Annotated in this window: 109 protein-coding genes (1 of these 109 only partly in view); 47 read left to right on the top strand and 62 right to left on the bottom strand. The window is 72.2% G+C overall.

Annotated elements, in window-relative coordinates:
* Positions 1-129: 129 nt before the first annotated feature.
* The 6 genes from AB0G11_RS36900 to AB0G11_RS36925 all read left to right on the top strand — a co-directional run bounded on the left by AB0G11_RS36900 (position 130) and on the right by AB0G11_RS36925 (position 8,359).
* Positions 130-612 carry a (2Fe-2S)-binding protein gene (locus AB0G11_RS36900; protein ID WP_219500606.1) on the top strand — a complete coding sequence of 161 codons (483 nt, stop codon included), beginning with the start codon at positions 130-132 and terminating at the stop codon, positions 610-612.
* Positions 609-2,936, top strand: coding sequence for a xanthine dehydrogenase family protein molybdopterin-binding subunit (locus AB0G11_RS36905; RefSeq protein ID WP_219500604.1), 2,328 nt, complete (start codon positions 609-611; stop codon positions 2,934-2,936). Before AB0G11_RS36900 ends, AB0G11_RS36905 begins: the two co-directional genes overlap by 4 nt.
* A complete protein-coding gene (locus tag AB0G11_RS36910; protein ID WP_219500603.1) occupies positions 2,933-3,787 on the top strand; it encodes a xanthine dehydrogenase family protein subunit M in 855 nt (284 codons plus the stop codon). Before AB0G11_RS36905 ends, AB0G11_RS36910 begins: the two co-directional genes overlap by 4 nt.
* Positions 3,788-3,869: 82 nt before the next feature.
* A complete protein-coding gene (locus AB0G11_RS36915; RefSeq protein ID WP_219500601.1) occupies positions 3,870-4,580 on the top strand; it encodes an SRPBCC family protein in 711 nt (236 codons plus the stop codon).
* Positions 4,581-4,667: 87 nt separating this feature from the next.
* A complete protein-coding gene (locus AB0G11_RS36920; RefSeq protein WP_357591309.1) occupies positions 4,668-7,298 on the top strand; it encodes a CDP-glycerol glycerophosphotransferase family protein in 2,631 nt (876 codons plus the stop codon).
* Positions 7,295-8,359 carry a glycosyltransferase gene (locus AB0G11_RS36925; RefSeq protein WP_357591311.1) on the top strand — a complete coding sequence of 355 codons (1,065 nt, stop codon included), beginning with the start codon at positions 7,295-7,297 and terminating at the stop codon, positions 8,357-8,359. Before AB0G11_RS36920 ends, AB0G11_RS36925 begins: the two co-directional genes overlap by 4 nt.
* 66 nt (positions 8,360-8,425) lie before the next feature.
* Here AB0G11_RS36925 and AB0G11_RS36930 read toward each other — a convergent pair whose 3' ends face one another.
* From AB0G11_RS36930 to AB0G11_RS36940, 3 genes are read right to left on the bottom strand one after another with little or no spacing between them, the layout of a single operon-like run.
* The gene (locus tag AB0G11_RS36930; RefSeq protein WP_219500595.1) at positions 8,426-9,475 is read right to left on the bottom strand and encodes a sulfotransferase; all 1,050 of its coding nucleotides are present in this window, start codon (positions 9,473-9,475) and stop codon (positions 8,426-8,428) included.
* 20 nt (positions 9,476-9,495) lie between these two features.
* A complete protein-coding gene (locus tag AB0G11_RS36935) occupies positions 9,496-10,317 on the bottom strand; it encodes a CDP-alcohol phosphatidyltransferase family protein (protein ID WP_246644003.1) in 822 nt (273 codons plus the stop codon).
* A gap of 48 nt (positions 10,318-10,365) precedes the next feature.
* Positions 10,366-11,814 carry a glycosyltransferase family 2 protein gene (locus AB0G11_RS36940; RefSeq protein ID WP_357591313.1) on the bottom strand — a complete coding sequence of 483 codons (1,449 nt, stop codon included), beginning with the start codon at positions 11,812-11,814 and terminating at the stop codon, positions 10,366-10,368.
* Positions 11,815-11,926: 112 nt separating this feature from the next.
* On the opposite strand from AB0G11_RS36940, the gene AB0G11_RS36945 reads away from it, so the two are divergent.
* Both AB0G11_RS36945 and pseI read left to right on the top strand, forming a co-directional pair.
* On the top strand, positions 11,927-12,427 hold the full coding sequence (locus tag AB0G11_RS36945) for a GNAT family N-acetyltransferase (RefSeq protein ID WP_219500591.1): 501 nt from the start codon (positions 11,927-11,929) through the stop codon (positions 12,425-12,427).
* On the top strand, positions 12,424-13,467 hold the full coding sequence (gene pseI, locus AB0G11_RS36950; RefSeq protein ID WP_357591315.1) for a pseudaminic acid synthase: 1,044 nt from the start codon (positions 12,424-12,426) through the stop codon (positions 13,465-13,467). The genes AB0G11_RS36945 and pseI overlap by 4 nt, the downstream gene beginning before the upstream one ends.
* Here pseI and AB0G11_RS36955 read toward each other — a convergent pair.
* Both AB0G11_RS36955 and AB0G11_RS36960 read right to left on the bottom strand, forming a co-directional pair.
* Positions 13,448-14,413 carry a hypothetical protein gene (locus tag AB0G11_RS36955; RefSeq protein ID WP_357591317.1) on the bottom strand — a complete coding sequence of 322 codons (966 nt, stop codon included), beginning with the start codon at positions 14,411-14,413 and terminating at the stop codon, positions 13,448-13,450. The genes pseI and AB0G11_RS36955 overlap by 20 nt on opposite strands.
* On the bottom strand, positions 14,410-15,141 hold the full coding sequence (locus AB0G11_RS36960) for a glycosyltransferase family protein (RefSeq protein WP_246644001.1): 732 nt from the start codon (positions 15,139-15,141) through the stop codon (positions 14,410-14,412). The genes AB0G11_RS36955 and AB0G11_RS36960 overlap by 4 nt, the downstream gene beginning before the upstream one ends.
* 21 nt (positions 15,142-15,162) lie before the next feature.
* Here AB0G11_RS36960 and pseB point away from each other — a divergent pair, with 21 nt between their 5' ends.
* Complete coding sequence (pseB, locus tag AB0G11_RS36965; protein WP_308125615.1) at positions 15,163-16,188, top strand: UDP-N-acetylglucosamine 4,6-dehydratase (inverting); 1,026 nt, start codon at positions 15,163-15,165, stop codon at positions 16,186-16,188.
* Positions 16,188-17,312, top strand: a complete 1,125-nt coding sequence (locus AB0G11_RS36970) for an aminotransferase class I/II-fold pyridoxal phosphate-dependent enzyme (RefSeq protein WP_357591319.1) — start codon at positions 16,188-16,190, stop codon at positions 17,310-17,312. Before pseB ends, AB0G11_RS36970 begins: the two co-directional genes overlap by 1 nt.
* On the opposite strand, the gene AB0G11_RS36975 is transcribed toward AB0G11_RS36970, so the two are convergent.
* From AB0G11_RS36975 to AB0G11_RS36985, 3 genes are read right to left on the bottom strand one after another with little or no spacing between them, the layout of a single operon-like run.
* Positions 17,309-19,195: a glycosyltransferase family 2 protein gene (locus AB0G11_RS36975; RefSeq protein WP_357591321.1), complete on the bottom strand. Its 1,887-nt coding sequence runs from the start codon at positions 19,193-19,195 to the stop codon at positions 17,309-17,311. The two genes, AB0G11_RS36970 and AB0G11_RS36975, sit on opposite strands and share 4 nt — an antisense overlap.
* 14 nt (positions 19,196-19,209) lie before the next feature.
* On the bottom strand, positions 19,210-20,817 hold the full coding sequence (locus AB0G11_RS36980; RefSeq protein ID WP_357591323.1) for a hypothetical protein: 1,608 nt from the start codon (positions 20,815-20,817) through the stop codon (positions 19,210-19,212).
* Positions 20,814-21,443 carry a hypothetical protein gene (locus AB0G11_RS36985; protein WP_246643999.1) on the bottom strand — a complete coding sequence of 210 codons (630 nt, stop codon included), beginning with the start codon at positions 21,441-21,443 and terminating at the stop codon, positions 20,814-20,816. Before AB0G11_RS36985 ends, AB0G11_RS36980 begins: the two co-directional genes overlap by 4 nt.
* 369 nt (positions 21,444-21,812) lie before the next feature.
* On the opposite strand from AB0G11_RS36985, the gene AB0G11_RS36990 reads away from it, so the two are divergent.
* From AB0G11_RS36990 to AB0G11_RS37030, 9 genes are all read left to right on the top strand, one after another.
* The gene (locus tag AB0G11_RS36990) at positions 21,813-22,061 is read left to right on the top strand and encodes an acyl carrier protein (RefSeq protein ID WP_219500578.1); all 249 of its coding nucleotides are present in this window, start codon (positions 21,813-21,815) and stop codon (positions 22,059-22,061) included.
* Positions 22,036-22,794, top strand: coding sequence for an SDR family NAD(P)-dependent oxidoreductase (locus AB0G11_RS36995; protein ID WP_219500576.1), 759 nt, complete (start codon positions 22,036-22,038; stop codon positions 22,792-22,794). Before AB0G11_RS36990 ends, AB0G11_RS36995 begins: the two co-directional genes overlap by 26 nt.
* A 3-nt stretch (positions 22,795-22,797) precedes the next feature.
* A complete protein-coding gene (locus tag AB0G11_RS37000) occupies positions 22,798-24,108 on the top strand; it encodes an AMP-binding protein (protein WP_219500574.1) in 1,311 nt (436 codons plus the stop codon).
* Positions 24,105-25,136 (top strand): acyl-protein synthetase, encoded by a 1,032-nt coding sequence (locus tag AB0G11_RS37005; RefSeq protein ID WP_308125614.1) that lies wholly within the window; start codon positions 24,105-24,107, stop codon positions 25,134-25,136. The genes AB0G11_RS37000 and AB0G11_RS37005 overlap by 4 nt, the downstream gene beginning before the upstream one ends.
* A complete protein-coding gene (locus AB0G11_RS37010; RefSeq protein WP_357591324.1) occupies positions 25,136-26,347 on the top strand; it encodes an acyl-CoA reductase in 1,212 nt (403 codons plus the stop codon). Before AB0G11_RS37005 ends, AB0G11_RS37010 begins: the two co-directional genes overlap by 1 nt.
* Positions 26,348-26,392: 45 nt before the next feature.
* On the top strand, positions 26,393-28,615 hold the full coding sequence (locus AB0G11_RS37015) for a hypothetical protein (RefSeq protein WP_357591326.1): 2,223 nt from the start codon (positions 26,393-26,395) through the stop codon (positions 28,613-28,615).
* Between the two features lie 98 nt (positions 28,616-28,713).
* Positions 28,714-29,922, top strand: a complete 1,209-nt coding sequence (locus AB0G11_RS37020; RefSeq protein ID WP_357591328.1) for a glycosyltransferase — start codon at positions 28,714-28,716, stop codon at positions 29,920-29,922.
* A gap of 6 nt (positions 29,923-29,928) precedes the next feature.
* Entirely contained in the window at positions 29,929-30,636 is a 708-nt protein-coding gene (locus AB0G11_RS37025; RefSeq protein WP_357591330.1) for a class I SAM-dependent methyltransferase, read from the top strand.
* Between the two features lie 22 nt (positions 30,637-30,658).
* Positions 30,659-31,339, top strand: a complete 681-nt coding sequence (locus tag AB0G11_RS37030; RefSeq protein ID WP_357591332.1) for a polysaccharide deacetylase family protein — start codon at positions 30,659-30,661, stop codon at positions 31,337-31,339.
* On the opposite strand, the gene AB0G11_RS37035 is transcribed toward AB0G11_RS37030, so the two are convergent.
* Together AB0G11_RS37035 and AB0G11_RS37040 are read right to left on the bottom strand one after the other, a co-directional pair.
* Positions 31,327-31,938: a TetR/AcrR family transcriptional regulator gene (locus tag AB0G11_RS37035; RefSeq protein WP_219500563.1), complete on the bottom strand. Its 612-nt coding sequence runs from the start codon at positions 31,936-31,938 to the stop codon at positions 31,327-31,329. The genes AB0G11_RS37030 and AB0G11_RS37035 overlap by 13 nt on opposite strands.
* A 53-nt stretch (positions 31,939-31,991) precedes the next feature.
* Complete coding sequence (locus tag AB0G11_RS37040; RefSeq protein ID WP_357591333.1) at positions 31,992-32,948, bottom strand: LysR family transcriptional regulator; 957 nt, start codon at positions 32,946-32,948, stop codon at positions 31,992-31,994.
* 115 nt (positions 32,949-33,063) lie between these two features.
* Between AB0G11_RS37040 and AB0G11_RS37045 the strand changes: the two genes are divergently transcribed.
* A complete protein-coding gene (locus tag AB0G11_RS37045) occupies positions 33,064-35,496 on the top strand; it encodes a collagenase (RefSeq protein WP_357591335.1) in 2,433 nt (810 codons plus the stop codon).
* Positions 35,497-35,546: 50 nt separating this feature from the next.
* On the opposite strand, the gene AB0G11_RS37050 is transcribed toward AB0G11_RS37045, so the two are convergent.
* Positions 35,547-36,272, bottom strand: a complete 726-nt coding sequence (locus AB0G11_RS37050) for a PIG-L family deacetylase (RefSeq protein WP_357591337.1) — start codon at positions 36,270-36,272, stop codon at positions 35,547-35,549.
* On the bottom strand, positions 36,269-37,399 hold the full coding sequence (locus AB0G11_RS37055) for a hypothetical protein (protein ID WP_357591339.1): 1,131 nt from the start codon (positions 37,397-37,399) through the stop codon (positions 36,269-36,271). Before AB0G11_RS37055 ends, AB0G11_RS37050 begins: the two co-directional genes overlap by 4 nt.
* A gap of 192 nt (positions 37,400-37,591) precedes the next feature.
* Between AB0G11_RS37055 and AB0G11_RS37060 the strand changes: the two genes are divergently transcribed.
* Positions 37,592-37,963, top strand: a complete 372-nt coding sequence (locus tag AB0G11_RS37060) for a VOC family protein (protein ID WP_357591341.1) — start codon at positions 37,592-37,594, stop codon at positions 37,961-37,963.
* Positions 37,960-38,235 carry a DUF1905 domain-containing protein gene (locus tag AB0G11_RS37065; RefSeq protein WP_219500551.1) on the top strand — a complete coding sequence of 92 codons (276 nt, stop codon included), beginning with the start codon at positions 37,960-37,962 and terminating at the stop codon, positions 38,233-38,235. The genes AB0G11_RS37060 and AB0G11_RS37065 overlap by 4 nt, the downstream gene beginning before the upstream one ends.
* Before the next feature lie 73 nt (positions 38,236-38,308).
* Here AB0G11_RS37065 and guaA read toward each other — a convergent pair whose 3' ends face one another.
* Together guaA and AB0G11_RS37075 are read right to left on the bottom strand one after the other, a co-directional pair.
* Positions 38,309-39,856, bottom strand: coding sequence for a glutamine-hydrolyzing GMP synthase (gene guaA / locus AB0G11_RS37070; protein ID WP_357591343.1), 1,548 nt, complete (start codon positions 39,854-39,856; stop codon positions 38,309-38,311).
* A gap of 54 nt (positions 39,857-39,910) precedes the next feature.
* Entirely contained in the window at positions 39,911-41,404 is a 1,494-nt protein-coding gene (locus AB0G11_RS37075) for a DUF885 family protein (RefSeq protein ID WP_357591345.1), read from the bottom strand.
* 44 nt (positions 41,405-41,448) lie between these two features.
* Here AB0G11_RS37075 and AB0G11_RS37080 point away from each other — a divergent pair, with 44 nt between their 5' ends.
* Positions 41,449-42,465: a pyridoxal-phosphate dependent enzyme gene (locus AB0G11_RS37080; protein WP_357591347.1), complete on the top strand. Its 1,017-nt coding sequence runs from the start codon at positions 41,449-41,451 to the stop codon at positions 42,463-42,465.
* On the opposite strand, the gene AB0G11_RS37085 is transcribed toward AB0G11_RS37080, so the two are convergent.
* Together AB0G11_RS37085 and AB0G11_RS37090 are read right to left on the bottom strand one after the other, a co-directional pair.
* Positions 42,446-43,192: an N-acetyltransferase gene (locus tag AB0G11_RS37085; RefSeq protein ID WP_219500545.1), complete on the bottom strand. Its 747-nt coding sequence runs from the start codon at positions 43,190-43,192 to the stop codon at positions 42,446-42,448. The genes AB0G11_RS37080 and AB0G11_RS37085 overlap by 20 nt on opposite strands.
* Before the next feature lie 11 nt (positions 43,193-43,203).
* A complete protein-coding gene (locus AB0G11_RS37090) occupies positions 43,204-43,677 on the bottom strand; it encodes an Lrp/AsnC family transcriptional regulator (RefSeq protein WP_219500543.1) in 474 nt (157 codons plus the stop codon).
* A 64-nt stretch (positions 43,678-43,741) separates the two neighbouring features.
* On the opposite strand from AB0G11_RS37090, the gene AB0G11_RS37095 reads away from it, so the two are divergent.
* Positions 43,742-45,091 carry a pyridoxal-dependent decarboxylase gene (locus AB0G11_RS37095; protein WP_357591349.1) on the top strand — a complete coding sequence of 450 codons (1,350 nt, stop codon included), beginning with the start codon at positions 43,742-43,744 and terminating at the stop codon, positions 45,089-45,091.
* Position 45,092: 1 nt separating this feature from the next.
* On the opposite strand, the gene AB0G11_RS37100 is transcribed toward AB0G11_RS37095, so the two are convergent.
* Both AB0G11_RS37100 and AB0G11_RS37105 read right to left on the bottom strand, forming a co-directional pair.
* Positions 45,093-45,551 (bottom strand): hypothetical protein, encoded by a 459-nt coding sequence (locus AB0G11_RS37100; RefSeq protein ID WP_357591351.1) that lies wholly within the window; start codon positions 45,549-45,551, stop codon positions 45,093-45,095.
* 82 nt (positions 45,552-45,633) lie between these two features.
* Positions 45,634-47,139 carry a succinic semialdehyde dehydrogenase gene (locus tag AB0G11_RS37105; RefSeq protein ID WP_357591353.1) on the bottom strand — a complete coding sequence of 502 codons (1,506 nt, stop codon included), beginning with the start codon at positions 47,137-47,139 and terminating at the stop codon, positions 45,634-45,636.
* Between the two features lie 72 nt (positions 47,140-47,211).
* Here AB0G11_RS37105 and AB0G11_RS37110 point away from each other — a divergent pair, with 72 nt between their 5' ends.
* The gene (locus AB0G11_RS37110) at positions 47,212-49,278 is read left to right on the top strand and encodes a serine/threonine-protein kinase (RefSeq protein WP_357591355.1); all 2,067 of its coding nucleotides are present in this window, start codon (positions 47,212-47,214) and stop codon (positions 49,276-49,278) included.
* A 39-nt stretch (positions 49,279-49,317) separates the two neighbouring features.
* Positions 49,318-51,240, top strand: coding sequence for a beta-propeller domain-containing protein (locus tag AB0G11_RS37115; protein ID WP_357591357.1), 1,923 nt, complete (start codon positions 49,318-49,320; stop codon positions 51,238-51,240).
* Here AB0G11_RS37115 and AB0G11_RS37120 read toward each other — a convergent pair.
* Entirely contained in the window at positions 51,235-52,971 is a 1,737-nt protein-coding gene (locus AB0G11_RS37120; protein WP_219500533.1) for a glycerol-3-phosphate dehydrogenase/oxidase, read from the bottom strand. The genes AB0G11_RS37115 and AB0G11_RS37120 overlap by 6 nt on opposite strands.
* 81 nt (positions 52,972-53,052) lie before the next feature.
* A complete protein-coding gene (locus AB0G11_RS37125; RefSeq protein WP_219500531.1) occupies positions 53,053-53,823 on the bottom strand; it encodes a DeoR/GlpR family DNA-binding transcription regulator in 771 nt (256 codons plus the stop codon).
* A 128-nt stretch (positions 53,824-53,951) separates the two neighbouring features.
* On the opposite strand from AB0G11_RS37125, the gene AB0G11_RS37130 reads away from it, so the two are divergent.
* From AB0G11_RS37130 to AB0G11_RS37145, 4 genes are read left to right on the top strand one after another with little or no spacing between them, the layout of a single operon-like run.
* Entirely contained in the window at positions 53,952-54,824 is an 873-nt protein-coding gene (locus tag AB0G11_RS37130; protein ID WP_219500529.1) for a sugar isomerase, read from the top strand.
* Positions 54,821-55,957 (top strand): N-acetylglucosamine-6-phosphate deacetylase, encoded by a 1,137-nt coding sequence (nagA, locus tag AB0G11_RS37135; protein ID WP_219500527.1) that lies wholly within the window; start codon positions 54,821-54,823, stop codon positions 55,955-55,957. Before AB0G11_RS37130 ends, nagA begins: the two co-directional genes overlap by 4 nt.
* Complete coding sequence (locus tag AB0G11_RS37140) at positions 55,954-56,856, top strand: 1-phosphofructokinase family hexose kinase (protein ID WP_357591359.1); 903 nt, start codon at positions 55,954-55,956, stop codon at positions 56,854-56,856. Before nagA ends, AB0G11_RS37140 begins: the two co-directional genes overlap by 4 nt.
* A gap of 12 nt (positions 56,857-56,868) precedes the next feature.
* Positions 56,869-57,693 (top strand): class II fructose-bisphosphate aldolase, encoded by an 825-nt coding sequence (locus AB0G11_RS37145; RefSeq protein WP_219500523.1) that lies wholly within the window; start codon positions 56,869-56,871, stop codon positions 57,691-57,693.
* A 6-nt stretch (positions 57,694-57,699) separates the two neighbouring features.
* Here AB0G11_RS37145 and AB0G11_RS37150 read toward each other — a convergent pair whose 3' ends face one another.
* Both AB0G11_RS37150 and AB0G11_RS37155 read right to left on the bottom strand, forming a co-directional pair.
* On the bottom strand, positions 57,700-58,470 hold the full coding sequence (locus AB0G11_RS37150; protein WP_357591361.1) for an aminoglycoside phosphotransferase family protein: 771 nt from the start codon (positions 58,468-58,470) through the stop codon (positions 57,700-57,702).
* 17 nt (positions 58,471-58,487) lie between these two features.
* A complete protein-coding gene (locus tag AB0G11_RS37155) occupies positions 58,488-59,447 on the bottom strand; it encodes a DsbA family protein (RefSeq protein ID WP_357591363.1) in 960 nt (319 codons plus the stop codon).
* Positions 59,448-59,505: 58 nt separating this feature from the next.
* Here AB0G11_RS37155 and AB0G11_RS37160 point away from each other — a divergent pair, with 58 nt between their 5' ends.
* The 3 genes from AB0G11_RS37160 (at position 59,506) to AB0G11_RS37170 (ending at position 62,155) form a co-directional block, all read left to right on the top strand.
* Positions 59,506-60,054: a TetR/AcrR family transcriptional regulator gene (locus tag AB0G11_RS37160; protein ID WP_357591365.1), complete on the top strand. Its 549-nt coding sequence runs from the start codon at positions 59,506-59,508 to the stop codon at positions 60,052-60,054.
* A gap of 216 nt (positions 60,055-60,270) precedes the next feature.
* Positions 60,271-60,918 carry a methyltransferase domain-containing protein gene (locus AB0G11_RS37165; RefSeq protein ID WP_357591367.1) on the top strand — a complete coding sequence of 216 codons (648 nt, stop codon included), beginning with the start codon at positions 60,271-60,273 and terminating at the stop codon, positions 60,916-60,918.
* Positions 60,919-61,090: 172 nt separating this feature from the next.
* Positions 61,091-62,155 carry a protein-L-isoaspartate(D-aspartate) O-methyltransferase gene (locus tag AB0G11_RS37170; RefSeq protein WP_308125612.1) on the top strand — a complete coding sequence of 355 codons (1,065 nt, stop codon included), beginning with the start codon at positions 61,091-61,093 and terminating at the stop codon, positions 62,153-62,155.
* A 146-nt stretch (positions 62,156-62,301) separates the two neighbouring features.
* Here the strand turns inward: AB0G11_RS37170 and AB0G11_RS37175 are convergent, their stop codons facing one another.
* Positions 62,302-63,423, bottom strand: a complete 1,122-nt coding sequence (locus tag AB0G11_RS37175) for a GuaB3 family IMP dehydrogenase-related protein (protein WP_219500509.1) — start codon at positions 63,421-63,423, stop codon at positions 62,302-62,304.
* Between the two features lie 6 nt (positions 63,424-63,429).
* Positions 63,430-64,911: an IMP dehydrogenase gene (guaB, locus tag AB0G11_RS37180; protein WP_219500507.1), complete on the bottom strand. Its 1,482-nt coding sequence runs from the start codon at positions 64,909-64,911 to the stop codon at positions 63,430-63,432.
* A gap of 502 nt (positions 64,912-65,413) precedes the next feature.
* Between guaB and AB0G11_RS37185 the strand changes: the two genes are divergently transcribed.
* Both AB0G11_RS37185 and AB0G11_RS37190 read left to right on the top strand, forming a co-directional pair.
* Positions 65,414-66,340: a LuxR C-terminal-related transcriptional regulator gene (locus AB0G11_RS37185; protein ID WP_357591369.1), complete on the top strand. Its 927-nt coding sequence runs from the start codon at positions 65,414-65,416 to the stop codon at positions 66,338-66,340.
* Between the two features lie 152 nt (positions 66,341-66,492).
* Positions 66,493-66,870, top strand: a complete 378-nt coding sequence (locus AB0G11_RS37190) for a DUF5319 domain-containing protein (protein ID WP_219500503.1) — start codon at positions 66,493-66,495, stop codon at positions 66,868-66,870.
* Here the strand turns inward: AB0G11_RS37190 and AB0G11_RS37195 are convergent.
* From AB0G11_RS37195 to AB0G11_RS37215, 5 genes are all read right to left on the bottom strand, one after another.
* Entirely contained in the window at positions 66,831-66,986 is a 156-nt protein-coding gene (locus AB0G11_RS37195; RefSeq protein ID WP_156325503.1) for a hypothetical protein, read from the bottom strand. The two genes, AB0G11_RS37190 and AB0G11_RS37195, sit on opposite strands and share 40 nt — an antisense overlap.
* Entirely contained in the window at positions 66,983-67,618 is a 636-nt protein-coding gene (locus AB0G11_RS37200) for a sigma-70 family RNA polymerase sigma factor (protein ID WP_156325505.1), read from the bottom strand. The genes AB0G11_RS37195 and AB0G11_RS37200 overlap by 4 nt, the downstream gene beginning before the upstream one ends.
* 291 nt (positions 67,619-67,909) lie before the next feature.
* Positions 67,910-69,529, bottom strand: coding sequence for a chaperonin GroEL (groL, locus tag AB0G11_RS37205; RefSeq protein ID WP_219500502.1), 1,620 nt, complete (start codon positions 69,527-69,529; stop codon positions 67,910-67,912).
* A gap of 73 nt (positions 69,530-69,602) precedes the next feature.
* Positions 69,603-69,917, bottom strand: a complete 315-nt coding sequence (gene groES / locus AB0G11_RS37210; protein ID WP_197093639.1) for a co-chaperone GroES — start codon at positions 69,915-69,917, stop codon at positions 69,603-69,605.
* A 171-nt stretch (positions 69,918-70,088) separates the two neighbouring features.
* Positions 70,089-70,973, bottom strand: a complete 885-nt coding sequence (locus tag AB0G11_RS37215) for an NAD-dependent epimerase/dehydratase family protein (protein ID WP_357591370.1) — start codon at positions 70,971-70,973, stop codon at positions 70,089-70,091.
* 70 nt (positions 70,974-71,043) lie between these two features.
* Here AB0G11_RS37215 and AB0G11_RS37220 point away from each other — a divergent pair, with 70 nt between their 5' ends.
* The 3 genes from AB0G11_RS37220 (at position 71,044) to AB0G11_RS37230 (ending at position 74,595) form a co-directional block, all read left to right on the top strand.
* Positions 71,044-71,541 carry a MarR family transcriptional regulator gene (locus AB0G11_RS37220; RefSeq protein WP_357591372.1) on the top strand — a complete coding sequence of 166 codons (498 nt, stop codon included), beginning with the start codon at positions 71,044-71,046 and terminating at the stop codon, positions 71,539-71,541.
* Between the two features lie 33 nt (positions 71,542-71,574).
* Positions 71,575-72,747: a class I SAM-dependent methyltransferase gene (locus AB0G11_RS37225; protein WP_357591374.1), complete on the top strand. Its 1,173-nt coding sequence runs from the start codon at positions 71,575-71,577 to the stop codon at positions 72,745-72,747.
* A 195-nt stretch (positions 72,748-72,942) separates the two neighbouring features.
* Positions 72,943-74,595 (top strand): hypothetical protein, encoded by a 1,653-nt coding sequence (locus AB0G11_RS37230; RefSeq protein ID WP_357591376.1) that lies wholly within the window; start codon positions 72,943-72,945, stop codon positions 74,593-74,595.
* Between the two features lie 9 nt (positions 74,596-74,604).
* Here the strand turns inward: AB0G11_RS37230 and AB0G11_RS37235 are convergent, their stop codons facing one another.
* The 14 genes from AB0G11_RS37235 to AB0G11_RS37300 form a co-directional block, all read right to left on the bottom strand.
* A complete protein-coding gene (locus AB0G11_RS37235) occupies positions 74,605-75,477 on the bottom strand; it encodes a TetR/AcrR family transcriptional regulator C-terminal domain-containing protein (protein WP_219500495.1) in 873 nt (290 codons plus the stop codon).
* Positions 75,478-75,489: 12 nt separating this feature from the next.
* Positions 75,490-76,752 carry a carotenoid oxygenase family protein gene (locus AB0G11_RS37240; RefSeq protein WP_219500493.1) on the bottom strand — a complete coding sequence of 421 codons (1,263 nt, stop codon included), beginning with the start codon at positions 76,750-76,752 and terminating at the stop codon, positions 75,490-75,492.
* 75 nt (positions 76,753-76,827) lie between these two features.
* A complete protein-coding gene (tsaD, locus tag AB0G11_RS37245) occupies positions 76,828-77,859 on the bottom strand; it encodes a tRNA (adenosine(37)-N6)-threonylcarbamoyltransferase complex transferase subunit TsaD (protein WP_219500491.1) in 1,032 nt (343 codons plus the stop codon).
* Complete coding sequence (gene rimI / locus AB0G11_RS37250) at positions 77,852-78,283, bottom strand: ribosomal protein S18-alanine N-acetyltransferase (protein ID WP_219500775.1); 432 nt, start codon at positions 78,281-78,283, stop codon at positions 77,852-77,854. The genes tsaD and rimI overlap by 8 nt, the downstream gene beginning before the upstream one ends.
* An 11-nt stretch (positions 78,284-78,294) precedes the next feature.
* Positions 78,295-78,933, bottom strand: a complete 639-nt coding sequence (gene tsaB / locus AB0G11_RS37255; RefSeq protein WP_219500488.1) for a tRNA (adenosine(37)-N6)-threonylcarbamoyltransferase complex dimerization subunit type 1 TsaB — start codon at positions 78,931-78,933, stop codon at positions 78,295-78,297.
* Between the two features lie 65 nt (positions 78,934-78,998).
* A complete protein-coding gene (locus tag AB0G11_RS37260; RefSeq protein ID WP_357591378.1) occupies positions 78,999-79,928 on the bottom strand; it encodes a phosphotransferase in 930 nt (309 codons plus the stop codon).
* Between the two features lie 35 nt (positions 79,929-79,963).
* The gene (locus AB0G11_RS37265) at positions 79,964-80,500 is read right to left on the bottom strand and encodes a class F sortase (protein ID WP_219500485.1); all 537 of its coding nucleotides are present in this window, start codon (positions 80,498-80,500) and stop codon (positions 79,964-79,966) included.
* Positions 80,501-80,502: 2 nt separating this feature from the next.
* Entirely contained in the window at positions 80,503-81,195 is a 693-nt protein-coding gene (locus AB0G11_RS37270) for a hypothetical protein (protein WP_357591380.1), read from the bottom strand.
* A 166-nt stretch (positions 81,196-81,361) separates the two neighbouring features.
* The gene (tsaE, locus tag AB0G11_RS37275) at positions 81,362-81,823 is read right to left on the bottom strand and encodes a tRNA (adenosine(37)-N6)-threonylcarbamoyltransferase complex ATPase subunit type 1 TsaE (RefSeq protein ID WP_308125610.1); all 462 of its coding nucleotides are present in this window, start codon (positions 81,821-81,823) and stop codon (positions 81,362-81,364) included.
* Positions 81,820-82,869: an alpha/beta hydrolase gene (locus AB0G11_RS37280; RefSeq protein WP_219500480.1), complete on the bottom strand. Its 1,050-nt coding sequence runs from the start codon at positions 82,867-82,869 to the stop codon at positions 81,820-81,822. The genes tsaE and AB0G11_RS37280 overlap by 4 nt, the downstream gene beginning before the upstream one ends.
* 5 nt (positions 82,870-82,874) lie before the next feature.
* Positions 82,875-84,008: an alanine racemase gene (gene alr, locus AB0G11_RS37285; protein WP_219500478.1), complete on the bottom strand. Its 1,134-nt coding sequence runs from the start codon at positions 84,006-84,008 to the stop codon at positions 82,875-82,877.
* A gap of 4 nt (positions 84,009-84,012) precedes the next feature.
* On the bottom strand, positions 84,013-85,479 hold the full coding sequence (locus AB0G11_RS37290) for an NAD(P)H-hydrate dehydratase (protein WP_357591382.1): 1,467 nt from the start codon (positions 85,477-85,479) through the stop codon (positions 84,013-84,015).
* Positions 85,480-85,483: 4 nt separating this feature from the next.
* The gene (locus AB0G11_RS37295) at positions 85,484-85,834 is read right to left on the bottom strand and encodes a holo-ACP synthase (protein WP_219500474.1); all 351 of its coding nucleotides are present in this window, start codon (positions 85,832-85,834) and stop codon (positions 85,484-85,486) included.
* Positions 85,835-85,848: 14 nt separating this feature from the next.
* Positions 85,849-87,267, bottom strand: coding sequence for an alkaline phosphatase PhoX (locus AB0G11_RS37300; RefSeq protein WP_357591384.1), 1,419 nt, complete (start codon positions 87,265-87,267; stop codon positions 85,849-85,851).
* 113 nt (positions 87,268-87,380) lie between these two features.
* On the opposite strand from AB0G11_RS37300, the gene coaA reads away from it, so the two are divergent.
* A complete protein-coding gene (gene coaA, locus AB0G11_RS37305) occupies positions 87,381-88,298 on the top strand; it encodes a type I pantothenate kinase (RefSeq protein ID WP_219500472.1) in 918 nt (305 codons plus the stop codon).
* Here coaA and AB0G11_RS37310 read toward each other — a convergent pair.
* Positions 88,270-88,404 carry a hypothetical protein gene (locus tag AB0G11_RS37310; RefSeq protein WP_281426775.1) on the bottom strand — a complete coding sequence of 45 codons (135 nt, stop codon included), beginning with the start codon at positions 88,402-88,404 and terminating at the stop codon, positions 88,270-88,272. The two genes, coaA and AB0G11_RS37310, sit on opposite strands and share 29 nt — an antisense overlap.
* Before the next feature lie 62 nt (positions 88,405-88,466).
* On the opposite strand from AB0G11_RS37310, the gene AB0G11_RS37315 reads away from it, so the two are divergent.
* From AB0G11_RS37315 to AB0G11_RS37335, 5 genes are read left to right on the top strand one after another with little or no spacing between them, the layout of a single operon-like run.
* Positions 88,467-89,423 (top strand): DUF389 domain-containing protein, encoded by a 957-nt coding sequence (locus AB0G11_RS37315; protein ID WP_357591386.1) that lies wholly within the window; start codon positions 88,467-88,469, stop codon positions 89,421-89,423.
* Positions 89,424-89,433: 10 nt separating this feature from the next.
* On the top strand, positions 89,434-90,342 hold the full coding sequence (locus AB0G11_RS37320) for an ABC transporter ATP-binding protein (protein ID WP_219500467.1): 909 nt from the start codon (positions 89,434-89,436) through the stop codon (positions 90,340-90,342).
* Positions 90,335-91,189 (top strand): ABC transporter permease, encoded by an 855-nt coding sequence (locus tag AB0G11_RS37325; RefSeq protein ID WP_357591388.1) that lies wholly within the window; start codon positions 90,335-90,337, stop codon positions 91,187-91,189. Before AB0G11_RS37320 ends, AB0G11_RS37325 begins: the two co-directional genes overlap by 8 nt.
* Positions 91,186-92,100, top strand: a complete 915-nt coding sequence (locus tag AB0G11_RS37330) for an ABC transporter ATP-binding protein (RefSeq protein ID WP_357591390.1) — start codon at positions 91,186-91,188, stop codon at positions 92,098-92,100. Before AB0G11_RS37325 ends, AB0G11_RS37330 begins: the two co-directional genes overlap by 4 nt.
* Entirely contained in the window at positions 92,100-92,816 is a 717-nt protein-coding gene (locus AB0G11_RS37335) for an ABC transporter permease subunit (protein WP_219500461.1), read from the top strand. Before AB0G11_RS37330 ends, AB0G11_RS37335 begins: the two co-directional genes overlap by 1 nt.
* Positions 92,817-92,855: 39 nt before the next feature.
* Here the strand turns inward: AB0G11_RS37335 and glmM are convergent, their stop codons facing one another.
* Genes glmM through rplM form a run of 3 tightly spaced genes read right to left on the bottom strand, consistent with a single transcriptional unit; the run spans position 92,856 to position 95,221 of the window.
* Positions 92,856-94,223, bottom strand: coding sequence for a phosphoglucosamine mutase (gene glmM / locus AB0G11_RS37340; RefSeq protein WP_357591393.1), 1,368 nt, complete (start codon positions 94,221-94,223; stop codon positions 92,856-92,858).
* A gap of 1 nt (position 94,224) precedes the next feature.
* Positions 94,225-94,749, bottom strand: coding sequence for a 30S ribosomal protein S9 (rpsI, locus tag AB0G11_RS37345; RefSeq protein ID WP_219500457.1), 525 nt, complete (start codon positions 94,747-94,749; stop codon positions 94,225-94,227).
* A gap of 28 nt (positions 94,750-94,777) precedes the next feature.
* Positions 94,778-95,221 carry a 50S ribosomal protein L13 gene (gene rplM / locus AB0G11_RS37350; protein WP_106236123.1) on the bottom strand — a complete coding sequence of 148 codons (444 nt, stop codon included), beginning with the start codon at positions 95,219-95,221 and terminating at the stop codon, positions 94,778-94,780.
* 311 nt (positions 95,222-95,532) lie between these two features.
* Between rplM and AB0G11_RS37355 the strand changes: the two genes are divergently transcribed.
* The 3 genes from AB0G11_RS37355 (at position 95,533) to AB0G11_RS37365 (ending at position 100,566) form a co-directional block, all read left to right on the top strand.
* Positions 95,533-96,288 carry a CAP domain-containing protein gene (locus AB0G11_RS37355; RefSeq protein ID WP_357591395.1) on the top strand — a complete coding sequence of 252 codons (756 nt, stop codon included), beginning with the start codon at positions 95,533-95,535 and terminating at the stop codon, positions 96,286-96,288.
* Positions 96,289-96,311: 23 nt separating this feature from the next.
* Positions 96,312-97,523: a hypothetical protein gene (locus tag AB0G11_RS37360; protein ID WP_357591397.1), complete on the top strand. Its 1,212-nt coding sequence runs from the start codon at positions 96,312-96,314 to the stop codon at positions 97,521-97,523.
* A 103-nt stretch (positions 97,524-97,626) separates the two neighbouring features.
* Entirely contained in the window at positions 97,627-100,566 is a 2,940-nt protein-coding gene (locus AB0G11_RS37365; protein ID WP_357591399.1) for a hypothetical protein, read from the top strand.
* Here AB0G11_RS37365 and truA read toward each other — a convergent pair.
* The 15 genes from truA to rpmD all read right to left on the bottom strand — a co-directional run.
* Positions 100,553-101,419 carry a tRNA pseudouridine(38-40) synthase TruA gene (gene truA / locus AB0G11_RS37370; protein ID WP_357591401.1) on the bottom strand — a complete coding sequence of 289 codons (867 nt, stop codon included), beginning with the start codon at positions 101,417-101,419 and terminating at the stop codon, positions 100,553-100,555. The two genes, AB0G11_RS37365 and truA, sit on opposite strands and share 14 nt — an antisense overlap.
* Before the next feature lie 69 nt (positions 101,420-101,488).
* Positions 101,489-102,025 (bottom strand): 50S ribosomal protein L17, encoded by a 537-nt coding sequence (gene rplQ / locus AB0G11_RS37375; RefSeq protein WP_219500445.1) that lies wholly within the window; start codon positions 102,023-102,025, stop codon positions 101,489-101,491.
* A gap of 92 nt (positions 102,026-102,117) precedes the next feature.
* A complete protein-coding gene (locus tag AB0G11_RS37380) occupies positions 102,118-103,134 on the bottom strand; it encodes a DNA-directed RNA polymerase subunit alpha (RefSeq protein WP_219500443.1) in 1,017 nt (338 codons plus the stop codon).
* 105 nt (positions 103,135-103,239) lie between these two features.
* Positions 103,240-103,866 carry a 30S ribosomal protein S4 gene (rpsD, locus tag AB0G11_RS37385; RefSeq protein ID WP_219500441.1) on the bottom strand — a complete coding sequence of 209 codons (627 nt, stop codon included), beginning with the start codon at positions 103,864-103,866 and terminating at the stop codon, positions 103,240-103,242.
* Between the two features lie 20 nt (positions 103,867-103,886).
* A complete protein-coding gene (gene rpsK, locus AB0G11_RS37390) occupies positions 103,887-104,291 on the bottom strand; it encodes a 30S ribosomal protein S11 (RefSeq protein ID WP_020542285.1) in 405 nt (134 codons plus the stop codon).
* A 45-nt stretch (positions 104,292-104,336) separates the two neighbouring features.
* Positions 104,337-104,717, bottom strand: a complete 381-nt coding sequence (rpsM, locus tag AB0G11_RS37395) for a 30S ribosomal protein S13 (protein ID WP_049576926.1) — start codon at positions 104,715-104,717, stop codon at positions 104,337-104,339.
* 227 nt (positions 104,718-104,944) lie between these two features.
* Positions 104,945-105,058 (bottom strand): 50S ribosomal protein L36, encoded by a 114-nt coding sequence (rpmJ, locus tag AB0G11_RS37400; protein WP_003956441.1) that lies wholly within the window; start codon positions 105,056-105,058, stop codon positions 104,945-104,947.
* A 24-nt stretch (positions 105,059-105,082) separates the two neighbouring features.
* Positions 105,083-105,304: a translation initiation factor IF-1 gene (gene infA, locus AB0G11_RS37405; RefSeq protein WP_012887858.1), complete on the bottom strand. Its 222-nt coding sequence runs from the start codon at positions 105,302-105,304 to the stop codon at positions 105,083-105,085.
* A gap of 297 nt (positions 105,305-105,601) precedes the next feature.
* Positions 105,602-106,015: a hypothetical protein gene (locus tag AB0G11_RS37410; RefSeq protein WP_219500437.1), complete on the bottom strand. Its 414-nt coding sequence runs from the start codon at positions 106,013-106,015 to the stop codon at positions 105,602-105,604.
* A 106-nt stretch (positions 106,016-106,121) separates the two neighbouring features.
* Positions 106,122-106,529, bottom strand: coding sequence for a DUF1707 domain-containing protein (locus tag AB0G11_RS37415; RefSeq protein WP_246643995.1), 408 nt, complete (start codon positions 106,527-106,529; stop codon positions 106,122-106,124).
* 38 nt (positions 106,530-106,567) lie between these two features.
* Positions 106,568-107,371, bottom strand: a complete 804-nt coding sequence (gene map / locus AB0G11_RS37420) for a type I methionyl aminopeptidase (RefSeq protein ID WP_219500433.1) — start codon at positions 107,369-107,371, stop codon at positions 106,568-106,570.
* A gap of 112 nt (positions 107,372-107,483) precedes the next feature.
* Positions 107,484-108,134, bottom strand: a complete 651-nt coding sequence (locus AB0G11_RS37425; RefSeq protein WP_219500431.1) for an adenylate kinase — start codon at positions 108,132-108,134, stop codon at positions 107,484-107,486.
* On the bottom strand, positions 108,134-109,444 hold the full coding sequence (gene secY / locus AB0G11_RS37430) for a preprotein translocase subunit SecY (RefSeq protein WP_219500430.1): 1,311 nt from the start codon (positions 109,442-109,444) through the stop codon (positions 108,134-108,136). Before secY ends, AB0G11_RS37425 begins: the two co-directional genes overlap by 1 nt.
* A gap of 170 nt (positions 109,445-109,614) precedes the next feature.
* On the bottom strand, positions 109,615-110,070 hold the full coding sequence (rplO, locus tag AB0G11_RS37435; protein ID WP_357591403.1) for a 50S ribosomal protein L15: 456 nt from the start codon (positions 110,068-110,070) through the stop codon (positions 109,615-109,617).
* Between the two features lie 2 nt (positions 110,071-110,072).
* A protein-coding gene (rpmD, locus tag AB0G11_RS37440) for a 50S ribosomal protein L30 (RefSeq protein ID WP_049572666.1) crosses the window boundary here: on the bottom strand, positions 110,073-110,235 show its 3' portion. 20 nt of this gene lie beyond the right edge of the window; only the last 163 of its 183 coding nucleotides appear in the window; its start codon lies beyond the right edge, outside the window — the gene reads right to left on this strand; it ends in the stop codon at positions 110,073-110,075.

The following is a 110,235-nucleotide window of genomic DNA, read 5'->3' on the forward strand; positions in this document are numbered from 1 at the left end:
CCGCCGGTCCCCCTCGGGCCGTGTTTGCACTGATCAGGAGCAGTTGTCCGGAAAGACACGCCTTGACGGCAAACCACCCGAAGATACGTTGGCGTTGTCCGCCTTTCCCCCTGCTCCGAGGGAGGACGTATGCCCCGTATCACCGTCACCGTCGACGGGATCACGTACGAGGAGGAGGTCGAGCCGCGGCTCCTCCTCGTCCATCTGCTCCGAGAACGGCTGGGCAGGACCGGCACGCCGGTCGGCTGCGACACCAGCAACTGCGGCGCCTGCACCGTGATGCTCGACGGCAAGAGCGCCAAGAGCTGCTCGGTGCTCGCCGTGCAGGCCGACGGCTGTGAGGTCGTCACGATCGAGGGTCTGGGCGCGAACGGGTCGATGCACCCGATGCAGCGGGCCTTCCACGAGGAACACGCGCTGCAGTGCGGCTACTGCACGCCCGGCATGGTCATGGCGGCGATCGACCTGCTCAGGGAGACGCCCGAGCCGTCGGAGGAGGCCATCCGGGAGGGCCTGGAGGGCAACCTGTGCCGGTGCACCGGCTACTGCAACATCGTCCGCGCGGTCAGGCGGGGCGCCCAGGAGATGGGGCGGGCGGTGAGGACGTCATGACCGAGGTCGGCAGGGCCAGGAGGCGCAAGGAGGACGCGCGGCTGCTGACGGGCCGCACCCAGTGGACCGACAACCTGCGCCCGCCGGGGACGCTGCACGTGGCGTTCCTGCGCAGCCCGATGGCGCACGCGCGGATCACCCGGGTCGACGTGTCGGGGGCGCGCGGGATGACCGGGGTGGTGGCGGCGTTCTGCGGCCAGGACCTGGCGGCCGAGCAGGGCAGCCTGCCGTGCGCGTGGCCGGTGACCGAGGACATCGTGATCCCGGACCATCCGCCGATGGCCGTGTCGGAGGTCCGCTACGTGGGCGAGGCGGTGGCGTGCGTGGTCGCCACCGACCGCTACCTGGCGGCCGACGCGCTGGAGGCGATCGAGGTCGACTACGAGCCGCTGCCGGCCGTGGTCGGCCTGGAGGAGGCGCTCGCGCCGGACAGCCCGAAGGTGCACGAGTCGGGCAACCAGGCGTACACGATGAAGGTCACCTCGGGCGACGTCGACGCGGCCTTCCGTGACGCCCCGATCGTCATCGAGCGCACCTACCACCAGCAGCGGCTCATCCCGGCGGCGATGGAGCCGCGGGCGGTGCTGGCCAGCACGGACGGCGACTCGTACACGGTCTGGACGGCGACGCAGATCCCGCACGTGCTGCGGGTGATGCTGGCGCTGACCACCGGCATCCCGGAGCACAAGATCCGCGTGATCGCCCCGGACGTGGGCGGCGGGTTCGGCTCGAAGCTGCAGGTCACCGCCGAGGAGGTGCTCTGCCTGCTGCTCACCCGCCGGCTCGGCAGGCCGGTCAAGTGGAACGAGTCCCGCTCCGAGGGCAACCTGACCGTGCATCACGGCCGCGGCCAGGTGCAGCGCGTCAAGCTCGCGGCCGACGCCGACGGCCGGATCCGCGGCCTGCGCGTGGAGCTGCTGGCCGACATGGGCGCGTACCTGATGCTGCTCACGCCCGGCGTCCCGCTGCTGGGCGCGTCGATGTTCAACGCGATCTACAAGATGGACGCCTACGAGTTCGGCTGCACGGGCGTGTTCACCACGAAGATGCCCACGGACGCCTACCGAGGCGCGGGCCGGCCCGAGGCGACGTTCGGCATCGAGCGGATCATGGACGAGCTGGCCGCCGAGCTCAAGGCCGACCCGCTGGAGGTGCGGCGGCGCAACTGGATCAGGCACGAGGAGTTCCCGTACACGACGATCTCCGGCCTGACCTACGACTCCGGCAACTACGAGGCGGCCACGGACAAGGCGATGGCGCTGTTCGGCTACGACAAGCTGCGCGCCGAACAGGCCGACCGGCGGGACCGGGGGGACCCGGTGCAGCTCGGCATCGGCGTCAGCACGTACACGGAGATGTGCGGGCTGGCCCCGTCGCGGCTGCTGAAGGAGGCGCGGTACGCGGCGGGCGGCTGGGAGCACGGCGCGGTGCGCATGCTGCCGACCGGCAAGGTGGAGGTGATCACGGGCACGTCGCCGCACGGCCAGGGGCACGTGACGGCGTGGAGCCAGATCGCGGCCGACGCGCTGGGCGTGCCGTTCGACGACATCACGGTCATCCACGGCGACACGGCCATCGCGCACAAGGGAATGGACACCTACGGCTCGCGGTCGCTGGTGATCGGCGGCGTGGCGGTGCTCCAGGCGTGCGAGAAGGTCAGGGAGAAGGCCCGCAAGCTGGCCGCGCACGTGCTGGAGTGCGCGCCGGACGACCTGGAGTTCGCCGGGGGCGCGTTCACAGTGCGCGGCACCGACGCGCGCGCGACGATCCAGGAGCTGGCCTTCGCCGCGTTCACCGCGCACGACCTGCCCGACGGGGTGGAGGCGCGGCTGGACTCCGAGGCGACCTACGACCCGGACAACTACTCCTTCCCGCACGGCACCCACCTGTGCGCGGTCGAGGTCGACACCGAGACGGGCCTGACGAGAATCCGCTCGTACGTGGCCGTGGACGACGTCGGCAAGGTGGTGAACCCGCTCATCGTCGAGGGCCAGGTGCACGGCGGCATCGCCCAGGGGATCGGGCAGGCGCTGTTCGAGGAGGCGGTGTACGACGCGGACGGCAACCTGCTGACCAGCACGCTGGCCGACTACCTGCTGCCGTCGGCGGCCGACCTGCCGGACTTCGTCACCGACCGGACCGAGACCCCGGCGACCGGCAACCCGCTGGGCGCCAAGGGCGTGGGCGAGGCGGGCTGCATCGCCTCGACCCCGGCCGTGGTCAACGCCGTCGTGGACGCGCTGCGCCCGTACGGCGTCCATGACGTGGCGATGCCGTGCACGCCCGAGCGCGTCTGGCGGGCGCTGGAAGGAGCGCGGTCATGATCCCGGCCCAGTTCGACTACGTCCGCCCGGACTCGCTGGACCAGGCGTTCCGGGAGCTGGCCTCGGATGAGGACACGAAGGTCCTGGCCGGCGGGCAGTCGCTGCTGCCGTTGCTGCGGCTGCGGCTGGCGTACCCGTCCAAGCTGGTCGACGTGGCGCGGCTGCCGGAGCTGGCGGGCGCGCACGACCGGGGCGACCACGTGTTCGTCGGCGCGATGACCACGCACGACGAGGTCATGCGCTCGCCGGTGGTGCGCGAGGGCTGCCCGCTGGTGGCGCTCGCGACGGCCACGGTGGCCGATCCGGCGGTGCGGCACCGCGGCACGTTCGGCGGCTCACTGGCGCACGCGGACCCGGCGGGCGACCTGCCGGCCGTGGTGCTGGCGCTGGACGGCGTGTTCGTCGCGCGCTCGGCCGGCGGCGAGCGGGAGATCCCGGCGGCCCGGTTCTTCGTCGACTACCTGGAGTCGGCGCTGCTGCCGGGCGAGATCCTGACCGGCGTGAAGATCCCCAAGCTGGGTGACGGCTGGGGCTTCCACTACGAGAAGTTCCACCGCACGGCGCAGGCGTGGCCGATCGTCGGCGTGGCCGTCGCGGTCCGGCGCACGAACGGCGCGATCCAGGAGGCCAGGATCGGGCTGGCCAACATGGCGCCGACGCCGCTGCGGGCCCGCGCCGCCGAGTCGGCGCTCCAGGGCGCCGAGCTGGGCGACCAGGTACGGCAGGCGTGCGGGGAGGCGGCGGAGGGCACGGCGCCGCCGGCCGACCTGCACGCCCAGCCGGACTACCGGCGGCACCTGGCCAGGGTGCTGACGCATCGCGCGGTGCGCACGGCCGCCGGGGCTCCCTGAGCCCGCGTCCCGTGGGGGCGCCGCCCTTCCGGGTCGCCCCCACGGGACGTACGCTCGCAACCAGTCGGGAAGGAGCGGATCGATGGCGATGCGGTTCGAGCACGAGTTCACGGTCCCGGTCCCCGTCGAGCAGGCGTGGGCGGTGCTGCTCGACGTCGAGCGGGTCGCGCCGTGCCTGCCGGGGGCGACGCTGGACATCTTCGAGGGCGAAGAGTTCACCGGCAGGATGAAGGTCAAGGTCGGGCCGATCACCGTCACCTACCGGGGCACCGCCCGGTTCGAGGACGTGGACAAGGACGCGCACACGCTGACCCTGCGGGCGTCGGGCAAGGAGGCGCGCGGCTCGGGCACGGCGTCGGCGACGGTCAAGGCGCGGCTGACGCCGGGCGACGGCTCGACGTCGGTCGCGGTGGAGACGTCGTTCAACGTCACGGGCCGGCCGGCGCAGTTCGGGCGCGGCGTGATGGCGGAGGTGGGCGGCAAGCTCATCGACCGGTTCGCCGCCAACCTGGCCGACCTGCTCACCGAACCGGCGGCCCCGGAGATCGCCGAGTCCCCGGAGCCTCAGGCTCCCGGGCCGGGTGAGCGGCATCTGGCCGCCGTCCCGGAGGAAGCGGTGGAGAGCCCGGCCAGGCCCGCGGGGACGGCGCGGACGGCGCTGAGCGCGGACGAGGAGGCGCTCGACCTGCTGGAGGTCGCCGGGGCGCCGCTGATCAAGCGGGTGGCGCCGGTCCTGGGCGCGCTGGCCGTGCTGGCGCTGATCGTCTGGGCGATTCGTCGCCTTATGCGGTGATTTTAGGCAAAAACCCCATCAAGTCCGGACACATCCAGAATCCTGCGGGCATGCCTACCCCCACGTCGTGACACTCGGGGGGATGGCATGCCGGCTTGCACCGTTGTCGTGATCACCTACAACGACGCGGCCCGCCTGCCCAGGGCGGTGCGTTCCGTGCTGCGGCAGTCGCTGCGCGACCTGGAAGTGATCATCTCCGACGACGCCAGCACCGACGGCACGCCCCGGGTGGCCGCCGAGCTGATGAGAGCCGATCCCCGCGTCCGCTACCTGCGCCGCGAGGTCAACAGCGGCGGCTGCGGCGCCCCCAGGAACGACGGCCTCGACGCCGCCGCCGCGCCGTACGTGATGTTCCTCGACAGCGACGACGAGCTGCCCCGGCACGCCTGCAAGAGCCTGCTGACCGAGATCGAGCGGACCGGGGCCGACTTCGTGTCCGGCCAGATCTCCCGGCTGTACGAGTCCAGCGGCCGGCTCAAGCCGTACTATCCGACGCTGTTCGCCCGGCGGCGAGTCGTCGAGGGCATCCGCGAGGAGCCCGAGCTGTTCCTGGACTCCTTCAGCACCAACAAGCTCTACGACGTGCGCTTCCTGCGTGACAACCTGCTGCGCTTCCCGGAGGACATCCACTACGAGGACCACGTGTTCGCCACCGAGCTGTACGCGCTGGCGCGGCGCTTCGCCGTCGTGCCGTGGGTGGTCTACCACTGGCACCGGGCGCGCGGCGGCACGTCGATCTCGCTGAGCATCAAGGACATGGACAACGTGCGCCACCGGGTCGTCGCCGCCCGGCTGAGCGACGACATCCTGCGCGAGCACGGGGCCGCCGACCTGGTGCCCGCCCGCCAGTACCGGTTCCTGCGCCAGGACCTGCGCGTCTACCTGAACCCGCTGCCCACGATGGACCGGGTGTGGGTCAAGGAGTTCGCCGCGGTCGTCCGGCTGTACCTGGAGGAGATCGCGCCCGAGGTGTTCGACCGGGTCGGGCCGATGGACCGGGTCTGCTGCCGGCTCATCCTCGACGACCGGGTGGACGACCTGCGCATCGCCGCCGGGTCGCTCACCGGGGCGGGGGCGCCGCCGCGGGCCGCCGTGCAGGTCGGCGGGCGGACGTACTGGGGCACGACGGCCACGCCGGGCATGGACATCACGGACCTGCGGCTGGCCGAGCTGCCGTACTCGGCCACCCGGCTGCGGCACGAGGTGACCGAGATCGGCCAGGACGGCGACCGGGTCCGGATGACCGTGCACACCTACGACCCGTTCGGCGTGCTGCCGGTGGAGTGGAAGGCGTTCCTGCGGGTGGGCGGCGAGAAGGTGCCGATCAGCCCGCAGCCGTCGGGCGAGTGCGCTTACGTGAGCGAGATCGTCTTCACGCCCAGGGGCCGGTGCGAGCCGCGCATCGGGTTCACCCGGGTCGCAGACGGCCACACCACCACCGACCGGCTGCTGGTCGACCCGGCGATGAAGCCGATCGAGCTGCCCGGCGGCACGGTCAAGGCCGAGGGCTACGCGGCGTACCTGTGCGTGCGGGCCGTCTCCGCCCGGTCGCTGCTGCGCCGGATCAGACGCAGGCTGCTGAAGCGGCTGAGCACGCCGAAGCTGAAGCTGCGCGTCTACAAGGCCCTGATCAAGGTGGTGCCGCCGCGCAGGGACCTGGCGCTGTTCGAGGCCGACGTCGGCAAGGGCTACACGGGCAGCCCGCGCGCCATCTACGAGGAGCTGCGCCGCAGCGGCCTGCCGATCGAGGCGGTGTGGTCGGTGGCCAGGGGGCGCGGCAACTTCCCGCCCGACGTGCGGCTGGTCAGGCGCGGAAGCTGGGCCTACGTCTGGACGATGGCCCGGGCCGGCTACTGGGTCGACAGCCACGGCTTCCCGCTCGACTACCCCAAGCCGCGCCGCACCCGCTACCTGCAGACGTGGCACGGGCAGGGCATCAAGTCGATCGGCTTCGACGCGCCCGACCTGCGCGGCGACTTCGACGGGCCGCGCGCCCAGTGGCGGCGGGCGGTCGCCCGGTGGGACGCGCTGGTGTCGCCGAGCGCCGAGTTCTCGCGCTGCTTCCTGCCGTCCAACGGCTACACCGGCCGCGTCTACCGCTGCGGCACGCCGCGCTGCGACGCGCTGGTGCGCGGGGCGTGCGCCGACGGGGTGCGCGAGCGGCTGGAGATCCCGCCCGGCAAGAAGGTGCTGCTGTACGCGCCCACCTACCGCGACCGGGCCAAGGGCAGCGGCCGGTCGGTCCGGGTGGACCTGGAGCTGATGGCCAGGGAGCTCGCGGACGAGTGGGTGCTGATCCTGCGGACGCATCCGGTGGAACGTTACAAACCGCCGGAGCGGCTGCGGCACTTCGTCCGCCCGGCCGGCTCGTACCCGGAGATCAACGACCTGATGCTGGCCTCCGACGCGCTGCTGACGGACTACTCGTCGGTGATGTGCGACTACGCGCTGACCGGCAAGCCGATGCTGTTCTTCATCGACGACTGGGACGACTACCGGCTGTCGGAGCGCGGCGTCTACCACGACCTGCCGTCGATCGCCCCCGGCCCGTGCGTGACGACGACCGCGGACCTCGTCGCGGCGCTGCGCGACCTGCCCGCCGTGCACGCCGCCCACGCCGGCCGCTACGCCGCCTTCCGCGAGCTGTGGTGCGCCGACGAGCGCGGCGACGCCTCCGCCCGGATCGTCGCGGACTTCTTCACGGCGGGTGCCCGGTGAACGTCGTCTTCGCCTGCCTGGACGCCGACACGCTGGGCGGCATCCAGCAGGTGACGCACACGCTGGCCCACGGCCTGGCCGGGCGCGGGCACGAGGTGCACGTCGTCGGGCTGCACCGGGCCGACGCGCCGTTCCGCTACGTCGAGCGCCCCCGCTACCGGCAGCACCTGATCAGCCGCACCCCGGTCGGGCCGCAGGGACGCCTGGCCCGGCTGCGCGCCGACCGCCGGCTGCGCGAGCTGCTCGGCCCGATGCGGCCCGGCTTCGCCGTGCTCACCTCGCCCGGCGTGGTGACCCGGCTGTCACGGCTGCTGCCCGGCTCGCTGCGTCCGATCGGCCAGTATCACGGCTCGTACGAGCACGCCCGCGGCTGCTGGCACCTGAGCTCGATCAGGAAGCACTACCCGCGGCTGGACCAGGCGGTGTTCCTGAGCGACGACGACGCGTGGCTGTTCGCGGAGAACGCACTGCTCCCCAACACGTGGACGCTGCCGAACCCGCTGGCCGCCTGGCCGGACGCCGTGTCGCCGCTGTCGTCGCCCCGGGTGCTGGGGGTGGGGCGGCTGGAGGGGGTCAAGCGGTTCGACCGGCTGATCACCGCGTTCGCCAGGTCGGGGGCGCCGCCGTCGTGGGAGCTGCACCTGATCGGCGACGGGGGCGAGTTGGAGCGGCTGCGGGCGCACGCGGCGCGGGAAGGGGTGGCCGACCGGGTGGTGTTCCGCGGGCGGGTGCCGGCCGCGCGGATGCCGGCCGAGTACCGGGACGCCTCGCTGGTCGCCCTCACGAGCGAGCACGAGGGGCTGCCGATCGTGCTGCTGGAGTCGGCCGCGCACGGGGTGCCGGCGGTGGCGTTCGACGTGTCGGGCGGAGTGCGCTCGGTCGCGTCGGCGCTGGTCCCGCCGGCGGACGTGGACGCCTTCGCGGCCGAGCTGGGCCGGCTCATCGGCTCGGCGCCGGAGCGGCGGCGGCTGGGCGCCGCCGCCCGGCAGCGGGCCGAGGACTTCCGCCTCGACCCGGTGCTCGACCGCTGGGAAGCGCTCTTCACCCACATCGACCGGTGAAAATCCAGCCGGCCTTCACCCCCATCGACCGGTGAAGATCCAGCCGGTGAGCAGCGGCACGGGCGGTCAGCCGGTGCGCTCGGCCAGCTCCGGCGACTCGCTGCGCTGCTGCGGGACGCCGGCCAGGGCGCGCTGGCCGGTGGTCAGCAGGGCGGCCACCGGGCTGGGCTCGCGCAGCCGGTTGAAGCGGTCGCGCATGGACTTGCGCATCCGGCTGTTGCGGCGGCGCTGCATCGTCTTGTTGCAGGCCGACACGTGCTCCTTGGCCGCCGGGGCGGCGCCGGTCAGCTCGTAGCCCTGGGCCTCCAGCCGCTCGCCGAGCACCTGCTCGCAGAGCGAGATCTCCCAGCCGTCCAGGCGCTTGGCCCAGCTCCCGACCCGGCTCCTGGTGACCTCGCCGTGCGTGTTGCTGTGCCACACCTTGTGCACCGGCACCGCCACGCTGGCCGCCTCGCGCGGCGACACCATGGCGGGCGAGAAGTCCTCCTCCAGGAACGCGCAGAGCTTCTTCAGCTCGGTCACCGGGTCGTCGGTGAGGTCCTCGTAACGCAGCTCGAAGTAGCTGTCGTCGGGCAGCGTCCGGCGCAGCTTGTCACCGTGGTCGATGGCCTCGGCCCAGGTGGAGACCGCGTGGAAGGAGTCCAGCGTGTACCAGGGCATCTCCTTCAGCGAGGCCACGCAGTCGCGGCCGTCCCTGATCAGGTGGATGAACTGGGCGTCGGGGAAGAGCCTGAGCAGCAGGTCGGTGTGCTTGACGTAACTGGGCCGCTTGTCGCCCCAGCGGGCCTTGCCGAACCGCTCGGCGTACATGCGGAAGGCGGTGCCGAGCACGGAGCCGAGCGAGCCGGGGCCGTCCACGACCTGGCGGACGAAGGCGTCGCGGTCGATCTTGAGCTCGCGGAACTTGGTGCTGCGGTCGCTCGCGATCCACTCGGCCAGCGCGCGCCGCCGCTCGGCGTCCCGGAGGTCGCCGAACGCGCGCCGCTTGTAGTAGACGGGCATGACGAAGCGCGTCTCCGGCGGCACCGCGAGGCGCGGGTGCGAGTGGAGCATGAGCTGGAGCATCGTGGTGCCGGAGCGCGGGCAGCCGATCACGAATACTGGCCGGTCTGACATTTCGTACTAACCCCCGAAATTTAGACGAGAACGTGCTCTCGGCTCTCCTGGGGCACGGGGTGCCTGCGCGCGAAGAGCCACATCCGGTAGACAAGGAAGATCTCGTTGGCGAGAAGCAGGACGCTGGCGACCACCGCCACCGGGATCAGCGCCCCGGCCCCGGCGAGAGGCGCGATCACGAACACCGCGGCGTGGAACTCGATGCCGCTGATGAGGTGCGACCGCACCCGGCGCCGGGCCAGGAACCTGTTGAGCCGCCGCAGCGAGTACGGCATCCTGCCGCCGGTCCGCCCTCCCCTGGGCGCCGGCACCAGCCCAGGCTGCACTTCAGCCTGGAGATCCGCCTGGAGATCGGCCCGACCCTCCCTGATGACCTCGCGGACCCGCTTCATCTGCGGCGCGTTGACGTACCGGAAGAGGTCGAGCACGGCCACCACCGCGCCCAGCACCACCCAGCTCACATCCCCCGTGAGCGCGAACTGCCCGTAGGCGAGTCCGGCGGCGCAGCAGACCACCCTGACGCGGTCGCCGACGTAGTCGAGCCAGAGCCCGAAGGGCGTCCCCGTGCCCTTGAGCCTGGCGATCTTCCCGTCGACGCAGTCGATCATGAAACTCAGATAGAACAGAACCGCCCCGGCGACCAGCCGGTCCGTCGCCAGGCACGCGGCAGAGATCATGCCGAGGACCAGCGACGTCACGGTGAGTTCGTTGGGCGTGATCCGCGTGCGGTTGGCGACCGCGAGCGCGACCCGGCAGGCGACCGGGTCCACGAAGTACACGGTCCACCAGGAGTCTCTCCGCTTGCGTGTCGCGTGGACGTCATCGAGCGAATAGGTCCTCATGGACTACAGCATGACGACGAGCCGTGTTTGAGCAATTACTCTCTGGAACTACTGGGGAATGTCCATGCCTCTTCTTGACCCTTCCGCCACCGAAAGGCGCCAGGTGGGGCCGCTCTCCCCCTCGCGGAACCACCCCTTCAGCACCAGCCCGCGCGTCTCGGTGCGCGCCTGGAGCCGCCAGGTGGGCCCGCCGCCCTCCAGCGCGCGCGGGTCGATCGTGGCCACCAGGCCCTGCCCGCCGACGCGCTTGGCGGTCAGCGGCACCTTGCGGCGGCCGTCGCTCAGCACCAGGCTGACGCGGCCCGGCTTGCGCTCGACGCGGTGGATGGCCACCTGGCCGCGCAGCAGATACTCCCGGCCGGTCCAGCCGCACTCGTCGACCCGCGCCACCAGCTTGAGCTCCTGCCGCGCGTCGTACACCTCGTCGGGGATCGCCAGCCTGCGGTCGCGGAAGTACGGGTAGTCGCCGTACCAGCCGGTGTTGCGCCAGCCGCGCGGCACCACCCGGGTGCCCTCGGCCGAGGCCCGCCTGAACTCGCGCACCTGTCGCAACTCCTTGACCAGCCCGCGCTCGACCAGGTGGAGTTCGAGCCGCCGCAGCGATGGCGCCGCCGCGATCACGTCGGGACCCAGCTCGGCCAGCCACTGCCTGGCCACCTCCAGCGCCGGCCCGCTGTCGCCGTCGGCGGCGTCCTCCAGCGCCTGGAAGAGGAAGACGATGTCCTTCTCCAGCACCAGGTCGTCGAAGGTGGCCTTCAGCTCCGGCGCCGTCTCGTCCAGGAAGGCCCGTACCGAGCGGATGGCGCCCAGCCGCTCGGTCAGGTTGGGCAGCTCGGTGCGCCGCTGGGTGATCGAGTCCTCGCCGCCGTCACGCCTGCGCCAGTGGTAGACGACGTCGTCGAGCACGTCGACGCTGGTGGCCAGCACGTGCGCGCGGATGGCCACGGGCACGTCCTCGTAGATCCCGGCGGGGAACTCCAGCCCGCGCTCGCGCCAGAACGCCGTCCGGTAGACCTTGTTCCAGACCGTGCGGTCGCGGGCCAGCGAGCGGCGGTCCATGACGTGCGTGCACAGCACCCGCCGCCTGAACACCTTCTCGTGCATCGTCGACGGCGCCAGCTCGCCGTCGGCCAGCCGCAGCACCGCCCCGCACGCCAGGTCGGAGCCGGTCTCCCGCAGCGAGGAGACCAGCAGCTCGTACGCGCGCGGCGGCACGACGTCGTCACCGTCGGCGAAGGCCAGGTAGGGGCCGCGGGCGTGCCGCACGCCGAGGTTGCGGGCCGGTCCCGGCCCCTGGTTGGGCTGGCGCAGCAGCACGAACCGGGGATCGCGGGCGGCGAACTCCTCGGCCACCCGGCGGCTGCCGTCGAGCGAGCCGTCGTCGACGCAGAGGACCTCGAAGTCCGTCAGCGTCTGGGCGGCCAGCGACTCCAGGCACTCCGCCAGGTACGGCTCCACGTTGTGGATCGGGACGACGACGCTGAGCAGGGGGATCATTGTCGAGCACTCCTTTCGGTGGCTGAGGGCAGCATGCCCGGGCTGTCGCTGCCCTGATCGGGTCTTTACGCTACGTTGTGCAAGTGATCCGGCACGTTGTGTAGGGGGAAGGATGCTGAGGAGCGTCCACGAGCACGAGCTGCCCGTGCTGCGCCGCTGGCGCAACCATCCGAAGGTCCGGGCGTCCAGCTTCACCACCCACGAGATCAGCCCGGCCGAGCACGCCCGCTGGTGGGCCCGGGTCAAGGACGACCCGGCGCGGCGGGTGCTCGTCTACGACCACGACGGCGAGCCCGCCGGAGTGGTGACCTATTCGGGGCTCGGCGACGGGTCGCGCACCGCGAGCTGGGCCTTCTACCTCGACCTCGACGGGCTGGAGCGGTCGGGCACGCTGCTGGCCGCCTGGATCGGGCTGGAGCGGGCCGCCATCGCGCACGCCTTCGGGCCGCTCGGCCTGACCCGGCTGCGCGGCGAGGTGCTGGCCTCAAACGAGCCGGTCAGGCGGCTGCACCGGCGGTTCGGCTTCGCCGAGGTGGGCGTCTTCGGGCTGGAGGTCGAGGGGCTGCGCCGCGACGTCATCGCCATCGAGCTGACCAGGGAGGACCACGCATGATCAAGATCGCCGAGCGGGCCGTCGGGCCGGGCCGGCCGCCGTTCGTCATCGCCGAGATGTCCGGCAACCACGACGGCAGCCTGGAGCGCGCGCTGTCGATCGTCGACGCGGTGGCGCGGGCCGGTGCCCACGCGCTCAAGCTGCAGACCTACCGGCCCGACACGATCACCGTCGACGCCGACGGCCCGGCCTTCCGCATCGGCTCCGGACACGAGCTGTGGGGCGGCGAGCGGCTCTACCGGCTCTACGAACGCGCCCACACGCCGTGGGAGTGGCACGAGCCGATCTTCACCAGGGCGCGCGAGCGAGGGCTGATCCCGTTCTCCTCGCCGTTCGACCGCACGGCGATCGAGCTGCTGGAGAAGCTCGACGCGCCCGCGTACAAGATCGCCTCGTCGGAGATCGTGGACCTGCCGCTGATCAGGCTGGCCGCCTCGACGGGCAAGCCGCTGATCATCTCGACCGGGATGGCGTCGATCGGCGAGATCCACGACGCCGTCGAGGCGGCCCGCGACGCCGGGTGCGACCAGCTCGCGGTGCTGTCGTGCACGGCCTCCTACCCGGCCTCGCCCGCCGACAGCAACCTGCGGGCGCTGCCGCTGCTGGCCGCGATCACCGGGGCGGTCGTCGGCGTCTCCGACCACACGCCGGGGCTGGGCGCCGCGCTGGCCGGGGTCGCGCTCGGCGCGTGCCTGATCGAGAAGCACGTCACGCTGAGCCGGGTGGGCGGCGGCGTCGACGCCGCGTTCTCGCTGGAGCCGCACGAGCTGGCGGCCCTGGTGGTGGAGAGCGAGCGGGCCTGGCAGTCGCTCGGCGCCGCCGTCATCGGCCCGCGCCCCTCCGAGCGCGAGGGGCTGCGCTTCCGCAGGTCGCTGTACGTGGTGCGGGACGTGCGGGCGGGCGAGCCGGTGACCGAGCAGAACGTGCGCTCGATCCGGCCCGCCGGCGGGCTGCCCCCGGAGCTCGCGCCGCAGGTGATGGGCCGCCGCTTCACCCACGACGCGCCGCTCGGCACGCCGCTCACGTGGGATCTGGTCTGAGCCGCAGCAGCGCGTCGGCGACCCTCTCGCGGCCCCGCCCGTCGACCAGGTCGCGCCCCCGGCTCCCGTACTCCTCGCGCAGCTCGGGGTCGGTGAGCAGGCGGGCCAGCGTGTCGACGGCGGCGGCGCCGGGCTCGGGCCCCAGCCCGGCGGCCAGCCCGCCCGCCACCAGCTCCTCGTAGCCGGTGAGCTGGTTGGCCGCCACCCAGGTCAGCGCCGTGGGCACGCCCAGGTGCAGCAGCTCCCAGGCGGCCGAACCGGCGGCGGTCACCACGAGGTCGGCCCGCGCCATCAGCTCGGGCAGCCGGTCGGTGGGCGGCACGACGGCCACCGACTCGCCGGCCTCGAACGGCTCCGGGCTGATCACGGTCGCCTCGAACGGCGCCCCGGTCGACAGCAGCGCCTTCGTCCACCTCGGCGCGACGCCCGCGCTGTCGGTCCCGCCGAAGAAGCACAGCACCCGGGGCGGCCCGCCCTCGCGGGGCGTCCGGCGGCAGCGGCGCACGCTGTCGCGCAGCAGCACGTACGCGCTCCCGGCCAGCCGCTCCCCGTCGAACGGGTGGCGCTCGGCCCCCAGGTTCTGGTCCAGGTAGAGGTCCGCCTCCTGCCCGCGCGGGTCGCCGTCGACGATCGCCAGCACCGCCATCCCCGCCTCGCGCAGCGCCGCCCCGGTGCCGGGCGGCAGCGTGTACGAGTCGAGGACCATCACGTCGATCCCCAGCTCCCGCGCCTGGGCCGCCAGCCGGTGCGGCTCGCGGAGCGCGGGCACCGACGGCAGCCCGCGCTCGCGCAGTTGCGCCGCGGCCCACTCCGACCCGGTCACCTCGCCCAGGAACGTCACCGGCACGCCGCGCGAGCGCAGCTCCTCGGCCAGCGCCACGCACCGCACCAGGTGGCCGACGCCGATCGCGGCGCCGGCATCACAGCGAACGCCGACGGCCGTCATGCGTCCTGCAGCTCCTTCTGCTCCACGTGCGCGTTGAGCCGGCACACCTCGGGCCGCTCGCGCAGCCAGCCGACCAGCTCGCGGAACGGCACGCACCGGTCGCCCAGCGCGGCCACGACACGCGCGATGAGCCGCCAGTCGTCCTCGGTGTCGAGCGTGACCCGCAGGTCGCCCGCCCCCGGCGGATAGGCCAGGCCGAGCAGCCGGAAGTCGCCCGGCTCCGCGTAGATGTAGGACGTCACGTGCGTGCGGTGGTAGGCGGTCGCCTCCCGGTCGGCGCGGCGCAGCGCCGCCAGCCCGGCGATCTCCACGTCGAGGCCGCGCGGCAGCGTGCCGGACAGCCCGGTGCTGAGATAGTCGAGCGCGCCGCCGAGCGCCCGGTAGACCAGCGCCGCCTCCCTGATCACCGCCGGGTCGAGCAGCGGGCAGTCGGCGGTGAACCGCATGACCGCCTCCCCCTGCCGCCCCTCCAGCGCCTGCGCGAACCGGGTGAGCACGTCGTCCACCGGCCCCCGGTGGCACGCCACGCCGAGGGCCGCGCACTCGGCGGCCACGGCGTCGTCCTCGGCCAGCGTCGTGGTCGCCACCACGAGGTCGTCGACCGCGCCCGACTCGCGCGCCGCCCGGACCACCCAGCCCAGCACCGTGCGCCCGCCGAGATCCCGCAGCACTTTCCCCGGCAACCGGGTCGACCCCATCCGCGCCTGAATGATTCCGACAATCCTCAACGATTCCCCCTGTTACCGTCGGTGACTTGCTGGTCGCGCTATGCTACCGGCCGACGTAAGGGGGACCGCTTGAGCATTCTCAGTGGATCGTCAATGTTGATCACCGGAGGCACGGGCTCGTTCGGGAAGGCCTTCATCCGCCACGCGCTCGGCCACGTCGGCGTGCGCAGGCTGGTGGTGTTCTCGCGCGACGAGCTCAAGCAGTACGAGCTCCGCCAGGCGCTCGGCGAGGACGAGCGGCTGCGCTACTTCATCGGCGACGTGCGCGACCGCGAGCGCCTGGCCCGCGCCATGCACGGGGTGGAGTACGTGGTCCACGCGGCCGCGCTCAAACAGGTCGACACCGCCGAGTACAACCCGTTCGAATACGTCCGCACCAACGTCGCCGGCTCGCAGAACGTCGTGGAGGCGGCCATCGACTGCGGCGTGCGCAAGGTCGTGGCGCTGTCCACCGACAAGGCGTCCAGCCCCATCAACCTCTACGGCGCCACGAAGCTGGTCGCCGACAAGCTGTTCGTGTCGGCCAACCACTACGCCGCCGGGCACGAGACCCGCTTCGCCGTGGTCCGCTACGGCAACGTCGTCGGCAGCCGCGGGTCCGTGGTGCCGTTCTTCCTGAAGCTGGCCCGCCAGGGTGCCAGCCTGCCGATCACCGACAAGCGGATGACCCGGTTCTGGATCACGCTCGACCAGGCCGTGGAGTTCGTCGTCGACTCCTTCGACCTGATGCAGGGCGGCGAGCTCTACGTGCCGCGCATCCCCAGCATGCGGATCGTCGACCTGGCCGACGCGCTCGCGCCCGGCAGCCCGATCTACGAGATCGGCATCAGGCCCGGCGAGAAGCTGCACGAGGAGATGATCGGCCCCGACGACGGCCGCCGCGCGCTGCGCCTGGCCGACCGCTACGTAGTGCAGCCGACGATCGCGACCTGGGGCTACGTCCCGCCGGTCGGCGGCGAGGTGCTGCCGGAGGGGTTCGCCTACCGCTCCGACGCCAACGACCGCTGGCTGTCGGTCGACGACCTGCGGGCGATGGTGTCGGCCTGATGCTCCCCTACGGACGGCAGTCGGTCGACGAGTCCGACATCCTGGCGGTGACCGAGGTGCTGCGCGGCGACTGGCTGACCACCGGCCCGGCCGTGGCGCGCTTCGAGTCGGCGCTGGCCCGGTGGACGGGCGGGGTGCCGTGCCTGGCGGTCACGTCGGGCACCGCCGCCCTGCACGTGGCCTACGCGGCCGCCGGCGTCGGGCCGGGCGACGAGGTCGTCACCTCACCGCTGACGTTCGTGGCCACGGCCGCCACCGCCGCGCTGCGCGGCGCCCGGGTGCGCTTCGCCGACGTGCAGCCCGACACCGGCAACCTCGACCCCGACGCCGCCGCGAGCCTGGTGACGGGCCGCACCCGGGCGATCACCGCGGTCGACTACGCGGGCCATCCGGCCGACTACGACGAGCTGCGCGGGGTGGCGTCGGCGGCCGGGGCGGTGCTCATCGGCGACGCGGCCCACTCCATCGGCTCCACCTACAAGGACCGGCCGGTGGGCTCGCTCGCCGACCTGACGACGTTCTCGTTCTTCCCGACGAAGACCGTGACGACGGCCGAGGGCGGGGCCGTCGCGGCGGCCGACCCCGAGCTGTTCGCCGCCGCCGCCCGCTTCCGCAACCACGGCCTCGTCCGCGACCCGGCCGAGCAGCGCGACCCGGGCGAGGGCGGCTGGCACCAGGAGGTGCACGCGTTCGGGCTCAACTACCGGCTGCCCGACGTGCTGTGCGCGCTCGGCACCAGCCAGCTCGGCCGGCTGGGCACCTTCCGCGCCCGGCGGGCCGAGCTGGTCGCCCGCTACAACCGGCTGCTGGCCGGCGTGCCGGGGCTCACCCTGCCCGCCGAGCGCCCGTACGTGTCGCCGAGCTGGCACCTCTACCCGGTGCGCGTCGCCGACGGGCGCAGGCGCGAGGTGTACGAGCGGATGCGCGCGGCCGGGATCGGCGTGCAGGTCAACTACCTGCCGGCCTACTGGCACCCGGTGTTCGCCGACCTCGGCTACCGGCGCGGGCTGTGCCCGAACGCCGAGACCTACTACGCCGAGGAGCTGTCGCTGCCGCTCTTCCCGGGCCTGGGCGACGCCGACCAGGACCGGGTCGCGGAGTGCCTGGCGGGCATCCTGTCCTAGTGCTCCAGCAGGAGCAGGCAGCCGTCGTCGCCCCGGTCCACCAGGAAGCGCCTGCCGGGCACGTCCGCCGGCGGGCGGCTCCGGGTCCGCACCAGCGTGCGGATCGCCCGGCCCTGGTCGACGACGACCTCCCACCACGTCACGTCACCGACGACCTCGTCGATGCCCGCGAGCGGCACCCGGGCGCGGAAGTCACGCCCGGCCAGCGTCACCGGGAAGTACATCTCCTCGCCGTCGCTCCTGCGCACCAGCCTGATCACCGGCTCGCCGTCGCCGACGTCGGCCAGCTCCCCGGCGAACACCAGGTCGCCGCCGTCGACGCGGCACTCCCCGATCACCGCCTCGGCCTCGCGCAGCCGCAGCCCCCACGCGCCGCGGAAGCTGAGCACCGGCACCAGCCACACGCCTGACCTGCGCCGGGGCGGCGGGGCCGACGGGGCGAGCCTGCGGTCGCCGCGCACCTTGCCCTCCAGGCGCAACCCCGCGCCCTTGAGCCGCACGTACAGGTCCCAGTGCCCGTGCCTGCTCAGTTGCGCGGCGCTGAGCGCCGCCGGATCGAAGGCGAACCGGAACGGGAAGACGTGCTCCGGCACCGACCCGCCGTCCGGCTGGGGCGCGCTCTCCCAGACGGGCGCGGCGCTCTGCTCGGCCAGCGGCACCCGGTCGCCGGTGCGGCGCTCCTCCAGCCACACCGTCACGCGCATCCGGCCCAGCTCGCCCGCGTCGAACCTGCCGATGCCGGCCCGGCCGGAGCCGTGCAGCACGCCGTCGCGCCACTCCAGCTCCACCAGCCTGGCGGTCGCCTCCAGCTCGCCGGAGACCTCCGACAGGTGCCCGGGCAGCGCCGGGTGCCGGCCGTACCAGCGCTTGCGCAGCAGCCCGGCGGAGCTGACGCGCGGCTGCAGGCGGCCGTCGCGCGCCTGCGCGGCCACGCCCGCCAGCTCGTCCAGGCGGCGCCGGTGCAGCAGGTGCACCTGGAGGCGGTGCGCGAACGGCAGCTCGCGCAGCGCGGCCCGCGACACCCCGTCGAGATACCGTACGGCCAGGTCCACGAGGGCCGGGTCGGCGGCGGGGCCCAGCCGGGCGATGGCCTCGACCGCGACGGTCATGTCGATGGCCAGCGTGTCGCGGTCGAACTCGGGCCGCAGCCGGGGCGCCTCCGCGTCGAGCAGCGCGGCGGTCTGCAGCACCGAGAGCAGGCGGTCGCGCAGGTTGTCCGGCTCCAGGCGGCGCTGGGTGATGGAGGAGCCGGGCTCGTCGCGCTGCCGCCAGTGGTAGACGACCTTGTGCAGCACGTCGACCGAGCGCGCGCCCACGTGGGCGGCCATGGCGACCGGCTGGTCCTCGTACATCCGCTCGGGGAAGCGCAGGTCCAGGCGGTCCCAGGCGGCGCGGCGGTAGACCTTGTTCCACAGCATGCGGTCGCGCACCAGCAGCGGGCGACGGGTGATGTGGGTGCGTTCGGCCGGTTCGGCGAACGGCTCCTTGTGCGCCCACGACGGCACGAGCAGGTTGCGGTGCAGCCGCATGACGTTGCCGCACGCCAGGTCGGAGCCGGTGGACTCCAGCGACGAGACCAGGCGCTGGAAGGCCGCGCGCGGCACGGTGTCGTCGCCGTCGACGAACGCCAGGTAGCGGCCGCTCGCCTGGCTCACCCCGATGTTGCGGGCCCGGCCGACGCCCAGGTTGTCCTGCCGGATCAGGCGGAAGCGGCCGTCCCGCTCGGCGCGGGCGGCCACGAGGTCCGGGCCGCCGTCGCGGCTGCCGTCGTCCACGCAGATCACCTCGATGTCCCGCAGGGTCTGCGCCTCCAGCGAGTCGAGGCACGGCGTGAGGTATTTCTCGACGTCGTAGAACGGCACGATCACGGATAGGACCGGCACGGATGCTCCCTTCCTCAGCCGGACAGCAGCCGCATGACCCGGCGGGCCATCCGGCGGGGGCGGGACAGGCGGCGCGACAGCCGGTAGCCGAGCGTCCTGCGGTAGGCCGTCGCCTTGCGCTGCGTCCTGCGCAGTTTGGAACGGGCCCTGACCAGCTCGCGCTCGCGGTAGCTGAGCTTGGTCTCCAGCCTGGCGATCCTGGCCATCGCCGCCGTGAGCTGGCCGGCCAGCCGGTCGCGCGAGCGCAGCAGGTCGCGGTAGGCGGGGGCGGAGCCGGCGCGTTCGGCGGGCTGGCCCAGCTCGGCGTCGAGCTTGCGGGCCAGGTCCAGCTCCTGCTGGTCGCATGGCCGGCCGGCCATGCCGCAGAGCGTCAGCGTGAGCTGGTCGGCCTCCAGCGGCCACGGCCACGGATGGTGGTGCCCGGCGGCCAGCAGCCGCACCGCGAACCGCCACAGCATCCGGCACAGGACGATCACGGGGGCGGGCTCGGGCTCCGGCGACGGGCCGGGGCTGATGGCGGAGAAGCGCTCCCCGTCCCACACCAGGCTGTCGGTGGCCGCCGTGGCGTCGCCGCTGGTCTCCACCCATCGGGCGAGCGCGGCCAGCAGCTCGCGCACGGCGCGCACGTCCTCGCGGGCGCACGCCTCGACGAGGATCTCCTCGACCACGCGGCCCGGCGGGACCTCGCGCGACTCGCCGTCGGGCAGCCGCCGCAGCGTGACCTCGCCGCCCTCCTCGCGCAGCTCGTCGACGGCCGGGCCGTCCTCGACCAGCCCGAGCGGCAGCCCGACGGGTTCGGGCCTGTCGCGGGAGGCGACCGCGAGCCAGATCGGCGCCAGGTGCTCGCCGAGGCCGTGGCGGAAGGCCAGCCGGGTCAGCCGCAGCGGGTCGGCGACCAGCATGCGGTCGTCGGCGCGCGCGCTCAGCGGGAACGTGAGCGCCTCCGGCAGCTCGCGCGCCAGCGCCTCGCGCGACAGGATCGCGCGCGGCGCCCGGCTGTCGGGGTAGGCGGCGTAGCAGCGCTCCACGGCCAGGCCGGTGGCCTCCAGGTCGAAGTCGAGCGCGGCCGGGCCGTTGGGGTAGGTGGGGTCGAAGCCGTGCGGCTCCCACTGCCCGTCGCCCCCGTCGCGGTCGGCCGGGCGCGCTTCGAGGAACCGGTCCACGCCGAGGTCGTTGCGCACGCCGAGGACGAGCCGGCCGCCGGGCGCGACGAGCGCGGCCAGCGCGGCCATCGACTCGCGCCAGGCCGCCGCCGGGGCCTCGGCCGAGTGGGTGCGCTGGAGCCCGTCCAGCGCCAGGACCAGGTCGTACGGCCTGTCGCAGCAGAACGCGGCCAGCCGCCCGCAGTGCACGTCGAGGCCGGGGTGGCGGTCGCCCAGCGCGCACGCGTCGGGGTAGGACCGCACGAGCACCGCCACCGAGGAGGCGCGCCCGGCCACCTCGTCGATCAGCTCTCTCGGGTGCGGCCCGACCAACAGGACGGAGCCGGCGGCCGGGAGCAGCCGGCCGATCAGCTCCCGTGCCACGCCGCGCCAGTCCGTGATGCTCGACCCGTCGGACATGTCTGACCACAGCAGCATCTCGCCGCCGATCAACCGGACGTTCTCGGGCGCCTCGGTCATGCGCATCGCACCCGCTTCCAGCCGAACATTCGCCGTAGCTCCTCAGGTGTCGCCTGATACTCGAATCCCAGCTCGCTCCGCGCGGCCTCGCCGGCCACCTCCGGGTCGACGCGGACGCCGTGCAGCTCGGGCCACAGCCGCATCCGGCGCGCGGTGCCGCCGTACTCGGGCCGCTCGTCGTCGAACTGCATCGGGTCGCCGTACACGCCGATCTCGCAGCCGACGGACGCGCCGTAGAACAGGGCGCTGCCGAGCCGGTTGGAGGCCACGCGGCGGTGCCGCCGGAGCTCGACGAGCTGCTTGCGCAGGAAGTCACGCCCGCTCGGGTCCCAGCGCGATCCGCGCTCGCCGTGGCATATCACCCGAAACCCGCGCGATTCGTACGCCTGCCGGATGCCGGGATTCGCAAATTCCAGCCAATAAAGGCATATGGTGACCGGTTCGGTTTCCGTATCCCGGATCTCATCGGCCAGCCGGGCGTGGTCGCCCGTTACGGAGGCTTTCTCCCAGCCGTGAAAGGGGTACCAGATCGTGCCCGTGCGTTTGGGCTTGACGCCGAGGTCCGGTTCGAGGTCGAGCAGGTAGATCCAGGGCGCGCCGATGAGGTAGTGGCCGCGCCGCCCCATCGACCAACCCCGGCGACGCAGCACGTCAGACCATACGAAACGGGGGTAACCGGGGCTGCACCAGTGATCATTAGGTGGAAATCCATGCAGATAATTCCATCCGTGCTGGAGGAACCCCTGGATACGCCTGGGCGCTTCGTCTGCCATTCCGCAATATCGTCCGAGTATGCGGGAATGACCGTACCAGTGGTTGGATTCGTCCATTGTTTCCCCTCGCGCGGTTGGCAGGCCCCATCCGACATTCCCAGCCCCAGGCGCGGGCCACTCGGAGTTATACGCTTCCATTACTCGCGACGGGTGCTTGGTTTCTGTTGAACGGGGATCACCGCTACACTCAGTTCTGGCTTGAAGACAGAGAGTGAGTGAAGCATGAGTCATCTCGACCGGCTGCGTGAGGTCTTCCGCAGCTCGCTTAACCTCCCGGCCGCCGCCGACGTCGACGGCCTCGAATACCGCGCCATCCCCCAGTGGGACTCCCTGGCCCACATGTCGCTGATCGCGGCGATGGAGGACGAGTTCGCCGTCACGATCGACACCGACGAGATGATCGACATGAGCTCGTTCGCCAAGGCGGCGGCGCTCCTGGAGAAGCATGGCATCGGCGCAGCGGCCCGCTGACCCCCGCGTCGTCCTGGTCACCGGCTCCACCTCGGGGATCGGCCGGGCCATCGCCACGCGGCTGGCCACCACCCACCGCGAGGTCGTCGTCCACGGCCGCGACCAGGCCCGCACCGCCAAGGCGGCGGGCGAGCTGGCCGCGCTCACCGGCGGCCGGGTCGGCGGCGTCCACGGCGACGTGTCCGACCCCACCGCGATCTCCGCGATGATGCGCGAGATCCACCAGCGTCACGGCCGCCTCGACGGCCTGGTGATCAACGCGGGCGTCCACGCCGCGGCCCTGCTCGGCATGCTGCCCAGCGCCGGAGTCAGTGACCTGTTCGCGGTCAACGCGGTGGGCGCGGTCCACACCCTTCAGGGCGCGGTCCGGCTGCTGCGCCGGGGCATCAGCCCGTCGGTCGTGCTGGTCTCCTCGGTCATGGGCCGCGACGGCGGCCCCGGCCAGGCGGTCTACTCCGCCACCAAGGCGTCCCTGCTGGGCCTGGCCAAGGCCGCGGCCAAGGAGCTCGGCCCGGCGGGCATCCGGGTCAACGCCGTCACTCCCGGCTACATCCAGACCGCGATGCTGTCCACGCTCGACGCCGAGGCGAGCGCCGCCACCGTGGCCGCCACGCCGCTCGGCCGCCTGGGCACCGCCGACGACGTGGCCGCGCTGGCCGCCTTCCTGCTCTCCAGTGACGCCTGCTTCATCACCGGGCAGGTCATCGGCGTCGACGGCGGGCTGGTGCCGTGAGTCATGGTTGATCTCCCGCACCCGGGCGCGCGGCTCGTCTCCGACGAGGAGCCGGGCGGTCTCGGCGGCGACGCCCTCGCCACCCGCGTCGAGCGCGCCGCCGCCACCCTGGACGGGTTGCCGGCCGGTCCGATCTTCTGCGGCATGCGCAACGACCTGCCCTCGGTGGTGCGCTACCTGGCCGCCTGGCGGGCCCGGCGGGCGGTGGCGCTGCTCGACCCCGACCTGCCCGCCGCCGCGCTGGCCGAGCTCGCGGGCCGGTTCAAGCCCGCCGCCCTGCTCGGCTTCGCCCACGCGCCGCACGGCGCGACGGCACGCAGCGCGGGCAGCCCGACCCATCCCGACCTGGCCGTGCTGCTGGCGACCTCCGGCTCGACCGGCAGCCCCAAGCTGGTGCGGCTCTCGCGCGCCGCCGTGCTCGCCAACGCGCGGGCCATCGCCGAGGCGCTGGCCATCGGGCCCGCCGAGATCGCGCCCACCAGCCTGCCGCTGCACTACAGCTACGGCCTGTCGGTGCTCAACAGCCACCTGGTGGCCGGCGCGAGCGTCCTGCTGACCGACGCGGGGCTGCTCGAACGCTCCTTCTGGGCCTCGCTCGACGAGCACCGCTGCACCTCGCTCGCCGCGGTGCCCTATCAGTACGAGATGCTGCGCAGGCTCCGCTTCGACCCCGCCGACCACCCGTCGCTCACCACGCTCACCCAGGCGGGCGGCCGGCTCAGGCCCGACCTGGTCACCGAGTTCGCCGCCCTGCCCACGACCCTCTACGTCATGTACGGCCAGACCGAGGCGACGGCCCGGATCGCGGTGCTGCCCCCCGACCGGCTGGCCGGCAAGCCGGGCTCGGCGGGGGTCGCGGTGCCCGGCGGCCGGCTGGAGATCGTCGACGGCGAGGTCGTCTACCACGGCCCCAACGTGATGATGGGCTATGCCGACGAGGCCGCCGACCTGGCCAAGGGCGACGAGCTGGGCGGCGTGCTGCGCACCGGTGACCTGGGCCACCTCGACGAGGAGGGGTTCCTGCACCTCACCGGCCGGGTCAAGCGCATCGCCAAGATCTTCGGCGTGCGGGTCAACCTCGACGACGTGGAGCGGCTGCTGCGCGACTGCGGCCCGATCGCGGCCACCGGCGGCGACGACCGGGTCACGGTGTGGGCCGAGGGCGTCGACGCCAAGGGCTGCTCGACGCTGGCCCGGCGGCTCGGCACCGAGCTGCGGCTGCACTGGAGCGGCTTCGACGTGCGCGGCGTCGACCGGTTGCCGCTGCTCACCACCGGCAAGATCGACTACCGCGCCCTGGAGGCCCGGACGTGACCGTCTTCACCCTGTCGGCAGCCGAGCGTGAGGCCGCGCTGCTGCCCGAGCTGACCGCGCTCACCGAGCGGCACCGCCTGGCTTGCCCTCCTTACCGGCGCATCCTCGACGCGATCGGCGCCAGGCCGCCCTACGACCGGGTGGCGGCGCTGCCGTGGCTGCCGGTGCGGCTGTTCAAGACCCACGAGCTGCGCAGCGTTCCCGAGGACCAGGTGTTCCGGGTGCTCACCTCCAGCGGCACGACCGGGCAGCGGCCCAGCCGCGTCTACCTCGACCGGGAGGCCGCCGCGGCTCAGCCGCGCATGCTCGCGGCGACGCTGCGGGCGGTGCTGGGCGAGCGGCGGCTGCCCATGCTGATCGTCGACAGCCGCGCGGTGGTGCGCGACCCGGCGCTGAGCGCCCGGGGCGCGGGCGTCCTCGGCATGATGAACTTCGGCCGGGACCACACCTTCGCCCTCGACGAGCGGGGCGAGCTCGACGCCGAGGCGGTCAAGGGCTTCCTGGCCAGGCACGGCGCCGAGCCCTACCTGATCTTCGGCTTCACCTACCTGGCCTGGCTCCACCTGCGCGAGCTGGGCATGGACCTGTCGCAGGGCGTGCTCGTCCACTCCGGCGGCTGGAAGAAGCTGGCCGAGCAGTCGGTCGACAACCAGGAGTTCCGCAGGCGCCTGGCCGAGGAGTGCGGGCTGCGCCGTGTCCACAACTTCTACGGCATGGTCGAGCAGATCGGCACGGTCTTCCTCGAAGGCCCCGACGGCGGCGGCCTCTACTGCCCCGACTTCGCCGACGTGGTGATCCGCGACCCCGACACCTGGCAGGAGGCGCCGCCGGGGGCGCCGGGGCTGATCGAGGTGGTGAGCACGCTGCCGACCTCCTATCCCGGCCACGTGCTGCTGACCGAGGACCTGGGCGTGGTCCACGGCGTCGACGACGGCGTGTGGCCCGGCAAGCGCTTCTCGGTGCTGGGCCGGCTGCCCCGGGCCGAGGCGCGCGGGTGCAGCGACACCTACGGGCAGGCGGCCGCGTAATGCTCGACGTGAGGTTCCCCGACGGCCCGCCGGTCCCGGTCGGCACCCTGCTCGACCAGATCACCGCGGGCGGCGGCCTGGCTGTGGGCGACGAGCGGGTGCGCGACTTCCTCACCGGGTTCGGCCGCCGCCTGCTGCGGCCCACGCTGTCGCGCCGCCATCCCGAGCTGGGCTCGCTCGGCTTCTTCCTGCGCCGCAGCGAGCTGCTGCGCACCGTCGAGGGCCTGCGCGGCGATCACGTACGGGTGCCGCGCGGCCTGGTGTTCCACATCCCGCCCGCCAACGTCGACACCGTGTTCGTCTACTCGTGGGCGCTGTCGGCGCTGATGGGCAACCGCAACGTGGTGCGCCTGTCGCCCCGGGCCGGCACGGTCGCCTCGACCATCGTCGAAACGCTGCTGGAGTCGCTCGACGGGGCCGACCCGGTGGTGGCCGCGACCCAGCGGATCGTCTGCTACGACCGCTCCGACTCCATCACCGCCGCGCTCTCCTCGGGCTGCGACCTGCGGGTCATCTGGGGCGGCGACCGGACCGTCGACGAGATCCGCAAGCATCCGCTGGCCCCGCACGCGCGCGACCTGACCTTCCCCGACCGCTCGTCGTTCGCGGCCGTGCGCTCGTCGGCCTGGTTGGCCGCGCCGCCCGCCACCCGGGTGGCGATGGCCGAGGGGTTCGTCAACGACTCCTACTGGTTCGACCAGGCCGCCTGCTCCTCGCCGCGGACCGTCTTCTGGGTGGGGCCGCGCGACGAGTCCGACGCCGCCCGCGCCGACTTCACCGCCCACCTGTCGCAGGCCGTCTCCCAGCGGGGCTGGGCGGTCGACGCGGCGATGGCCGTGGAGAAGCGGGTCGCCACCTACGGCATGGCCGCCGACGGGTCGGCCGGGACGATCGACTTCCACGGCAACGCGCTGGCCAACGTCACGCTGTCGACCGCCGTGGCCGCCCCCCGCCGCTGGCTCGGCACCGGCACGTTCGCCCACGCCAGGCTCGGCACGCTGACCGAGCTGGTGCCGCTGGTGGGGCGGCGCGACCAGACGATGACGCACTTCGGGTTCGCCAGGGACGAGCTGATGGAGCTGGCCCAGGTGCTCGCCGGGCGCGGGGTCGACCGGATGGTGCCGTTCGGTGACGCGCTGAGCTTCCACCGGGTGTGGGACGGCGTCGATCTGGCCGCCGAGTTCACCCGGCTGGTCATGGTGTCGGCCTGACCAGCGGGTTCAGGGGCTGAGGAGGCTGAGGGGACTGAGGGCGCCATGACGGTCGCGCTGTCCAGGGTGCCGGTGCTGCCTGCCGCGCGGGCGCGGCGTGGCTACGGGTGGGTGCCGGCGGTGCTGGTGGCCGTGGCCGCCGTGGTGGTGCTGTGGCACCACGGCGTGCCGCTGCAGGACCTCGGCGCTTTCGCCGGCTACGTCGGGCTCGGGGTGATGCTGCCCGGGACGCTGCTCTGGCGGGCGCTGGGGCCCGGGGGCGGGTCGCTGCCCGCCGACCTGGCCGCCGGGCTGGCGCTCGGCTACGCGATCGAGGTGCTGGTCTACCTGCCGGCGCGGGCGCTCGGGGCGCCGCTCGCGGTGGCCGCCTGGCCGGTGCTGACCGTCGTGGCGTTCCTGGCGGTGCCGAAGCTGCGGCGCCACTGGCGCGGCTCGGGCGTACGGGTGCCGCTGTGGTGGGCGTGGGCCATGTCGGGCGTCGTCGGCTACCTGCTCGCCTGGAGCGCCCGGCAGTTCTACGCGGTGCATGGGCTGACCTGGCCGGGCAACGCCGGCCCCTACGTCGACATGCACTACCACCTGGCGCTTCTCGGCGAGGTCCGGCATCACGTGCCGCCGCAGTTCCCGTCGGTGCTGGGTGAGCCGCTGTCCTACCACTGGTTCGTCTACGCGGAGATGGCCGCGACGAGCTGGCTGACCGGGATCGAGCCGCAGACGCTGCTCTACCGGCTGAGCGTGCTGCCGATGCTGGCGGCGACGATGGTGCTGCTCGGGGTGACCGGGTGGCGGCTGGCCGGGCGGGCCTGGGCGGGGGTGGCGTCCGTGGTGGCCGCCTGTCTGGCGTGCTCGCCGGCGCTGCCGGCCGGGAGCGTGGAGCTGTTCCCGGCGATGTCGCCGTTCAGCGCCTGGCTGAGCCCCACGCAGACGTTCGGGGCGTTGCTGTTCGCGCCGGTGGTGCTCGCGCTGATCGCCTACCTGCGCGACGGGCGCGGGCGGTGGCTGGTCGTGGGGGTGCTGCTGCTCGCGCTCACCGGGGCCAAGGCGACCTACCTGCCGCTGCTGGTGGCCGGGCTGGGGGTGGTGCTGGGGGTGCGGCTGCTGGTGGACCGGCGGGTGCACCGGCCCGCGCTGGCCGCCGCGGGGCTGGCCGTGGGCGGGCTGCTGGTGGCGCAGTTCGTGCTGTTCGCGCACGGGACCCAGGGCATGACGGTGACGCCGTTCGACACGATGCTGCGGCTGTGGCGGGCGGCGGCCGAGCTGAGCGACCCGGAGATGGCGCAGCTCCCCGTGGGGCTGGCGCTGGCGCTCGCGGGACTCCACGTGGGCGCGCTGGCGTGCGTGTGGTCGGGCATCGCGGGGCTCGCGCTGTGGCGGGGGTGGGACCCGGGGGTGTTGTTGCTCGGCGGCATCGGGGCCGCCGGGGTGGGGGCCGTGCTGGTGTTCGGGCATCCGGCCGCCTCCCAGCTCTACTTCCTGACCAGCGCGAAGCCCTACCTGGCGATCCTGGCGGTCGCGGGGGCCGGGGCGCTGCTGCGGGCCTTCCCCGGGGCGTGGCGGGTCGCGGCGGGCGCGCTGGCCGCCGGGGCGGGGCTGGCGGTGCTGGTGGCGGAGACGCTCGGCGTCGAGGTTCCGGCGCGGGAGCTGCGGCTCGCCGACGTCGCGCTGCCGTACCTGGTGCTGGGGGGTGTGCTGGTCGTCGCCGGGGCGGCGGTGGCGGTGTGGCGCAGGCCGGTCGCGGCGGTGGTCGCGGCGGCGCTGGCGTGCGGCTACACGGTGCCGGCGGCGGCGGTCAAGGCGGTGCGGCAGGTCGGGCCGGGCGGGCAGTTCCGGCAGATGATGCCCGAAGGGGGCATGGAGGCGGCGCGGTGGCTGCGCGACCACTCCGGGCCGGGCGACGTGGTGGCCACCAACCTGCACTGCCGGCCGACCGTGCGGCGGCACTGCGACGCCCGGCACTACTGGGTGTCGGGCTACAGCGAGCGGCGGGTGCTGGTCGAGGGGTGGGCGTACGCGATGAGCACGCTCCGGCGGGCGCCCGAGACGAGGGAGTCCTATCTGCGGATCGGGTTCGCCGATCCGTTGCGGCTGGCGGTGAACGACGCGGCCTTCCAGACCCCGTCGGAACGCACCATCGGGCGGCTGGCCCAGAAATACGGGGTCAGGTGGCTGTTCGTGGAGGGGGTCCGGGAGTCGCCGGATGTCGGGAGGTTCGCCCGGTTGCGTTTCCACAAGGGGGACTGCGCGGTCTATGAGGTGATCGGCGGGTAAAGACCTGGCCTGGTCCGTGCCCGGTGCGCGGAAATCAACCGGCCCGGCCCGTTCCGCCCGCCCACCATTTTCCCCAGGACCAGCGACGAGGGGAACCCATGGACACGCGCTTGCGCGCAGGCACCGTCGTCGACGCGCCCGCCCGGCTCGCGACCGTCGACATCGTCATTCCCGTCTACAACGAGGAACGCGCGCTGCCCGGCTGCGTGCGCACGCTCACCGCGTTCCTGGACGACTCCTTCCCGATGCCGTGGCGCATCACGATCGTGGACAACGGCAGCACCGACGCCACCTGGCAGATCGCCCAGGCGCTCGCCTCGGGGCACAGCCGGGTGCACGCCAGGCGGCTGGAGATCGCCGGGCGGGGCGCGGCGCTGAAGGCGGCCTGGCGTGACAGCCCGGCCGACATCGTCGCGTACATGGACGTGGACCTGTCCACCGGGCTCGGCGCGCTGTTCCCGATGGTGGCGTCGCTGGCCAGCGGCCACTCCGAGATCGCCATCGGCACCCGGCTCGCGCACACCGCCCGCACCCGCCGCTCGGTCAAGCGGGAGGTGATCTCGCGCGGTTACAACGCGCTGCTGCGGGTGGGCTTCGGGGCCCGGTTCAGCGACGCGCAGTGCGGGTTCAAGGCGGCGCGGGCCGACGTGATCAGGCCGCTGATGGACCGGGTCGAGGACGACGCCTGGTTCTTCGACACCGAGCTGCTCCTGCTCGCCGAGCACAACGGGCTGCGCGTGCACGAGGTGCCGGTCGACTGGGTGGAGGACCTGGACTCGCGGGTCCGGGTGGTCCGCACGGCCGTGGCCGACCTGAAGGGGCTGGCCCGGCTGACCTGGTCGATGTCCACCGGGCGGGCCACCGTCGACGTGGCCGGGCCCGCCGAGCTCGCGCCCGTTCACCCGGACGCCGTGGTGGCCGAGCCGAAGGTGGCCAAGCTGGTCAAGTTCGCCGCCGTCGGGGCGTTCACCTCGGTCCTGTACGCGCTGCTCTACCTGCCGCTCAGGGAGGTGCTGGAGCCCGCGCTGTGCAACCTGGCGGCGCTCGTGCTCACCGGGGTGGTCAACACCGAGGCCAATCGCCGCTGGACGTTCGGCAGGCGGGGCGGCAAGCGTACCGGGATGCATCTGCGGGCGGCGGCGGTGTTCCTGTCGAACTACGCCGTCACCACCGCGGTGGTGGTGGGGCTGGCCCCGGCGGCGGGGCGGCTGTTCGAGGTCGCCGCGGTCGTCGCCACCTACGGCGTGCTCACCCTGTTGCGTTTCATCGCCCTCGACCGCTGGGTTTTCGCCCGCACACGGAGTTGATGCATTGTGGACGTCACCGAGATCCGGCAGCTCGTCGCGCTGGAGCAGACCCACTGGTGGTACCGGGAGCGGCGGGCGATCCTGCGCGCCGAGCTGCGGCGGCTGGCCCGCCACGGCCGTCCCGGGCGGGCGCTCGACCTGGGCGCGGCGGGCGGCGGCAACACGCGCGTGCTCGTGGAGCAGGGCTGGGACGCAACCGCGGCCGACTGCTCGGAGGAGGCCGTGGAGGTCGCCAGGCAGCGCGGGCTGCGGGCGATGGTCGCCGACGCCCGGTGGCCTCCGGTGGAGTCGGCCAGCGTCGACCTGGTGACGGCGTTCGACGTGCTCGAACACGTCGAGGAGGACTACCTGGTCACCGAGCAGATGGCGCGGGTGCTGCGGCCGGGCGGGCACGCGCTGATCGCGGTGCCGTGCGACATGTCGCTGTGGTCGGAGCACGACGACGCCGTCGGGCACCTGCGCCGCTACGACCGCGCCTCGCTGACCACCGTCGTGGAGAAGGCGGGGCTGCGGGTGGAGCGGGTGTGGAGCTGGAACGTGCTGCTGCGCCCGCTGGTCGCCCGGCACCGGCGCGGCTCGACGGGCAGCGACCTGCGCAAGCTGCCGTTCCTGGTGAACGCGGGGCTGTCGGCGGTCGTGATCGCAGAACGGTACCTACCGGTCAAATCATGCAAAGGCGTAACACTGTTCCTACGGGCCCGGCTGGGCGGATGATCCCGGCGATACAGTGGAGCATGTGCTGATCCAGGGCTTGCTCTCCGTCTCCTTGCTGGTCTCCGGCGCCCCCGCCGGCGCCTCACAGGCGAAGATCGACTGTGCCAGGGTCAAGTGCCTGGCGCTCACGTTCGACGACGGGCCCGGCAAGACCACGCCGGCCCTGCTCGACCTGCTCAAGAAGGAACGGGTCAAGGCCACGTTCTTCCTGGTCGGCAACAAGGTGGAGGAGCGTCCGGCCATCGCCAGGCGCACCGCCCGAGAGGGTCACGCGATCGGCAACCACACCTACTCGCACCCGTCGCTGCCGACGCTGTTCGACGACGACGTCCTCGACGAGCTCGGCGCCACCCAGGAGGCCATCGAGAAGGCCACCGGCCGGGCGCCGTCGATGTTCCGGCCGCCCTACGGGCACACCGACGACCGGGTGCTCCACCTGGCCTCCCAGCACGACCTGGCGCAGGTGATGTGGACCGGCACCACCCTCGACTGGGACCTGCGCGACGCCAGGAAGATCAAGGCCGCGGTGCTCCGGCTGGCCAGGCGCGACGGCGTGATCCTCATGCACGACACGGTCCCGGCGACGGTCAAGGCCATGCCGGGGATCGTCAAGGAGCTGAAGAAGCGCGGCTACCACCTGGTCACGGTGCCGGCGCTGCTGCGCGGCAAGAAGCCGGAGCCGGGCGCCAGCTACCCGTCCTGACCCGGGGCGAAGGCGCGCAGCGTGGCCTCGACGAGGGCGTCGGCGTAGTCGTCCGTCAGCGGGCCGGAGCGGTGCAGCCAGCGGTGATACAGGGGGGCGTAGAGGATCTCCAGCACCAGGTCGAGGTCGGCGTCGGCATCGAGCTGGCCGGCCCGCTGGGCGCTGCGGAGCCGTTCCTTCTTGATCTCGTCCACGGGGTGGGCGAGTTTCTCCCGATACTGGGCGGCGAGGCCGGGGTCGCCGATGATCTCCTGGTTGAGCGCCCGGATCGGCGCGTCGAAGGCGGGGTCGGCCAGCTCGGCGACCGTGGCCCGCATGACGAGCTTGAGATCGGCCGCCAGGTCGCCGGTGTCGGGCAGCGCCATGTTCTCGCCGGCCGGGTCCTGGCTGAGGGCCAGGAAGGAGTCGAAGACCACGGCGCCCTTCGACGGCCACCAGCGGTAGATGGTCTGCTTGCCGACGCCCGCCCGCGCCGCGATGGCCTCGATCGAGACCTTGGCGTAGCCCAGCTCGGAGATCAGCTCGCGGGCGGCCTGGAGGATCGCCTGCCGGGAGCGCTCGCTGCGGCGGGCGGGGTTCGGCTTCTTGGACTCGGGCATGGGGTCAGGCTACCACCTTGGCGAGACGGTACGTCTCGTCTTGGTGAGATCGGTCAGAGGAGGGGATGAACTTCCGGGTGGGTGCGCCACCAGCGGGTGAAGGCCGGATTGTCCTCCACGTGATCCTCGAAGGCGCGGGCCAGGCCCCGGTAGACGGCGGCCGCGGCAGTGGCGCTGAGCCGGTCGCGGCGCCAGGCCAGGATGAGGCGGGCGACCTGGGGCTCACCGGCCAGCGGGCGGACGACCGTGCCTTCGGGCTCGGGCCAGGTGGGGTCGACCAGACGGATGCCGTGCCCGGCCGCGACCAGGGGGCGGCCCGCGCCGCTGGGGGCGTCGTAGCGGACGTCGGGCTCGAACCCGGCGGCGCGGCAGGAGGCGCGCAGCGCGGCCAGCGAGCCGTCGTCGGCGCCGGGCGGGCTGATCCAGCGCTCGTTCCTGAGGTCGGCGAGGTCGATCTCAGGCTGCGAGGCCAGCGGGTGCTCCGCCGACAGCGCGACGAAGATCGGGTAGCGCGGGACGAGTGTCCGGGTGACGACGGGCGCGGTCAGCGGCACGTCGAAGCCCTCGATCATGCCCATGAGCGCGGCGTCGAGCTTGCCGTGGGCCAAGGCGTCGGCGAGCAGGACGGCGGACGGCTCGATCCGCAGCGAGATGGGCCGGCCGGGCAGCGCCTCGGTGACCCGGTCCACGACGCTGCCCACGCAGGCCAGGTGGACGCAGCCGAGCTGGAGCCCGGCGGTGGCGGCGCCGGTGTCGCGCAGGTCGCCGAAGAGCGCGTCGATTTCGGACAGGACGATTCTGGCCCGCGCGATGACCTGGCGGCCCAGCGGCGTCGGCTCGACACCGGCGTGGCTGCGGACGAAGAGCTCTCCCCCGACGCTCTCCTCGACCTTCCTGAGCTGATTGGTCATGGCGGGCTGCGACAGGCCGAGGCGGGCGGCGGCTCGGGTCACGCTGCCCGTCTCGGCGATCGCACAGACCATCCGGAGGTGCCTGAGGTCGAGGTCCATGACCAGAAATTAGGGCATACGCAACACTTATGCCCGGGTGTATGACCCACTTCGACCGATGACTTTCACACTCGGACCGACCTCGCATCCATGCGGATACCCCCCGGAGGTTCGTGTGCGCAAGCTGCTCCTGTTAACCGCCCTGCTCGTGCCCTTCGCCGTCGCGGCTCCGGCCGCGGCCGAGCCGCCACCCGCCGCGGCCGAGCCGCCGCCCGCCGCGACCGCTGCCGCGGCCACGATCGACGACCACGTACGCAAGGAGCCTCTGGCCCTCAAGGACCGGGCCCCGCTCCCCGCCTCCAAGGACGCGCTGCGGCGCGACTACGACGAACCCGCCGCCCCCGACGCCAGGACCGCCAAGGCCGCCGCCTGCTCGGTGAGCGACTTCACCAGCCGTACCGGCAGCGCGCTCGTCCAGCAGATCAAGGCGTCCACCACCGAGTGCGTCGGCACCCTGTTCAGCCTGACGGGCCGGGACGCGAACCTGGCCTTCCGCGAGTCGCAGATGGTCAGCGTCGCGTACGCGCTGCGCGACAGCGGCGCGAGCTACCCCGGCGACAACAGCACCGCCACCGCCCAGCTCGTGCTCTACCTGCGGGCCGGCTACTACGTCCAGTGGTACTACCCCGGCGACGTCGGCGCGTACGGCCAGACGCTGAAGACCGCCATCCAGGCCGGTCTGGACGCGTTCTTCGGCAACCCCCGATCGGGCACGGTCAGCGACGCCAACGGCGACGTGCTGTCGGAGGCGGTCACGCTGATCGACAGCGCCGCCGAGAACGACCGCTACCTGTACGTGGTCGAGCGCCTGCTCAACGACTACGACAGCTCGTACGACGGGTCGTGGTCGATGCTGAACGCGGTCAACAGCGTCTACACCGTGCTGTTCCGTGGGCACCAGCTCCCGGCGTTCGTCGCGGCGGTGCGGGCGGATCGCGGGGTGCTCGACACGCTGACCTCGTTCGCGACGCGCCACCTGGCGCTGCTCGGCACCGACAACGGCTACCTGACCTCGAACGCGGGCCGCGAGCTGGCCCGGTTCCTCCAGCACGCCGACCTGCGGGCCACGGTCCGGCCGTTGGCGCGCGACCTGCTCACGCGCAGCTCCATCACCGGCGCCACCGCTCCCCTGTGGGTCGGCGTCGCCGAGATGGCCGACTTCTACGACGGGTCGAACTGCTCCTACTACGGCGTCTGCGACCTGCAGGAGCGGCTGGCGGCCGAGGTGCTGCCCGTCACCCACACCTGCAGCCCCAGCATCAGGATCCGCGCCCAGCAGATGACCTCCGCGCAGCTCGACGGCAGCTGCTCCAGCCTGGCCGGGCAGGACGCGTTCTTCCACGACGTGGCGCGCGACAACGGCCCGGTCGCCGGTGACCGCAACACCACGCTGGAGGTCGTGGTGTTCGACTCCAGCGCCGACTACCAGACGTACGCGGGCGCGATGTTCGGCATCGACACCGACAACGGCGGCATGTACCTGGAGGGCGACCCGTCGGCGACGGGCAACCAGCCGCGGTTCATCGCCTACGAGGCCGAGTGGCTGCGCCCCGACTTCCAGATCTGGAACCTCAACCACGAGTACACCCACTACCTCGACGGCCGCTTCAACATGCACGGCGACTTCTCGGCCGGGGTCAGCACGCCGACGATCTGGTGGATCGAGGGCTTCGCCGAGTACGTGTCGTACTCGTACCGGAACCTGGCCTACGACGCGGCGATCGCGGAGGCGGCCAAGCGTACGTACGGGCTGTCGACGCTGTGGAACACCACCTATTCGCACGATTCGACCCGCGTGTACCGGTGGGGCTACCTGGCCGTCCGCTACATGTTCGAGCGGCATCCGGCCGACGTGGCCACCGTGCTGGGCTCGTACCGGACGGGCGCGTGGAGCACCGCGCGGACGTTCCTGACCAGCACGATCGGCAGCCGGTACGACGCCGACTGGAACACCTGGCTGGGCTCGCTCGGCAACGGCGGCTCGACGCCGTCGGCGGGGTTCACGTACGCGGCGAGCGGGCTGACGGCGTCGTTCACCGACACCTCGACCGGGACGATCACCGCCCGGCGCTGGGACTTCGGCGACGGCGGCTCGGCCACGTCGGCCAACCCGTCCCACACGTACGCCTCGGCGGGCACGTACACGGTCAGCCTGACGGTCACCGGCGAGGGCGGCCGCACCGACACCACGAGCAAGCAGGTCACGGTCACGGCGGCGGCGGAGTGCACCGGCACGGACCCGAGGCAGCTCGGCCAGGACTGCCGGCGCAGCGGCCTGTCGGCGTCCGCGGGGAACTACGCCTATCTGTACCTGTACGTGCCGGCGGGCACGGCGAGGCTGACCCTGACCTCGTCGGGCGGCACCGGTGATGCCGACCTGTATTACAGCGGCAGCTCCTGGGCCACCACGTCGTCCTACACGCAGCGGGCGACGGGCGCGGGCAACGCGCACACGCTGACGGTCGTCAACCCGGCGCCCGGCTACCACTACGTCAGCCTGTACGGGGCCAAGGCGTTCTCGGGCGCGGCGGTGACGACGGACTTCTGACCGGCCTCACCTTGACTCCCGGGGCCGTCCGGTCCCGGGAGTCGCCGTGTTCAGCCGGTCGGGCTGAGAGTCCAGACCAGCTCGTGGTTGAGCGGGCCCGGCACCGCCAGGATGTCGCCGAACTCGCTGGCCAGGGGCGCGAGCTGGGAGGCGTAGCAGAGCACGGCCCGCCGTTTGGCGCCCCACGCCTGCGCGTCCAGCCGCTCGGCCCGGTGCGGGCTGATCGACTCCAGCGCGCGCAGTGGCGCGCCGGCGCGCGGGTGCTCGGTGAGCGCCCGCGACGCCGCCCCGGTGCCCCACTCGCGCACGATCGACGCGTACGGCAGGTCGGCGTAGATCCACGGGGCCGGGCCGCCGGTGCTCGCCAGCGTCTTCAGCGCCTGGTCGCGGACCTGGAGGTGGGCGCTGTTGCCGATCCCCATCGGCAGCAGGACCTGGGTGGTGGGCCCGGCGTGCGCGGCCAGGCAGTCCTCCAGGCCGTCCAGCCACGTCCCCGCGGCGGGCGCGTCGGGGTGGTCGAGCGCGATCTGCTCCACGCCGAGCGCCGCGCAGGCGCGAGCGTCCTCCGCGCGGCGCTCGCGTACGGCCTCGCCCGTCGAGGTGAACCCGCACAGCCGGTCCCACGCCGACGGGCCCCGGTCGTCGCCCTCCTCGGCGGCCGGTCCGCCGAAGACGGTGACGATCGCGGCCGGTCGCGGCAGCGTGGCCAGCACGCCCGCGACGGACAGCGCGGCGTCGTCGAAGTGCGGGGAGACCACCAGCGTCCGGAAGCTCATGCCCGCCTCCCGCCCCGCGTCAGGACCAGCCCGCGGCTGCCGCGTTTGCGCAGGTAGGCGCGGCCGTCGCAGACGAACTCCAGCGCGGGCGCGGCCAGCTCGCAGCGTTCGGCGACGGTCCACTCCGACTGCTCGCGCACCCACGGCCACACGGTGTCGTTGAGCCGCTCGGCGGCCAGCGAGATCAGCAGCAGGTCCGTGGGCAGCCGGTGCAGCAGGTCGAGGTCCTGGCCGTAGTAGAGCATCTCGCTCAGCAGGTACGCGCCGGACGGGCCGGCCTTGGCCAGCTCCTCCAGGCCGTCGGGCGTGGCCAGGACGCCCGGCACGGTCTCCAGGCGGGCGCGGAAGGCGGGGTTCGGCTCGGCGGCGTGCACGGTGTAGCCCTTGTCGGCCAGCCGCCGGGAGAGCGCTCCCTCGCAGGGCCCGACTTCAACCAGGGGGCCGTCGCCAGGGAACCACCAGCGGGCGACCCACGCGGCGGTCGCGTCCAGCCGGGCGACCTCGTACGCCGAGGTCTCGAACTCCCACGGATCGGTCACCTGGGCGGCGTCGTCGCTCAGGCTGGCGGTCAGCGCGTACAGCCGGTCGGCCGGCTCCCGCTCCAGGCGGGCGAACCGCTCGACGGCGGGCACCCGTTCGGTGGTGACGAGCCGGTCGGGCACCCGGCTGTTGAGCAGCGCCCCGGCGTGCGCGACGACGAAGCCGACCTTGGCCGCGACCTCGGCCCCGGCCAGCGCCTCGGCGCGCTCGGCGACGAGCTGGAGGTGCGGGTTGTCGCCGACCGCGCAGGCGGCGGTCCCGGCGGCCTGGACGACGCTCCTGCCATAGCGGGCCCGGCGGGCCCGGTGGTCGGCGGGCGAATGCGTCCACACCTGCGGCTCCGGCAGCTCGCGCAGCCGGTCCGCGACCGTGTCCGGAGTGGGGAGCGGGGCGGTGTTGCGGCCCGGGTCCACGTACGGCGCGAGCAGCGCCAGCCGTTCGGCGAGCGGGGTTCCGCCCGGCAGGACGACGTGCTCGGCCTGCGTGCCGATCAGCACGTGGACGTCGTCGGCGGCGTGACGGGTCAGGACGGACAGGAAATCCAGGGCGACGTCTTCGGAGTGCAGCACTGCGACGACCGGTGTCATGGCGGGTCCCCCGTGATCCGGTGAGGTGACGTTATTGTAAAGATTCTTGTCAGTTGCAGCATAAGGGTCGCGGGGGCTGAGCGAAAGATCCTCTTATGTGGGGATGATCTCGCTGTGAAGGAAGCGGCGAGCGATGAGTTCTGTCCCGCACGCGAGTCATACCCGACGAATCCAAACGCCAGGAGGCCCCGCATGAGCATCACCGGCATACACACCGTAGGCGTCCCCGTCAGCGACCAGGACCGGGCACTGGACTTCTACGTCGGCACCCTGGGGCTGGACAAGCGCCTGGACGCGCCGGTCGAGCAGCTCGGCGGCCGATGGATCGAGGTGGCCCCGCCCGGCTCCGCGACCACCATCGCGCTCCTGCCCGGCGGCGCCCCCGGCGTCGAGACCGGCATCCGGCTCACCACCCCCGACGCCGCGGCCCTGCACCAGGAGCTGACCGGGCACGGCGCCGACGTGGGCGAACTGCTGCGCTGGCCCGGCGTCCCGGCCATGTTCACGCTGCGCGACCCCGACGGCAACGGCCTCGAGATCGTCGAACAGGAGGCCGGCCGATGACCACCCTGGACAAGGAATTCACCGCCACCCTGCTCAAGAGCCCGAACGAGGGCGGCTGGACGTACGTGGTGATGCCCGGGTCAGCGGAGTTCTTCGGCACCCGCGGGCTCGTCAAGGTGCGCGGGACCATCGACGGGCAGCCGTTCCGCAGCTCGTTCATGGCCCTCGGCGACGGCACCCACAAACTGCCGGTGAAGGCCGCCCTCCGCGAACTGCTCGGCAAGGGGCCCGGCGACACCATCACCGTCCACCTGGAGGAACGACTCCGGTGAACGCCCCGGCGACCTGACGAGCCCCGGGAGCCCTGCCGACTCCCGGGGGACCGGGCTTTTCAGCGGGAGGTGGCTACTCCCACTCGATGGTGCCCGGGGGCTTGCTCGTCACGTCGAGGACGACCCGGTTGACCTCGCGGACCTCGTTGGTGATGCGCGTCGAGATGCGCGACAGCACGTCGTACGGGACCCGGGCCCAGTCGGCGGTCATCGCGTCCTCGGAGGTGACCGGTCGCAGGACGACCGGGTGGCCGTAGGTGCGGCCGTCGCCCTGGACGCCGACCGAGCGGACGTCGGCGAGCAGGACGACCGGGCACTGCCAGATCTCCCGGTCGAGCCCGGCGCGCGACAGCTCCTCGCGGGCGATGGCGTCGGCCTCGCGCAGCAGGTCGAGGCGGTCGCGGGTGACTTCGCCGACGATGCGGATGGCGAGGCCGGGGCCGGGGAACGGCTGGCGCCAGACCATCGCGGCCGGCAGGCCGAGCTCTTCGCCGGCGCGGCGGACCTCGTCCTTGAACAGGGTGCGCAGCGGCTCGACGAGCGTGAACTGGAGGTCTTCCGGCAGGCCGCCGACGTTGTGGTGGGACTTGATGTTGGCGGTGCCGGTGCCGCCGCCGGACTCGACGACGTCGGGGTAGAGGGTGCCCTGGACGAGGAATTCGACGGGGCCGTCGGCCATGATGGCGCGCTGCTCGTCCTCGAAGACGCGGATGAACTCGCGGCCGATGATCTTGCGCTTCTCCTCGGGGTCGCTGACGCCTTCGAGGGCCTTGAGGAAGCGGTCGGCGGCGTCGACGACGCGCAGGTTGACGCCGGTGGCGGCGACGAAGTCGCGCTCGACCTGCTCGGCCTCGCCCTTGCGCAGCAGGCCGTGGTCGACGAAGACGCAGGTGAGGCGGTCGCCGATGGCGCGCTGGACGAGCGCGGCGGCCACGGCGGAGTCGACGCCGCCGGACAGGGCGCAGATGGCGCGGCCGTCGCCGACCTGCCGGCGCACGGCTTCGACGGAGTCTTCGACGATGTTGAGCATCGTCCAGGTGGGGCGGCAGCCCGCCGCGTCGAGGAAGTGCTTGAGCACGGCCTGGCCGTGCTCGGAGTGGAGCACCTCGGGGTGGAACTGGACGCCGTAGAGGCCGCGCTCGGGGTTTTCGAACGCGGCCACCGGGGTCTCGCTGGTCGAGGCGGTCACGGCGAAGCCGTCGGGGGCCGCCGCGACGCTGTCGCCGTGGGACATCCAGACCTGCTGGGTGGCCGGCAGGCCCGCGAAGATGACGCCTTCGTCGAGGACGTCGAGGGCGGTGCCGCCGTACTCGGCCACGCCGGTGCGCGCCACCTCGCCGCCGAGCGCCTGGGCCATGGCCTGGAACCCGTAGCAGATGCCGAACGTCGGCACCCCGGTGTCGAACAGGCCGTGGGGGACGGCGGGGGCGTTCTCGGCGTAGACCGAGGAGGGGCCGCCGGACAGGATGATGGCCTTGGGCCTCTTGGCCAGCATCTCCTCGACCGGCATCGTCGACGGGACGACCTCGGAGTAGACGTGGCACTCGCGCACCCGCCTCGCGATGAGCTGCGCGTACTGCGCGCCGAAGTCGACGACCAGTACCGTGTCGAATTCAGACACCGAAAGAGACCCCCCAAAGGCGAATGCGGTAATCCCAGTGTATCGGCCCCGGCCTCAGAGAATGGCGTCGAGGAGGCCCAGCGGCGGCGAGCCGAGATCGAACATCGCCTTGTGGAAGCGCTGCAGCGTGAAGGCGGCGCCCCACTCCTGCCGCGCCCGCTCGCGCAGGTCGAGGATGACCAGCTTGCCCCAGGTGTAGCGGCCGTAGGTCGGGTCGAACGAGGCGCGGCGGGCCTCCGACAGCGCGGCGGGCCCGGCGAGGTGGGTGTCGGCCTCGAAGCGCGCGGCTGCGTCCTCCACGGTCATGGCGCCGGTGTGCACGCCGATCGCGCAGGCGAGCCGGGTGACGCGGATGAGCGCCTCCACCCAGACGCCGATCTCGAAGCGCGGGTCCTCGGCCTCGAAACCCTCCTCGACGCAGAGCTCTTCGGCGTAGTGGGCCCAGCCCTCGATGAACGACAGCGACTGCAGCAGCCGCCTGACGTCGGAGCCGGCGGCGCGCAGGGCCAGGCCGTGGGAGAAGTGGCCGGGCGCGACCTCGTGCACGTTGATGGCGGGCAGCGTGGTGTCGCTGAAGACCTCCAGCCACTCCTCCGCGTCCCGGGCCGGCCAGGACGGGTCGGGCGGGGTGATGTGGTACCAGGAGGGGCCCGCGGGCTCGCCGGGGGCGTTCCACGACATCATCGCCATCGCCCACCGGCGCGACTCGGGCGCGAGGCCGACCAGGCACTCGCCGTCGTGGTAGGGCACGAGGTCCTTCTCGCGGGTGAACGCTATCGCCTTCTCGGTGCCGATCCTGGCCGCCTCGATCACGCCGTCGGCGTCGGGGTGCTGCTTGACGAGCTCGCGTACGACGTCGAGCGGCGGGCGGTCGGCCTGGCCGAGGCGGGCGCAGGCGTCGGCGAGCCGGGCGAGCAGCCTGTCGCGTTCGGCGTCGGCGCGTTCGGCGAGCTTGCCCAGGTCCACGTCCAGGCCCTCGGCGGCGCCCATCAGGCGGGCCAGGGCGGGGCCGCCGAGCGCGGCGTCGGGGTCGCCGGTCCCGGCGGCGCGCTCGACGTGCGCGACGAGGTCGGCGTGGGCCTTCAGGGCGGCCTCGTGGGTGACGCCGGCGGCCAGGCCCTTGACGGCGCCGAGCAGGGAGCGCGCGACGGGGGCGCTGACCTGGTCGAGGGAGGCGATCGCGTGGGAGACGGCCTCGGGCCACAGCGCGAGGTGGGCGGCCCTGGCGGCGGCGCGTTCGGCCTCGGGGGCGTAGTCGCGGTCGTAGCAGGCGAGGTCGAGGTTGGACAGGTGGACGAGCGGGTTCTTGCGGTGCAGCTCCAGCTCGCCGAGCTGGACGCGCAGGCTCTCCTCGAACACGCCCAGGTGCCGCGCGTCGTACGGGTCGGCGGGGGCGTCGCCCTGGCCGAGGCGCGCCAGCCCGGTTCGGACGCCCTCGGGCGACAGGTCCTGGACGGCGCCGTCGTACTCGTGCCTGCCGCCGGCCTCCCGGGCTTCGGCCATGATCAGATCGGTGATCGCGCGGAGTCTGGGCTGGAGTTCGGTCATGCCTCGGGAGGATAAGGGAGGACAAGCCGGATGAACATCCGCCGATGGGGCACATGGTGGACGTGAGCTGGGATGTCCGGGCACTCGACCTGTTGCAGGCGGGGCCGCCCACACCGCTGATCGAGTTCCCCGCCGGGGCGCCGGGGGTCCGCCTGCTGCTCAAGGACGAGTCCGCGCAGCCGACCGGGAGCCTGCGGCACCGGCATGCCCGTGCGCTGTTCCGGCAGGGGGTGCTCGACGGGCTGATCACCCGGGGGACGACCGTGGTGGAGGCCACGGGCGGGAACGCCGCCGTGGCGCAGGCGTGGTTCGCCCGGCGGCTCGCGCTGCCGTACGTGGTGATCATGCCGGGGAAGCGGTCGGAGGAGCGGGCGCGGCCGGTGGAGGAGCTCGGCGGGGAGTGCCGGTTCGTGTCGCCGCCCGCGGCGATCTACGACGTGGCGCGGGAGGTGCCGGGGCACTTCCTCGACCAGTTCGGGCGGGCCGCCGAGCATGACCTCGCCATCGAGCTGTGCGCCCAGGTACGTCCGGACTGGGTGGTGGTGGGGGCCGGGACGGGAGCGACGTCGGCGACGCTGGGCCGTGTGCGCCGGGAGAGCGCCGGGGGCGAGGGGCCCCGGGTGGCCGTGGCGGATCCGGAGAACTCCGCCTATTTCCCCGGATGGACGCTGGACGTGCCCGACTACGCCACCGGGATGCCGTCGCGGATCGAGGGGATCGGGCGGCCCAGGATCGAGCCGGGGTTCCGGCCCGACCTCGTCGACCTGGTCATCCCGGTGCCCGACGCGGCGAGCGTGGCGGCGGCGCGGCTCATCCGCGAGGTGACCGGGCTGCCGGTGGGCGGGTCGTCGGGCACGGCGCTGTGGGCGGCGCTGGAGCTGGCGGAGCGGATGCGCGGGCGGGGCGAGAGCGGGACGGTGGTGTCGGTGCTCGGCGACGCCCGGGAGCGGCATCTGGCGACGTTTCATGACGACGGGTGGGCCGCCGCCAAGGGCCTGGACGTCCGGGGCTTCGAGGAGCGCCTGCGCGACCGTACGGGACTCACCCCAATGGGTGGCTGACCCAGACGTTCGGCTCGACGTAGACGGCGTAGTCCTGCTCCACGACGCAGTGGACGGGGCTCAGCGCGCCGGGGACCTCGATCGCGCCGGTGCGGTCGAACGGCAGGCCGGTCCAGCCGCGCCACTCGGCGAGCGTGCCCGGGACGACCATCGAGCGCGGCGCCACCTTGACGATCTTCCCGCCCGCGCGTACGTGGACACGCAGCCAGGCGTCGTACGGGAGGCCGTCGGGGCGGGTGCGGAAGGCGTACTCGGACATGGGGGTGTGCGGTTCGAGGTGCTTCCGGTTGGGCCGGACGGGGGCGACGAGCTCGGTGAAGCCGCGTTCGGCGGCGTGCCTGCGCATGGCGGCGACCATGCGCGGGGACAGGCCGGTGCCGAGCAGGTCGCTGCGGACGGTGATCTCCAGGGCGGAGATCCGGGTGGGCGTCGTGCCGCGCTCGCGGCCCAGCCAGGCGCGCCGGATCACGCCGTCCCAGCCGTCGTCGGGCAGCTCGGCGGACTCGCCGAGCGCGAACGGCACCATGCAGCCCCGCGCCGCCAGCCGCCCCGGCTCCTCGTCGCTGTCGGCCACCAGGACGTAGTCCGGGTAGGCGCGCACGCAGATCCCGTAGTAGAGGTCCGCGATGGGGTCGTTCAGCACGAACTCCTGCCAGGAGCTGTCCATGTTCCACAGCGACTCGGCGAACTCGGGACGCTCGGCCAGCGTCGTGATCCGGAGGGTCATGGGGATGAATGTTACATATCGGACGGCCGCTGGATCGGCTGATGCTCGGCCTTGAAGATCAGCGTGGTGTGCAGGTGGACGATTTCCGGCCGGATCAGGAACCGTTCCAGGCAGAGCCGGTGCAGGTGGTCGGCGTCGGCCACGGCCACGTGCACCAGGAAGTCCTCCGCGCCCGCCACGTGGAAGAGCGTGATCGTCTCCGGCAGGCCGAGCACGAACGAGCGCAACGGGTCCACGAGCTGGCTGGTGTGCGGGCGCACCCGCAGCGCGAGCAGCGCCTGGAGCGGGCGGCCGAGCCTGGCGGTGTCGACCGAGGCGCGGAACCCGGTGATGATGCCCCGGCGGCGCAGCGAGCGGACCCGTTCGAGCGCGGTGGAGGGCGCGACGCCGAGCCGCGCGGCCAGATCCTTGTTGGGCAGCCGCGCGTCCCTCTGCAGTTCGGCGAGAATCGCCAGATCGACCGTATCCAGTTCGGCGTTCTGCATGGATATCGCCCTTCGATTCGGTCAGGCTAGCCGCAGACCGACGAAGTCATCAATATCCCGAAATATGTGGAACATTGAGGAGTTCACCGAAGCAGCCGGCATCACGGTCGGCGAGCTGGCCGCGTACGTCGACGTGAGCCAGCGGGGCGAGGCCCCGGTGCTGCGGCGCACGCCGCCACGCGAGCTGGCCGAGCGGCTGGGCCTGCGGGACCTGATCGCGAAGGGCGGCCTGACGCCCGACGCCTACCGGGGCTTCCTGCGGACGTTCCTGGAGGAGGGCACCAGGCTTCACCATCCCGGCTTTCTCGCCCATCAGGTCGCCTCGCCGGACTTCCCGGCCGCGCTCGCCGACTTCGTGCACGGCGCCACGAACAACCCGATGGCCGTCTACGAGATGGGCGCGGCGGCGGCCACGGTGGAGTTCGAGGTGCTGCGCTGGATGCTGGGCAAGGTGGGCTTCCCGGCGGGCGGCGGCGTGCTGACGCACGGCGGCTCGCTGGCGAACCTGACCGCGCTGCTGGCGGCGCGGGCGCGGGCGGTGCCGGACGCCTGGGACGACGGCGTGCCGTGCGACCTGGTGATCCTGGCCCCGCCGGCGGCGCACTACTCGATCGCGCGGGCGGCGTCGATCCTCGGGCTGGGGCAGCGGGCGCTGGTCCCGCTGGAGACGGACGCGCTGGGGCGGATCGACCCCGCCAAGCTGCCCGACCTCTCGGGGAAGAGGGTGATGGCCCTGGTCGCGTCGGCCTGCGCCACCGGCACCGGCCTGTACGACGACCTGCGCGCCATCGGCGCCTGGTGCCGCGAGCGCGGCGTCTGGTTCCACGTGGACGCGGCGCACGGCGCCTCGGCCCTGCTGTCGGACCGCCACGCGCACCTGCTCGACGGGATCGAGCTGGCCGACTCGGCCGTCTGGGACGCGCACAAGATGCTGCGCACCTCGTCACTGGCCGCCGCCGTGCTGGTGCGGCGCGAGGCCGATCTGGACGCCGCCTTCAAGCAGGAGGCCAGCTACCTCTTCTACGGCGACCAGGGCTTCGACCTCATCACCCGCACGGTCGAGTGCACCAAGGCCGAGCTCGGGCTGAAGATCTTCCTGAACCTGGCCTGGCGCGGCGAGCGCGGCCTGGGCGAGTACGTGGCCGGGCGGTACGACACCGCGCACCGGTTCTGGGAGCTGGCCCGCGACCGGCCCGGCTTCACGGCGCCGTACGAGCCGCAGAGCAACATCGTCTGTTTCCGCCACGGCGACGGCGACCAGGCGGCGATCCGGGAGCGGCTGATGCGCGGCGGCTCCTTCCACCTGAGCTCCACCGAGCTGGACGGCGTCCGCCACCTGAGGATCACCGTGATGTCCCCGGCGACGGACGACCGCGCGCTCGTGGCGCTGCTGGACGAGATAGCGGCCCTGTGAGTCAGCGGCAGGCGACGCCGGTCAGGTCGAGCCTGCCGTTGTAGTCGGTGCCGGGGCCGGTGTGGTCGCCGTGGCGGGCGCGGATGCTCACGCACAGGTTCTTGCCGTAGACCTTGACCGGGCCCGCGTAGTACTTGAAGCGGCCCTGGTCCTCGTCGTAGTTGTTCTTCCAGTTGTCCTCGGCCCAGCGGGAGTTGTACATCTCCAGCCACATGGGCGTCTTCTCGCCGTAGCGGGCGCCCTTGCGCTTGACCAGGGCCGCGCAGTTCCACCCCGTGCTCGCGTTGTAGTAAAGCTTGACGTCGCTGCGGTAGTAGGTGGAGCCGTCGAGCGCGTCCTTCATCGGCACCTTCCAGCTCCCGACGAGCGTGCCGCTGCAGCCGTACGCCGCCGCGCCGGCCGCCGTGGGCGTGGCCAGGTGCAGCGCCAGGACGGCCACCCCCGCGAGCGAAGCGGTCATCGTTCTTTTGAACACCATGAATCCCCCAAAAGAGTCAAAAGACTCTTCCAGGGTTAACAAACGCCGACTGCCCCCGTCAAACTCACTTCAGCCGCAGCCGCTTCATCGTCTTGAGCGTCGTCACCAGCACCTCGGACCACTTCTCGTACGTCAGGTCGAACGGCGGCTCGAACCCCAGCCAGCTCGCCTGCGAGGCCACGGTCTGCGCCTCGGTGTAGCGCAGCAGCCCCTCGGCCCCGTGCCTGCGCCCCAGGCCGGACGCCTTCATCCCGCCCATCGGCGCGTCATAGGAGGCGTACGCGGCCCCGTACCCCTCGTTGATGTTGACCGTGCCCGCGTCGAGGCGGGCGGCGAACGCGCGGCCGCGCGCCGGGTCGCCGGTCCACACGGCGGCGTTCAGCCCGTAGACGGTGTCGTTGGCCAGCTCGACCGCCTGGTCCTCGGTGTCGTACGGGTAGAGCGCGACCACCGGGCCGAACGTCTCGTTGCGGCACAGCTCCATGTCCTCGGTGACGCCGGTCAGCACGGTCGGCTCGTAGAACAGCGGCCCGAGGTCGGGCCTGGCCCGGCCGCCGGCCAGCACGGTCGCGCCGCGCGCCACCGCGTCGTCGACGTGCGCGGCGACCGCGTCGAGCTGCCGCCGGAAGGTGAGCGAGCCCATCTGGACCGACCAGTCGCGCCCCGGCCCCACCTTCAGGTTGCCGACCTGCCGGGCGAACCGGGAGGCGAACGCCTCGAACATGGACGAGGGCACGTAGATCCGCTCGATCGACATGCAGAACTGCCCGGCGTTGGCGAAGCTCGCCCGCACCGCGCCCAGCACGGCCTGGTCCAGGTCGGCGTCGTCGAGGACCACCATCGGGTTCTTGCCGCCGAGCTCCAGCGAGCAGCCGATGAGCCGCTTGGCCGCCTCCTCGGCGACCTTCCTGCCGCCGCGCGTGGAGCCGGTGAAGGCCACGTAGTCGGCGCCGTCGAACAGCGCGTCACCGATGACGTCGGGCTCGCCGAGCACGATCTGCCAGATCTCGCGCGGCATGCCGAGCTCCACGAGCAGGTCGACGGCCCACCGGGTGGACAGCGCGGTCTGCGTGTCGGGCTTGTGCACCAGCGCGTTGCCGGCCAGCAGCGCGGGCACCGCGTCGGTGACGCCGAGGGCCAGCGGGTAGTTCCACGGGGTGATCAGCGCGACCACGCCCTTGGGCCGGCGCAGCTCGGCGACCCTCGTCGCGACGGGGAAGATGCCTTTGCGCCGCTGCGGCGCGAGCAGCCCGGCGGCGCGGCGCGCGTAGTAGAGCGTGCAGCCGGCGACGTCGAGCACCTCCTCGAAGGCGTGCTTGCGGGCCTTGCCGGTCTCGTCCTGGAGCAGGTCGAGGATCTCGTCGCGCCGGTCCAGCAGGGCGTCATGCAGCAGCAGGAACGGCCGCGCCCGCTCGGCGACCGGCCGCGCGGCCCACTCCGCCTGCGCCTCCCTGGCCCGCCGGTACGCCTCGCGCACGTCGTCGGCGCCGGACAGGCTCAGCTCGGCGAGGGTCTCACCGGTGAAGGGGGCAGTGATCCGCTGGGTGCCGCCGCTGGTCGTCAGGTGCATGGCGAAAGGATATTCGGTGAACCTACCGGCGGGTAGTTTTTGCCCTCTCCTGACCTGGGACAGAATTCGTTCATGCCAGACATAGCGCCGCTCAGAGCCGGAGACCCGCCCAGAATCGGCGGACTGGAGCTGCTGGGCCGTCTGGGCGAGGGCGGGCAGGGCGAGGTCTTCCTGGCCAGGGACCCCTCGGGCACCCAGGTCGCGGTCAAGTGGCTGCGCCCCGAGTCCGCCGGCGACGAGGTGAGCGTCGGGCGGTTCCTGCGCGAGGTCCAGGTGGCCCAGCAGGTGGCGCCGTTCTGCACCGCGGCGGTCCTCGGCACCGGCGTCGAGCACGACAGGCCCTACATCGTCAGCGAGTTCATCGAGGGCCCGTCGCTCCAGCGGGTCGTCCAGCAGGAGGGGCCGCGCGCCGGGTCGGCGCTGCACCGGCTGGCCATCGGCACCGCGACCGCGCTGGCCGCGATCCACCAGGCCGGGATCGTGCACCGCGACTTCAAGCCGGCCAACGTCATCCTGGGCGCCGACGGGCCGCGGGTGATCGACTTCGGCATCGCGCGGGCGCTCGACGCGACCTCGACGATCAGCAACATGCCGGTCGGCACGCCGTCCTACATGCCGCCGGAGCAGGTCCTGGGACACCAGGTGGGCCCGGCGGCCGACATGTTCTCGTGGGCGGGCACGATGGCCTACGCCGCGTCGGGGCGGGCCCCGTTCGGCAGCGACACCATGCCCGCGGTGATCAACCGGGTGCTCAACCAGCCGCCCGACCTCATCGAGCTCGACGGCACGCTGCGCGAGGTCGTGCTGGCCTGCCTGAGCAAGGACCCGGCGCAGCGCCCCACCGCCGAGCAGGTGATCATGCGGCTGCTCCAGCGGCCGATGGCGCCGGGGTCCGGCATCCTCGCGCAGGGCTCGGCTGCCTCGGCCGCCGGCCCGGTCCACGCCCCCTCCCCTGCCCCCGCCCCTCAGCATGCGCAGCCCTGGGCGCCGCCCGGCCCCTACCAGCCGGTCACCCATCCGAGCGGCCGTCCGCAGCTGCGCCGCCGCTCGTCCAGGCCGGCGCTGATCATGGGGGTGACGCTGGGCTGCGCGCTGCTGCTGCTGGCCGGCATCGTGACGATCATCCGGCTCGACCGGGCCACGGTGGCCGCCACGCAGTCGCCCTCCCCCGGCCGGTCCGGCTCCGCCCGGACCACCGACCCGCCGACACCGGAGCGCACGGCGGTCACGGCGGTCCCGGCCAGGGGCACGGCCAGGGCGCTGCCGGGCGCCTCGGCGACGGTCTACGAGCACCCGTCCGACGCGATCACGCTCACCTCGTACGAGGTCTACAACGAGTCGGGCAAGGAGTGGACGGACTACGCAAGAAAGTCGTTACGCGGAAAATTCGCCAAATATCCGCGCAACAAGGAGTCGATGGTCTCCCCCGACGGCCGCTACCTGGCGGCGCGCGGCAAGGAGTTCAACTCCGACGACTACGACTACATCGACATCATCGACCAGAAGACCGGCGAGAAGACCACGGTCACGACGGTGAAGGCGCCACTGGAGAGCACGATCCGGTCGTGGTCCCAGGACGGCACCAAGATCCTGCTCAACATCGAGGAGGAGACCGGCGACGAGTGGTACTACATCGGCTTCGCCGTCGTCGACGTCGCCGGCCGGTTCCCCAAGCTGTCGCTGGTGCGTGACAGGCAGGTCCGCGAGACCGGCTTCGGCTGGGACGGCGAGGAGCAGGGCGCGGTCAACGTCTACGGCGGCAAGAACAAGGGCCTGCGCTTCTACGACGCCGCCGGCAGGAAGCTGCGCGACGTCCCCCGCATCGGCGAGCTCGCGTCGGGCACGTCGGCCATGTTCTCCCCCTCGGGCGCGCTGTTCGTCACCAACTGCCCCGGCGGCGGCGACGGCGACCACTGCGTGTGGGACTCCAAGACGGGCAAGCGCTCGCGCGCCTTCACCTCCGACTGCGACAAGGTCCTCGGCTGGTACGACGAGAAGCACCTCTACTGCTGGGAGCAGGACAACGAGGCCAGGGACGCGGTCCAGGTGGTCGACTTCCGGGGCAAGCTGGTGCGCAAGCTGCTCGACATCGCCGAAGACGTCGATTTCAGCCCGATCTACACGGTCAATCCCCGCTGACCCGTGAACCGGCAGGGCGTCCGATCCGTGAAGGAGGTCATGAAGACCCCGATCCGCCCGGTCATCGCCGTCGCGGCCCTCGCGACGGCCCTGGCCGCCTGCACCACCCCCACCCCGGCCGGCCCGCCGACCGTCGAGAAGACGCGGCTGGGAGCCGTCCGCCTGGTCGCCTACAGCAGCTGCGACGACCTGCTCGCCGGCCTGCGCGAGAAGGCCGCCGAGAACGTCGGCCCGTGGGGCTTCGGCGGCGGTCCCGTCATGTTCAAGGCGGAGGACCGGGCGGCGGTCACCCAGGAGAGCGACGTCGCCCAGACCCCCGACCACTCCACCACGAACGTGCACGAGGCGGGCGTGGACGAGCCGGACCTGGTCAAGACCGACGGCGATCGCGTCTTCACCGTCAACGGCGGCACCCTGCGCGTCATCGACACCGCGACCAGGAAGGTCACCGCCACGCTCGACCTGGCCGACACCGAGGACCGCGGCTACGCGCCCAGCAGCCTGCTCGTCTCCGGCGACCGGGCGCTGGTGATGTTCCAGGGCGGCCCAGCCCTCTACCGCGGCTTCGCCCCCGTCGGCGACACCCGCTACGTGCTCGTGGACCTGGCCGGGCAGCCGAAGGTCCTCGGCTCGGTCACGCCGGAGGGCTCCCACGTCGACGCCCGCATGGTCGGCTCGACCGTCCGGCTGATCACCCGCAGCCAGCCCGACATCACGTTCCCGCAGCCCAAGGACACCATGCCGGAGGCCGAGCGGACCAAGGTCAACCAGCAGGCGATCCGACAGGCCCCGGCCGACGCCTGGCTGCCCGAGATCGAGATCACCGACGCCGCCGGGGCCACGACCAAGAAGCGGGTGCCGTGCGAGCGGGTCAGCCACCCGGACGACTACACCGGCACCTCGCTGCTGACCGTGCACACGCTCGACCTCGCGCAGGGGCTCACCGCCGCCGGCACCGACCCGATCAGCCTCGCCGCCGACGGCGACATCGTGTACGGCACCGGCCGCAGCCTGTACGTGGCCAGCAACCCGCGCTGGTGGTCGCCCATCGCCGTCGCCCTCAGCGACACCCCGGTGCCGCCCGCCGACGAGCCGACGCCCGCGGAGCCGAAGCTGCCGCCGGAGGAGACCGAGGTGCACCGCTTCGACACCGGCGGCCCCGGCGCCCCCGCGTACGTGGCCTCCGGGAAGGTGCCCGGCCGGCTGCTCAACCAGTATTCACTCTCCGAGCACGAGGGCCGCCTGCGCGTGGCCACCACGCTCAACTCGGCCGACGCCAGGACGAGCTCCAGCAGCGTGCACGTGCTCGACGCCGCGACCCTGGCCGAGGTCGGCAAGGTCGGCGGCCTGGGCGGCGGCGAGCGCATCTACTCCGTCAGGTTCATCGGCCCGGTCGGCTACGTCGTCACCTTCCGCCAGGTGGACCCGCTCTACACGCTGGACCTGCGCGACCCGGCCGCCCCCAAGGTCACCGGCGAGCTGAAGATCACCGGCTACTCGGCGTACCTGCACCCGGCGGGCGACGGCCGGCTGATCGGCATCGGCCAGGAGGCGAGCGAGGAGGGCCGCACGCGCGGCACCCAGGTTTCGCTGTTCGACGTGGCCGACCCCGCCAAGCCGGCCAGGCTGTCGCAGTTCTTCCAGAAGAACTCCGGCTCCGAGGCCGAATGGGACCCGCACGCGTTCCTCTACTGGCCCAAGACCGGCACCGCGGTCATCCCGCTCAGCAGCTACACCGAGGGCGACCAGCGGTCGGGCGCGATGGTGCTGAAGATCACCGACACGGAGATCGCCAAGGTGGGCCTGATCGAGCACCCGGCCCCGCGCGGCGAGTCCTACCAGCCGGGCATCCAGCGCTCGATGATCATCGGTGACGCCATCTGGACGTTCTCCGCCACGGGAGTCCAGGTCAACGACGCCGCCACGCTCGCCGAACGAGGCTGGATCCCGCTCGGGTCATGACCGCTCGGGCGCGGCCACCGGCACGATCTCGGGCGCGCCCAGCCTGATCGCGTCGGCCGCGTGGTCGGTGTCCTGCTCCTGCGACAGCCGCTCGGCCTCCACTCGCTTGGTGAAGTACTCGACCTCCCGCTTGACCTGCTCGCCGTCCCAGCCCAGCGGCCCGGCGAGCAGCTCGGCGGCCTCCTGCGCCACCGCCAGGCCGCGGTGGAAGGTCTCGATCGAGATGTGCGTACGGCGTGTCAGCACGTCGTTGAGATGCCGGGCGCCCTCGTGGGTGGCGGCGTGCACCACCTCGGCGCGCAGGTAGTCGTCGGCCCCGGACAGCGGCCTGGCCAGCGACGGGTCCTCGTCGATCAGCTCCAGCACCTCGTCGATGAGCGAGCCGTAGCGCTGGAGCAGGTGCTCGATCCTGGCCACGTGCAGCCCCGACTCGTGCGCGAGCCGGTGCCTGGCGTTCCACAGCGCCTGGTAGCCCTCCGCCCCGGCCAGCGGGATCCGGTCCGTGCACGAGCGCGGCACCCGCTGGTCCAGCCCGTGCGCCACGGCGTCGACGGCGTCCTTGGCCATGACCCGGTACGTCGTGTACTTGCCGCCCGCGATCATCACCAGCCCCGGCACCGGGTGCGCCACCACGTGCTCGCGCGACAGCTTGGACGTCTCGTCCGACTCGCCCGACAGCAGCGGGCGCAGCCCCGCGTAGACGCCCTCCACGTCGTCCCTGGTCAGCGGCACCGACAGGACGGCGTTGACGTGGTCGAGCAGATAGTCGATGTCGGCCCGGGACGCCGCCGGGTGCGCCTTGTCGAGCGTCCACTCGGTGTCGGTGGTGCCGATGATCCAGTGCCTGCCCCACGGGATCACGAACAGCACGGACTTCTCCGTACGCAGGATGAGCCCCGTCAGGGAGTGGATGCGGTCACGCGGCACCACCAGGTGGATGCCCTTGGACGCGCGCACGTGGATTTGCCCGCGCCCGCCCACCAGCTCCTGGATGTCGTCGGTCCACACGCCGGTGGCGTTGACCACCTGCTGCGCCCGCACGTCCAGCTCGTCGCCGGTCTCCAGGTCGCGCACCCGCACCCCGGTCACCCGCTCGCCCTCGCGCAGGAACCCGACCGCCTGGGCGCGCGGCGCCACCTGCGCGCCGTAGGTGGCGGCGGTGCGCAGCATCGTCATCACGTACCGGGCGTCGTCGACCTGCGCGTCCCAGTACTGCACGGCGCCGGTGAACGCGGTGCGCTTGAGCGCCGGGGCCAGCCGCAGCGCCCGGCTCCTCGACAGGTGCCGGTGTCCCGGCACGCCCCTGGTCAGCCCGGTGGCGAACCCGAGCGTGTCGTAGAGCGCCACCCCGGCCCCCACGTACGGGCGCTCCCAGCCGAAGTGGGTCATCGGGAACAGGAACGGTACCGGCCGCACCAGGTGGGGGGCGATCCGCTGGAGCAGCAGGGCGCGCTCCTGAAGGGCCTCCCTGACCAGCTCGAAGTTGAGCTGTTCGAGATAGCGCAGGCCGCCGTGGATCAGCTTGGACGAGCGTGAGGAGGTGCCCGAGGCGAAGTCGCGCGCCTCGACCAGGCCCACCTCCAGGCCGCGCGTGGCGGCGTCGAGCGCGATGCCCGCGCCGACCACGCCGCCGCCGACCACGACCACGTCCAGCTCGCGCGCGGCCATCGTCTCCAGCGCCGCGCCGCGCTCGGCGGGCCCCAGCCGGGCCACGCCCCTTCCCGCCGCCATGACTCCCCCTGGGTATGGGCTGCATTGATCCCATACTTACCCGTTCAACCCCGGATCACCTGCCCCCGGGGTGGTCAGTGGTCAGGCGCGGATCACCTTGACGCCGGCTTCGGTGAGGGCGGCGGCGGAGTCGTCGGGGAGCAGGGCGTCGGTGACGAGCGTGTCGATCTGCTCGATGGGGCAGATACGGGAAAATGCCCTCTTACCGATTTTCGAGGAATCCGCCACCACCACGACGTGCCCGGCCCGGCTGATGAGCTGATGGTTGACCGCCGCCTCACCCTCGTGATGCGCCGACGCGCCCAGCGTCACGTCCAGGCCGTCGACGCCGAGGAAGGCCACGTCCATCGTCACCTGGTCGAGCACCCCGGAGGCGAGCGGGCCGATCAGCTCGTAGGACTGCTGCCTGGCCACCCCGCCCGTGACGACGATCTTGACGTGGCGGCGCACGGTCAGCTCGGCGGCGATGTTGAGCGCGTTGGTGACGATCGTGAAGCCCGACTCCAGCGTGGCCTGCGTGGCGAGGGTGCGGGCCAGCTCGGAGGTGGTGGTGCCGCCGTTCATGCCGACGACCGCGCCGGGCCGGACGAGCTCGGCGGCGGCAGCGGCGATGCGCTGTTTCTCGTCGGCGTGCCTGGCCGTCTTGTAGCGCAGCGGGAGGTCGTAGCTGACGCTCTGGGCGACCGCGCCGCCGCGCGTGCGCATGAGCATCTGCTGCTGCGCGAGCTGGTCGAAGTCGCGGCGGATCGTCGCGGTGGAGACGTCGAGCGCCTGGGCCGCCTCCTCGACGGTCAGGCGGCCTTCCTGGCTGAGCAGCTCGAGAATCGCGTTCCACCGATCGTAACGGGACACGATCAGCCTCCCTTCGCCAGATCCGTCAGGGGGCAAGCGTGGCACAGCCGCGGGATCCGAGCCACCGGTGTCCATTACTGCTCTATTCTGCTATAAACAACGCAGAAACGAACATCCGGAGGTAAGCGTTGTCCACCCATACCGAGGCCGAGATCGCGTCCCAGCCCGAGTGCTGGCGCCGTGCCGTCGCCGCCGTCCCGGCGGGCGCGCTGCCCCAGCCGGGCGAGCGGGTCGCCGTCGTCGGCTGCGGCACCTCCTGGTTCATCGCGATGGCCTACGCCGCGCTGCGCGAAGGCGCCGGGCAGGGCGAGACCGACGCGTTCGCCGCGTCCGAGGTCCCCGCCGGGCGGCGCTACGACCGCGTGCTCGCGCTCACCCGGTCGGGCACCACCACCGAGGTGCTCGACCTGCTCAACCGGATCGACATCCCGGCCACGGCCATCACCGCCGACCCCGAGACGCCGATCAGGACCGCCGCGGACGAGCTCGTCGTGCTCGACTACGCCGACGAGCGGTCGGTCGTGCAGACCCGATTCGCCACCACCCAGCTCGCGCTGCTGCGCGCCAGCCTCGGCGAGGACCTGAGCCAGGCCGTCGCCGACGCCGAGCTCGCCCTGGCCGAGCCGCTGCCGGACGAGCTGGTCGCCGCCGAGCAGTTCACGTTCCTGGGCTCCGGCTGGTCGGTCGGCCTGGCGCAGGAGGCCGCGCTGAAGATGCGCGAGGCGTCCCGCTCGTGGACGGAGGCGTACCCGGCGATGGAATACCGCCACGGCCCCATCAGCATCGCCGGGCCCGGCCGCGTCACCTGGATGCTCGGCACCGCCCCCGAGGGCCTGCGCGCGCAGGTCGAGGCCACCGGCGGCACGTTCGTGGAGAGCGGGCTCGACCCGATGGCCGAGCTGATCCGGGCCCAGCGGGTCGCGGTGGCCCGCGCGTTCGCCCGCGGACTGAACCCCGACGAGCCCATGCACCTCACGCGATCTGTGATCCTTTCTCCATGAGCCTTACTCTCGCCGACGCCCGCATCGTGACCCCCGAGGGAGTGCACGAGGGGTGGCTGACCATCGAAGACGGCAGCATCACGCACGTCGGTCACGGAAGCGCCCCCCGCCCGGGTCACAGCCTGGGAGGGCGGCACGTCGTGCCCGGCTTCGTCGACATGCACAACCACGGCGGCGCGGGCGGGTCGTTCCCGACCGGCGAGCAGGAAGAAGCACGTGAGGCGGTGGCGCTGCACGAGCGCCACGGCACCACGACCCTGGTGGCCAGCCTGGTCACCGACTCGATCGACCGGCTGTCCGCCGCCGCCTCGTCGCTGGCCGACCTGTGCGACGACGGCCTGCTGGCCGGCATCCACTTCGAGGGCCCCTACATCGCCAAATCGCGCTGCGGCGCGCACAACCCGGCGCTGCTGCGCGAGCCCTCGCCGCAGGAGTTCTCCGGGCTGCTCAAGGCCGGGCGCGGGCACGTGCGCATGCTGACCATCGCCGCCGAGCTGCCCGGCGCGCTCGACACGATCAGGCTGGCCGTCTCCGAGGGCGTGATCGCGGCGCTCGGCCACACCAGCGCCGACTACGACCTGACCCGCGAGACGATCGAGGCCGGCGTCACCGTCGCCACCCACCTCTACAACGCGATGCCGCAGCTCGGCCACCGCGACCCGGGCCCGATCGCGGCCCTGCTGGAGGACGAGCGGGTCACGGTCGAGCTGATCAACGACGGCGTCCACGTGCACCCGGCGATGCTGAGGCTGGCCTGCGAGGTGGCCGGGCCGGGGCGCACGGCGCTGGTGACCGACGCGATGATGGCGGCCGGGCTCGGCGACGGCGAGTACGGGCTCGGGCCGATGGGCGTCCGCGTCCTCGACGGCGTCGCCCGCCTCGTCGAGGGCGGCTCGATCGCGGGTTCCACGCTGACCATGGACGTGGCGTTCCGGCGGGCCGTCCAGGACATGGGGCTGTCGCTGCCCGACGCGGCGCAGATCGCCTCGCTGACGCCGGCCCGGGTGCTCGGCCTGGCCGACCGGGCCGGCTCGATCGCCGTCGGCAAGTCGGCCGACCTGGTGGTGCTGACCGACGAGCTGGAGGTGGCCGGAGTGATGAAGCGCGGCGTCTGGATCACGGAGCCTCGATGATCCTCACCGTGACGCTCAACGCCGCCCTCGACGTGACCTACCAGGTGCCCGCCGTCGAGTGGGACGGGGTCAACCGGGTGGCCGCCGTGCACCGGCGGGCGGGCGGCAAGGGCGTCAACGTGGCCCGCGTGCTCGCGGCGCTCGGGCAGGAGGTGCTGGTCACCGGGCTGGCGGGCGGGCCGACCGGCCGGGCGATCGAGGCCGACCTGGGCGCGGCGGGGCTGCCCGCCGCGCTGGCGCCGATCGCCGGGGAGTCGCGCACCACGCTCGCGGTGTCGCAGCCCTCCGGCGCGACGCTGTTCAACGAGCCCGGGCCCCGGGTCTCCGAGGACGAGCTGGGAGATTTCCTGACTCACTATGAGTCGCTGCTCGACGGCGCGCGGGCGGTGGTCATCTCCGGGAGCCTGCCGCAGGACGTCCCCGCCGACGTCTACGCCAGGCTCGCCGCCGTCGCCGCCGACCGGGGCGTGCCGGCGATCGTCGACGCCGACGGCGAGCCGCTCAGGCACGCGCCCGGCGGCCGGCCCGCCGTCGTCAAGCCCAACGCCGAGGAGCTGGCCAGGGCCGTCCCGCACGGCACCCCCGAGGAAGGCGCCCAGGCGCTGCGCGAGCGGGGCGCCGAGGCCGTCGTCGTCTCCCAGGGCGAGGCGGGCCTGCTGGCGGTCACCGCCGAGGGCGTCCTGCGGGCGCGCATGCCGTACAAGGTCGAAGGCAACCCCACGGGGGCCGGCGACGCGCTGGTGGCCGGGCTCGCGCTCGGCCTGGTGGAACGGTCGCCGTGGCCCGAGCGGCTGCGGCGGGCGGCGGCGCTGGGCGCCGCGGCCGTGGCCGCGCCCGTCGCGGGCGACTTCGACCCCGACGTGTACGCGCACGTCCACCCCCTCATCGAGATCGTGTAGAAGGAGCCCGTCATGCCGCTCGCCGGAATCGGCGACATCGTCCGTGAGTCACCCGCCGGGGTGGGCGCGTTCAACGTCATCCAGCTGGAGCACGCCACCGCCATCGTCGCGGGCGCGGAGGCCCTCGGCCTGCCGGTGGTGCTCCAGATCAGCGAGAACTGCGTCCGCTACCACGGCGCGCTGGAGCCGATCGCGCTCGCCTCGCTCGCGGTCGCCCGCCGCGCGGAGGTCCCGGTCGCGGTGCACCTCGACCACGCCACCGACCGCACGCTCGTCGAGGAGGCCGTCACGCTGGGGATCGGCTCGGTCATGTACGACGCCTCCGCGCTGCCCGACGAGGCGAACGTGGCCGCCACCGCCGAGGTGACCGCCTGGTGCCACGAGCGCGGCGTCTGGGTGGAGGCCGAGCTCGGCGAGGTCGGCGGCAAGGACGGCGTGCACGCCCCCGGCGCCCGCACCAAGCCGCACGAGGCGGCCGACTACGTGGCCAGGACCGGCGTCGACGCGCTGGCCGTGGCCGTCGGCACCTCGCATGCGATGACCACCAAGGACGCCGTGCTCGACCTGGGCCTCATCGGCGAGCTGCGGGCGGCCCTGCCGGTGCCGCTGGTGCTGCACGGCTCGTCCGGCGTGCCCGACGAGATCCTGCGCGAGGCGGTGCGCCAGGGCATGAAGAAGGTCAACATCGCCACCCACCTGAACAAGGCGTTCACCGGCGCGATCCGCGACTACCTGGACCACGACGGCAAGGTCGTCGACCCGCGCAAGTACGTCAAGGCCGGCCGCGACGCGGTGTCGCGCGAGGTCAGCCACCTGCTCGGGGTGCTCGCGGGCTGAGCCGCCTCACGCCTCCAGCACGGCGAGGACCCGCTCGACCTGGCGGCGGAAGGTGCCGGGCGGGTTGCGCGGGCCCTCACCCGACAGCAGGAACAGCCAGGTGAGCGCGTGGAGCCTGCTGCACTCGCGCAGCCGGGCCCGCTCGGCGGCGGTGAGCTCGACGTGCCGCAGGACGTCGACCTCGCCGTCGACCCACATGGAGACGTGCTGCGACAGCTCTGCCAGCTCGTAGACGCGGTCGCTGCGGCCGGAGTCCTCGAAGTCGACGATCCGCACCCGTTCGCCGTCCCACAGGAAGTTGGCCAGGTTGCCGTCACCGGCGCCGAGCACCGGCGGGTCGCCCTCGCTCGGCCGCCACCGCTCCAGCCACCGGCGGCCCTCGCTCACGGCGCGGTCGGCCGCCGGGTCCCTGGGCTGCCACTGCTCGCACCACTGCCCGACCTGACCGGCCAGCGCCTGCGGGCCCCAGCGGCGTACGGGCACGCCGGCGAGGACCTGCGGCGGGACGGCGGCGTGCAGCTCGGCGAGCGCGGTGGCCAGGTCGGCGGCGTGCGCGGGCGCGTCGGCCAGGCCGCGCAGCGGGACGCCGTCGATGCGGGACATGGTCACGCCGCCCTCGTTGGAGATGGGCCGGGGCGCGAGCCCGGGCGCGTAGCGGGCCAGCAGGGTCAGTGCCCGCCACTCGCGCTCGGCCGCGCCCAGCTTCTCCTCCTTGTAGCGCTTGGTGACGACGTCGCCCCGCACCTCGACCGCGTGCGTCCCCTGGAGATCGGCCATCTTCGCATGCTAGGTGGTCAGGCGTAGTCCGGCACCATGGCGCCGGCCAGCCGCAGGTGCGGCGCGGCCTCGTCGGGCCGTCCCTGCCGCTGGAGCGTGCGTCCAAGCAGCTGGTGGACGTACGCGTCGTCGGGCGACAGCTCGACCAGGCGCTCCAGCGTGGCGCGGGCGCGCCCGAGCTGCGCCGAGGCGTAGTAGGCCCGGCCGGCGAGCATGAGCACGTTGCGGTCGTCGCCGTGCTCGCCGAGCAGCGGCCCGAGCAGCACCAGCGCGCCGAGCGGGTCGCGCTGGTCCAGCAGCGACTCGGCGTGCCGGTAGCGCTCGACCTCCTCGGGCAGTCGCCGCCCGGGGCCGTCGCCGGCCAGCACGAAGTCCCTGATGACCTCGGGCGACTGGGCCCCGGCCAGCGCCCGGCCGCCGACGACCAGCGTGGGCGAGGTGGCGACGCCCATGGCCTTGCCCCGGAGCAGGAGTTCGCGGACGAGCTGCTCCCCGGCCCCGTCGTCGAGCAGCGCGGCGCCCTCGGGGAAGCCGGCCTCGGCGGCGATCCGGTGCAGGACCCGGCGGTCGCTGATGTCGAGGCCGTCGATGAAGTGGGCCTTCATCACCAGCTCGGCCACGGCGTCCTGGTCCGCGCCGTGCTCGGCGGCCAGCGCGATCAGCCGGTGGGCGTCGTGGCTGCTGGCGCGCCAGGCGGGGCCCCAGCGCCAGCCGAAGCCCTCCTCGGCGGCGATGAGCGACATCCGCACCCGGTTCTCCCCCGGGGTCAGGCCGGGGGCGCAGCGCTCCACCGCGGCGTCGACCATGGGGTCGGCCATCGCCTCCTCGTAGGGGATCGCCTGGGCGGGGGCCGTCGGGTCGATCCGGAACGGCCTCCAGACCACCTCGGCGTCCAGCCCTTCGAGGGCCTTCTCCAGGCGCCGCTTGCCGATGTACGCCCAGCCGCAGACCACGTCGGCCCAGATCTCGATTCGCATGACACCGAGACTATGCGACAACTGTCAATTAAGCAACACATGTCGTATAGTGGGCGGCATGAACCCCGACGACCCACGCGCCCAGCGCACCCGGGCCAGGCTGCACGCCGCCCTCCTCGACCTGGCGGCCGAACGCGAGCCCGGCTCGATCACGATCTCCGAGGTCGCCAAGCGCGCCGAGGTCAACCGGGCCACCGTCTACCTGCACTATCCCGACGTCGACGCGCTGGCCGCCGACGCGCTGGAGGACGCGGTCGCCGAGGTCGCCCGCGCCGCCGCGCTCTGCCCGCTCGACGCGCCCCGCGACCGCGCCCCCGAGCCGCTCACCGCCCTGTTCGCGCACATCTCCGCCAGCGCCGCCCTCTACGCGTGCCTGCTCGGCAGCCCCCGCTGCACCTCCCGCCTGCGCGAACGCCTCACCGGCGAGCTGTCGGCCCGCTTCCGGCAAGGCTCCCGGCCGGCCGGCTTCGACGACGTGCCGCCCGACGTGCACGCCGCCTACCTGTCGGGCGCGCTCGTCGGCGTGATCGCCCACTGGGTGACCGGGCCTCGCGAAACCCCGGCCGGCGAGCTGGCCCTGGCGTTCTGGCGGCTCTTCCGCCCCTGAACCAGCGCCATGAACGCCCCCCACCACGCACACCACCAGCCGGTCCAGCTCCGGCGACGGCCGCGCGCCCGCGGCGGCCCAGCAGCGCCTCCACCAGCCGCCGCCGCTCCTGCACGGCCCGGCGGGTCCGCCGCACCCGCCTGTCCTGGACTCCTCAGGCTGGTGAACGCACCATTCAATACCGAACACCTTGTTCCGTACCGAGAAGAGGACGTCATGGGATTGGGCAGGCTCCTGCACGACCACGCCGAGCACGCCGACGCGGGCGGCACCATCGACCACCCGCGCGCCTACGAGGTCGTCGCCTCGCTCGGCTACCCCGGCGGCCGCCGCGCCGCCTTCACCCGCGTCGCCACCCAGGCCAAGCCGCGGCCCGGCGACCGGATCCTCGACGTCGGCTGCGGCACCGGCTACCTCAGCCGCATCCTGTCGCCCGTCGCGGGCCCCGGCGGGCAGGTCACGGGCGTCGACCCGTCCCCCGCGATGATCGGCTACGCCCGCGACCGCGCCCCGGGCAACTGCGAGTACGTCGTCGCCGGAGGGGAGGACCTGCCCTTCCCCGACGGCTCGTTCGACCTGGTCGTCTCCACGCTGGCCGTGCACCACATCCCGTCGGAGGCCCGGCCGGCGGCGGCGCGCGAGATGTTCCGCGTGCTGCGGCCCGGCGGGCGGCTGCTCGTCGCCGAGTTCAGGCCGCCGGAGCACCCGCTGCTCAAGCGGCTCGTGGCCATGATCTCGGGCCCCGCCATGGACCACACCCCGCAGGAGCTGCTCGGCACCCTGATCCCCGACGCGGGCTTCCGGGTCGAGGCGGAGGGGCCGCTGCCGTCGCTGCTCTACTACATCCGTGCCGTACGCCCCTGACTTTCTCCCGGGGGATGACGATTCTCCACCGATGCACAAAGTTCTCCACCTGCCGTCAGCGCTCTTCGGCGAATCCCTTGCCCGGCCCGTACCGCCTGCCTACGATCACGGTCCGTCACCGTCGAGCCGAAGGAGGTCCCGTGGGCGAGCGTCAGAAGGCAGGCGGCGCGAGGTGAGCGCCACCGCCGTGGCGCGGGCGATGGAGGCGGTGCCGCGCCACCGGTTCGTGCCCGACGTGGCCTTACACGTCCCGGAGCCGGAGGGGCCGCCACTCCTGATCGACCGCAAAGCCGACCCGGAGGGCTGGTGGCAGGCCGTACGCTCCGCGTCCCCCATCGTCACGCAGCTCGACGACGGGCGCGCCGACCTCCGGACCGCCAAGGGCGGCTACACCTCGTCGTGCTCGGCGCCCGCGACGGTCGCGCACCTGCTCCGCCTGCTCGACGCCGCCCCCGGCAACCGGGTGCTGGAGATCGGCACGGGCACCGGGTGGACGGCCGCGCTGCTGTCACACCTGGTCGGCGCGGCGAACGTGACGAGCATCGAGATCGACCCCGCCGTGGCCGCCGACGCCGCACGACGCCTGGGCGACGGCCCGCGCCTGATCGTCGGCGACGGCGCCTACGGCTGCCCGGAGCGGGCCCCGTACGACCGCGTCCACGTCACCTGCGGAGTCCGTACGGTGCCGTACGCGTGGATCGAGCAGACCCGGCCCGGCGGCGCGATCGTCGCACCCTACTGCCCCGGCTTCGGGGCGGGCCACGCGCTGCGCCTGACGGTCATGCCGGGCGGCACGGCGGCCGGGCGCTTCTCCGGCGGCGCCCACTACATGATGATGCGCTCCCAGCGCCCCGCCGAGCTCGGGCCGTGGCGGCGCGAGGACGCGCTGGAGTTCAGGACCCCGGTCGACCCGCGCACCCTGGCCTACGCCCCGCTCGGCGCCGACCTGGCCGTCTCCGCGCTCACCGGGCTGCGCACCAGCGTCTACCAGGAGGACGACTTCTACCGGATGTGGGTGATCGGCGGCCCGGACGAGTGGGCGGCCGCGAGCTGGCAGCCGCACCGCGACGACTACGAGGTCTACAGGTTCGGCGACCGCGACGTGTGGGCGGAGGCGGTCAACGCCTACTTCACCTGGGTGAGCTGGGGAGAGCCCGGTCACGAGCGGTTCGGCATGACCGTCACCCCGGAGGAGCAGCGGGTGTGGCTGGACGAGGCGACGCGGGTGATCGGCTGAGAGGCGGCCCTCGCCTGCTCCCACCAGGCAGGGACCGCCCAGGGAAATCTTGACGATCATGCGCGGGCGACACTGGCGGCCGGGTGGAGGATTCTCCACCGCGTGCAAAATTCTTTCTACGCGGTGGAGAAATCCTCATCCCGAGATCAGCGCTGGATCGGCGCGACGACGACCTCGACGCGCTGGAACTCCTTGATGTCCGAATAGCCGGTCGACGCCATCGTGCGCTTGAGCGCGCCCATCAGGTTCATCGAGCCGTCGGCCACGCTGGACGGGCCGTGCAGGATCTGCTCCAGCGTGCCCACCGTGCCGAACTCGACCCGCCGCCCGCGCGGCAGGTCGGGGTGGTGCGCCTCGGAGCCCCAGTGGAAGCCGTGGCCGGGCGCCTCGGAGGCGCGGGCCAGCGGCGAGCCCACCATGACGGCGTCGGCGCCGCACGCGATGGCCTTGGCGATGTCGCCGGAGGTGCCCATGCCGCCGTCGGCGATCACGTGCACGTAGCGTCCGCCGGACTCGTCCATGTAGTCGCGGCGGGCCGCGGCCACGTCGGAGATCGCGGTCGCCATCGGCACCGCCACGCCCAGCACGTTGCGAGTGGTGTGGGAGGCGCCGCCGCCGAAGCCGACCAGCACGCCGGCCGCGCCGGTGCGCATCAGGTGGAGCGCCGCCGTGTAGGTGGCGCAGCCGCCCACGATCACCGGGACGTCGAGCTCGTAGATGAACTGCTTGAGGTTGAGCGGCTCGGCCCGCCCCGAGACGTGCTCGGCGGAGACCGTGGTGCCCCGGATGACGAACATGTCGACCCCGGCGTCGATGACCGCCTTGTGATACTGCACCGTGCGCTGCGGCGACAGCCGGACGGCCGTGGTCACGCCGGAGGCGCGGATCTCCTCGATGCGGCGGCCGATCAGCTCTTCCTTGATCGGCGCCGCGTAGATCTCCTGGAGCCTGCGGGTGGCCGCCTCGGCGTCGAGCGAGGCGCACTCCTCCAGCAGCGGGGACGGGTCCTCGTAGCGCGTCCACAGCCCTTCGAGGTCGAGCGGCGCGAGCCCGCCGAGCCGGCCGATCTCGATCGCGGTGGCGGGCGAGACGACGCTGTCCATGGGCGCGACGACGACGGGCAGTTCGAACCGGTACGCGTCGATCTGCCAGGCGATCGAGACCTCTTCCGGATCGCGGGTGCGCCGCGACGGGACGAGGCCGATCTCGTCGAGCGAGTAAGCCCGGCGGCCTGCCTTGCCCCGGCCGATCTCCACCTGCTGAGTCATGCGGTTTTACCTTCTGTGATAGTTAGGAGCTTCCACGGTCATCTGGATGTCGTGGGGATGGCTCTCCTTGAGGCCCGCTGCCGTGATCGGCATGAGCTCGCAGTCGGTGTGCATCTGGGGGATCGTGCGGCAGCCGGAATACCACATGCCCTGGCGCAGACCGCCGACGAGCTGGTGGGCGACCGCCGCGACCGGGCCTCGGTAGGGCACCTGACCCTCGATGCCCTCGGGGATGTACTTGTCCTCGCCGCCGACCTCGGCCTGGGCGTAGCGGTCCTTGCTGAACGAGGTGCCGCCCCGCTCGCGGTTGCGCACCGCGCCGAGCGAGCCCATGCCCCGGTAGGACTTGAACTGCTTGCCGTTGATGAAGATCAGCTCGCCGGGCGACTCCTCGCAGCCGGCCAGCAGGGAGCCGAGCATGACGCTGTCGGCGCCGGCCGCGATGGCCTTGACGATGTCGCCCGAATACTGCAGGCCGCCGTCGCCGATCACCGGGACGCCGGCCGGGGCGCACGCCAGCGACGCCTCGTAGATGGCGGTGACCTGCGGCGCGCCGACACCGGCGACGACCCGGGTGGTGCAGATCGAGCCCGGCCCGACGCCGACCTTGACCGCGTCGGCGCCCGCGTCGACGAGCATCTGGGCGCCGGCCCTGGTGGCGATGTTGCCGCCGATGACGTCGACCTTGCTGTTGGCCTTGACCTTGGCGATCATGTCGGCCAGGCCCTTGGAGTGGCCGTGCGCGACGTCGACCACGATGGTGTCGACGCCCGCCTCGATGAGCGCCTTGGCGCGCACCTCGGCGTCGCCGCCGACGCCCACGGCCGCGCCCACCACCAGGCGGCCGTCGGCGTCCTTGGTGGCGAGCGGATACTGCTCGCTCTTGGTGAAGTCCTTGACCGTGATCAGGCCGCGCAGCCTGCCGTCCGGGTCGACCAGCGGCAGCTTCTCGATCTTGTTCTTGCGCAGCAGCGCGTAGGCGTCGTCACGCGAGACCCCCACGGGGGCGGTGACGAGCGGCATCTTGGTCATGACCTCGCGCACCGGCCGCGCCTGGTCGGTCTCGAAGCGCATGTCGCGGTTGGTGACGATGCCGACGAGGATGCCGGAGGCGTCGGTGACGGGCACCCCGGAGATCCGGTACGTGGCGCACAGGCGCTCGACGTCGGCCAGGGTGTCGTCGGGGCTGCAGGTCACCGGGTTGGTCACCATGCCGGCCTCGGACCGTTTCACCAGGTCGACCTGCTGGGCCTGCTCCTCGACCGACAGGTTGCGGTGCAGGATGCCGATGCCGCCCTGCCGGGCCATCGCGACCGCCATGCGCGCCTCGGTGACAGTGTCCATCGCCGCCGAGACGAGCGGGATCGACAGCGTGATGCGGCGTGACAGCCTGGTGGCGGTTTCGGCCTCGCCCGGCTGCAGGTCGGAATAGGCCGGCACCAACAGCACGTCGTCGAACGTCAGACCCGTCTGTGTGAACTTGGACATGCTGCGGCCCCTCCTGCCGTTGCGCTGATGCAGCAAGTCTAGGGCCTGCCTCCAAAACGCATGGATGCCGGGAGGACGATGACCCCCACGGTCCGTCGTACTCCCGGCATCCAGCAGAAGTGCCGGGGGACGGAGCGGTCGGTGAGCCGCGCCGTCCCCCGGCCACCGGCATCCGGGCCTGACGCCGCGCACGCCACCGAACCCCCCTCCGCGTCCTGATGGCCGGCGGCGCCGGGCCCTGTAACGGAATGCCGACGCTGAGTTAAGCGTGGGTTACGGAACGGCACAGCGCAATGTAAAAACGTGCAATTGCACGAAGTTGCACCCCCCGCCGGGGCAGTCGGCGCAACCAGCGGACAAGTAAGGAATGCCGGGTTATCCTCGCGGCACGCCGCGCGTTCCCCCCTACGGAGCCCGACACATGCGCAACGAGCACCAAACTGTGCCAGATCCGCTCGAAACGCTAGGCCTCGATCCCACGCAAACGGCCCTTTACACGGCAGTGCTGCGCCTCCACCGCGCCACCCGCACCGAGCTGGCCGAGGCCACCGACGGGCCCGTCGACCAGGTCGCCGACCAGCTCGACGACCTCGTCAGGCTCGGCGTCGTCGACGAGCAGTCCGGCGAGTACCTGGCCCGCCACCCGGCGGCCGCGCTCGGGCGGCTCGTGGCCGAACGGCTCGACCGGCTGGCCGAGGAGAGCCGCCGCATCGACACCGTGCTCGGCTCGATCCGCGGCCTCATCCGCGACTACGACGCCGGCCGCGACCACCGCAGCGGCCCGTTCCCCGTCGAGTCCGCCAGCGGCGCGGACGTGCTGTACGAGAGCGTCATGGGCATGGCCGTGCAGGCTCCCCCGATGACGCTGCTGACCGCGATCCCCGACGAGCGGACGATGGCCGACTTCGCCGCCAAGTTCGTCGAGCCGTGGATCGACGCCCAGCGCCGCGGCCTGCTCGTGGTGCGCGCCGTGCTGCCCGTCGCCACCCTCACCCTGCCCGGGGTGCGCGACCAGCTCACCCGGCTGCTCGCGACCGGCGGCCAGGTGCGCACGCTGGACCGGGTGCCCAGCTGGTTCATGACGGCCGGCAGCGACACCGCCGGGCTGCCCGCCACCTGGGGCGGCAACCTGCCCGACCACGCCTACAACTTCTACCTGATGCGCACCCCCATCGTGGCGGGCGTGCTCCGCTCGCTGTTCGAGGAGTGGTGGGGGCGGGCCGTGCCGCTGCCCTGGGAGCGCGGTGGCGGCATGGCGCAGGTGCTGCGGCTGGCCGCGCAGGGCCTGTGCGACGAGTCCATCGCCCGGCAGCTCGGCCTGTCGGTCCGCACCGTACGGGCCAGGTTCGCCGACGCGATGGCCGAGCTCGGCGCCCAGTCCCGCTTCCACGCCGGCGTGGAGGCCGCCCGCCGCGGCTGGCTGACCTGACCCAAGGCCGGCCCGAGGCGACCCTGAGGGCGGGCGTAAGGGCGGGGGTGAGGGCGGGCCAGCGCGGGCGTGAGGGCGGGGCTGAGGGTGTGCGGCGTGGCCGGGTCGGTCAATGCCCACCGCTCGCGCCGCATCGGTCATATGGTGGGAAGGTGCTGGAAGACGTCCCCCGCGACCCGTTCGCGGACGACCCCAACGACCCTTCCGCTGCGATGGGCGAGCTCGGCGAGGCCGAGCCGCTGACCGCCGCCGAGCGCGACGAGGCCATCACCGACCTGGCCGACGTCGAGGTCTTCCGCTCCCTGCTGGAGCAGCAGGGGGTGCTGGGCCTGGTGCTCGACTGCCCGGAGTGCGGCGAGCAGCACTTCTTCGACTGGGACCTGCTGCGCGGCAACCTGCGCCAGATGATCGAGCTGGGCCAGCCCCAGATGCACGAGCCGGCCTTCCAGCCCGATCCGGCCGCCTACGTCACCTGGGAGTACGCGCGAGGCTACGTCGACGGCGTCATCGACACGGAGGAACGCCGCTGATCGAGCACGTCGCCGACCAGGGCCGCGAGCACCCGGGCGGCCGGGTCGCCGCTGTCGGGCAGCTCACCGGCCGCGAGCGCGTCGAGCAGCGCGTCGCTCTCTTCCTCAGGGGTCAAGCCGACTCCAGCTCGGCCATCTGCCTCAGCCTGGCCAGCGCCCGGTGCTGGGCGACGCGTACGGCACCTGGTGACATGCCGAGTACATTACCGGTCTCCTCGGCCGACAGCCCCGACACCACCCGCAACAGCAGCAGCTCGCGCTGGTTGGGCGGCAGCCGGGCGAGCAGCCTGCGGGCGTGCTCGACCTCGATGTAGCGGACGACGGTCTCCTCCGGCCCCGGCCCGTCGTCGGGCCCGTCGGGGAGATCCTGGGTCGGCACGGCCGAGCGCACGGAGCTGCGCAGCGCGTCGGCCACCTTGTGCGAGGCGATCCCGAAGACGAACGACGCGAACGGCCGCCCCATGTCGCGGTATCGCGGCAGCGCGGACAGGACCGCGATGCACACCTCCTGGGCCACGTCATCGGCAATGTGATATTGCCCCGAAACGCGGCCCAGCCTGGCGCGGCAATAGCGCACCACCATCGGACGCAACTCGCCGAGCAAGGATTCGATCGCACTGCGATCTCCCTGCACCGCGAGGCTCGTCAGTTCTCTTAGGTCGGAGTCATCCGTCCGTGCCGGAAGTCTCGACGCGAGCCTTACCCCAATTTTGGCGTCGGCGACGCTTCCCTCGCTCACGTTAGGCATGATGCCCGGCCCGCTCCGGCCTGTCGTCATGGCGAACGGCTACGGATTGGTCACATTGAAGCGACGATAACCGATAGTAATCGAGTGACAACACTAAGCCTTTATGCCTGGCAGATTGTTTCACGTTATAAGCCAAATGGCACGACATTCGTCAGACCACGGACGCTTAACCCGCACTCCAGGTTTACTCAGATAAACAATATTTCACAGAAAAATGTGACATAGCGCTACAAACAACGAAACGGCCCGCACCGGAATCCCGGTGCGGGCCGAAGCGCGTTACAGCGAACCCTAGTGGCCGTGCCCGTGGCCGTGACCCTGGCCGCCGGCCGGGGCCTCCTCCTCGGGCTTGTCCACCACGAGGGCCTCGGTGGTCAGCAGCATGCCCGCGATCGACGCCGCGTTCTGCACCGCCGAGCGGGTGACCTTGACCGGGTCGTTGACGCCCTGCGCGAGCAGGTCGCCGTACTCGCCGGTGGCCGCGTTGAGGCCGTGGCCCGCAGGCAGCTCCGCCACCTTGTGGGTGACGACGTAGCCCTCCAGGCCGGCGTTCTCGGCGATCCAGCGGGCCGGCTCGACCAGCGCGCGGCGCACGATGTTGACACCGGTCGCCTCGTCGCCCGTCAGGCCGAGGTCGTCGAGGTCCTTGGAGACGTGGATCAGCGCGGAGCCGCCGCCGGAGACGATGCCCTCCTCGATCGCGGCGCGCGTCGCGGAGATCGCGTCCTCGAGGCGGTGCTTCTTCTCCTTGAGCTCCACCTCGGTGGCCGCGCCGACGCGCAGCACGCACACGCCGCCCGCGAGCTTGGCCAGGCGCTCCTGGAGCTTCTCGCGGTCCCAGTCGGAGTCGGACTGCTCGATGGCGAGCTTGATCTCCTTGACCCGGTCCTCGATCGCGGCAGGGTCGCCGGCGCCGTCGACGATGGTCGTGGCGTCCTTGGTGACGACGATGCGGCGGGCGGTGCCGAGCACCTCCAGGCCGACGTTCTCCAGCTTGAGGCCGACCTCCTCGCTGACGACCTGGCCGCCGGTGAGGATGGCCATGTCCTGCAGCATCGCCTTGCGGCGGTCGCCGAAGCCCGGAGCCTTGACGGCGACGGAGGTGAAGGTGCCGCGGATCTTGTTGGTGACCAGGACGGCCAGGGCCTCGCCCTCGACGTCCTCGGCGACCACGAGCAGCGGCTTCTTCGTCTGGGCGATCTGCTCCAGCAGCGGCAGGAAGTCCGCGATGGAGGAGACCTTGCCCTGGGTGAGCAGGATGTAGGCGTCCTCCAGGACGGACTCCATCCGCTCGGAGTCGGTCACCATGTAGGCCGACAGGTAACCCTTGTCGAACTGCAGGCCCTCGGTGAACTCGAGCTCCATGCCCATGGCGTTGGACTCTTCGACGGTCAGCACGCCGTCCTTGCCGACCTTGTCGAACGCCTCGGCGATCAGGTCACCGATCTTGGCGTCCTGGGCGGAGATCGTCGCCACGTCGGCGATGGCCTTCTTGTCCTCGACCGGGATGGCCGAGGCGAGCAGCCTGTCGCTGACGTCCTTGGCGGCCTTGTCGATGCCGCGCTTGAGCGACAGCGGCGAGGCGCCGGCCGCCACGTTGCGCAGGCCCTCGCGGACCATGGCCTGGGCCAGGACGGTCGCGGTGGTGGTGCCGTCACCCGCGATGTCGTTGGTCTTGGTGGCAACTTCCTTGGCGAGCTGGGCGCCGAGGTTCTCGTAACGGTCCTCCAGCTCGACCTCGCGAGCGATGGTGACACCGTCGTTGGTGATCGTCGGAGCACCGAACTTCTTGTCGATGACGACGTTGCGGCCACGCGGGCCGAGGGTAACCTTCACGGCGTCCGCGAGGGCGTTGACTCCGCGCTCAAGCGCGCGGCGGGCGTCCTCGTCGAACTCCAGAATCTTCGCCATTTTGCTGAAAGTCCTCTCCTAGCGTCGAAAGCCCCGGCCGCCTTGGGAGCGCCCGGGGCCCGACACGACCGGCTTACTTCTCGATGATCGCGAGAACGTCGCGGGCGGAGAGCACGAGGTACTCCTCGCCGCCGTACTTGACCTCGGTGCCGCCGTACTTGCTGTAGAGGACGATGTCGCCCTCGGAGACGTCGAGCGGAATCCGCTTGTCGCCGTCCTCGTCCCAGTTGCCCGGGCCCACCGCGAGGACCTTGCCCTCCTGCGGCTTCTCCTTGGCGGTGTCCGGGATGACCAGGCCGGAAGCGGTGGTCTGCTCTGCCTCAAGCGGCTGAACCACGATGCGGTCGCCGAGCGGCTTAACGGGAACCTTGGTGGCGGTCGTCACGATCGGACCTCCCCTTCAGATTTGAATGATCAGAAGAGGCGACCAGCGGGGCCTGCCGTCGCGGGTGCCAGACCTGCCTCGTCGCACAGTTGGCACTCTCAAGGGGAGAGTGCCAACAGGAAACATATGCAAGAGGGGCTTGACAGTCAACACGAACGCGTCAGCTCTGGGCGATCAGGCGTAGGAGCCTTCCGCCAGGTCGGCCACGATCCCGGCCCGGCCGGGGTTCCAGCCCAGGGCCGCCCGGGTGCGCGACGCGCCGATGCGCTGGCTGAGCGCGAGGGCCTGGGCGAATCCCTCGCCCAGCACTCCGGCGGCCTCCGCGAGCGGCCACGGCTCCGCGGCGGCGCCCACGCCGGCCGCCACACCCGCCGCCTCGGCGACGGCGTCCACGGGCACGCCCTCCTCGGCGATGGCGTGGTAGATCCGCGCCTCCCCCTTCTCCACGACCGCGACGAGCAGGTCCGCCAGGTCGTCCACGTGCACGGCCGCCCAGGCGGGCACTCCCCCGGCGGTCACGTACACGCCCGTGCCGCGCCGGGCCGCCTGCTCGCGCAGCAGCGCGGGGATGCCGCCGCCCCGGCCGTGGACGACGCCCGGCCGGACCACCGCCCCGCCGCCGTCGAGCACGAGCCGCTCGACCTGGTCGCGGTAGGCGACCAGCGGGACGGGGTCGGCCGGGCTCTCCTCGTCCCCGCCGTCCACCTCGCCGAGCACCCAGACCCCGCTCACGTACGTCACCCGCTTCCCGGAGGCGGCGAGCGCGCCGACGGAGGCCAGGTCGGTCTCCCGGTCGCCGGTCAGCTCGGCGGCGTGCACCACGGCGTCGACGTCGGCGGTCAGCGCGGCGGCGACCGACGCCGGGTCCGCCAGGTCGCCGTGGCGCTCGTCGGCCGCCCCGGGCACCCGCCTGCTCCCGTCGGCCGACGGCCGCACCAGCGCCGCGACCTCGTGGCCGCGCTCGATCAGCCGCTCGACCAGCACTCCGCCGATGTAGCCCGTCGCGCCCAGCACCAGCACCTTCATGTCTTCCACCTCGAACACTTCGACGTTGAACACTTCGACACTCCGGAAACTAGCGCGGCTCCCCAGAAATTTCAACGTCGAAATTTTTGATATCGTCGGGCGTATGGAAGACGCCGTCGACGTGATCCTCGGACAGTGGGCGCGGGCCCGCCCCGGCCTGGACGCCTCGCCCATGGGCGTCGTCGGCCGGGTCTCCCGCCTCTCGCGCCTGCTCGAACGCGGCGTCAAGGAGTTCCTGGCCGGGCGCGGCCTGGAGCCCTGGGAGTTCGACATGCTGGCCACGCTGCTGCGCAGCGGCGAGAGCCACACCATGTGCATGAAGGACCTGTCCTCCTCCGCCATGGTCAGCCCCGGCGCGCTCACCAACCGCATGGACCGCCTGGTCGAGCGCGGCCTGGTCGACCGCCGGCCGGCGCCGGGAAACCGCCGCATGATCCTGGTCTCGCTCACCCCCGAGGGGCTGCGCCTGGTCGACGACGTGCTGGAGGGGCACCTCGACAACGAGCGCGACCTGCTGGCCGGGCTCGACGAGGACGAGCGCGCCGCCCTGGCCGGGCTGCTGCGCAAACTGCTCGTCTCCCTGCGCGACACCGATCTCTGAGCCGGCCCGCCGCGTGCACTACCGTCGTACGTCGTGGACCTGGACGCCTTCACCGAGCTGCTGACACCGCGCGGCCTGCGGGCGCTGGCCGAGGCGGAGGAGCTCGCCGGCGCCGACCCGGTCGCGGCGGCCACCCGGCTGCGCCGCACCTACGACGCCGCCCTGACCTCGGCGGCGCTCACCCAGGCGGGGCTGCGCGAGCGGGCCGCCGCCAAGTTCGGCGCCGACGCGGCGCGCATGTTCTTCACCCCGCACGGCCTCGAACAGTCCACCCGCGCCGAGGTCGCCGAGCACCGGGCCCGCCGCCTGGCCGAGTGCGGCGCCGGGCCGCGCGTCGCCGACGCCTGCTGCGGCATCGGCGGCGACTTCCTGGCGCTGGCCCGCGCCGGTCGCACGGTCGAGGCCGTCGACGCCGACCCGCTGACCGCCGCCGTCGCCCGCGCCAACGCCGACGCGCTCGGCCTGGGCGAGCGCGTCACCGTGCGGGTGGCCGACGCCGCGACCGTGCGGCCCGAGGACCACGACGTGCTGTTCGCCGACCCGGCCAGGCGCGGCTCGCGGGGCCGCACGTTCGACCCGATGTCCTACTCGCCGCCCTGGCCCGTCGTCCTCGACCTGCTCTCCCGGGCGCGCCTGGCCTGCCTCAAGGTCGCCCCCGGCATCCCGTACGAGTTCATCCCCGCGCAGGCGCAGGCCGAGTGGGTCTCGTACAAGGGCGAGGTGAAGGAGGCCGCGCTCTGGACGGGCGCCGGCGAGCCCGGGCGGCGGGCGACGCTCCTGCCGGGCGGTCACACGCTGACCGCCACCGGGGTCGAGGCCGGCACCGGGCCGGTGGGGCGCTATGTGTACGAGCCGGACGGGGCCGCGGTGCGGGCGCATCTGGTGGGCGAGGTGGCCGAGCTGGTGGGCGGGTGGCTGGCCGACCCGATGATCGCCTACATCTCGGGGGACGAGCCGGTCGACACGCCGTGGGCCGCGCGGTACGAGGTGGTCGAGACGCTGCCGTTCTCGCTCAAACGGCTCAGAGCGGCGCTGCGGGCACGCCGCGTCGGAAATGTCACCATTAAAAAGCGCGGATCGGCTGTGGATATCGAGCGGCTGCGCGGCGACCTCCGGCTTTCCGGTGAAGAATCCGCCGTCGTCATTCTGACGAGGATTATGGATAAACCATCCGTTCTGATCTGCCGCCCGTCACGACCTGCGTGAATGACAAATCTGGACGATTCCATCATAAGAGCGATCTTCTCCTTCGCCGATGACGGACCTTGATCGAAAGGCTAAGGTAGCCGGGCGGGAGTTCTCCCCCCTATTGCGGTGAGCCGCGTTCTCCTTCTTTCACTTGCACATCGGACCCAACCCCACCGCCACGCGGCAGACCGTCGACAGCGAAGGAGCCTTTCGGTGGACCATTCCAACCACACCACCACCCTTCTGCAGGCAGGCGGCCAGACCGCCATCTCCGACAGGATGCGGGAGCTGCTGGCGCGTGCCGCCCAGGATCACGTGTACGAACAGCGCACGCAGGGAGCCGTCCTCGACGAGATCCGGCAGCGGCTGGAGGGCATGGAATGGCTCCTCCGCGAGGTGCGCGAGCGTGAGCTCGGCGGGCTGAGCGGCACCCTGGAGACCGTCTCCGGACGGCTCGACGACATCGCCGCCAAACCGCCCATGTGGGCCGAAGGGCTGGCCCAGCACGTCGAGGCGGTGCGCGACCACGTCGACGCCGTCGGCGAGCAGGTCGGCGGCGTCGACACCCGGGTGGACGCGGTCAGCCAGCGGGTCCACCCGATCCTGGAGCTGCCCAAGCTGCGCGCCGACCTCGGCACCGTGTCCGAGAGCGTCGAGGAGGCGCTGAGCCGGCTGCAGTCGGTGCTGGAGGTCACCGACGGGGTGACCCAGCGGATGGGCGAGGTCACCAGCAAGCTGGCGCAGGTCAGCGCCGGCATGGAGGTCGCCGCCGGGCGCTTCACCCGCATCGACAAGTCGCTGGCCGAGCTCCACTCGCGCACCGAGCGGGTCGAGGGCGTGATGCTCGACCTGTCCGACAGCCTCGACGAGCGCCTGGCCCTCGCCGCCCAGCAGCTCACCACCGCGACCGAGCAGGTCACGGCCAAGGTCGACGCGCTGGAGGAGCGGCTGCTCGGCCGCCTCGACGACGCCGAGCAGCGGCTCGGCGGACGCTTCGACGGCGTCGACGGCCGGATCGACCGGGTCGACGGGCGGCTCGTCGCGATCGACTCGCGCCTGGAGAGCGTCGACGTGCGCTTCGAGAGCACCGACGAGACGCTGGCCGGGATCGAGGGCCGCCTGCAGAGCCTCGACGGCCGCGCCGCCGCCACCGACACGCGCCTCGACGGCTTCGGCACCCGCCTGGCCTCCGTCGACGGCCGCCTCAGCTCGATGAACGGCGAGCTCACCGGCCACGCCGCCCGCTTCGACGCCCTCGCACAGAGCCTCACCGGCCACGACAAGCGCCTCGACGCCCTCACCGACCGCCTCCACGGCCACGACGGCCACTTCGACACCCTGACCAAGCAGCTCGGCGGCCACGACGAGCGCTTCGACCGCCTCGACAGCCGGCTCGGCGAGCACGACGAGCACTTCGACGCGCTCGCCGAGCGCCTCGGCGGCCAGGGCGACCGGTTCGACGCGCTGGCCGAGCGCCTGGCCGCGGCCGAGGAGCACCTGGTCACCCGGGTCGACGGTCTCGACGCCCACCTCAGCGGCCTCACCACCCGCTCCGAGCAGGCCAGCGAGGCCCTGGAGAGCGTCGGCGAGACCATCGGCAGGCTCCCGGCCGCGCTGGCCATCGACGAGCGCATCGGCGAGCTGCTCGACACCCACCGCGACGAGCACCTGCAGCGGCTGACCGAGGCCGCGACGTCGCTCACCGAGGTCGTCCGCTCCCGCCCCGACCGCGACGCGCTGGCCGAGACGGTCTCCGGCATCGTCGAGCCCGCCACAGCCGACCTCAACAAGCGCCTGGGAGCCCTGGAGGAGACCATGCTGGCCCTGGCCGAGGCCCTGCTGCGGCCGACCCGCGCCAAGGACTGACGCGGCCGCTCAGCGCCGCGGCGTGATGACGGTCGACAGCCCGTCCAGCACCCGTTCGAGACCGAACGCGAAGATCGTCTCCAGGTCGATCGCCACCCTGGGGTCGGTCACCTGCTTGATGAGCCGTCCCTCGACCGTCAGGCGCCGCGACATCCACTGCGTGCTGGTCAGCCCGGTGTCGCGCTCGGCGTCGGTCTCGCTCTCGATGTTGACCGCCGTGCCGCGCACGTAGTTGACCAGGGTGGCGTAGACGAGCAGCCGCGTGTCGGCGGGCAGGCCGAGGTCGTCCAGCGCCCGCAGCGACCACTGGGCGTAGGCCACCATGCCGGGCAGCACGATCGGCCTGGTGACCGACACCACCCGGGGCAGCCACGGGTGACGCTGGTAGGCCGCCCACTGCAACCGGGCGGCCACCCGCAGGTGGGAGCGCCAGCCCGGCGGCGGCTCGGGATAGTCGATCTCGGCGAACGCCGCGTCGGCCATCAGCCGGGCCAGCTCGCCCTTCGACTCGACGTGGCGGTAGAGCGACATCGTCGCCACGCCGAGCCGGGAGCCGACCGAGCGCATGGACAGCGAGGCCAGCCCGTCGACGTCGGCGATCTCGATGGCGGCGCGGACGATCCGGTCGCGTTCGAGCGTCTCGGCGGAGCGCCTGGGGGCGGCCTGGGCGGCGACCACGGAGCCCACCCGGGGCGCCGACTCGATGACGCCCGCCTGCTTGAGCGCGGTCAGCGCCTTGGTGGCGGTCGCCATCGCCACGCCCCACTCCCGCATGATCGCCCGGGTCGTGGGGACCGGATCACCGGGTCGCAGCTCGCCCTCGGCGACGCGCCGCTCGATGTCGGCGACGATCCGCTGGTAGGGCGGACGGGGGTCGGTCACGATCCAACAGTGTCACACGGGCTCGGGCAGCCAGCTGCCGTGCAGCCCGAGCGGCACCCGTACGGGAAGGTGGATCCTGGCGACGGGGGCGCCGGTGAAGTCCTGCGCCGACAGGATCACCAGGTCGCTCGCGCCGCGCTCCGGGTCGGACACGTACGTGAGCAGGTACCCGTCGTCCTCGCCGGTCCCCGTGGCGGCGAACACGGCCTCCCCGACCGACTCGCCCCGGCCGAAGCCGTGCACCTCGGTGGTGCCGCGGTCCAGGTCGTGCTTGACCAGGGCGTTGGTGAAGGCGTCGTCGGGAGGCGCGCCCGCGGGCGTGAACGGGATGCCGTACAGGTCCGTGGCCGCCGCGTAGCCGTAGCGGTGGCGGCGGGAGGTGCGTGACTCGTTCAGGCGCGGGAAGTCCTGCGGCCGGTCGTCGAGGCGCCGCTGGACGACCCGGTCGGTCTCGATCGTCCACCGGTCAAGGGCGGGGCGGATGCCGCCGGGGTCGGCCGGGTCGAACGGCCCGTCGGCGGTGACCAGGTCCACGACGATCGCGCCGCCGTCCTCGTAGGCGTTGAGCGTGTGGCTGACGTGCACCGGATCGATCTCCAGCCAGCGCACCTCGCCTCCGGCGCGCGGCATGACGCCCACCCGGGTGGGGTGCCCGGGCAGCCAGCGGCACTCGAACCCGTCGAACCCGAGCGGCGTGTCCCACAGGACGACGTGGTTCTCGGTGAGCGCGAAGTCGTGCATGAACGGCGTCCGCGTGAGCGGGATCGACGTGCTCGCCATCACGGCGGCGTCGGGGCCGGTCACAATGTACTGCACGAAGCTCTGGCCCACCTGGTACGACAGCGAGTGCAGCGCGCCGGTGAGCGGGTCGTGCTTGGAGTGGGCGCCGGCCGTGAAGCCCTCAGGGGTGCCGCCGAGCGCGCACACGCCCACCGTGCCGAGCTCGGCGTCCAGCTCGGCCGGCGGCAGCCCGCCCTCCGCCAGCGCGAACGTGCGGGCGGCGTGCTCGATCACGTGCACCATCGGCCCGTGGCCGGGCGTGCGGACCCAGCGGTTGCGGTACCACTCGGCCCGGCCGTCGCGCAGCCGCACCCCGTGCACCATGCCCTGGCCCATGCCCCAGATGTGCACGGCGGGGTCCTCGATGCCCAGCGGGTTGGGGCCGTTGCGCAGGTAGCGGCCGTTGAGCTCGGCCGGCACGCGCCCGGTGACCGGCAGGTCGTAGGCCGTGACTTCCTCGGTGACGGGCGCGAACGGGCCCTCTGTGTACTTCATGCTGACAACGTACGCAGAGGGCCCGGAAAAGCCTTCCCAGCAGGGGGAATTCCCCCGAGTTGCACTAGTGCAGCCTCACACGTGGACGGTGGTGATCGGCAGCGAGGAGTCGGCCGGGATCTCCAGCGTCGACGGCGTCACCCCGGCCGCCACCAGGTCGGAGCCGAGCGCGGCGACCATGGCGCCGTTGTCGGTGCACAGGCCGGGCCGGGGCACCCGCAGCCGGACGCCCGCCGCGTCGCACCGCTCCTGGGCCAGCGCGCGCAACCGTGAGTTGGCCGCCACGCCGCCGCCGATGAGCAGGTCGTGCACCTCGTACTTCTTGCACGCCTGCAGCGCCTTGCGGGTGAGCACGTCGACCACGGCCTCCTGGAAGGAGGCGGCCACGTCGGGCACGTGGATGCGCTCGCCGGACGACTCGCGGGCCTCCACCCAGCGGGCGACGGCGGTCTTGAGCCCGGAGAAGGAGAAGTCGAGCGTGCCGTCGTCCATCTTGCCGCGCGGGAAGGCGACGGCGGCGCCGGAGCCGTCGCGGGCGGCCCGGTCGATGTGCGGCCCGCCGGGGAACGGCAGCCCGAGCACCCGCGCCACCTTGTCGAACGCCTCGCCCGCCGCGTCGTCGACGGTCGAGCCGAGCGAGATCACGTCTTCGGCCACGTCGGGCACCAGCAGCAGCGAGGAGTGGCCGCCGGAGACGAGCAGGGCGATGCACGGCTTGGGCAGCGGCCCGTGTTCGAGCTGGTCGACGGCGACGTGCGCGGCCAGGTGGTTGACGCCGTAGAGGGGCACGCCGAGGCCGAGCGCGTAGGACTTGGCGGCGGCGACGCCGACGAGCAGCGCCCCGGCCAGCCCCGGGCCGGCGGTGACGGCGATGGCGTCGATGTCGGAGAACTTCAGCCCGGCGGCGGACAGCGCGGCCTCGACCGTCGGCGTCATGGCCTCCAGGTGCGCCCGCGAGGCCACCTCCGGCACCACGCCGCCGAAGCGGGCGTGCTCGTCCATGCTGGAGGCGATGGTGTTGGCCAGCAGCGTGTGGCCTCTGACGATGCCGATGCCGGTCTCGTCGCAGGACGTCTCGATGCCCAGGACCAGGGGTGCGTCAGCCATCCAGCTTCCTTCTCATCATGATCGCGTCGGTGCCGTCCTCGTAGTAGCGGCGGCGGGTGCCGATCTCCTCGAACCCGAAGTGCGTGTAGACGCCGCGGGCGACCGGGTTGTCCTCGCGCACCTCCAGGAAGATCTCCCTGGCGCCCCTGCGGCCGGCCTCCTGCAGCAGGGCGGAGAGCATGGCGCCGCCGACGCCGGTGCCGCGGTGGGTGTCGAGCACCGCGATCGTCTGCACGTCGGCCTGGTCGGCGGCGACGGCGAGCCCGGCGTAGCCGACGATCTGCTCCTCGACCAGGGCCACCACGTAGTGGCGGGTGCGCGGCTGGTCGGCCAGCTCGCCGCGCATCATGCCCTCGCTCCACGCGTCGCGCGGGAACGTGGCCCGCTCGATCGCCATGACCGCCGGCAGGTCGGCCTCGGTCATCTGCCGCAGCTTCACGCCGTCACCTTCTTGGGCGCCCCGGGCACCACGGCGTCGGGGCGGCGCAGGTAGATCGGGCGCGGCGGGTCGAGCGGGGCGCCCGCCGCGATCCGCTCGGCCGCGAGCGCGGCCAGGAACCCGGCGTACGGGTAGGCGGGGGCGACGGCGGGGCCCAGGACGTCGCGGTAGAGCTCGGCCCCGGCCACCGGCAGCCCCTCGACGGGCACGTCGGCGGGCCGGTCGACGTGCGGGCCGTCGACCCTCGTGCGGCGGTCGGAGTAGCGGGCCCAGAAGACCTCCTTGCGCCGCGCGTCGGTGGCGACCAGGAACGGCTCCTCCAGCCCGGACCCGTAGGCGACGGCGTCGAGCGTGCAGATGCCGTGGGCGGGCACGCCGAGGGTGGTCGCCAGGCCCTGCGCGGTCATCAGCCCGACGCGCAGGCCCGTGTAGGGGCCGGGGCCGCTGCCCGCGACGACGGCCGTGACGTCGCGCAGCGCGACCCCCGCCTCGGCGAGGACGCGCTCGACGGTGGGCACGAGCAACTCGCCGTGGCGGCGCGCGTCGATCGTGGTGGATTCGGCGAGCACCCGCTGCCCGTCGTGAAGGGCGGCGGTGACGGCGGGCGTCGCGGTGTCAAAGGCCAGGACCAGCACGACTGCTTAGCCTACCGGCCCGACAGGTCAGACCCGGCCGCTCCGCCGATTCGGCTGCCGGTGCTTCAGGACCAGCCGGTCCGCTGTCTGAGCCATTCCAGCGCCACCACGCCCTGGGCCCGCTGGAAGGCGCGCAGGGTCGGCAGGCCGGGCGGCGCCGGCTGGCGGGACTGCCGGACGAAGAAGCCGGTGAGGGCGGTGACGGCCTTGGTGACGTCCGGGTCGGGGTCGGGCAGCAGCTCGTGCGGCGGCGGCCCGCCCTGCATGCCGACCGACGGCAGCATCGCCACCCGGTCGTACCAGGCGGCGGCCCGCGACGCCCACGGCCAGTCGACGACGTAGACGCGCCCGTCCGAGATGAGCACGTTGTCGGCCCGCAGGTCGCAGTGGGCCAGCGTGTCGCCCGCCGCCGCCTCGGCCCAGCCGGACTCCAGCTCGGCCAGCGCCGGCAGGTGGCGCAGCGCCCACGGGTCGAGCCCGGTGGTGTCCTCGCCGAGCAGCCTGCGCCAGCCCTGGAAGGACGGCCCCATGACCTCCCCGATCGGCGGCACGTCCACCGGTGACGGCGTGAGCGCGGCCGACATCCGCTCGACGGCGTCGAGCACCAGGTCCAGCTCGTCGCGCCGCCACGGCATGGCCGGGTGGCGGCCCTCGACGTCCTCGAACGCCATCGCCACCCACCCGTCGAGCTCGAACGCGTCGAGCAGCCGGGGCGCCGGCACCGAGGCGGGCAGGGCGGCGGCGACCCGGGCCTCGGCCCGGTAGATGCGCACCGCCTCGGCGTTCGGCTCGGGGCCGACGGCCTTGACGAAGGCCCGGCGGCCGTTGGCGGCGCGCAGCCGCACGGCGGCGGCCGGGGAGAAGCCGCCCTCCTGGGTGACCGCCTCGGCGACGGGCGCGCCGAGCAGTTTCTCGACCGCCTCGCGGACGCCCGGGTGCACCTCGGGCCAGGGCACCCGGGAGCCGGACGCGGGCGGGCTGGTGTCCACGCTCATGCCCTCCATCGTCACAGAGGGGCGCAACCGCTTTTTCAGGCCTCGCTGGCGTACACGATGATGTTGTCCAGGTACTCGCCCTTGGCGTAGTCGAACTTGCCGCCGCAGGTGACGAGCTTGAGCCCGTCCTCGACGTAGACCTTGCGCAGCGGGAAGTCGTCCTTGTGCACCTGCTCGATCGCGGTGACCTTGTACTCGACGACCTTGCCGTCGCTGCGTTCGACCTTGACCGTCTCGCCCTTGCGGACCTGGCGGAGCTTGTAGAAGACGGCCGGCGAGGTCTTGGTGTCGACGTGGCCGACGATGACGGAGGCGCCCTTCTCGCCCGGCACGGCGCTGCCGGTGTACCAGCCGGCGACCTTGGGCTTCTCGTACGGCGGCAGCTCGACCTCGCCGTCCTTGAGCCCGAGCTTCATCAGCGGCGCCTCGACGTCGATCGAGGGGATGTCGATGCTGCGGGGCACCACGCCGGCCGCCGTCTCCTCGGGGGCGGACTGCATGTTCTTGCCGAAGGCGACCAGCACGAGGCCGGTCACGGCGCCCGCGAGGACGACCCGTCCCGAACGCGCCATCTTCAGGACCGGCGGCGCTTGACCGCGATCCCGATCCCGGCAGCGGCAGCGACGCCGAGCGCCAGGCCCACGGGCACGAGCGGGATCGACGAGCCCTCGTCGACGTCCTTGCCGAAGGTGCCGCCGCCGCCGGCCCTGGGGGCCTTGGTGGGCACGTCGTCGGGCAGCGGCTCGGGCGCGCGGACGCGCAGCGTGGCCCGGCCGACGTGGTTGGTGCCGTCGCACTTGACGTCGACCCGGTAGGAGCCGCGCCGGACGGTGCCGTTGACCTGTGCCTGGCCGCGCACCCAGGCGCCGCCAGCCCGGGCGCCGGTCGGCGAGGGCGAGGAGGTCGCGGCGTCGGCCGGGTTGAGCGTGACGCCGCTGACGAACGCCCGGGACGTCGCGGTGCCGCTGTGGGCGGGGCCGCCGGTGGGCTCGGGGCAGTTGGCCAGCACCCACACGGTCGAGGTCTCGCCCGCGGTGACGCGGTCGGGGTTGAGCTGGACCAGGATGGACGGCCGGGTGGCCGCCGGGCTCGCCGTCGAACTGGTGGTGGCGGTGGGCGCCGCCGTGGGGCTGCCAGTGGGACTGCCGGTGGGACTCACTGTCGGGGAGGCCGACCCCGACGGCGGTGTTTGCGCCTCCGCCGAACAACCGGCGAGGCCGATCATGAGGATGGCTCCCGCGTACGCGACCTGGCTGACCCTGAGCACCGCCGCACCCCACTCCGCCGTCTTTCACCAAGCATCCACCAGTTTTCGTGGATGCCGCCCCTCCTGATACCCAGAATTTCTGGGCCAACCCTTACCAATGATCATGTTTCATGTCATCGGCGTGATACGTCAAGGGTGACAGGATCACCGGGGCGTGGCGGTGGTTTTACTCTTGTGCCCCTTCAGACGGCGTGTCGTCGGCCCAGCGAGCGCCGACGCCGCGCAGGGTGACCAGGCGGGCCTCGTCACCCGCCTCGCGGTCGATGTGGATCTCCAGCCGGTCGTCGGACAGCCCCTCGACCAGCCCCTCGCCCCACTCGACGACGGTCACCGAGTCTTCCAGCGAGGCGTCGAGGTCGAGGTCGTCCACCTCCAGGTCGCCGCCGAGCCGGTAGGCGTCGACGTGGACCAGCGGCGGCCCGCCGGCCAGCGACGGGTGGACGCGGGCGATGACGAACGTGGGCGAGGTGATCGGCCCTCGCACCTTCAGACCCTCGCCGATGCCCTGCACCAGCGTGGTCTTGCCGGCGCCGAGCGGCCCCGACAGGACCACCAGGTCGCCGGGCCGCAGCCGGGCGGCCAGCCGGGCGCCGAACGCGCGCATCTCCTCGGCGGTCGGCAGCCTCACAGCGCCACCCTCTTGATCAGGTCGCGCAGCGCGTCGTTGACCACGCCGGGCCGCTCGAGCTGGAGCAGGTGCGAGGTGTCGGGCACCTCGGTGAGCTGGGCCTTGGGCAGCGCCTCGGCCATCGCCCGGCTGTGGTCCGGCGGGGTCAGCCAGTCCTTGTCCCCCACCATGATCGCGGTGGGCACGGGGTCGAGGACGTGCAGCGCGGACAGCTTGTCGTGGTCCATCAGCGCCGGGTAGAAGTCGGCGACCACCTCGGTCGGCGTGCCCCGGATCATGGACTCGGCGAAGTCGACCACGGTCGGGCTGACGTTCTTGGAGTCGCCGAAGCCCATGTAGCGGGTCATGAGGAAGGCGATGTCGCTGCCCGCGTGGCGGGTGCGGTCGATGAACGAGCCGCGGCGGCCCAGCATCGACACGGTCGTGGGGGCCAGCTTGTGCACGACCTTGGAGGCCAGCGCGGGCAGGCCCAGGGTCAGCTCGGCGAGCTTGCCGGCCGAGGTGGACAGCAGGGCCACGCCGCGCACCTTGTCGCCGAACAGCTCGGGGCGGCTGTCGGCCAGCGCCATGATCGTCATGCCGCCCATGGAGTGGCCGACGAGCACGCAGGGGCCGGGCACGTACTGCTCGATGACCTCGGCCAGGTCCTGGCCGAGCCGGTCGATCGTGCTGTCGTCGGCCGCGCCGCGCTGGGAGCGGCCGTGGGAGCGCTGGTCCCACAGCACCATGCGGTGCTGCTCGCGCAGCTCGCGGCGCTGGTAGTGCCACGACTCCAGGCTGAGGCAGTAGCCGTGGCAGAAGACGAGGGTGAGCGGCGCGTCGTCGGGGCCGTCGACCTCGACGTGCAGCGCCCTGCCGTCGGAGGTGATCAGCGTGTGCTCGCGCCCGCGCAGCTCGCCGAACGGCTCGCTCGCCTCGGTGTCGGGGCGCAGCCGGATGCGGCCGACCGCGTAGCGCTTGGCCATGGCGGCCGCGGCGATCCCCGCTGAGGCGGCGCCGACGAGCGCGCCCGCGATGCCGACCTTCCGCCGTGTTGTCGTCGTCATGTCCCTCAGCCTTCGTACACCCTCGGCACCCGAGCGCCGATCCTCGTCACGATCTCATGAGTGATCGTGCCGAGGGTATCGGCCCACTCCTGGGCGGTCGGCTCGCCCTGACCGCCCGGCCCGAACAGGATGACCTCGTCGCCCGCGGCCAGCGGGTCGTCACCCACGTCGATCATGAACTGGTCCATGCACACCCGACCGGCCACCAGCCTGCGACGGCCTCCCGCCAGCACCTCGGCCCGCCCCGTCGCGTGCCGCAGGATTCCGTCGGCGTACCCGAGCGGCACCAGGCCAAGCGTCGTCTCGCGATCCGTGATGTAAAGGTGTCCGTAGGACACTCCGGAGTCCTCAGGGACGCGTTTGGCGAGGGCGATGCGGGCCGTCAGCGTCATCGCCGGGGTGAGCCCGAAGTCGCCCGCCTCCGGGATCGGGCTCAGCCCGTACATGGCGATGCCGGGCCTGACCAGGTCGTAGTGGGTCCGGGGCAGGGTCAGGATGGCGGCGGAGTTGGCCAGGTGCCTGATCACGTGGGAGCCGCCGGCCCCGGCCTGCTCGGCCAGCTTCAGCGCCGTCTCGAACGTGTCGATCTGCGCCTCGATCGAGGAGTGGCCCGGGATGTCGGAGCAGGCGAAGTGCGACCACAGCCCGGTGACCTCGACGGCGCCCTCGGCCTGCAGCGCGACCGCCCTGGCCACCAGGGCGGGCCAGGCGGCGAGCGGGGCGCCGCCGCGGCTCATGCCGGTGTCGGCCTCCAGGTGGACGCGGGCGGTGACGCCGGTGCGGCGGGCGGCGGCGGCGATCTCGTCGAGCAGCTCCTCACTCGCGGCCGACAGCTCGACGTCGGCCCGCAGCGCCTCGTCCAGGGGCTCGCCGGGGGTGAGGAGCCAGGCCAGCACGGGGGCGGTGACGCCGCCCTCGCGCAGCGCGAGCGCCTCCCTGACGAACGCGGTGCCGAGCCGGCTCGCGCCGCCCTCCAGCGCGGCCCGCGAGGCGGGCACCAGGCCGTGCCCGTAGGCGTCGGCCTTGACGGCCCCCATGAGCTCCGCGCCTGAGGCGCGGTCCTTGAGCAGGGCCACGTTATGCCTGATCGCGGCGAGGTCGACGCGCGCCTGCGCGGGGGTCGCCGTCCGGGAGTCCATACCTCTAGTTTGGCAGCTCGTCCCGATGGTCGAGCGCGATTTCCCTGATGGCCGACGGCACCGCGTCCGCCACGTCGGCGGCGGTCAGCGGCGCGCCGCCCGCGGCCCGGCGTCCGGCGAGCCCGTGCAGGCAGGCGCCGCACGCTCCGGCGTCGGCGCTGCTCAATCCCTGGGCGAGCAGCGCCCCGGCGATGCCGGACAGGACGTCGCCGGTGCCTCCGGTGGCCAGCCAGGGGGTGCCCGTCGTGTTGACGCGGGCGGCGCCGCCCGGGTCGGCCACCACCGTGGTGGAGCCCTTGAGCAGCACGGTCACGCCCAGCTCGGCGGCGGCCCGGCGGGCGTGCGCCAGCCGGTCGGCCTCGATCTCCTCCCGCGCGGCCCCGGTCAGGCGCGCCAGCTCGCCGGCGTGCGGGGTGACGAGCACGGGCGCGGCTCGGCGCAGCAGCCCCGGCTCCTTGGCCACGAGGGTCAGGCCGTCGGCGTCGACCAGGACCGGCACGTCCGAGGCGAGCACCCGGGTGGCCAGCTCGCGGGCCCAGCCGCCGGTGCCGAGCCCCGGCCCGAGCACCCACGCCTGCACCCGCCCGACGCGGTCGATCGACGGCTCGGCCAGCTCGGTGATGACCGCCTCCGGCCAGCGCGCCCGCACCTGGTCCGCGGGCCCGGCGGGACCGGCGTAGCGGACCATGCCCGCGCCCGCCCGCAGCGCCCCGCCGACGGCGAGCACCGCCGCGCCCGTGTAGAGGTCGCTGCCGGCCGCGACGCCGACGACGCCCCTGCGGTACTTGTCGGACTCCGCGCCCGGCCTCGGCAGCAGCTCGCGCACGTCGTCGCGGGTCAGCGCCGTCACGTCCGGCTCCGGCAGCCAGGGGCCGAGCCCGATGTCGACCAGCTCGACCCGCCCGGCGTGCCCGGCCGCGGGATCGACGAGCAACCCCGTCTTGTACGCGCCCATCGTCACGGTCAGGTGCGCGCGCACGGCGGCGCCCGCCACCCGCCCGCTGCTCGCGTCCACGCCGCTGGGCACGTCGACGGCCACGACCAGCCCGGGGCCCGCCCCCGCCCGGTCCGCGAGCGCGGCGTACGGCTCCCGGAGCGCGCCGGTGGCCCCGATGCCGACCAGGCCGTCGACGACCAGGTCGGCCCGGTCCAGCGCGGCGGCGTCGCCGATCCGCCCGCCCGCGTCGCGGAAGGCCGCCAGCCCGGCCTCGTGGGTGCGCGACCCGGCGAGCACCGCCTCTACCGCGGCCCCGCGCCTGGCGAGCGCCGCCCCCGCGTACAGGGCGTCGCCGCCGTTGTCGCCGCTGCCCACGAGCAGCACGACGCGGCTGCCGTACACGCCGCCGAGCAGGCCCGCGCACGCGGCGGCGAGGCCGGCGGCGGCGCGGAGCATGAGCGTGCCGCCGGGCAGGCGGGCTATGAGCTCCTGTTCGGCGGCCCTGATCTGGTCGGCGGTGTAGGCGGTGATCATCACGTCATCCTTCGGCGATCACGTAGGCGATGGCGATGCCGCCGTCGTGGCTGAGCGAGACGTGCCAGCGCTTGACGCCGAGGCCGTAGGCGACCTCGGCCACCTTGCCGCTGACGTACAGCTCGGGCTTGCCGTGGGGGTCGCAGCGCACCTCTGCCTCCCGGTGGCCGAGCCCGGGGGGCGCGCCCAGCGCCTTGGCCACGGCCTCCTTGGCGGCGAACCTGGCCGCCAGCGAGTGGACGGCGAGCGGCTGCTCGACCTCGGTGAACAGCCGCTCGCGCAGCGCGGGGGTGCGCTTGAGCGTGGCCTCGAAACGCGCGATGTCGACGACGTCGACCCCGATGCCCAGGATCATGGGGCCCAGGCTATCTAGAAGTCGCCGCGCTGCCAGGGACCCCAGATGGCGAACGAGCGGCCCCGCTTGGACTGGACGTTCACGTACAGGGTGTGGCCGCCGGGGCCGAAGGCGGAGCCGGCGAACTCCGCGCCCGCGTCGCCCGGGATGGGGGCCAGGCGGCAGAAGTCGAAGATCTTCCCGGCTCTGGTGAGGCCGCGCAGGTAGTTGTCGCCGTCGCCGTCCTCGCACAGGACCAGCGTGCCGCGCCTGCTGACGGTCACGTTGTCCGGCAGGTCCAGGGTGGCCGCGCGGGGCGACTGGTAGACGAGCCGGAGCCGGCCGCTCCACGTCTCGTAAGCCCACACCTGGCCGCGGCCCCGGCCGAAGCCGTCGGGCGGCGTCTCGCCGGGCGCGGGGTCGCCGCCCTGGGTGGAGACGAAGTAGACGATGCCCTGGTGGAAGACGGCGCCTTCGAGCCTGGAGAAGATCGCCGCGCCCGCCGCCCGGCCCTGCCTGCCGACCGCCTGCACGGCGACGTCGTTGGACGGCCTGCCGGTGAACGCGGGGTCGGGGTCGTCGATGTCCACCCAGGTGGTGGCGAAGGCCGCGCCGGGCTCCTGCCCGGTGGACAGGTCGGCGCGCGGCCGGTCGGCGACGGCGAGCATCTGGAGCTTGCCGTCGTCGAGCAGCCGCCCCTCGCGCATCGGATGCCGGGGCGGCACGTAGCGGTAGAAGCCGGACGGGAAGCCGAAGTTGTCCTCGGTCAGGTAGAGCGTGCCGGTGGCCGGGTCGAAGGCCGCCGACTCGTGCGCGAACCGCCCGGCGGCCCTGATCGGCCTGGCCCGCGAGACGCCCTTGAGCGGCACCTCGAAGAGATAGCCGTGCTTCTCGGTCAGCCGGGAGTTGTCGCCGCCGGTGAAGTCGTCGCCCACGTCGGGCCCGTTGACGGTCTCCTCGCAGCTCACCCAGGCGCCCCAGGGCATCGGGCCGCCCGAGCAGTTCATCATCGTGCCGGTCAGCGACGGCCTGCTCTCGGCCACCTCGCCGTAGCGGCTGACCCGCAGCGTCGCCGTGCCGCCGCCCGCCATCGGGTCGTACGCGAGCCGCTCGTCGCCGAACGCGCCGACGGGGCCGTTGACCTCGTGGTTGCGCACCAGGATCGCGCTGCCGCGCGGCCCGGGGAACGCGGCCATCCCGTCGTGCCTGCCGGGCACCGTGCTGCCGTCGGAGAACTTCTCCCCGGCCGCGTTGAACGAGCGGTAGCGGAACCCCTCGGGCAGGTGCAGCCGCACCTCGCCGTCGCGCTGGTCGGCGACGGGGACGAGCCGCCCGTAACCGGGCGCGGGGGCGGCGCCGCCGCGCTGCCCCGCGCAGGCCACGCCGGCGAACGGCCCGGCGGCCAGGACGGCCCGGGTCAGGAAGCCGCGTCGGTCCATGCGAACTCGGTCCATGCGAAAACCCTCTTCATTCCCCGAACTGAGTATCGGTAATCCCCCGATTTTGTCCACAGGCTGTGGATACCCCGGCCGGAACCGCATTCTGACACCATCGCTACGCTGCCAGGGTGAACAACGGTTACGTTGAACTGAGCAGGGAGCAGTGGAGCGAGCTCCGCAAGAACACGCCCTTGACTCTCACGGCGGACGAGCTCGAAGAGCTGCGAGGCGTCGACGACCCCATCGACCTCGCCGAGGTCACCGACATCTACCTGCCGCTGACCCGGCTGCTGAACCTGCACTTCACCGGTTCGCAGCAGCGCAGCAGCGTGCTGAGCGCGTTCCTCGGGCGACCCGGCGGACGGATGCCGTACATCCTCGGCATCGCGGGCAGCGTCGCGGTCGGCAAGTCGACGACGGCGCGACTGCTGCACACGCTGCTCGCCCGCTGGCCCGAACACCCCCACGTGGAGCTGATCACCACCGACAGCTTCCTCTACCCCAACGCGGTGCTGGAGTCCAAGGGCATCATGCACCGCAAAGGCTTCCCCGAGAGCTACGACCGCAGGGCGCTGGTGCGGTTCGTGGCCGAGGTCAAGGCGGGCGCGGCCGAGGTGAACGCACCGGTCTACAGCCACCTGGAGTACGACATCGTCCCCGGCGCCCGCCAGACCGTGCAGAACCCCGACATCCTGATCATCGAGGGGCTCAACGTCCTCCAGCCCGCCCCGCCCACCTCACTCGCCGTCAACGACTACTTCGACTTCTCCATCTACGTGGACGCCAAGGTCGAGGACATCCGCACCTGGTACGTCGACCGGTTCCACAAGCTGCGCCGCACCGCGTTCGAGGACCCCAAGTCCTACTTCCGGCACATCGCCGAGCTGTCCTACGAAGAGGCCACCGAATTCGCGGTCAACGTCTGGCGCGACATCAACGAACGCAACCTCGTCGAGAACATCGCCCCCACCCGCGGCCGCGCCGACCTCGTCCTGCACAAGGGTGCCGACCACTCCGTCAGGCGGGTACGGCTTCGCCGGACCTGAACACCTCGTCGAACAGGTAACTCGCGAACCGCCCCGAACAGCCCAGGTCGTCGATGTCCGCGAACCAGCACTCCTCGCCGTGGTCATGACATGTCAACATCCGCATGAAGTCAGCCTGCCTGATCACGTTCAACGGAACGTCAACGTCGGATGGACGACAATGGCCGGGTGCTCCATCTGCGTCTGATCAGCCCGGCCGACCGCACCGGCGAGGTGCTGGAGGTGCTCGACGACTGCGCCGGCGTCACCAACGTCGCGGTCCTGCCGGGCGCCGCCCACCGGCCGCCCGGCGACCTGGTGCTGTGCGACCTCGCGCGCGAGTCGGCCAACGAGGTCATCGGCCGGCTCGAATGGCTCAAGGACGAGGGCTCGATCGCGGCCGAGCAGCTCGACATGGCCCTGTCCAGGGCCGCCGAGGAAGCCGTCGAGGAGGCGCCGGGCGACCCCGACGACGCGGTGGTGTGGGAGGACCTGGCCCAGAAGGTGCACGCGGACTCCCGCATCACCTGGGCGTACCTGGCCTTCCTCGGCATCGCCACGCAGCTCGCGGGCATCGCCGTGCTGCAGGACTCGGTCATCCTCATCGTCGGCGCGATGGTGCTCGGGCCGGAGTTCGGCGCGGTGGCCGCGATCTGCTTCGGGCTGCTGGGCGGCCGGCTGCACCTGATCATCGGGGCGTTCCGGACGCTGGTCGCCGGGTTCGCGTTCGCGATCGGGCTCACGTTCGCCTGCGCGTTCGTCTCGTACCGGCTCGGCTGGATCGGCCCGGAGAGCCTGCGGACGAACGTCGAGGTCGGCTTCATCGTCACGCCCGACCGCTGGTCGTTCATCGTGGCCGTGCTGGCCGGGGCCGCCGGGGTGCTGTCGGTCACGGCGGGCAAGTCGTCGGCGCTGATCGGCGTGTTCATCTCGGTCACCACCGTGCCCGCCGCCGGCTACATGGCGGTGGCGCTCGCCCTGGGCGAGTGGCGGGCGGTCGCCGGGTCGGTCTCGCAGCTCGCGCTGAACGTGCTCGGCATGGTCATCGCCGGCACCGCCACCCTGTGGGTCCAGCGGAAATTCTGGCCTCAGGTAGGACGCCGTTCATCCCCGGGGACGAGGCCCCGCGAGCACCTGGGCGGGTAGTGTCCCGGGCATGCACATCCTCGCCACCGAGGGGCTGACCAAACGCTTCCCCACCGTCACGGCGCTCGACCAGCTCACGGTCACCGTCGGAACCGGCGTCACCGGCCTCGTCGGGGCGAACGGCGCGGGCAAGTCGACGCTCATCAAGATCCTGCTCGGCCTGCTGCCCGCCTCCTCGGGGACCGCCCGGGTGCTCGACCTCGACGTGTCCACCCGGGGCGCCGACATCCGCAGGCTCGTGGGTTACATGCCCGAGCACGAGTGCCTGCCGCCCGACGTGTCGGCCACCGAGTTCGTGGTGCACATGGCGCGCATGTCCGGCCTGCCGCGCACGGCCGCCCGCGAGCGGGCCGCCGACGTGCTGCGCCACGTGGGCCTGGCCGAGGAGCGCTACCGCCCGATCGGCGGCTACTCGACCGGCATGAAGCAGCGGGTCAAGCTGGCCCAGGCGCTCGTCCACGACCCCAAGCTGATCTTCCTGGACGAGCCGACCAACGGCCTCGACCCGCGCGGCCGCGACGAGATGCTGGCGCTGATCAGGCGCATCGGCACCGAGTTCGGCATCAGCGTGCTGGTCACCTCACACCTGCTCGGCGAGCTTGAGCGGATCTGCGACCACGTGATCGTCATCGACGCCGGGCGGCTGCTGCGCTCCTCGGCGATCACCGAGTTCACCCAGGCGACCCGGACCGTCACGGTCGAGGTCGACGAGGGCACCGAGCCGCTGGCCGCCCGCCTGACCGAGCTCGGCCAGAAGGTCAGCCCGCACGGCCGCCTGCTGCTCGTCGAGGTGTCCGGCCCCGGCACCTACGACGCGATCCGCGACGCCGCCGTCGACCTCGACCTGTGCCTCATCCGGCTGGAGCAGGGCCGCCACCGCATCGAGGACGTCTTCCGGGAGGAGGCGGCCCATGTCTGAGATCTACGACATCGGCTATCGCCACTACGACGGCCCCCGCCTCGGCGGCGGCCACGCCACGCGGGCGCTGGCCGTCCACAGCCTGCGCGGCATCTACGGCCTCGGCCGCACCGCGCGCAGCAAGATCATGCCGTTCTCGCTGGCCACCATCATGCTGCTGCCCGCCGTCGTGTCCGTCGCCGTCATGGCGATGCTCGGCGAGCGCGCCATGACCTACAGCGGCTACGCCGTCATCATGCAGCCGATCGCGGCGATCTTCCTCGCCTCGCAGGCGCCCACCGCCGTCGCCCCCGACCTGCGCCACCGGGTGCTGCCGCTTTACCTGTCGCGCCCGATCACGGTCACCGCGTACGTGGGGGCCAAGGTCGCGGCCATGACCGGGGCGCTGTTCCTCATGCTCGCGGCGCCGCTGATCCTCATGTACGTGGGCGAGCTGGTCATCGACCTCGACGGGCCGCCGCAGACCAAGGAGTTCCTCGGCGCCCTGTCGATGGCCCTGGTGCTGGCGCTGCTGCTGGCCACGTTCGGCCTGGCACTGGCCTCGCTGACGCCCCGGCGCGGGCTCGGCGTCGCCTCGGTCATCGCCGTCTACCTGCTGTCCTTCGCCTCGGTCCCGCTCGTCTACACCGCGCTGGACATGTCGGGCTACCATTCGGCCGCCTCGTGGGCCTGGCTGATGAACCCGTTCTGGCTGGTCGACGCGGTGCAGGTGTGGCTGTTCGACACCCCGCCCAACGCCGACGGCGCCTACCCCGGCGGCCCGATGCCGGCCGTCATCGTGGTGGCGCTCATCGGCCTCGCCCTGGCGGTCCTGGCCGCCCGCTACCGGAAGGCCGCCTCGCGATGAAGATCGAGCTCGCGCAGGTGTCGCGCTGGTACGGCAACGTCGTCGCGGTCAACGACGTCACGATGACGATCGGGCCGGGGGTGACCGGGCTGCTCGGGCCCAACGGCGCCGGCAAGTCGACGCTGCTGCACATGATGGCCGGCTTCCTGGCGCCCTCCGGCGGCACGGTCACGCTGGACGGCCAGAACGTCTGGAAGAACCACCATATTTATCGAAATATCGGGTTAGTGCCCGAACGGGAGGGCGTCTACGGCTTCCTCACCGGCTGGCAGTTCGTCCTGTCCGCCGCCAAGCTCCACGGCCTGCCCGACCCCGCCCAAGCCGCCCGCAAGGCCCTGGCCACCGTCGAGATGGAGGCCCCCAAGGACCGCCGCGTCGAGACCTACTCCAAGGGCATGCGCCAGCGCGTCAAGGTCGCCGCCGCACTCGTCCACGACCCGGACGTGCTCCTGCTGGACGAGCCCTTCAACGGCATGGACCCGCGCCAGCGCATGCACCTGATGGACCTGATCCGCGCGATGGGCGCCGCCGGCAAGACGATCCTGTTCAGCTCCCACATCCTCGAAGAGGTCGAGCGGGTCGCCCAGCAGATCGAGGTCGTGGTCGCCGGCAGGCACGCCGCCTCCGGCAACTTCCGCGAGATCCGGCGCCTGATGACCGACCGGCCCCACCTGTTCAAGATCCGCTCCAGCGACGACCGCAGGCTGGCCGCGGCCCTCCTCCTCGACGACTCCACCGGCGGCGTCACGCTCGGCCCCGACGGGCTGGAGGTGCAGGCCACCGAGCTGCGGCGCTTCGCCCGCCTGCTCCCCCGCGTGGCCCGCGCCGAGGGCGTCCACCTCCAGCAGGTGTCACCCGCCGACGAGGACCTGGAGAGCGTCTTCTCCTACCTGATCACCAGGAGCACCTGATGAACACCGTGGTCGCAGGCATCACCTACCGGGCCCTGCTCGGCAGGCGGCGCATCATCCTGCTGCTCCTCCTGCCGCTCGCCCTCATCGGCCTGGCCGTGCTGCTCCGCGTCATCGGCAGCGACGACCAGCGCTCGGCCGTGCTGCTGATGGAGAAGTTCGCCATCGGCACCATGCTGCCGCTGCTCGGCCTCATCGCCGGCACCGGCGTCATCGCCCCCGAGATCGACGACGGCACCATCATCCACCTGCTGTCCAAGCCGATCTCCCGCCCGGCCATCACACGGACGAAGTTCCTGGTGGCGGCCTCGCTCCTGGCGCTGTTCGCCGCCGTGCCCACCTACGTCGCCGTCTGGCTCCTGGTCGGCAACGAGGACGGCCTCGCCCCCGGCTTCGCCCTCGGCGCCCTGGTCGCCGGCATCGCCTACGCCGCCGTCTTCCTGCTCCTGGGCATCGTCACCCGCCACGCGGTCACGATCGGCATCACCTACGCCCTCGTCTGGGAGAGCCTCGTCGGCGGCTTCGTCCCCGGCGCGCAGCAGTTCTCGATCCAGCGGTGGGCCCTGACCGTCGCCGACCAGCTCTCCGACTCGCCGTTCCTCACCACCCGGGTCACGTTCGGCTTCGCCGTCCCGGCCCTGGTCGTCGTCACCGTCGGCGCCGTCCTCTGGGCGGGCCACCGCCTGCGCGGCTTCGCCCTCACGGGCGACGAGTGACCGATCTCCGGGTACGGGATCCCGTACCCGGAGAAGACGTCAGGCGCAGGCCACGCGGACGACGTCGGCGAGGCGTTCGGCGACCTTGGTCGCCTGCTCCTCCGAGGCCGCCTCGACCATCACGCGGATCATCGGCTCGGTGCCGCTGGGCCGGATCAGCACCCGGCCCGTCTCGCCCAGCTCCGCCTCGGCCTCGGCGACCGCGGAGGTGAGCTCGCCGGCCGACGCCTTGCCCCGGTCGACGTCCTTGACGTTGATCAGGATCTGCGGCAGCGCCGTCATGATGGACGCCAGGTCGCGCAGCGTGCTCCCCGAACGGGCCACCACCGACAGCAGGTGGAGCGAGGTGAGCAGGCCGTCGCCCGTGGTGGCGTGGTCGAGCATGATGACGTGGCCCGACTGCTCGCCGCCCAGGTTGTAGCCTTCGCTCTTCATGCGTTCCAGCACGTAACGGTCGCCGACGGCGGTCTCCACCACCGTGATGCCCGCCTCGCGCATCGCCAGCTTGAAGCCCAGGTTGGACATGACGGTCGCGACCACCGTGTCCTTGGCCAGCGTGCCGGCGGCGTGCATGTCGGCGGCGAGGATGGCCATGATCTGGTCGCCGTCGACGATCGCGCCGGTGTGGTCGACCGCCAGGCAGCGGTCGGCGTCGCCGTCGTAGGCGATGCCCAGGTCGGCGCCGCGCGAGACCACCACCTGCTGGAGCTTGTCCAGATGGGTGGAGCCGTAGCCGTTGTTGATGTTGAGGCCGTCGGGCCTGGCGCCGATCGCCTCGACGCGGGCGCCCGCGCGCAGCAGCGCCTCCGGGGCCACCATGTGGGCCGCGCCGTGGGCGCAGTCGACCACGATGTCCAGCCCGTCCAGCCGCCCCGACACCGTGTCGAGGACGTGCGTGATGTAGCGGTCGGCCTCACCGTAGGCGTCGCGGACCCGGCCGACGGCCGCGCCGACGGGACGGCTCCAGTCCTCGCCGAGCCGCCGCTCGATCTCGTCCTCGACCGCGTCGGACAGCTTGAAGCCGCCCCGCGCCAGGAACTTGATGCCGTTGTCGGGCGCCGCGTTGTGCGACGCCGACAGCATGACGCCGAGGTCGGCGCCGAGCGCGGCGGTGAGGTGGGCGACGGCCGGGGTGGGCAGCACGCCGAGGCGCAGCACATCCACTCCAGACGACGCGAGGCCGGCGACCACGGCGGCCTCGAGAAATTCTCCCGAGGCACGCGGGTCCCGGCCTACGACCGCCACCGGCCGCTGCTTGCGGCCTGAGCCGCTGGAGCCGGTGGCGGCGAACACGCCTGCATCGCCGAGGACGTGAGCCGCCGCGACCGAAAGGTCCATGGCGAGCTCGGCCGTGAGGTCGCGTCCCGCGACCCCACGTACCCCGTCGGTGCCGAAAAGCCGCGCCAACTTAGCGCTTGCTGTACTGCGGAGCCTTGCGGGCCTTCTTGAGGCCGTACTTCTTCCGCTCCGTGGCGCGGGCGTCACGGGTGAGGAAGCCGGCCTTCTTCAGCGGCGGGCGGTTGACCTCGACGTCCAGGATCGCCAGGGCGCGGGACAGACCCATGCGCAGCGCGCCGGCCTGACCGGTCACGCCGCCGCCGTCGATGCGCGCGATGACGTCGAACGCCTCTTCGGCGCCGAGCACCACGAAGGGCTCGTTGACGATCTGCTGGTGGACCTTGTTCGGGAAGTAGACGTCCAGCGAACGACCGTTGATCGTCCACTTGCCGGTGCCGGGGACGATGCGCACGCGGGCGATCGCCTCCTTACGGCGGCCGGTGCCGTACGAGTTGCCCGTGGTGACGGGCTTGCGCACGGGAGCGTCAGCGCTGGCGGTGGATTCGGTGGTGTACTCGGACGGGAACTCCTCGCCGGAGTAGTCCTCGACCTCGGCCGTCTCGACGGCCGTCTCGACACCGGTGGGCTCAGCCACGGTTCTCCTCTAACTCTTTCGCGAACTACTACTGGGCGATCTGGGTGATCTCGAACGGCACCGGCTGCTGGGCCTGGTGCGGGTGCTCGGAACCCGCGTAGACCTTCAGCTTCTTGGCCATCTTCCGGCCGAGGGAGTTCTTCGGCAGCATGCCCTTCACGGCCTTCTCCACGGCCTTGTCCGGGCGCTTGTCCATGAGCTCGCCATAGCTGACGGAACGCAGACCGCCCGGGTAACCCGAGTGGCGGTAGGCCTTCTTCTGCTCACGCTTGTTGCCGCTGAGCGCGATCTTGTCCGCGTTGATGACGATGACGAAGTCACCGGTGTCGACGTGGTTGGCGAAGATCGGCTTGTGCTTGCCGCGGAGCAGGGTCGCGACGTGGCTGGCCAGCCGGCCCAGCACGACATCGGTCGCGTCGATGACGTACCACTGACGCTGGACGTCGGCGGGCTTCGGTGAGTACGTGCGCACGGTCGTAGCCTTCTTTATGCTCGCGTCTTCGGCGCGCTGCCGGATGCGGCAGCGCTTGGGGTCGGTCGGTGCGGGCACACGACGGCCCGGACCTTCCGTCTCCGCACAGATGGGAGATGACGCCGGACGCGCCGCGCATTGGTCACGCTGGACCTATGCACACAACGAACGATTAGGTTACCCGCCCGAACGGCGGCAGGTCAAAAGACCGGTAACCCTGGTCGAGTCTACCTGATCACAGAACGGTTCTATTTCAGTTCCCTGAGATCCCTTCTTCACCAGGACGAGACATCCCTATCGTTGGTGGCGGTATGTGGCAGAGTTCTCACACCCGGCACACCCAGCGGAGCGCACGGCGCCGGAACCATCTGGGTCTGCTGGCCTGCCTCATGGCCGCGCTGTTCACCGGAGTGCTGCTCGGCCGCATGTCGGGCGATCCCGTGCCGACCGGCCACATCTACCTCAACGAGGCCACCCCGGCCGCCACCCCCAAGGCCGCCGCCCCGGCGCAGAAGCGGGCCGCCCAGCCGATGGCCGAGGCCGTGCCCCGCCAGACCACCACCGCCGCCGCGCCCCGCGCCCGCCACCGGCAGGTCAGGCCCACGCCCAGCCCCACCGACCAGGTGCCCGGCTACACCGCCGACGAGCCGGTCCAGGTCCTGCGCGACAGCGAGCCCGTACAGAGCGTGCCGGGCATGGCCTCCGAGGTCGTCCGCCTCACCAACACCGCCCGCGCCAGGCAGGGCTGCGGCCCGCTGCGCGCCGACGCCCGGCTGACCAGGGCCGCCCGGGAGCACTCGTACGAGATGGCCCGCTCCGGCCAGTTCACCCATGAATCGCCCGACGGGTCCTCGCCCTGGGACCGCATGGAGCGCGCCGGCTACCCCGCGGGCGCCGCCGAGAACATCGGCCGCGGCTACTCCTCCGCCGAGGAGGCCGTGAGCGGCTGGCTCGACAGCCCCGACCACCGGCGCAACATCCTCAGTTGCGACTTCAAGGCCATCGGCGTCGGCGTGGTCTCCAGCCCCGAGGGCATCTGGTGGACCCAGGACTTCGGACGCTCGTGACCTTCGCACGGTAATGTCTCCGCATGGGTTTTCCCGACGAACGTGAATCCGGCACGGACAGCACCCCCCGCCGCTCCCGCAGGGACCGCAAGGCCGACGCCGACCCCGGTTCCTTCGCCGGCGCCTTCACCCCGGCCGGCCCTCCGCCCCCCGGCGGCGCCCCCAACCAGGGCGGCCTCGGCGGCCTGGGCGGCCCCCCTTACTCCAGCGGCGCCCCCAACCCGGGCGGCGGCCCCAACCCCGGCGGCGGCCCCAACCCCGGCGGCGGCCCCAACCCGGGCGGTGCCCCCAACTCGGGTGGCGCTTTCAACCCGGGCGGCGGCCCCAACTCGGGTGGCGCTTTCAATCCGGGTGGCGGCGGCCCCAACCCCGGCGGTGCTTTCAATCTGGACGGCGCCCCCTCCCCGGACGGGGACCCCGACGCCGACGCGCCTCTGGACGAGCCCAAGCGCGGCCGCAGGTCCGGCTCCAACCGCTCCGAAGGCAAGCGCCCCCGGCAGACCTGGAGCCCCTACGACGAGGAGAACCGCTCGCGCGGCCCGCTCTGGGCGGTCGTCGCCGGCGTCGCCGTGCTCGGCCTGTTCGGCGGCGGCCTGGCGATCATGTTCAACGCCGACGACCCGGCCACCACCGCCGCCAACTCCGAGCAGCGCACCTCCGCCCCGCTCCCGTCGCCCCCGCCCGGCGAGTTCGGCTACGCCGCCAGCCGCAGTACGGACCCCGATCCGCTCACGGTCAAGGAACTCTTCCGGGCCAAGAAGTTCACGGTCTCCGGCCGCGCCTACCAGATGACGGTCACCAGCAAGGACAAGAAGTGCGCCGACGGCGTGCTCGGCGACAAGATGGCCAAGGCACTCAAGAGCGGCAAGTGCACCCAGATGATGCGGGCCAGCTTCCGCGACAAGTCCGGCAAGGTGATCGGCACCGTCGGCGTCGCCAACCTCAACACCTACAAGAGCGCCGCCAAGGTGGCCAAGGCCGGCGGCACCGCCGACTACGTCAAGCCGCTCGCCGGCAAGGACGAGATCACCAAGTTCCTCGGCTCGGGCAGCGGCGGCGCCAAGGTCTGGGCGCATGGCCACTACGCGGTGCTGGTGTGGTTCCAGAGCAAGGACGGCGTCAAGCCCGACAAGAAGCTGTCGAAGCAGCTCTTCCAGGCGGCCGAGGACATCACCAAGCAAACGGTCTTCCAGGCCCTCGACAGGCGGGCGCTGACCGGGATGCGCGCAACCTGATATCGGCCATCCGGTCGGTTAACCCCGCAAACAGGACGATCGATCCGACCGGGAACGCTCATACCTAGGGAACGATCTAGCGACTCTCGCTAGGCTCGCCCTTATGCGTGGCCAGGGACCCGGGTCTGAGCACGAGCGTGGCGAAGCCGACTCCGCGACCGCACCATCGACGCCACCGCCTAGCTTCGGCCATCAACCGCCGCCGGGCGAACCGCCAAGCGGCCACCGCGCCGCCCCCTACGCACCCCCACCCCCGGACCACGGCCCGGGCTCGGGCGAGCCCCCGGCGTCCCCATATGCGGGGACGGCCCCGGGGTCCGGCGAGCAGGCGGCGAGCCCGTACGCGGGGTCGGGCGAGCACGGCGGTGAGCAGCAGCCACCGGCCGTCTACCCTGAGCCGACCGCCGAGGAGGCGGAGGGCTGGCTGTCGGTCGAAGGCGAGCCGCCCGCCCGGGAAGGCTGGCCGGCGCCCGGCGACACGCCCCCGGCCGAGGCGTGGCTCTCCGTCGCCGACACCCCGCCGGTGGAGGGCGACACCCGCCCCGCCATGGCCTGGCCGCCCGCCGGCCTCCCCCCGCACGCCGCCGTTCCCTGGACGCCGCCCCAGCCCCAGGTCCCGCCCCCGTGGCCGACCCCGGCCGGCGACGCCCCGCCCGCCCCGCCGTGGCCGTCCCACGCCGAACCCCCACACGGCGAACCCCCACACGCCGAAGCCCCGCCCACGCGCCCCTGGCCCGCCCAGGGCGACGCGCCCTCCCCCATGCCCTGGCCCCCGACGACCGAGGCCACCCCCGCCGCTCCCTGGGCCACCCCCCAGGACGACGGCGCCACCCGCCCCGGCACCGCCTGGCCCCCCGCCCAGCCCGTCAACCAGTGGCACAACCCCGACCAGGCACAATCCCAGCAACCGGGCCCCACGTACGAGAACCAGCCCCCATCAGGCCCCACGTACGGCAACCAGCCGAGCCCACCCCCACCGGGACCCGCGTACGAGAACGAACCGCACCCGGGACCCACGTACGGCTACCCGCAGGCCGGGCACACGTACGAGGATGACCCCCACAGGCGGGCGGCCGACGAGGCCCCCGGCACTGCCGGGCAGTGGCATCCCCCTGCGGACGGGCAGGGCGGCGGGATGTCGGCGCTGCCCGCGTTCCCCGGCGCCCAGCCGTGGGAGGTGAACGACGGCGACGCCGCGCCGTACGACTGGTTCGCCGACCCGGAGAACGCCGAGGCGGCCGCCGCCCAGGGATGGACCGCCGAGGCGGCCGCCGCTCAGGGGTGGACCGCCGATCCGGCGGCGCCGGGCGGACCGCAGTGGGAGCCGCCGCCCGCGTTCACCGCCGCCGCAGCGGGCATGCAGGTGTGGCCCGCTCCGGTCGCCGATCCGGTCGCCATGCCGCCCTGGCCCGCCGCCACCGGCGAGCTGGAGGCCGAGGCCGACGACGTCCCCCACCCGACCGCCCCCGGCCAGGCACAGCAGCCCTCCGGGTACGCCGCCGAGCCGACCGGCTCGGCCCAGCACCACCCGGACGACCGCGCCCACCCCGCGCCCGAGCCTGCCACCGGAGCCCACCAGCCACCTGCAGCGCCCGCCCCCCAGCCCACCGCCGAGCACCCGGCCACCGCCCCGGACCACCCCAACGGGCCTGCCCACCCGGGTGCCCCAGGGCAACCCACCGCCCACGCTCCGGCCCCGCACGGTCAGGCCCCCCACGGTCAGGCCCCGCACGCCCCGGCCCCGCACGCCCCGGCCCCGCACGGTCAGCCCACGCACGCTCCGGCCCCGCACGGTCAGCCGGACGGTCGCGGGGAGGCCGTCACGTCCGGTCATCCCGACGCCCACGGTCAGCCGCCGACCCACGGCCAGCCCACCGGGCCCGTTCAGCCTGCCGCCGGTCAGCCCACCGAACCGGCTCTCCCCGCCGCCGCCTCCCCCCAGCCTGCACCCGACCAGGGCACGCACGACCAGACCGGGCACGACCAGAACGGACGCGGGCAGGTCGCTCCCCCGCCGTTCACCACCGGGGACACCGCTCCTCCCCCCGCTGGCCGGAAGGCCGGTGGGGTGCCGGTGCCGATGCCGGGGGTCAAGCAGCCGCCGGCCCCGCTGTTCGACCCGAGCACCCAGCGCCAGCCCGAGCCCGGCGACGTGCCCGTCTGGCCACCGAACGAGGACCCGGCGGCCAAGGGCCCCGAGCTGCCGTTCAGCCCCGAGGTGTGGGGCAACCGTCACCAGGGCCCGGGCAACAGCCTGCCGGCGCTGGCTCCGGAGGCTTTCAGGCAGCCGCCGTTCGCGCCGATGCCGCCGGTCAAGCAGCCGGGCAAGAGCAAGCGGGCGCTGTTCGCGACGCTGGGGGTGCTGGTGCTGGCCGGGGTGGCGACGGGCGGGTTCTTCGCTGTCAGGTCGGTGAGCTCGCCCACGCCGGAGGCGGCCTCGCAGCCGTCGGTCCAGCCGCCGACGCCGACGTCGGCCCCGCCCGCGAGCACGCCTCAGGAGCCGGCCGGCGCGTCGATCCTCAACTCGGAGATCACCGACCCGAAGAAGCTGTCGCTGGCGGAGGCGTTCCCGGAGAAGAAGGTCTCGGCCGCGGGCGCCTCGTTCACCCGGGTGAAGTCCGACCTGGCGGCCAAGTGTGACGAGGCGGCGGCGGGCCCGTTCGCGGAGGCGTTGCGCGAGCACAAGTGCAGCCGCGTGCTACGCGCCACGTACGTCGACTCCAAGCGCCGCTACGCGGTGACGACCGGCATCGCGGTGCTGCCCAGCAAGGACGCGGCGCTCAAGGCCGACCGGGCGAAGAACCTGAGCCGTAATGTCTGGTTCCGCGCGCTGCCCGGCGCGGCGGGCTCGGGCGGCGACCGGGTGCACATCGCGGGCGGCTACGCGGCGGGCCTGGTGTGGGGCCGCTACATCGTCTTCAGTTACGCCACCCACGCCGACGGGCACACGCCGGAGGCCAAGGAGAAGACGCTCATCAAGGTCAGCAGCGCGTTCCGGGACGAGACGGCGGAGGTTCTGGAGCGGCGGATCAACCAGAACTGACTCCCGGCAGCGTGCGGACGCGCCGGGTGGCGGCGGCTCGCGCGGCGAGTTCGGCCGCGGGCGGGTAGGTCACCTCTTCGAGGCAGAGGCCGCGCGCGGGCGCCACGTGGACGCCGGAGTCGCGTACGGCCTGGGCGAGCACTTCGCCTGGCCACGGCACCGGCCGCCGTCCGTCGCCGACGGCCAGCAGGGAGCCGACGAGCGCCCGCACCATCGAGTGGCAGAACGCGTCGGCGACGACGGTGGCGACGAGCACGCCGTTGTCCTCGCGGATCCAGTCGAGCCGCTGGAGTTCTCGGATCGTGGTGGCGCCTTCGCGCTTCTTGCAGAAGGCGGCGAAGTCGTGCTCGCCAAGGAGCCGGGCGGCGGCGGCGTTGAGCGCGTCGAGGTCGAGGGGCCGGTTGTGCCAGACGACCGCGTGCCGCAGCAGCGGGTCCACGCCGCCGACGGCGTCGCTGATCCGGTACGCGTAGCGCCGGGAGACGGCGGAGAACCGGGCGTCAAAGCCCTCAGGAGCCACGCAGACACGAAATATCCGTACATCGGGGTCCAGCACTCCCCCGAACCTCCGCACCAGCGCAGCGAGCCTCTCGTCCACGCCGAGCGGCGCCGAGCTGTTGCCGTCGAGCTCCGCCAGCGCCTCGTCCGACACGTCGACGTGCGCCACCTGCCCCCGGGCGTGCACGCCCGCGTCCGTGCGGCCGGCCACGGTCAGGTCGGGCGGCTCGGGCAGCCGCAGGATCCGCCCCAGCGCCCGCTCGATCTCCCCCTGGACCGTACGGAGCCCGGGCTGGCGGGCCCACCCGGAAAAGCCGCCCCCGTCATAGCCGAGGTCGAGCCGGAGCCGTACCACGATCTTCCTCCCGGTAAGCGAAAAGGGCCCGGCCCCCACGAAGGGGTCCGGGCCCGGCAGCCTGATGGATCAGGCCTCGTCCTTCTTCGCCTCGGCGGCCGGGGCCTCCTCGGCAGGAGCCTCGGTCTCCTCGGCCTGCGCGGCCGGGGCGGTCTCCTCGGTCTTGTCCTCGGTCTTCTCCTCAGCCGGGGCGGCGGGCGCCTCGGCGGCGGCCGGCGCGGCCGGACGGGAGACGGTGACACCGTTCAGCGGCTCGGTCACCAGCTCGATGACAGCCATCGGGGCGTTGTCGCCCTTACGCGCACCGACCTTGGTGATGCGGGTGTAGCCGCCGGGACGCTCGGCGAACGTCGGCGCGATCTCGGTGAAGAGGTGGTGAACGACGCCCTTGTCCTTGACGACGGTGAGCACCTGGCGACGGTTGTGGATGTCGCCCTTCTTCGCCTTGGTGATCAGGCGCTCCGCGACCGGGCGAAGGCGCTTGGCCTTGGCGACGGTGGTGCGGATCTTGCCGTGGCGGAACAGGTCCGTGGCAAGGTTGGCCAGGATCAGCCGCTCGTGCGCCGGGCTGCCGCCAAGACGCGCGCCCTTGGTGGGCTTGGGCATTGCTCTCTCCTTGTGTGTTCACCCGCCCCGGCCGTACCAGGTACCGGGGTCGGGCCGCCAGACCCGGGACGGGTCCGCGCTATCGGGAAATATCAGTACTGCTCGGTCTCGACGTACGCGCTGTCGTCGTCGTCGTAGCCGCCGCCGGCCACCGCGGTCGGGTCGAACCCGGGCGGGGAGTCCTTGAGCGCCAGCGACATCTCGTGCAGCTTCTGCTTGACCTCTTCGATCGACTTGGCGCCGAAGTTGCGGATGTCGAGCAGGTCCTGCTCGCTGCGCGCGACGAGTTCGCCCACGGTGTGGATGCCCTCGCGCTTGAGGCAGTTGTAGGAGCGGACCGTGAGGTTGAGCTCCTCGATCGGCAGCGCCAGGTCGGCCGCCAGGGCGGCGTCGGTCGGCGACGGGCCGATGTCGATGCCCTCGGCCTCGACGTTGAGCTCGCGGGCCAGGCCGAACAGCTCGACCAGGGTCTTACCGGCGGAGGCCACCGCGTCGCGGGGCTTCATGGCCGGCTTGGTCTCGACGTCCAGGATCAGACGGTCGAAGTCGGTGCGCTGCTCGACTCGGGTCGCCTCGACCTTGTAGGTGACCTTGAGCACCGGGGAGTAGATGGAGTCGATCGGGATGCGACCGATCTCCTGGCCCGGCTGCTTGTTCTGGGCGGCGGAGACGTAGCCGCGACCGCGCTCGACGGTCAGCTCCATCTCCAGCTTGGCCTTGCCGTTGAGCGTGGCGATGCGCAGCTCGGGGTTGTGCACCTCGACACCGGCCGGAGGCGCGATGTCGGCGGCGGTGACCTCACCCGGGCCCTGCTTGCGCAGGTACATCACGACGGGCTCGTCGTGCTCGGAGGAGACGACCAGCTCCTTGAGGTTGAGGATGATGTCGGTGACGTCTTCCTTGACCCCGGGAACGGTCGAGAACTCGTGCAGCACGCCCTCGATGCGGATGCTCGTCACGGCGGCGCCCGGGATGGACGACAGCAGCGTGCGACGCAGCGAGTTGCCGATGGTGTAGCCGAAGCCGGGCTCCAGCGGCTCGATGACGAACCGGGACCGGGTCTCGTCGATCGACTCTTCGAGAAGAGTCGGACGCTGAGCGATCAGCATGTGTGGGTTCTCCCCTGTTTCGTGTGGCGCCCGCTATATGACGCCACCCCGACAAACAGTTTAGTTCGAGTACGGAATCCGTACTCGAACCAAACGGACGAGTGACTACTTGGAGTAGTACTCGACGATGAGCTGCTCCTGGACCTGGGTGTCGATCTGCTGGCGAACCGGCAGCTGGTGCACCAGGACGCGGAGCTTCTCGGGCACGACGCCGAGCCACGCGGGAACCGTGCGCTCGCCCGCGGTCGCCCGGGCGACCTCGTAGGGCATGAGGTTGCGCTTGGTCTCGCGGACCTCGACGATGTCGTGCTCGCGCACGCGGTACGACGGGATGTCCACCTTCTTGCCGTTCACGGTGATGTGACCGTGACGGACCTGCTGGCGGGCGGCGTCACGCGACTGGGCGAACCCGGCGCGGTAGACGACGTTGTCGAGACGGCTCTCCAGGATCTGGAGCAGCGCCTCACCGGTCTTGCCCGCCTTGCGCGTGGCTTCCTCGTAGTAGTTGTGGAACTGCTTCTCGAGGACGCCGTAGATGCGGCGGGTCTTCTGCTTCTCGCGAAGCTGAAGCTGGTACTCGGACTCCTTGGGGCGTCCGCGGCCGTGCTCACCCGGCGGGTAAGGACGGATCTCGATGGGGCACTTGGCGGACTCGCACTTGCTGCCCTTGAGGAAGAGCTTGGTCTTCTCGCGACGGCAGAGCTTGCAGTCCGCGCCCGTGTAACGAGCCATTTCTCAATATCTCCTGGGAATCAGACGCGGCGGCGCTTCGGCGGACGGCAGCCGTTGTGCGGAACCGGGGTGACGTCCTGGATCGAGCCCACTTCGAGGCCGGTGGCCTGGAGGGAGCGGATCGCGGTCTCACGGCCGGAGCCCGGACCCTTGACGAAGACGTCGACCTTGCGCATGCCGTGCTCCATGGCGCGGCGCGCGGCGTTCTCCGCGGCCATCTGCGCGGCGAACGGGGTGGACTTACGGGAGCCCTTGAAACCCACGTGGCCGGCGCTGGCCCAGGAGATCACGTTCCCGTTGGGGTCGGTGATCGAGACGATCGTGTTGTTGAACGTGCTCTTGATGTGGGCGTGCCCGTGAGCGACGTTCTTCTTTTCCTTGCGGCGCACCTTCTTCGGCGCACCCTGGCGGCTCTTAGGAGGCATTGTTTGCCTTAACTCCTGAGGTCTTCGGTCCCGCGGCTGCGAGGACTACTTCTTACCGGGCTTCTTCTTACCGGCGACGGTCTTCTTCTTGCCCTTACGGGTGCGCGCGTTGGTCTGCGTGCGCTGGCCGTGGACGGGAAGACCCTTGCGGTGGCGGATGCCCTGGTAGCAACCGATTTCGATCTTGCGACGGATGTCGGCCTGGACCTCACGGCGCAGGTCACCCTCGATCTTGAAGTTCGCCTCGATGTAGTCACGCATCGGGACGAGCTCGGCGTCGGAGAGCTGGTGCACGCGCAGATCGCCGCTGACACCGGTGGCCTGGAGGATCTCCTGGGCCCGGGTGCGGCCGATGCCGTAAATGTAGGTGAGAGCGATCTCCAGCCGCTTTTCGCGGGGGAGGTCGACGCCAACCAGGCGAGCCATGGTCGGGCATTCTCCTTCTCTGTGGCGGAGGTCTTGCGCCCCACTTCCCCTCCCCATGCCCGGGGTGAGGGCCCCGGCCTCCGACCGGGGGTCTCCTGAACGGTTCGACGGGCGCCGACGGATCGGCGGCGTCGCCTGCTCAGGTGTGACGCGCGATTACTGTCTCAGGCTCCTCATGCGTCGAGCCCGCTCCCTGACGGGGCGGACTCGGAGAAGCCTTGCGGCGACTAACCCTGGCGCTGCTTGTGGCGCAGGTTGTCGCAGATCACCATGACGCGACCGTGCCGGCGGATCACCTTGCACTTGTCACAGATCTTCTTGACGCTCGGCTTTACCTTCATTGTCCTTCGTGTTCCTCAGACGTCTTATTTGTATCGGTAGACGATCCGCCCACGACTCAGGTCGTAGGGGCTCAGTTCGACGACTACCCGGTCGTCGGGCAGGATCCGGATGTAGTGCATCCGCATCCGTCCGCTGATGTGGGCCAGGACCTTATGGCCGTTGTCGAGCTGCACCCGGAACATGGCGTTCGGGAGCGACTCAACCACAGTGCCCTCGATCTCGATGGCGCCGTCTTTCTTGGCCAAAAGTCCCTCGCGTTTCACTGATCGGTCGTCTGAGGCTCCGGTTCACTAAGCAGCCGCGACCTCACGCTTCGAAGAGAGCGGCGACCGGCAAAGGCCGCCGACGCGTGATAGTCATAGTGAGCCGACTAAGGAGTGTACGACACCTGTTGCTCAAACGCGAAACGCGTGCCAGGTGCCCTGACACAACCACGTGTCACTGTACCCGATATCTCGCCCTGACGCATGCCGGAGGCCCGCCGACAGGACGCCGGCGGGCCTGAACGCCTCTCCCCGGGCCTCAGCGGCCCTTCTGGCGGCTCAGTAGATGCGGTGGGCCGCACCGCAGTACTTGGCCGCGCCGCCCCAGCAGGTGTACGTCCAGAGCTTCTTGATGTTCCCCTTGCCCCAGGTGTGGACCTGGGACCCGTTCCAGCCGTAGAAGTGCTTGCCGGTGCGCCCGTTCTTGTACTCGTACCGGAACCAGACGTAGCCCCGCTTGGCGGTGAACTCCTTGCCGTACCACTTCGTGAAGACCTTGCCGCCGGCCTTCCACGTCTTGCCGAAGGTGTAGGCCTTCTTGTTGCTGGAGTAGTACTTGCCCCAGGCTCCGGCCGATGAGGCGGCCTGGACGCTGGCGGCGGACGACGCCTGGGCGGTGGCGGCCGGGGCGAGGACGAGGCCGGTGGCGGCGAGGGAGCCGGCGATGGCGGTGGCCGCGAAAATCTTGCGCATGATTTCCTCCGTGGGTGGTGTTCTGGACACCGCTCACGTTAGGAATGCGCGCCCCGACGTTCTGTGGACGAATGCGCAGACGGCACTTGTGCACACAAGCCCGTCGTCACCGCTTCGGCGGCGGGTTCCCGAAGACCGTGCTGACCAGCAGGATCGCGCCCCACGGGCCCATGACCCACAGCGGCCACGGATAGATGAAGTCGCCCGCCGTGATGCTGATGATCAGCCAGATGACCCAGTTGACCGCGCTGGCGCCGGCCCAGGCGCTCCAGGCGGCCACCATGCCGGGGTGCATCCGCCGCTTGGCCAGCGGCTCCGGCGTCACCTTGGCGGGCCGGTTGCGCAGGTCGACGTCCGGCAGGTCGGCGGTCAGCTTGGCCAGGTCGCCGTACGTCTTGCTCTGGTAGAGCTGTTCGAGCCGCTCGTTGAACTCTTCCATCGTGATGCGGCCCTGGGCGGTGTGCTCGCGCAGTACTGCCGCCACCCGGTCGCGGTCGACGTCGGAGGCACGCATCTCGGGACTCTGCGCCATTCCCACCACTCCCGGCTCGTCTACGGCTGTGCCAAGCGCTCTTTGCCCCCATCAAGGGCGGTCAGCACCCAAGGTCCATTATGTGTCACGGCGACGCTGTGTTCGAAGTGAGCCGACGCCTTTCCGTCGACGGTCACCACGGTCCAGTCGTCGGCCAGCACGCGGGTGCGCTCGGTGCCGAGGTTCACCATGGGCTCGACGGCCAGGCACATGCCCACCTCCAGCACCGGACCCCGGCCCGGCTTGCCGTGGTTGGCGATCCACGGGTCCATGTGCATCTCGGTGCCGATGCCGTGGCCGCCGTACTCCGGCGGGATGCCGAACCGGCCCTGCGACTTGACGTAGCGCTCGACCTCGTACCCGATGTCGGACAGGTGGCGTCCGGGGGTCAGGGCCCTGATGCCGGCCCACATCGCCTCTTCGGTGATGCGCATGAGCTCGGTGAGCTTCGGGTCGACCTCGCCCACCGGCACGGTCACGGCCGAGTCGCCGTGCCAGCCGTCGAGGATGGCCCCGCAGTCGATCGAGATGACGTCGCCCTCGCGCAGCTTGCGGGCGTCCGTCGGAATGCCGTGCACCACCTCGTGGTTGACCGACGCGCAGATCGTCGCCGGAAAGCCCTGGTAGCCCTTGAACGACGGGATCGCGCCCTCGTCCCGGATCGCCTTTTCGGCGATGACGTCGAGGTCGAGCGGCGTCATCCCCGGCTGCACCGACTGCTTCAGCAGCTCCAGCGTGCGCCCGACGACCAGACCGGCCGCCCGCATCTTCTCCAGCTGCTCGGGCGACTTGATCTGAATCCCATGCTTGTTTCTCTTGAACACGTTTACGGCACCCCCAGGGACTTCAACGGGCAAACGTGGGAGCCCAATTCCCCCCACAATAGCCGCGAGGTGGCACGGAAACCCGTGCCACCTCCGCAGTAGGTCGTCACCCTCACCCCATGAAGGGCCTGATGGCCTCCATGGCCCTCTGAGTGACCTCTTCGACCGGGCCGGTAGCGTCGACCCCGACGAGGATGCCCTCGTCCGCGTAGTAGGAGATCAGCGGAGCCGTCTGCTCTCCGTAGACCTCCAGGCGGTGCCTGACGGTCTCTTCTTTGTCGTCGTCGCGCTGGAACAGCGCGCCGTCGCAGGCGTCACAGCGGTCGTCCTGCTTGTCGTCGAACTCCACGTGCCAGATGCGGCCGCACTGGCTGCAGGTGCGCCGGCCCGCCAGCCGCCGGACCACCTCGTCGTCGTCGACGACGAGCTCCAGCACCAGGTCGAGCGCCTGACCCCAGTCGGCGAGCATCTTCTTGAGGATCTCCGCCTGCGGCACGTTGCGCGGGAAGCCGTCGAGCAGGAAACCGTCCTGCGCGTCGTCCTCCGAGAGGCGGTCGCGGACCATGGCGATGGTGACCTCGTCGGGCACCAGGTCGCCGCGGTCCATGTATGTCTTGGCCAGCTTGCCGAGGTCCGTGCCGCCTGAGACGTTGGCACGGAAAATGTCACCTGTCGAGATCTTCGGGATTGACAGGTTCGATGCGATGTACTGGGCCTGCGTCCCTTTACCCGCTCCAGGGGGCCCGACCAGAACGAGACGCACTACCGCAGGAAACCTTCGTAGTTACGCTGCTGCAGCTGGCTCTCGATCTGCTTGACCGTGTCCAGGCCGACACCAACCATGATCAGAATGCTCGTCCCTCCGAACGGGAAGTTCTGGCTCGCACCGGCCACCGCCAGCGCGACGATCGGGACCATGGAGATCAGACCCAGATAGAGCGCGCCGGGCGCGGTCAGACGGGTGAGCACGAAGTTCAGGTATTCAGCCGTCGGCCGGCCCGGGCGGATGCCCGGAATGAACCCACCGTACTTCTTCATGTTGTCAGCCACTTCAGTGGGGTTGAAAGTGATGGACACGTAGAAGTACGTGAAGAAGACGATCAAGAGGAAGAACGTCGCCATGTAGATCGGCGTGTCGCCGGTGGCGAGGTTCTGGGAGATCCATTGCACGACCGGGTTCGGGTTCTCCGCGTTGGCGAAGAGCGAAGTGATCAGCTGCGGCAGGTAGAGGAGCGAGGAGGCGAAGATGACCGGGATGATGCCGGCCTGGTTGACCTTCAGCGGGATGTAGGTCGAGGTGCCGCCGTACATCCGCCGGCCCACCATGCGCTTGGCGTACTGGACCGGGATGCGGCGCTGCGCCTGCTCGACGAAGACCACGGCGGCGATCAGGAAGATGCCGACCACCATGACGACCGCGAAGGTGAACTTGTTCGCCTGGAAGATGTTGGCCATCTCGGACGGGAAGATGGACACGACCGAGGTGAAGATCAGGATGGACATGCCGTTGCCCACACCACGGTCGGTGATGAGCTCGCCCAGCCACATGATCACGGAGGTGCCCGCGGTCATGATGACGACCATCGTGACGATCTGGAAGACGTTGTCCGGGTCGAGCAGCACGTCCTGCTGGCAGTTGGGGAACAGCTGGCCCGAGCGGGCGAGGGCGATGAACGCCGTCGACTGCAGAACACCGAGACCGACGGTCAGATAACGCGTATACTGCGTGATCTTGGTCTGGCCCGACTGGCCTTCCTTCTTCAGCGCCTCGAGACGCGGGATGACCACGACGAGCAGCTGCAGGATGATGCTCGCGGTGATGTAGGGCATGATGCCCAGTGCGAAGATCGACAGCTTGAGCAGCGCGCCACCGCTGAACAGCTGGACCATTCCATAGATTTGGCCGGCGGCGCCCTCACGGGCCGATTCAAAACAGGCCGCCAGATTCTGGACGTGAACGCCCGGAGTCGGAAGAACCGAGCCGAGTCGGAAAAGCGCGATGATGCCCAGCGTGAAGAGCAACTTCTTGCGCAGGTCCGGCGTCCGGAACGCCCGGGTAAACGCGGTCAGCACGGTCCCTCCTGCGCGCCTATGAGGCGATGTGAGTATGCGATGGTGCGGGGATCTGCCATCTGAAGTCTCAGGTCAACATCCAGCAGGACAGTATCCTGCCGTCTCGCGAACTCTAACGCACTACGCGCGTGGGGGCCCATTGTCAGAACCCCCACGCGTCGTAAATGCACTTACAGCTCGGTAACGGAGCCGCCGGCAGCGGCGATCTTCTCCTTCGCCGTGGACGAGAAGGCATGCGCCGTCACGTTCACCGCGACCGAGATCTCACCGGTGCCCAGCACCTTGACCGGCTGGTTCTTGCGGACAGCGCCCCGGGCCACCAGCGCCTCGACGGTGACGTCGCCACCCTCGGGGAACAGCTCGCCGAGCCGGTCCAGGTTGACGACCTGGTAGGTCGTCTTGAACATGGCGTTGGAGAAGCCCTTGAGCTTCGGCAGACGCCTCTGCAGCGGCACCTGGCCACCCTCGAAACCGAGGGGAACCGTCGTACGGGCGTGGCTGCCCTTGGTGCCGCGACCGGCGGTCTTGCCCTTGGACGCCTCGCCGCGGCCCTTGCGGACCTTCGACTTGTTGGCGCCAGGAGCAGGACGCAGGTCGTGAATCTTGAGCGGAGCCTTGTCAGTCATGACTAGTCGACCTCTTCCACCACGACGAGGTGCGTCACCACGGAGACCATGCCGCGAATCTCGGGCCGGTCCTCCTTGACGACGACGTCGCCGATTCGCTTCAGGCCAAGCGAGCGCAGCGAGTCACGCTGGTTCTGCTTGCCACCGATCTTCGAGCGAACCTGA

This window comes from Nonomuraea sp. NPDC023979 (genome assembly GCF_040639085.1).
GTDB classification, from domain to species: Bacteria; Actinomycetota; Actinomycetes; order Streptosporangiales; family Streptosporangiaceae; genus Nonomuraea; species Nonomuraea ceibae.

What these genes read in the sequence shown, in the direction of transcription:
- nagA (WP_219500527.1), top strand. Translation starts at nt 54,821, where the DNA reads ATGAGCCTTACTCTCGCCGACGCCCGCATCGTGACCCCCGAGGGAGTG.
- AB0G11_RS37095 (WP_357591349.1), top strand. Translation starts at nt 43,742, where the DNA reads ATGTGGAACATTGAGGAGTTCACCGAAGCAGCCGGCATCACGGTCGGC.
- AB0G11_RS36980 (WP_357591323.1), bottom strand. Translation starts at nt 20,817, where the DNA reads ATGACCGAGGCGCCCGAGAACGTCCGGTTGATCGGCGGCGAGATGCTG.
- AB0G11_RS37260 (WP_357591378.1), bottom strand. Translation starts at nt 79,928, where the DNA reads ATGAGCGTGGACACCAGCCCGCCCGCGTCCGGCTCCCGGGTGCCCTGG.
- AB0G11_RS37410 (WP_219500437.1), bottom strand. Translation starts at nt 106,015, where the DNA reads ATGCGCAAGATTTTCGCGGCCACCGCCATCGCCGGCTCCCTCGCCGCC.
- AB0G11_RS37100 (WP_357591351.1), bottom strand. Translation starts at nt 45,551, where the DNA reads ATGACCGCTTCGCTCGCGGGGGTGGCCGTCCTGGCGCTGCACCTGGCC.
- AB0G11_RS37265 (WP_219500485.1), bottom strand. Translation starts at nt 80,500, where the DNA reads ATGGCGCGTTCGGGACGGGTCGTCCTCGCGGGCGCCGTGACCGGCCTC.
- AB0G11_RS37050 (WP_357591337.1), bottom strand. Translation starts at nt 36,272, where the DNA reads ATGAGCTTCCGGACGCTGGTGGTCTCCCCGCACTTCGACGACGCCGCG.
- AB0G11_RS37295 (WP_219500474.1), bottom strand. Translation starts at nt 85,834, where the DNA reads ATGATCCTGGGCATCGGGGTCGACGTCGTCGACATCGCGCGTTTCGAG.
- AB0G11_RS37080 (WP_357591347.1), top strand. Translation starts at nt 41,449, where the DNA reads ATGGGGCACATGGTGGACGTGAGCTGGGATGTCCGGGCACTCGACCTG.
- AB0G11_RS36900 (WP_219500606.1), top strand. Translation starts at nt 130, where the DNA reads ATGCCCCGTATCACCGTCACCGTCGACGGGATCACGTACGAGGAGGAG.
- tsaD (WP_219500491.1), bottom strand. Translation starts at nt 77,859, where the DNA reads ATGGCTGACGCACCCCTGGTCCTGGGCATCGAGACGTCCTGCGACGAG.
- AB0G11_RS37065 (WP_219500551.1), top strand. Translation starts at nt 37,960, where the DNA reads ATGACCACCCTGGACAAGGAATTCACCGCCACCCTGCTCAAGAGCCCG.
- AB0G11_RS37010 (WP_357591324.1), top strand. Translation starts at nt 25,136, where the DNA reads ATGCTCGACGTGAGGTTCCCCGACGGCCCGCCGGTCCCGGTCGGCACC.
- AB0G11_RS37310 (WP_281426775.1), bottom strand. Translation starts at nt 88,404, where the DNA reads ATGCGGATGTTGACATGTCATGACCACGGCGAGGAGTGCTGGTTCGCG.
- rpmJ (WP_003956441.1), bottom strand. Translation starts at nt 105,058, where the DNA reads ATGAAGGTAAAGCCGAGCGTCAAGAAGATCTGTGACAAGTGCAAGGTG.
- AB0G11_RS37115 (WP_357591357.1), top strand. Translation starts at nt 49,318, where the DNA reads ATGAAGACCCCGATCCGCCCGGTCATCGCCGTCGCGGCCCTCGCGACG.
- AB0G11_RS37120 (WP_219500533.1), bottom strand. Translation starts at nt 52,971, where the DNA reads ATGGCGGCGGGAAGGGGCGTGGCCCGGCTGGGGCCCGCCGAGCGCGGC.
- AB0G11_RS37155 (WP_357591363.1), bottom strand. Translation starts at nt 59,447, where the DNA reads ATGCGAATCGAGATCTGGGCCGACGTGGTCTGCGGCTGGGCGTACATC.
- AB0G11_RS37055 (WP_357591339.1), bottom strand. Translation starts at nt 37,399, where the DNA reads ATGACACCGGTCGTCGCAGTGCTGCACTCCGAAGACGTCGCCCTGGAT.
- AB0G11_RS37090 (WP_219500543.1), bottom strand. Translation starts at nt 43,677, where the DNA reads ATGCAGAACGCCGAACTGGATACGGTCGATCTGGCGATTCTCGCCGAA.
- rpsK (WP_020542285.1), bottom strand. Translation starts at nt 104,291, where the DNA reads ATGCCTCCTAAGAGCCGCCAGGGTGCGCCGAAGAAGGTGCGCCGCAAG.
- AB0G11_RS36935 (WP_246644003.1), bottom strand. Translation starts at nt 10,317, where the DNA reads ATGAGGACCTATTCGCTCGATGACGTCCACGCGACACGCAAGCGGAGA.
- AB0G11_RS36930 (WP_219500595.1), bottom strand. Translation starts at nt 9,475, where the DNA reads ATGTCAGACCGGCCAGTATTCGTGATCGGCTGCCCGCGCTCCGGCACC.
- AB0G11_RS37145 (WP_219500523.1), top strand. Translation starts at nt 56,869, where the DNA reads ATGCCGCTCGCCGGAATCGGCGACATCGTCCGTGAGTCACCCGCCGGG.
- AB0G11_RS37240 (WP_219500493.1), bottom strand. Translation starts at nt 76,752, where the DNA reads ATGAAGTACACAGAGGGCCCGTTCGCGCCCGTCACCGAGGAAGTCACG.
- AB0G11_RS37165 (WP_357591367.1), top strand. Translation starts at nt 60,271, where the DNA reads ATGGGATTGGGCAGGCTCCTGCACGACCACGCCGAGCACGCCGACGCG.
- AB0G11_RS36990 (WP_219500578.1), top strand. Translation starts at nt 21,813, where the DNA reads ATGAGTCATCTCGACCGGCTGCGTGAGGTCTTCCGCAGCTCGCTTAAC.
- AB0G11_RS37175 (WP_219500509.1), bottom strand. Translation starts at nt 63,423, where the DNA reads ATGACTCAGCAGGTGGAGATCGGCCGGGGCAAGGCAGGCCGCCGGGCT.
- AB0G11_RS36955 (WP_357591317.1), bottom strand. Translation starts at nt 14,413, where the DNA reads ATGACGGCCGTCGGCGTTCGCTGTGATGCCGGCGCCGCGATCGGCGTC.
- AB0G11_RS37380 (WP_219500443.1), bottom strand. Translation starts at nt 103,134, where the DNA reads ATGCTGATCGCTCAGCGTCCGACTCTTCTCGAAGAGTCGATCGACGAG.
- AB0G11_RS37020 (WP_357591328.1), top strand. Translation starts at nt 28,714, where the DNA reads ATGGACACGCGCTTGCGCGCAGGCACCGTCGTCGACGCGCCCGCCCGG.
- AB0G11_RS37000 (WP_219500574.1), top strand. Translation starts at nt 22,798, where the DNA reads ATGGTTGATCTCCCGCACCCGGGCGCGCGGCTCGTCTCCGACGAGGAG.
- AB0G11_RS37075 (WP_357591345.1), bottom strand. Translation starts at nt 41,404, where the DNA reads ATGACCGAACTCCAGCCCAGACTCCGCGCGATCACCGATCTGATCATG.
- AB0G11_RS37335 (WP_219500461.1), top strand. Translation starts at nt 92,100, where the DNA reads ATGAACACCGTGGTCGCAGGCATCACCTACCGGGCCCTGCTCGGCAGG.
- AB0G11_RS36995 (WP_219500576.1), top strand. Translation starts at nt 22,036, where the DNA reads ATGGCATCGGCGCAGCGGCCCGCTGACCCCCGCGTCGTCCTGGTCACC.
- AB0G11_RS37085 (WP_219500545.1), bottom strand. Translation starts at nt 43,192, where the DNA reads ATGACCCTCCGGATCACGACGCTGGCCGAGCGTCCCGAGTTCGCCGAG.
- AB0G11_RS37060 (WP_357591341.1), top strand. Translation starts at nt 37,592, where the DNA reads ATGAGCATCACCGGCATACACACCGTAGGCGTCCCCGTCAGCGACCAG.
- AB0G11_RS36985 (WP_246643999.1), bottom strand. Translation starts at nt 21,443, where the DNA reads ATGGGGCGGCGCGGCCACTACCTCATCGGCGCGCCCTGGATCTACCTG.
- rplQ (WP_219500445.1), bottom strand. Translation starts at nt 102,025, where the DNA reads ATGCCCAAGCCCACCAAGGGCGCGCGTCTTGGCGGCAGCCCGGCGCAC.
- AB0G11_RS37365 (WP_357591399.1), top strand. Translation starts at nt 97,627, where the DNA reads ATGCGTGGCCAGGGACCCGGGTCTGAGCACGAGCGTGGCGAAGCCGAC.
- AB0G11_RS37360 (WP_357591397.1), top strand. Translation starts at nt 96,312, where the DNA reads ATGGGTTTTCCCGACGAACGTGAATCCGGCACGGACAGCACCCCCCGC.
- AB0G11_RS37325 (WP_357591388.1), top strand. Translation starts at nt 90,335, where the DNA reads ATGTCTGAGATCTACGACATCGGCTATCGCCACTACGACGGCCCCCGC.
- AB0G11_RS37220 (WP_357591372.1), top strand. Translation starts at nt 71,044, where the DNA reads ATGGAAGACGCCGTCGACGTGATCCTCGGACAGTGGGCGCGGGCCCGC.
- alr (WP_219500478.1), bottom strand. Translation starts at nt 84,008, where the DNA reads ATGGACTCCCGGACGGCGACCCCCGCGCAGGCGCGCGTCGACCTCGCC.
- AB0G11_RS37330 (WP_357591390.1), top strand. Translation starts at nt 91,186, where the DNA reads ATGAAGATCGAGCTCGCGCAGGTGTCGCGCTGGTACGGCAACGTCGTC.
- rplO (WP_357591403.1), bottom strand. Translation starts at nt 110,070, where the DNA reads ATGACTGACAAGGCTCCGCTCAAGATTCACGACCTGCGTCCTGCTCCT.
- AB0G11_RS37150 (WP_357591361.1), bottom strand. Translation starts at nt 58,470, where the DNA reads ATGGCCGATCTCCAGGGGACGCACGCGGTCGAGGTGCGGGGCGACGTC.
- AB0G11_RS36910 (WP_219500603.1), top strand. Translation starts at nt 2,933, where the DNA reads ATGATCCCGGCCCAGTTCGACTACGTCCGCCCGGACTCGCTGGACCAG.
- AB0G11_RS37415 (WP_246643995.1), bottom strand. Translation starts at nt 106,529, where the DNA reads ATGCGTGCCTCCGACGTCGACCGCGACCGGGTGGCGGCAGTACTGCGC.
- AB0G11_RS37040 (WP_357591333.1), bottom strand. Translation starts at nt 32,948, where the DNA reads ATGGACCTCGACCTCAGGCACCTCCGGATGGTCTGTGCGATCGCCGAG.
- AB0G11_RS36915 (WP_219500601.1), top strand. Translation starts at nt 3,870, where the DNA reads ATGGCGATGCGGTTCGAGCACGAGTTCACGGTCCCGGTCCCCGTCGAG.
- pseI (WP_357591315.1), top strand. Translation starts at nt 12,424, where the DNA reads ATGATCAAGATCGCCGAGCGGGCCGTCGGGCCGGGCCGGCCGCCGTTC.
- AB0G11_RS37105 (WP_357591353.1), bottom strand. Translation starts at nt 47,139, where the DNA reads ATGCACCTGACGACCAGCGGCGGCACCCAGCGGATCACTGCCCCCTTC.
- AB0G11_RS37355 (WP_357591395.1), top strand. Translation starts at nt 95,533, where the DNA reads ATGTGGCAGAGTTCTCACACCCGGCACACCCAGCGGAGCGCACGGCGC.
- AB0G11_RS37160 (WP_357591365.1), top strand. Translation starts at nt 59,506, where the DNA reads ATGAACCCCGACGACCCACGCGCCCAGCGCACCCGGGCCAGGCTGCAC.
- AB0G11_RS37140 (WP_357591359.1), top strand. Translation starts at nt 55,954, where the DNA reads ATGATCCTCACCGTGACGCTCAACGCCGCCCTCGACGTGACCTACCAG.
- AB0G11_RS36905 (WP_219500604.1), top strand. Translation starts at nt 609, where the DNA reads ATGACCGAGGTCGGCAGGGCCAGGAGGCGCAAGGAGGACGCGCGGCTG.
- AB0G11_RS37110 (WP_357591355.1), top strand. Translation starts at nt 47,212, where the DNA reads ATGCCAGACATAGCGCCGCTCAGAGCCGGAGACCCGCCCAGAATCGGC.
- rpsM (WP_049576926.1), bottom strand. Translation starts at nt 104,717, where the DNA reads ATGGCTCGCCTGGTTGGCGTCGACCTCCCCCGCGAAAAGCGGCTGGAG.
- AB0G11_RS37015 (WP_357591326.1), top strand. Translation starts at nt 26,393, where the DNA reads ATGACGGTCGCGCTGTCCAGGGTGCCGGTGCTGCCTGCCGCGCGGGCG.
- groL (WP_219500502.1), bottom strand. Translation starts at nt 69,529, where the DNA reads ATGGCGAAGATTCTGGAGTTCGACGAGGACGCCCGCCGCGCGCTTGAG.
- AB0G11_RS36945 (WP_219500591.1), top strand. Translation starts at nt 11,927, where the DNA reads ATGCTGAGGAGCGTCCACGAGCACGAGCTGCCCGTGCTGCGCCGCTGG.
- rimI (WP_219500775.1), bottom strand. Translation starts at nt 78,283, where the DNA reads ATGACCGAGGCCGACCTGCCGGCGGTCATGGCGATCGAGCGGGCCACG.
- AB0G11_RS37320 (WP_219500467.1), top strand. Translation starts at nt 89,434, where the DNA reads ATGCACATCCTCGCCACCGAGGGGCTGACCAAACGCTTCCCCACCGTC.
- AB0G11_RS37300 (WP_357591384.1), bottom strand. Translation starts at nt 87,267, where the DNA reads ATGGACCGAGTTCGCATGGACCGACGCGGCTTCCTGACCCGGGCCGTC.
- AB0G11_RS37290 (WP_357591382.1), bottom strand. Translation starts at nt 85,479, where the DNA reads ATGATCACCGCCTACACCGCCGACCAGATCAGGGCCGCCGAACAGGAG.
- AB0G11_RS37035 (WP_219500563.1), bottom strand. Translation starts at nt 31,938, where the DNA reads ATGCCCGAGTCCAAGAAGCCGAACCCCGCCCGCCGCAGCGAGCGCTCC.
- AB0G11_RS36970 (WP_357591319.1), top strand. Translation starts at nt 16,188, where the DNA reads ATGCTCCCCTACGGACGGCAGTCGGTCGACGAGTCCGACATCCTGGCG.
- AB0G11_RS37280 (WP_219500480.1), bottom strand. Translation starts at nt 82,869, where the DNA reads ATGACGACGACAACACGGCGGAAGGTCGGCATCGCGGGCGCGCTCGTC.
- guaB (WP_219500507.1), bottom strand. Translation starts at nt 64,911, where the DNA reads ATGTCCAAGTTCACACAGACGGGTCTGACGTTCGACGACGTGCTGTTG.
- rpsD (WP_219500441.1), bottom strand. Translation starts at nt 103,866, where the DNA reads ATGGCTCGTTACACGGGCGCGGACTGCAAGCTCTGCCGTCGCGAGAAG.
- AB0G11_RS36940 (WP_357591313.1), bottom strand. Translation starts at nt 11,814, where the DNA reads ATGATCCCCCTGCTCAGCGTCGTCGTCCCGATCCACAACGTGGAGCCG.
- AB0G11_RS37200 (WP_156325505.1), bottom strand. Translation starts at nt 67,618, where the DNA reads ATGCCTAACGTGAGCGAGGGAAGCGTCGCCGACGCCAAAATTGGGGTA.
- AB0G11_RS36920 (WP_357591309.1), top strand. Translation starts at nt 4,668, where the DNA reads ATGCCGGCTTGCACCGTTGTCGTGATCACCTACAACGACGCGGCCCGC.